The sequence below is a fragment of the Ensifer sp. Root142 genome (assembly GCF_001426785.1).
Taxonomy (GTDB): Bacteria; Pseudomonadota; Alphaproteobacteria; order Rhizobiales; family Rhizobiaceae; genus Ensifer; species Ensifer canadensis.
Window position 1 is genome coordinate 286,326 of the sequence record NZ_LMFK01000023.1, and the last position, 115,343, is coordinate 401,668.

The 115,343-nt window shown below is 60.0% G+C and carries 98 protein-coding genes, 1 tRNA gene and 4 pseudogenes (1 of these 103 only partly in view); 58 read left to right on the forward strand and 45 right to left on the reverse strand.

Translation table 11 applies throughout. From position 1 onward, the window contains the following. Positions 1-107 precede the first annotated feature (107 nt). The 4 genes from ASD52_RS22415 to ASD52_RS22430 are packed head-to-tail and all read right to left on the reverse strand — an operon-like array spanning position 108 to position 1,929. Positions 108-662: a DUF1697 domain-containing protein gene (locus ASD52_RS22415; protein ID WP_057205107.1), complete on the reverse strand. Its 555-nt coding sequence runs from the start codon at positions 660-662 to the stop codon at positions 108-110. Positions 663-679: 17 nt separating this feature from the next. Continuing rightward, positions 680-1,108: a DUF2267 domain-containing protein gene (locus tag ASD52_RS22420; protein ID WP_025426729.1), complete on the reverse strand. Its 429-nt coding sequence runs from the start codon at positions 1,106-1,108 to the stop codon at positions 680-682. Beyond that, entirely contained in the window at positions 1,105-1,479 is a 375-nt protein-coding gene (gene yidD, locus ASD52_RS22425) for a membrane protein insertion efficiency factor YidD (protein ID WP_025426728.1), read from the reverse strand. The genes ASD52_RS22420 and yidD overlap by 4 nt, the downstream gene beginning before the upstream one ends. 3 nt (positions 1,480-1,482) lie before the next feature. Beyond that, positions 1,483-1,929 carry an iron-sulfur cluster assembly scaffold protein gene (locus ASD52_RS22430; protein ID WP_025426727.1) on the reverse strand — a complete coding sequence of 149 codons (447 nt, stop codon included), beginning with the start codon at positions 1,927-1,929 and terminating at the stop codon, positions 1,483-1,485. 343 nt (positions 1,930-2,272) lie between these two features. Between ASD52_RS22430 and folE the strand changes: the two genes are divergently transcribed. The 4 genes from folE (at position 2,273) to ASD52_RS22445 (ending at position 4,737) form a co-directional block, all read left to right on the forward strand. Beyond that, positions 2,273-2,890 carry a GTP cyclohydrolase I FolE gene (gene folE / locus ASD52_RS22435; RefSeq protein WP_025426726.1) on the forward strand — a complete coding sequence of 206 codons (618 nt, stop codon included), beginning with the start codon at positions 2,273-2,275 and terminating at the stop codon, positions 2,888-2,890. A 23-nt stretch (positions 2,891-2,913) separates the two neighbouring features. Beyond that, complete coding sequence (gene hisI / locus ASD52_RS22440; protein WP_025426725.1) at positions 2,914-3,366, forward strand: phosphoribosyl-AMP cyclohydrolase; 453 nt, start codon at positions 2,914-2,916, stop codon at positions 3,364-3,366. A 134-nt stretch (positions 3,367-3,500) separates the two neighbouring features. Further along, the gene (locus ASD52_RS38685; RefSeq protein WP_146160899.1) at positions 3,501-3,725 is read left to right on the forward strand and encodes a hypothetical protein; all 225 of its coding nucleotides are present in this window, start codon (positions 3,501-3,503) and stop codon (positions 3,723-3,725) included. Positions 3,726-3,771: 46 nt separating this feature from the next. Then, entirely contained in the window at positions 3,772-4,737 is a 966-nt protein-coding gene (locus tag ASD52_RS22445; protein ID WP_025426724.1) for a patatin-like phospholipase family protein, read from the forward strand. A 158-nt stretch (positions 4,738-4,895) separates the two neighbouring features. Here ASD52_RS22445 and ASD52_RS22450 read toward each other — a convergent pair whose 3' ends face one another. Both ASD52_RS22450 and ASD52_RS22455 read right to left on the reverse strand, forming a co-directional pair. After that, on the reverse strand, positions 4,896-5,324 hold the full coding sequence (locus ASD52_RS22450; protein ID WP_025426723.1) for a CBS domain-containing protein: 429 nt from the start codon (positions 5,322-5,324) through the stop codon (positions 4,896-4,898). A 265-nt stretch (positions 5,325-5,589) separates the two neighbouring features. Then, on the reverse strand, positions 5,590-6,321 hold the full coding sequence (locus ASD52_RS22455; RefSeq protein WP_025426722.1) for a rhomboid family intramembrane serine protease: 732 nt from the start codon (positions 6,319-6,321) through the stop codon (positions 5,590-5,592). Positions 6,322-6,665: 344 nt separating this feature from the next. Here ASD52_RS22455 and ASD52_RS22460 point away from each other — a divergent pair, with 344 nt between their 5' ends. The 6 genes from ASD52_RS22460 (at position 6,666) to ASD52_RS22485 (ending at position 12,542) form a co-directional block, all read left to right on the forward strand. After that, positions 6,666-7,274 carry a PAS domain-containing protein gene (locus tag ASD52_RS22460; RefSeq protein WP_051509159.1) on the forward strand — a complete coding sequence of 203 codons (609 nt, stop codon included), beginning with the start codon at positions 6,666-6,668 and terminating at the stop codon, positions 7,272-7,274. Positions 7,275-7,380: 106 nt separating this feature from the next. Then, positions 7,381-7,989 (forward strand): PilZ domain-containing protein, encoded by a 609-nt coding sequence (locus ASD52_RS22465; RefSeq protein ID WP_025426720.1) that lies wholly within the window; start codon positions 7,381-7,383, stop codon positions 7,987-7,989. An 837-nt stretch (positions 7,990-8,826) separates the two neighbouring features. Further along, positions 8,827-9,435 (forward strand): transglutaminase-like cysteine peptidase, encoded by a 609-nt coding sequence (locus ASD52_RS22470; RefSeq protein WP_025426719.1) that lies wholly within the window; start codon positions 8,827-8,829, stop codon positions 9,433-9,435. A gap of 325 nt (positions 9,436-9,760) precedes the next feature. Next, complete coding sequence (locus tag ASD52_RS22475; protein ID WP_025426718.1) at positions 9,761-10,495, forward strand: hypothetical protein; 735 nt, start codon at positions 9,761-9,763, stop codon at positions 10,493-10,495. A gap of 184 nt (positions 10,496-10,679) precedes the next feature. Further along, positions 10,680-12,197 (forward strand): D-alanyl-D-alanine carboxypeptidase, encoded by a 1,518-nt coding sequence (locus ASD52_RS22480; protein ID WP_057205111.1) that lies wholly within the window; start codon positions 10,680-10,682, stop codon positions 12,195-12,197. A 75-nt stretch (positions 12,198-12,272) separates the two neighbouring features. Further along, positions 12,273-12,542: a hypothetical protein gene (locus ASD52_RS22485; protein ID WP_025426716.1), complete on the forward strand. Its 270-nt coding sequence runs from the start codon at positions 12,273-12,275 to the stop codon at positions 12,540-12,542. A gap of 250 nt (positions 12,543-12,792) precedes the next feature. Here the strand turns inward: ASD52_RS22485 and ASD52_RS22490 are convergent, their stop codons facing one another. Both ASD52_RS22490 and ASD52_RS22495 read right to left on the reverse strand, forming a co-directional pair. Continuing rightward, the gene (locus tag ASD52_RS22490; RefSeq protein WP_025426715.1) at positions 12,793-13,230 is read right to left on the reverse strand and encodes a DUF1489 family protein; all 438 of its coding nucleotides are present in this window, start codon (positions 13,228-13,230) and stop codon (positions 12,793-12,795) included. A gap of 77 nt (positions 13,231-13,307) precedes the next feature. Continuing rightward, complete coding sequence (locus ASD52_RS22495; RefSeq protein WP_025426714.1) at positions 13,308-14,708, reverse strand: L-serine ammonia-lyase; 1,401 nt, start codon at positions 14,706-14,708, stop codon at positions 13,308-13,310. A gap of 692 nt (positions 14,709-15,400) precedes the next feature. On the opposite strand from ASD52_RS22495, the gene ASD52_RS22500 reads away from it, so the two are divergent. From ASD52_RS22500 to ASD52_RS22510, 3 genes are all read left to right on the forward strand, one after another. Next, complete coding sequence (locus tag ASD52_RS22500; RefSeq protein ID WP_025426713.1) at positions 15,401-16,093, forward strand: DUF599 domain-containing protein; 693 nt, start codon at positions 15,401-15,403, stop codon at positions 16,091-16,093. A 132-nt stretch (positions 16,094-16,225) separates the two neighbouring features. Beyond that, positions 16,226-17,233 carry a DUF1624 domain-containing protein gene (locus ASD52_RS22505; RefSeq protein ID WP_057205114.1) on the forward strand — a complete coding sequence of 336 codons (1,008 nt, stop codon included), beginning with the start codon at positions 16,226-16,228 and terminating at the stop codon, positions 17,231-17,233. Between the two features lie 3 nt (positions 17,234-17,236). Further along, positions 17,237-17,710 carry an isoprenylcysteine carboxylmethyltransferase family protein gene (locus ASD52_RS22510; protein WP_025426711.1) on the forward strand — a complete coding sequence of 158 codons (474 nt, stop codon included), beginning with the start codon at positions 17,237-17,239 and terminating at the stop codon, positions 17,708-17,710. Between the two features lie 73 nt (positions 17,711-17,783). Here the strand turns inward: ASD52_RS22510 and ASD52_RS22515 are convergent, their stop codons facing one another. Continuing rightward, positions 17,784-18,170 (reverse strand): MerR family DNA-binding transcriptional regulator, encoded by a 387-nt coding sequence (locus ASD52_RS22515; RefSeq protein ID WP_025426710.1) that lies wholly within the window; start codon positions 18,168-18,170, stop codon positions 17,784-17,786. Between the two features lie 70 nt (positions 18,171-18,240). Continuing rightward, entirely contained in the window at positions 18,241-19,662 is a 1,422-nt protein-coding gene (gene mgtE / locus ASD52_RS22520) for a magnesium transporter (RefSeq protein ID WP_025426709.1), read from the reverse strand. A 288-nt stretch (positions 19,663-19,950) separates the two neighbouring features. Here mgtE and ASD52_RS22525 point away from each other — a divergent pair. The 4 genes and pseudogenes from ASD52_RS22525 to ASD52_RS22540 form a co-directional block, all read left to right on the forward strand. Further along, positions 19,951-20,433: pseudogene (locus tag ASD52_RS22525) on the forward strand (peptide deformylase); the annotation flags it as partial. A 148-nt stretch (positions 20,434-20,581) separates the two neighbouring features. Continuing rightward, a complete protein-coding gene (locus ASD52_RS22530) occupies positions 20,582-20,842 on the forward strand; it encodes a hypothetical protein (protein ID WP_025426707.1) in 261 nt (86 codons plus the stop codon). 160 nt (positions 20,843-21,002) lie between these two features. Further along, positions 21,003-21,365, forward strand: a complete 363-nt coding sequence (locus ASD52_RS22535; RefSeq protein WP_025426706.1) for a hypothetical protein — start codon at positions 21,003-21,005, stop codon at positions 21,363-21,365. Between the two features lie 448 nt (positions 21,366-21,813). Next, complete coding sequence (locus ASD52_RS22540) at positions 21,814-22,584, forward strand: adenylate/guanylate cyclase domain-containing protein (protein ID WP_025426705.1); 771 nt, start codon at positions 21,814-21,816, stop codon at positions 22,582-22,584. 97 nt (positions 22,585-22,681) lie between these two features. Here ASD52_RS22540 and ASD52_RS22545 read toward each other — a convergent pair whose 3' ends face one another. Further along, positions 22,682-22,888, reverse strand: coding sequence for a hypothetical protein (locus ASD52_RS22545; protein ID WP_025426704.1), 207 nt, complete (start codon positions 22,886-22,888; stop codon positions 22,682-22,684). A gap of 150 nt (positions 22,889-23,038) precedes the next feature. Between ASD52_RS22545 and ASD52_RS22550 the strand changes: the two genes are divergently transcribed. Next, positions 23,039-23,596, forward strand: coding sequence for a cation diffusion facilitator family transporter (locus ASD52_RS22550; protein WP_239637568.1), 558 nt, complete (start codon positions 23,039-23,041; stop codon positions 23,594-23,596). Between the two features lie 137 nt (positions 23,597-23,733). Here the strand turns inward: ASD52_RS22550 and ASD52_RS22555 are convergent. After that, positions 23,734-23,818, reverse strand: a tRNA-Leu gene (locus tag ASD52_RS22555). 194 nt (positions 23,819-24,012) lie between these two features. On the opposite strand from ASD52_RS22555, the gene lipB reads away from it, so the two are divergent. Then, complete coding sequence (gene lipB / locus ASD52_RS22560) at positions 24,013-24,732, forward strand: lipoyl(octanoyl) transferase LipB (protein ID WP_038576894.1); 720 nt, start codon at positions 24,013-24,015, stop codon at positions 24,730-24,732. A 28-nt stretch (positions 24,733-24,760) separates the two neighbouring features. Here lipB and ASD52_RS22565 read toward each other — a convergent pair whose 3' ends face one another. Continuing rightward, positions 24,761-25,705: a DMT family transporter gene (locus ASD52_RS22565; protein WP_082523756.1), complete on the reverse strand. Its 945-nt coding sequence runs from the start codon at positions 25,703-25,705 to the stop codon at positions 24,761-24,763. Positions 25,706-25,955: 250 nt separating this feature from the next. On the opposite strand from ASD52_RS22565, the gene ASD52_RS22570 reads away from it, so the two are divergent. The 3 genes and pseudogenes from ASD52_RS22570 to ASD52_RS22585 form a co-directional block, all read left to right on the forward strand. Further along, complete coding sequence (locus ASD52_RS22570) at positions 25,956-26,354, forward strand: helix-turn-helix domain-containing protein (RefSeq protein WP_025426701.1); 399 nt, start codon at positions 25,956-25,958, stop codon at positions 26,352-26,354. 80 nt (positions 26,355-26,434) lie between these two features. Beyond that, positions 26,435-26,683 (forward strand): alcohol dehydrogenase catalytic domain-containing protein (locus ASD52_RS37665; protein ID WP_156613011.1); only part of this gene is annotated, 249 nt, incomplete at its 3' end. Positions 26,684-27,449: 766 nt separating this feature from the next. Further along, positions 27,450-28,127, forward strand: a pseudogene (locus ASD52_RS22585) (zinc-binding dehydrogenase); the annotation flags it as partial. A 383-nt stretch (positions 28,128-28,510) separates the two neighbouring features. On the opposite strand, the gene ASD52_RS22590 reads toward ASD52_RS22585, so the two are convergent. Genes ASD52_RS22590 through ASD52_RS22600 form a run of 3 tightly spaced genes read right to left on the reverse strand, consistent with a single transcriptional unit; the run spans position 28,511 to position 31,395 of the window. Then, positions 28,511-28,822, reverse strand: coding sequence for an antibiotic biosynthesis monooxygenase (locus ASD52_RS22590; RefSeq protein ID WP_057209569.1), 312 nt, complete (start codon positions 28,820-28,822; stop codon positions 28,511-28,513). 54 nt (positions 28,823-28,876) lie between these two features. Next, positions 28,877-30,439 (reverse strand): autoinducer-2 kinase, encoded by a 1,563-nt coding sequence (lsrK, locus tag ASD52_RS22595; RefSeq protein ID WP_057225498.1) that lies wholly within the window; start codon positions 30,437-30,439, stop codon positions 28,877-28,879. Between the two features lie 8 nt (positions 30,440-30,447). Continuing rightward, the gene (locus ASD52_RS22600) at positions 30,448-31,395 is read right to left on the reverse strand and encodes a sugar-binding transcriptional regulator (RefSeq protein WP_057209575.1); all 948 of its coding nucleotides are present in this window, start codon (positions 31,393-31,395) and stop codon (positions 30,448-30,450) included. Between the two features lie 239 nt (positions 31,396-31,634). On the opposite strand from ASD52_RS22600, the gene lsrA reads away from it, so the two are divergent. The 5 genes from lsrA to ASD52_RS22625 all read left to right on the forward strand — a co-directional run bounded on the left by lsrA (position 31,635) and on the right by ASD52_RS22625 (position 37,531). After that, entirely contained in the window at positions 31,635-33,137 is a 1,503-nt protein-coding gene (gene lsrA, locus ASD52_RS22605) for an autoinducer 2 ABC transporter ATP-binding protein LsrA (protein WP_057225500.1), read from the forward strand. Then, entirely contained in the window at positions 33,130-34,161 is a 1,032-nt protein-coding gene (gene lsrC, locus ASD52_RS22610) for an autoinducer 2 ABC transporter permease LsrC (protein ID WP_057209584.1), read from the forward strand. The genes lsrA and lsrC overlap by 8 nt, the downstream gene beginning before the upstream one ends. After that, positions 34,158-35,174: an autoinducer 2 import system permease LsrD gene (locus tag ASD52_RS22615; RefSeq protein WP_057225502.1), complete on the forward strand. Its 1,017-nt coding sequence runs from the start codon at positions 34,158-34,160 to the stop codon at positions 35,172-35,174. The genes lsrC and ASD52_RS22615 overlap by 4 nt, the downstream gene beginning before the upstream one ends. Then, positions 35,171-36,202 carry an autoinducer 2 ABC transporter substrate-binding protein LsrB gene (gene lsrB, locus ASD52_RS22620; protein ID WP_057209592.1) on the forward strand — a complete coding sequence of 344 codons (1,032 nt, stop codon included), beginning with the start codon at positions 35,171-35,173 and terminating at the stop codon, positions 36,200-36,202. Before ASD52_RS22615 ends, lsrB begins: the two co-directional genes overlap by 4 nt. A gap of 72 nt (positions 36,203-36,274) precedes the next feature. After that, positions 36,275-37,531 carry a class II aldolase gene (locus ASD52_RS22625; RefSeq protein ID WP_057209596.1) on the forward strand — a complete coding sequence of 419 codons (1,257 nt, stop codon included), beginning with the start codon at positions 36,275-36,277 and terminating at the stop codon, positions 37,529-37,531. A gap of 403 nt (positions 37,532-37,934) precedes the next feature. Here ASD52_RS22625 and ASD52_RS22630 read toward each other — a convergent pair whose 3' ends face one another. The 3 genes from ASD52_RS22630 to ASD52_RS22640 form a co-directional block, all read right to left on the reverse strand. Beyond that, positions 37,935-39,026: a GSU2403 family nucleotidyltransferase fold protein gene (locus ASD52_RS22630; RefSeq protein ID WP_057209599.1), complete on the reverse strand. Its 1,092-nt coding sequence runs from the start codon at positions 39,024-39,026 to the stop codon at positions 37,935-37,937. A gap of 889 nt (positions 39,027-39,915) precedes the next feature. Continuing rightward, a complete protein-coding gene (locus ASD52_RS22635) occupies positions 39,916-40,611 on the reverse strand; it encodes a response regulator transcription factor (protein ID WP_057209602.1) in 696 nt (231 codons plus the stop codon). Further along, complete coding sequence (locus tag ASD52_RS22640; protein WP_057209603.1) at positions 40,608-42,056, reverse strand: HAMP domain-containing sensor histidine kinase; 1,449 nt, start codon at positions 42,054-42,056, stop codon at positions 40,608-40,610. The genes ASD52_RS22635 and ASD52_RS22640 overlap by 4 nt, the downstream gene beginning before the upstream one ends. Positions 42,057-42,446: 390 nt before the next feature. On the opposite strand from ASD52_RS22640, the gene ASD52_RS22645 reads away from it, so the two are divergent. The 5 genes from ASD52_RS22645 to ASD52_RS22660 all read left to right on the forward strand — a co-directional run bounded on the left by ASD52_RS22645 (position 42,447) and on the right by ASD52_RS22660 (position 51,195). Further along, positions 42,447-49,316 carry an autotransporter outer membrane beta-barrel domain-containing protein gene (locus tag ASD52_RS22645; protein ID WP_057225504.1) on the forward strand — a complete coding sequence of 2,290 codons (6,870 nt, stop codon included), beginning with the start codon at positions 42,447-42,449 and terminating at the stop codon, positions 49,314-49,316. A gap of 169 nt (positions 49,317-49,485) precedes the next feature. After that, positions 49,486-49,890, forward strand: coding sequence for an invasion associated locus B family protein (locus ASD52_RS22650; protein ID WP_082523715.1), 405 nt, complete (start codon positions 49,486-49,488; stop codon positions 49,888-49,890). Between the two features lie 87 nt (positions 49,891-49,977). Beyond that, positions 49,978-50,421 carry a hypothetical protein gene (locus ASD52_RS22655; protein ID WP_146160953.1) on the forward strand — a complete coding sequence of 148 codons (444 nt, stop codon included), beginning with the start codon at positions 49,978-49,980 and terminating at the stop codon, positions 50,419-50,421. A gap of 104 nt (positions 50,422-50,525) precedes the next feature. Next, entirely contained in the window at positions 50,526-50,663 is a 138-nt protein-coding gene (locus tag ASD52_RS38695; protein WP_156408396.1) for a hypothetical protein, read from the forward strand. Positions 50,664-50,742: 79 nt separating this feature from the next. Continuing rightward, complete coding sequence (locus ASD52_RS22660; RefSeq protein WP_057209609.1) at positions 50,743-51,195, forward strand: DUF2721 domain-containing protein; 453 nt, start codon at positions 50,743-50,745, stop codon at positions 51,193-51,195. A gap of 36 nt (positions 51,196-51,231) precedes the next feature. Here ASD52_RS22660 and ASD52_RS22665 read toward each other — a convergent pair whose 3' ends face one another. The 4 genes from ASD52_RS22665 to ASD52_RS22685 form a co-directional block, all read right to left on the reverse strand. Then, entirely contained in the window at positions 51,232-52,008 is a 777-nt protein-coding gene (locus tag ASD52_RS22665) for an ATP-dependent Clp protease proteolytic subunit (protein WP_057209611.1), read from the reverse strand. Continuing rightward, positions 51,995-53,302, reverse strand: coding sequence for a hypothetical protein (locus ASD52_RS22670; RefSeq protein ID WP_057209613.1), 1,308 nt, complete (start codon positions 53,300-53,302; stop codon positions 51,995-51,997). The genes ASD52_RS22665 and ASD52_RS22670 overlap by 14 nt, the downstream gene beginning before the upstream one ends. A 360-nt stretch (positions 53,303-53,662) precedes the next feature. After that, a complete protein-coding gene (locus ASD52_RS22680) occupies positions 53,663-54,709 on the reverse strand; it encodes a PAS domain-containing sensor histidine kinase (RefSeq protein ID WP_063963344.1) in 1,047 nt (348 codons plus the stop codon). Between the two features lie 475 nt (positions 54,710-55,184). Further along, positions 55,185-56,078 carry an NmrA/HSCARG family protein gene (locus tag ASD52_RS22685; RefSeq protein ID WP_057209617.1) on the reverse strand — a complete coding sequence of 298 codons (894 nt, stop codon included), beginning with the start codon at positions 56,076-56,078 and terminating at the stop codon, positions 55,185-55,187. Positions 56,079-56,170: 92 nt separating this feature from the next. Here ASD52_RS22685 and ASD52_RS22690 point away from each other — a divergent pair, with 92 nt between their 5' ends. After that, positions 56,171-56,581, forward strand: coding sequence for a helix-turn-helix domain-containing protein (locus ASD52_RS22690; RefSeq protein ID WP_057209619.1), 411 nt, complete (start codon positions 56,171-56,173; stop codon positions 56,579-56,581). Between the two features lie 306 nt (positions 56,582-56,887). On the opposite strand, the gene ASD52_RS22695 is transcribed toward ASD52_RS22690, so the two are convergent. The 7 genes from ASD52_RS22695 to ASD52_RS22725 are packed head-to-tail and all read right to left on the reverse strand — an operon-like array spanning position 56,888 to position 64,354. Then, positions 56,888-58,195: an NtaA/DmoA family FMN-dependent monooxygenase gene (locus ASD52_RS22695; RefSeq protein WP_057209622.1), complete on the reverse strand. Its 1,308-nt coding sequence runs from the start codon at positions 58,193-58,195 to the stop codon at positions 56,888-56,890. Positions 58,196-58,210: 15 nt separating this feature from the next. Next, complete coding sequence (locus ASD52_RS22700; RefSeq protein ID WP_057209624.1) at positions 58,211-58,861, reverse strand: NAD(P)-dependent oxidoreductase; 651 nt, start codon at positions 58,859-58,861, stop codon at positions 58,211-58,213. Positions 58,862-58,880: 19 nt separating this feature from the next. Next, positions 58,881-60,131, reverse strand: coding sequence for an NAD(P)/FAD-dependent oxidoreductase (locus tag ASD52_RS22705; protein ID WP_057225506.1), 1,251 nt, complete (start codon positions 60,129-60,131; stop codon positions 58,881-58,883). A gap of 5 nt (positions 60,132-60,136) precedes the next feature. Then, entirely contained in the window at positions 60,137-61,027 is an 891-nt protein-coding gene (locus ASD52_RS22710) for an NmrA family NAD(P)-binding protein (RefSeq protein ID WP_057213605.1), read from the reverse strand. Further along, positions 61,024-62,058, reverse strand: a complete 1,035-nt coding sequence (locus ASD52_RS22715) for an ABC transporter substrate-binding protein (RefSeq protein WP_057209634.1) — start codon at positions 62,056-62,058, stop codon at positions 61,024-61,026. Before ASD52_RS22715 ends, ASD52_RS22710 begins: the two co-directional genes overlap by 4 nt. A 10-nt stretch (positions 62,059-62,068) precedes the next feature. Further along, positions 62,069-63,301: an acyl-CoA dehydrogenase family protein gene (locus ASD52_RS22720; protein WP_057209636.1), complete on the reverse strand. Its 1,233-nt coding sequence runs from the start codon at positions 63,299-63,301 to the stop codon at positions 62,069-62,071. A gap of 12 nt (positions 63,302-63,313) precedes the next feature. After that, complete coding sequence (locus ASD52_RS22725; protein ID WP_057225508.1) at positions 63,314-64,354, reverse strand: ABC transporter substrate-binding protein; 1,041 nt, start codon at positions 64,352-64,354, stop codon at positions 63,314-63,316. A 293-nt stretch (positions 64,355-64,647) separates the two neighbouring features. Between ASD52_RS22725 and ASD52_RS22730 the strand changes: the two genes are divergently transcribed. From ASD52_RS22730 to ASD52_RS22750, 5 genes are read left to right on the forward strand one after another with little or no spacing between them, the layout of a single operon-like run. Continuing rightward, positions 64,648-65,634, forward strand: coding sequence for an ABC transporter permease (locus tag ASD52_RS22730; RefSeq protein WP_057209638.1), 987 nt, complete (start codon positions 64,648-64,650; stop codon positions 65,632-65,634). Next, a complete protein-coding gene (locus ASD52_RS22735; RefSeq protein ID WP_057209639.1) occupies positions 65,634-66,641 on the forward strand; it encodes an ABC transporter permease in 1,008 nt (335 codons plus the stop codon). Before ASD52_RS22730 ends, ASD52_RS22735 begins: the two co-directional genes overlap by 1 nt. A 2-nt stretch (positions 66,642-66,643) precedes the next feature. After that, positions 66,644-67,642, forward strand: a complete 999-nt coding sequence (locus ASD52_RS22740) for an ABC transporter ATP-binding protein (protein WP_057213614.1) — start codon at positions 66,644-66,646, stop codon at positions 67,640-67,642. After that, positions 67,620-68,564, forward strand: coding sequence for an oligopeptide/dipeptide ABC transporter ATP-binding protein (locus ASD52_RS22745; protein ID WP_057213617.1), 945 nt, complete (start codon positions 67,620-67,622; stop codon positions 68,562-68,564). Before ASD52_RS22740 ends, ASD52_RS22745 begins: the two co-directional genes overlap by 23 nt. Before the next feature lie 14 nt (positions 68,565-68,578). After that, on the forward strand, positions 68,579-69,640 hold the full coding sequence (locus ASD52_RS22750) for an aldo/keto reductase (RefSeq protein ID WP_057209644.1): 1,062 nt from the start codon (positions 68,579-68,581) through the stop codon (positions 69,638-69,640). On the opposite strand, the gene ASD52_RS22755 is transcribed toward ASD52_RS22750, so the two are convergent. Both ASD52_RS22755 and ASD52_RS22760 read right to left on the reverse strand, forming a co-directional pair. Continuing rightward, positions 69,615-69,953, reverse strand: coding sequence for an amidohydrolase family protein (locus tag ASD52_RS22755; protein ID WP_063963345.1), 339 nt, complete (start codon positions 69,951-69,953; stop codon positions 69,615-69,617). The two genes, ASD52_RS22750 and ASD52_RS22755, sit on opposite strands and share 26 nt — an antisense overlap. A 306-nt stretch (positions 69,954-70,259) precedes the next feature. Beyond that, the gene (locus ASD52_RS22760; protein WP_156585769.1) at positions 70,260-71,030 is read right to left on the reverse strand and encodes a hypothetical protein; all 771 of its coding nucleotides are present in this window, start codon (positions 71,028-71,030) and stop codon (positions 70,260-70,262) included. Positions 71,031-71,702: 672 nt separating this feature from the next. On the opposite strand from ASD52_RS22760, the gene ASD52_RS22765 reads away from it, so the two are divergent. Beyond that, the gene (locus tag ASD52_RS22765; protein ID WP_244494205.1) at positions 71,703-72,854 is read left to right on the forward strand and encodes a hypothetical protein; all 1,152 of its coding nucleotides are present in this window, start codon (positions 71,703-71,705) and stop codon (positions 72,852-72,854) included. Between the two features lie 510 nt (positions 72,855-73,364). On the opposite strand, the gene ASD52_RS22770 is transcribed toward ASD52_RS22765, so the two are convergent. Beyond that, complete coding sequence (locus ASD52_RS22770; protein WP_057213620.1) at positions 73,365-74,303, reverse strand: LysR family transcriptional regulator; 939 nt, start codon at positions 74,301-74,303, stop codon at positions 73,365-73,367. A gap of 214 nt (positions 74,304-74,517) precedes the next feature. Between ASD52_RS22770 and ASD52_RS22775 the strand changes: the two genes are divergently transcribed. From ASD52_RS22775 to ASD52_RS22795, 5 genes are all read left to right on the forward strand, one after another. Continuing rightward, on the forward strand, positions 74,518-75,099 hold the full coding sequence (locus ASD52_RS22775; RefSeq protein ID WP_057209650.1) for a flavin reductase family protein: 582 nt from the start codon (positions 74,518-74,520) through the stop codon (positions 75,097-75,099). Further along, positions 75,099-75,530, forward strand: a complete 432-nt coding sequence (locus ASD52_RS22780; protein ID WP_057209652.1) for a nuclear transport factor 2 family protein — start codon at positions 75,099-75,101, stop codon at positions 75,528-75,530. The genes ASD52_RS22775 and ASD52_RS22780 overlap by 1 nt, the downstream gene beginning before the upstream one ends. Then, positions 75,527-77,128 carry a 4-hydroxyphenylacetate 3-hydroxylase N-terminal domain-containing protein gene (locus ASD52_RS22785; RefSeq protein ID WP_057209654.1) on the forward strand — a complete coding sequence of 534 codons (1,602 nt, stop codon included), beginning with the start codon at positions 75,527-75,529 and terminating at the stop codon, positions 77,126-77,128. The genes ASD52_RS22780 and ASD52_RS22785 overlap by 4 nt, the downstream gene beginning before the upstream one ends. 71 nt (positions 77,129-77,199) lie before the next feature. Then, positions 77,200-78,261 carry a maleylacetate reductase gene (locus tag ASD52_RS22790; protein WP_057213626.1) on the forward strand — a complete coding sequence of 354 codons (1,062 nt, stop codon included), beginning with the start codon at positions 77,200-77,202 and terminating at the stop codon, positions 78,259-78,261. A gap of 17 nt (positions 78,262-78,278) precedes the next feature. Then, positions 78,279-79,190 carry a dioxygenase gene (locus ASD52_RS22795; protein ID WP_082523713.1) on the forward strand — a complete coding sequence of 304 codons (912 nt, stop codon included), beginning with the start codon at positions 78,279-78,281 and terminating at the stop codon, positions 79,188-79,190. A 735-nt stretch (positions 79,191-79,925) separates the two neighbouring features. On the opposite strand, the gene ASD52_RS22805 is transcribed toward ASD52_RS22795, so the two are convergent. The 4 genes and pseudogenes from ASD52_RS22805 to ASD52_RS22820 all read right to left on the reverse strand — a co-directional run bounded on the left by ASD52_RS22805 (position 79,926) and on the right by ASD52_RS22820 (position 83,280). Continuing rightward, positions 79,926-80,369: a carboxymuconolactone decarboxylase family protein gene (locus ASD52_RS22805; protein ID WP_057209658.1), complete on the reverse strand. Its 444-nt coding sequence runs from the start codon at positions 80,367-80,369 to the stop codon at positions 79,926-79,928. A gap of 35 nt (positions 80,370-80,404) precedes the next feature. Next, positions 80,405-80,812: a cupin domain-containing protein gene (locus tag ASD52_RS22810; protein ID WP_057209659.1), complete on the reverse strand. Its 408-nt coding sequence runs from the start codon at positions 80,810-80,812 to the stop codon at positions 80,405-80,407. A gap of 206 nt (positions 80,813-81,018) precedes the next feature. Next, positions 81,019-81,213 (reverse strand): annotated as a pseudogene (locus tag ASD52_RS40255) (IS110 family transposase); the annotation flags it as partial. Between the two features lie 1,137 nt (positions 81,214-82,350). Continuing rightward, complete coding sequence (locus ASD52_RS22820) at positions 82,351-83,280, reverse strand: LysR substrate-binding domain-containing protein (protein WP_057209715.1); 930 nt, start codon at positions 83,278-83,280, stop codon at positions 82,351-82,353. A 240-nt stretch (positions 83,281-83,520) separates the two neighbouring features. Here ASD52_RS22820 and ASD52_RS22825 point away from each other — a divergent pair, with 240 nt between their 5' ends. From ASD52_RS22825 to ASD52_RS22845, 5 genes are read left to right on the forward strand one after another with little or no spacing between them, the layout of a single operon-like run. Then, complete coding sequence (locus tag ASD52_RS22825) at positions 83,521-85,569, forward strand: TonB-dependent siderophore receptor (protein ID WP_244497502.1); 2,049 nt, start codon at positions 83,521-83,523, stop codon at positions 85,567-85,569. A gap of 4 nt (positions 85,570-85,573) precedes the next feature. After that, positions 85,574-86,470 carry an iron-siderophore ABC transporter substrate-binding protein gene (locus tag ASD52_RS22830; protein WP_057209713.1) on the forward strand — a complete coding sequence of 299 codons (897 nt, stop codon included), beginning with the start codon at positions 85,574-85,576 and terminating at the stop codon, positions 86,468-86,470. Continuing rightward, complete coding sequence (gene fhuB, locus ASD52_RS22835) at positions 86,467-88,431, forward strand: Fe(3+)-hydroxamate ABC transporter permease FhuB (protein WP_057209712.1); 1,965 nt, start codon at positions 86,467-86,469, stop codon at positions 88,429-88,431. Before ASD52_RS22830 ends, fhuB begins: the two co-directional genes overlap by 4 nt. Further along, positions 88,428-89,147 (forward strand): siderophore-iron reductase FhuF, encoded by a 720-nt coding sequence (gene fhuF, locus ASD52_RS22840; protein WP_082571861.1) that lies wholly within the window; start codon positions 88,428-88,430, stop codon positions 89,145-89,147. The genes fhuB and fhuF overlap by 4 nt, the downstream gene beginning before the upstream one ends. Positions 89,148-89,200: 53 nt before the next feature. Next, on the forward strand, positions 89,201-90,016 hold the full coding sequence (locus ASD52_RS22845; protein WP_057209708.1) for an ATP-binding cassette domain-containing protein: 816 nt from the start codon (positions 89,201-89,203) through the stop codon (positions 90,014-90,016). Between the two features lie 242 nt (positions 90,017-90,258). On the opposite strand, the gene ASD52_RS22850 is transcribed toward ASD52_RS22845, so the two are convergent. Both ASD52_RS22850 and ASD52_RS22855 read right to left on the reverse strand, forming a co-directional pair. Next, positions 90,259-90,468, reverse strand: a complete 210-nt coding sequence (locus tag ASD52_RS22850) for a hypothetical protein (RefSeq protein WP_057209705.1) — start codon at positions 90,466-90,468, stop codon at positions 90,259-90,261. Next, positions 90,465-91,565: an LLM class flavin-dependent oxidoreductase gene (locus ASD52_RS22855; protein ID WP_057209723.1), complete on the reverse strand. Its 1,101-nt coding sequence runs from the start codon at positions 91,563-91,565 to the stop codon at positions 90,465-90,467. The genes ASD52_RS22850 and ASD52_RS22855 overlap by 4 nt, the downstream gene beginning before the upstream one ends. Before the next feature lie 437 nt (positions 91,566-92,002). On the opposite strand from ASD52_RS22855, the gene ASD52_RS22860 reads away from it, so the two are divergent. Together ASD52_RS22860 and ASD52_RS22865 are read left to right on the forward strand one after the other, a co-directional pair. Then, positions 92,003-93,628, forward strand: a complete 1,626-nt coding sequence (locus ASD52_RS22860; protein WP_057209721.1) for an ABC transporter substrate-binding protein — start codon at positions 92,003-92,005, stop codon at positions 93,626-93,628. A gap of 66 nt (positions 93,629-93,694) precedes the next feature. Then, positions 93,695-94,921 (forward strand): acyl-CoA dehydrogenase family protein, encoded by a 1,227-nt coding sequence (locus ASD52_RS22865; RefSeq protein ID WP_057209702.1) that lies wholly within the window; start codon positions 93,695-93,697, stop codon positions 94,919-94,921. Positions 94,922-95,484: 563 nt separating this feature from the next. Here ASD52_RS22865 and ASD52_RS22875 read toward each other — a convergent pair. The 4 genes and pseudogenes from ASD52_RS22875 to ASD52_RS22890 all read right to left on the reverse strand — a co-directional run bounded on the left by ASD52_RS22875 (position 95,485) and on the right by ASD52_RS22890 (position 104,554). Then, positions 95,485-97,818 carry a glycosyltransferase family 4 protein gene (locus ASD52_RS22875; RefSeq protein ID WP_057209700.1) on the reverse strand — a complete coding sequence of 778 codons (2,334 nt, stop codon included), beginning with the start codon at positions 97,816-97,818 and terminating at the stop codon, positions 95,485-95,487. Continuing rightward, positions 97,815-100,937 (reverse strand): annotated as a pseudogene (locus ASD52_RS22880) (glycosyltransferase). The gene ASD52_RS22875 and the pseudogene ASD52_RS22880 overlap by 4 nt, the downstream one beginning before the upstream one ends. 59 nt (positions 100,938-100,996) lie before the next feature. Further along, positions 100,997-103,231 carry a UDP-galactopyranose mutase gene (gene glf, locus ASD52_RS22885; protein ID WP_113567105.1) on the reverse strand — a complete coding sequence of 745 codons (2,235 nt, stop codon included), beginning with the start codon at positions 103,229-103,231 and terminating at the stop codon, positions 100,997-100,999. Between the two features lie 147 nt (positions 103,232-103,378). Next, on the reverse strand, positions 103,379-104,554 hold the full coding sequence (locus ASD52_RS22890) for a glycosyltransferase (protein WP_225906345.1): 1,176 nt from the start codon (positions 104,552-104,554) through the stop codon (positions 103,379-103,381). An 826-nt stretch (positions 104,555-105,380) separates the two neighbouring features. Between ASD52_RS22890 and ASD52_RS37680 the strand changes: the two genes are divergently transcribed. Both ASD52_RS37680 and ASD52_RS22905 read left to right on the forward strand, forming a co-directional pair. Next, entirely contained in the window at positions 105,381-105,953 is a 573-nt protein-coding gene (locus tag ASD52_RS37680; protein ID WP_234908113.1) for an MOSC domain-containing protein, read from the forward strand. 831 nt (positions 105,954-106,784) lie between these two features. Further along, the gene (locus ASD52_RS22905; protein ID WP_156407939.1) at positions 106,785-107,048 is read left to right on the forward strand and encodes a hypothetical protein; all 264 of its coding nucleotides are present in this window, start codon (positions 106,785-106,787) and stop codon (positions 107,046-107,048) included. Between the two features lie 264 nt (positions 107,049-107,312). On the opposite strand, the gene ASD52_RS22910 is transcribed toward ASD52_RS22905, so the two are convergent. Then, positions 107,313-108,551 (reverse strand): FAD-dependent oxidoreductase, encoded by a 1,239-nt coding sequence (locus tag ASD52_RS22910; protein ID WP_057209692.1) that lies wholly within the window; start codon positions 108,549-108,551, stop codon positions 107,313-107,315. A 24-nt stretch (positions 108,552-108,575) separates the two neighbouring features. Continuing rightward, positions 108,576-109,400, reverse strand: coding sequence for a M55 family metallopeptidase (locus ASD52_RS22915; RefSeq protein WP_057209691.1), 825 nt, complete (start codon positions 109,398-109,400; stop codon positions 108,576-108,578). A gap of 111 nt (positions 109,401-109,511) precedes the next feature. Between ASD52_RS22915 and ASD52_RS22920 the strand changes: the two genes are divergently transcribed. From ASD52_RS22920 to ddpC, 5 genes are all read left to right on the forward strand, one after another. After that, the gene (locus ASD52_RS22920) at positions 109,512-110,969 is read left to right on the forward strand and encodes a M81 family metallopeptidase (RefSeq protein WP_057209690.1); all 1,458 of its coding nucleotides are present in this window, start codon (positions 109,512-109,514) and stop codon (positions 110,967-110,969) included. A gap of 315 nt (positions 110,970-111,284) precedes the next feature. Further along, complete coding sequence (locus ASD52_RS22925; RefSeq protein ID WP_025430711.1) at positions 111,285-111,917, forward strand: XRE family transcriptional regulator; 633 nt, start codon at positions 111,285-111,287, stop codon at positions 111,915-111,917. A gap of 91 nt (positions 111,918-112,008) precedes the next feature. Beyond that, complete coding sequence (locus tag ASD52_RS22930; RefSeq protein WP_244497503.1) at positions 112,009-113,580, forward strand: ABC transporter substrate-binding protein; 1,572 nt, start codon at positions 112,009-112,011, stop codon at positions 113,578-113,580. 142 nt (positions 113,581-113,722) lie between these two features. Next, positions 113,723-114,736 carry an ABC transporter permease gene (locus ASD52_RS22935; RefSeq protein WP_025430709.1) on the forward strand — a complete coding sequence of 338 codons (1,014 nt, stop codon included), beginning with the start codon at positions 113,723-113,725 and terminating at the stop codon, positions 114,734-114,736. Positions 114,737-114,738: 2 nt separating this feature from the next. Beyond that, positions 114,739-115,343 carry the 5' portion of a D,D-dipeptide ABC transporter permease gene (gene ddpC / locus ASD52_RS22940; RefSeq protein ID WP_057209688.1) on the forward strand. The gene runs 304 nt beyond the window's last position, so only the first 605 of its 909 coding nucleotides appear in the window; its start codon is at positions 114,739-114,741; its stop codon lies beyond the right edge, outside the window.

Below are 115,343 nucleotides of genomic sequence, written 5' to 3' on the forward strand. Positions count from 1 at the left end.
GAGTAAAGGCAAGGACAGCCTACAGCGCCGCGCGTCTTATCAGACGCGCAAAGGTCGCTGTAGCACTTTGAATGGCTGCATGTTTTTATCCTTAAATCGAATAGGATTTAAGGAAACATGCAGGATGCACGAAGCATCGCGGCGAGGCCCTTAACCGTGTTCCAGTTGCGGAACGTGCCGATGCCGAGACGTTTTTTGGTCAAGGCGCCGAGCAGTTTCGATTCGCTTGCCTGGCCGGTGAAATGAACCCAAAGGTCGCCATCGACGACCGCCAGACGCTCGCCGGCAGTGCAATAGCGTTCGAAATCCGAAGGCACGGCGCCGGAAAGCGGCTCGCGCATCACGCGAACATGGACGCGGGTGCCGTCCTCCTCGCCTTCAACGCGAAACGGATTGGCTGCGGCAAGCCTCAGCCAATCGGAACCAGGACGAACGATGATGTCGACCTGCCGGCCGAACGTCTCGGCGAATGCCGTCTCGAGCGCCGCCTCCAGCTCTCCGACGGCAACCCTGTCCGTTTCGAACAACAGGTTGCCCGTGGCGGCGAGTGTGCGCGGTGACCGGTGACCGAGCCGCTCGGCCATGGCTTTCAGATCACCCATCACAACGCGCCGCCCTTCGCTGAGCACGATACTATAGAGCAGCGCGACGTAGCTGTTCACGCAGGGAACTCCTTGGCTCATGCACGCCAGTAGTCGGCGGCACCGGCCGGCAAATGGGCCAATACGCGATCGAGCTTCGCTTCGTCGACGTTCTTCCGCAAGGCTGCCGCCACATCGGCAATTGCCGTATCCGGCGAAATATTGTGGTCTCCACGCAGCGCTTGCACTTCGAGCGTCATAGCCGTCCTTCCCGAAAACGGGCTCGTGGGTTCTTCGAGATCCCACTCGGCGATAAAGATCGCTCTTAGAACCGGCGGCAGCACGTCGGCAAACAGGATCGCATCCTCGACATCCAGGCGACGACGAAAGGTCTGCAGCACGGCCTGAACCATCGTATAGGCCTGGTTCGTCGTCTGGAGCCCTGAGATATCGCGGGCATCGGTGATGAAGCGGTCGAAATCGACCGAAGCCTGCCGATATTCCATCGGGATCGTCATCGCGTTCATCCGCCCTTTGGCCGCGGCTGCCAGTAGCGCCACGGCGCATACCAATGATGCCTGCCCTTCAGGCGCTCCGGCACCGGGTCGAACCCATGGGTTCCGCCCGGGCCACAACGCGCGACGCGAAAAAGCGTCATCCAACCACCGGCCCACAGGCCGTGGCGTGCGACTGCCTCATAGCCATATTCCGAACAGGTCGGCAGATGCCGGCAGGCATTGCCGATGAAACTGGAAAGGGTCAACTGATAGGCACGGATGAAGGCCATGCCAAGCAGGCGCCCCGGCGTCCTGCGGAAAGGACCGGACCAGTTGCGCCCGCCGCCCGCAGACTCAGAGCCAGCCATGGGCGGATGTTCGCAATGCGGATCCCGGCACATGGCTCAGACGGCCGTCGCCAGACGCCTGGCCTCGATCTGGCCGATCGCATCGACGACAGCATCGAAAGTGAGCATGGTCGAGGCGTGCCGGGCCTTGTAGTCCTTCACCGGCTTCAGGAACCGCATGTCCTCGAAACGGCCAGAGGGACCTTCCCCGTCGGCCTTCAGCATCGCCAGCATCTCGTCGCGGGCCTTTCGGATTTCGCTCGCCTGCGCGCCGACGACATGACGAGCCATGATCGACGACGATGCCTGCCCGAGCGCGCAAGCCTTGACGTCATGGGCAAAATCCGTGACCACGTCGCCGTCCATCTTCAGCCAGATCCGGACCTTCGAGCCGCAAAGCTTCGAATGCGCAACCGCTTCGGCATCGGCATTTTCCAGAACCCCGATACGCGGGATATTGCCGGCGAAGTCGAGAATACGATTGTTGTAAATGTCATCCATCATTTGACGCGATCCGGCTGATTTTTCGCGGTTTTGGGTGATCGGCGCATGATTTTCTCCTATAGGCAGGAAAAAAGCACGACGCAGTCCCCTCGGCCTCTTTCATCTCTGTGGCACCATACTATATGCTATGTCGTGTTGGGGCGACAGTTCCGCAAGAGGATCAAAATGTCGCCTGTTGTTTGGGAAACCGTGCCGGACGGTCCATTGCACTGCTAAGCAAGGACCAGAAAGCCCCGGAGCCCGCCGACGGAACCCAAGCCTGCAGGGTTAGGCGAATGGCCAGTGGCGAGTTGTCCGAAAGATAAAACGTCAAGCAATCCCCGTATTGCGCAAAGAGGCCATTATGGATGCCATAGTGAAGAATTTCCCCGTGCTCGACAATGCGAGCGACCGGCCGACGCAAAAAGAGGCCGAGGACGCCGTGCGCGTTCTGCTGCGCTGGGCAGGTGATGATCCGAGTCGCGAGGGCCTGTTGGATACGCCGGCACGCGTAGCCAAGTCCTACCGCGAGCTTTTCAGTGGTTACGATCTCGCAGCCGAAGACGTGCTCGGCCGGACCTTCGAAGAGGTTGCCGGCTACGACGACATGGTGCTGGTCAAGGACATTCCGTTCTATTCCCATTGCGAACACCACATGGTGCCAATCATCGGAAGGGCGCACGTCGCCTATCTGCCGAATGGAAGGGTTCTTGGGCTTTCGAAGATCGCCCGCGTGGTCGATATCTATGGTCGCCGGCTGCAGACGCAGGAATCGATGACGGCCCAGATCGCCAAGGCGATCGACGAGTCGCTGGCGCCCCGCGGGGTCGCGGTGATGATCGAGGCTGAACATATGTGCATGGCGATGCGCGGCGTTCAGAAGCAAGGCTCGACAACGCTGACCACCACATTTACGGGTACTTTCCAGACCGAACCGGCCGAACAGGCCCGTTTCATGACGATGCTGCGGGGCTTCAAGTAAGGCTCCTACCAACGGAGCCTTTCATGACGCTCACATTCGAGACCCCCTCCTCCAACAATGCCGAACTGGAAAACGGTCCGGCCTTCACGCCCCGCTTCGATGAAAAGGGGCTGATCACCGCCGTCGTCACCGACGCACGCGACGGCGAGTTGCTGATGGTCGCGCACATGAACGCCGAAGCGCTGGCGCTGACGATCGAGACCGGCGTCGCCCACTATTACAGCCGCTCCCGAAAGAGCCTCTGGAAGAAGGGCGAGAGCTCCGGCAATCTTCAGACGGTGAAAGAGATTCGCACCGATTGCGACCAGGACGCCATCTGGCTCAAGGTGTCGGTCGCCGGACACGACGCAACCTGCCACACCGGCCGCCGCTCCTGCTTCTATCGAACGGTCGGCACCGATGGCGGCCGTGCTACCGTTACGATCACCGACGACATCAGGCATTTCGACCCGACCGAGGTTTATGACAAAAATTAAGCATTGCGCATCTTTTTGGGGCGGGTGCATACTGCGTTGATATTTTGGTAACCCAGCGGGCGCCTAATCCTTCGGCAAGGATGCAGTTTCCCTGGGAACGGCCGCAAGCCGGGTAACATTGCAAACTGTAGTGAATGTTTATCGGCCCCGCCGCACGCGGCGACAGGATCGATGGTAATCTGAATAACGGTGCCAGTCTTTCAGCGATGAATAAGGACAAGGCCGGCACCAGCGCCGGCTTGGCAGGTTTTCCTCCAGACAAGTGCGCTCAAAATTATTGCGTCGTTCCAGGATCGAATCTGGTCTTCGGAAGTTTGAGTCAATGCATGGAGCGCCACGACGCCCTTCGCGCATTCTGAAGGACGTGTTGCGCTGCCACGTGTTCGGCGGTGTTGGAGGTGCCGGATGTTGAACTGGACTTTTACGCGTAGCAGCCAGATTGCCGACCTGACCGACCCGGACGGGTCATCACTCTCGACAACACCATCTGAACCCGCCGTGCCGCCCAGACCGCCCAAGATCGCAATCGCGCTCGGCGGCGGCGCCGCTCGCGGCTGGGCCCATATCGGCGTGCTCAGAGCGCTCGACGAAGAAGGCATCGAGGTCGGCATGATCGCCGGTACCTCCATCGGCGCTCTTGTCGGTGGCTGTTATCTCGCCGGCAAGCTCGATGAACTGGAAGCATTTGCCCGGTCACTGACTGTACGACGCATTGCCGGCCTGCTCGATTTCGCCATCGGCGGCGGCGGCCTCTTCGGTGGGCTGCGCTTGACCAAGCGCATGCAGGAGCATCTCAAGGGCCTAAGCATCGAGAGCCTCGACCGACCGTTCATTGCGGTTGCAACCGAGGTGCATAGCGGCCACGAAGTCTGGCTGGAAAAGGGCTCTCTGATCACCGCCATCCGCGCGTCCTATGCCCTTCCCGGCATCTTCGAGCCGATCAATGCCAACGGCCGGACATTAATGGACGGCGCACTGGTCAACCCCGTACCGGTTTCGGTATGCCGTGCGCATGAACAGCAGCTCGTCGTTGCCGTGAACCTTAACTACGATCTCTATGGCCGCTCTGCCGTGGTCAAACACAGCGCCGGCACAGAGACCCTGGATATGCCGGCCATCAACGAGCCGACGCACCACTCGGCGCGCATGGGCATGACCAGCGTCATGGTTCAGGCCTTCAACATCATTCAGGATCGCATCTCGCGTGCGCGCCTTGCCGGCGATCCTCCGGATCTGGCCCTCCATCCGAAGCTCAACGACATCGGGCTCTCGGAATTCCACCGCGCCGGAGAGGCGATTGATCGCGGCTATCAGGAAGCGAAAGCCAAGCTCGCCGAAATCCGCCGGATGCAGGAAGTCCTGGTTCGCTGACAACGGGCGCAATGCCAGGTTTCCGCGTTGCTCCAAGGGATTGCTGTACCGGTCGCACATTTAGCGATGGCGGAAAGTGCCAGCGCGCGTTCAGCACGACTGTTCGAGATTGCGCCGCAGACGGACAACAAAAGGGCGGCGGAAACCGCCCCTTTCAATTATCCAGCTATATAGGCCTTGATGTGCTCGGCCTCTTGCTCCATCGCGCGAATGTGATGCTTGATCACGTCACCGATCGAAATAATGCCGGCCAGGTGCCCATTCGTTTCAACTGGCAGATGACGGGCTCGCAGCTTGCTCATCATTTCCATCAGCGTATCGACGGACATTTCCTCGGTGCAGCAATAGACGTTCTGCCACATCACGGCCGAGACCGGCTTCTCCAGACAGGCAGCGCCATGTTTGGCAATGGCGGCGACGATATCGCGCTCGGTCAGGATGCCGGTGATCTGATCATCCGCATCGATGATGATCACTGCGCCGATATGATTGTCACGCAGAAGGACTGCGGCCTGTTGAACCGTCATGCGAGGACCGACGGTCACGACGTTCCGGCCCTTTTCATTGAGTATCGCTTTTACTGACATGCACACTTCTCCCCGTTGCGACGACGCCGGGTCGGCGGGGAAGGTTCCAGCCTGTCGTGTGCGGCACAGTCGGGCAACGGAACCTATACCCACTCCGGTACCTGCAAGGCTGACGCGTCGCTCCTCAGAAACGCGCTATACCTTTGAGCACCCGGCCTTCACGGGCCGCACCGTCCATGGACAATATCGGCCGTTTCAAATGGTGCGCCAGCGTTCCCGGGAAATCAAGCGTTCTGACAATGATCGCAACAGGATCGGTGCGTTCTCAATCGCGTGGGTCGAACAACGCGAACAGGAGGAAGCCAAAGAGGAAACCGCCGATATGCGCTTCCCACGCCACGCTGTCGGCTCCGCCAGGCGTGAACATGCCGAACCCGACGAGGAAATTCGTCAGGAACCAGATGCCGCTGAAAACGACGACTGAGCGATTGGAGAGCGCCTCGCTGAAGGAAAGCCTGCGATTGAGGTGGGCGAACTGCCGACTGATGCGGCCGCTTGGCGAAAACACGAATCGCGCCGCGCCACCCATGAAACCCGAAACGACCCCCGAGGCGCCGACCACGACGATCATCTCGCCCCAGTGAAATACTGTGTGAAGTGCTACGGCAGCGGCGGCCGAAAGAGCCCAGAAGAGAGCCAGCCGCGCCATGCCGATGCGCCGGGCCACCGGTGCCCCAAAGGCAACCATCCAGAAGATATTGAAGATCAGGTGCTCCCAGCTTCCGTGCAGGAACGAATACGTCACCGGGCTCCAGAGCCACGCAAGGCTCTGCTCGGCAAGCGGATGATCATAGCGCGCTGGAAGGAAGGCGAAGTTCAGGATGATATCCTGGTCGAGACTGCTCGAGAAGACATAGGTGCGAAGCGCATGAATAGCGACGAGGAACAACAGGATGCACGTCAGCCCCGCCGGCAGGTTGAATGCGGGCTCGTGCGTGCGCTGGACGGCGCCTTCCCGCTCCGCCTCCGGTGGCGTCGCTGCCTGATCTCGTTCCATGGCTGCTGCTCTCTTCCGTCCGCATGTCCGTTTCAATCCGACCCAGTCGGCCGGGCAATTGCGCATCGCCGGACAGCGCGCCCAGCCATAAGCAAACAAAAAAAGACCGTCCAGTAAAAACTGAACGGTCGGTGAGCTCCCAATACCCAGAGCTCAAAATCTGTGCCGAAGGCAATCCTTCGTGAAGTGATGTTCATTCAGGTGCCAGCCCGCTGCGGCCGAAGCAATCGAAACCGTTTGTTAACCTTAATTTCCAGGTGGCACGGAATTCGCTCTGTCATCAGGACAACCGGTATGAGCGGTCGAATTTGTGCCGGATCGGCACACAGATCGCGCGAAATGGAATGAACGACATCATGCGCAGCAAGACATCAACGCAGTTGTTCCAGTATTGGAACCTCATTCGTGGCGACCGTGAACTACCGCGTCGCGACGAAATCGAACCGTCGGCCATCCGGACACTCCTGCCTGAGCTCTTCATCCTCGAGAGGGACAGTTTCGCCAGTATAAAATTCCGCCTGGCTGGAACGCATGTCTGCGCCCTCTTCGGCCAGGAACTGCGCGGCCAGCAGTTCGGTACACTCTGGTTCGGGACCCAGGCTGGCAGAACGCTTCAAGTCAGCACGCAGGTGATGGCACGACACGTGCCCGTCATGCTGTCGGCGATTGCACTGACGGAAGACAGGAGAGAATTGGAGATCGAGGCTCTGCTCCTTCCCCTCGCCTCCAACGAAGGTCACAGTGACCGCATTCTCGGTTCTCTCTCACCATTGTCGCGCCCGTACTGGTTGCACGCCGCACCGGTCAGCGGTCTCGATGTTAGGGGCCTCAGAGTGCTCGATCCGGATCGGACGGCGGCGCTCCTAAGGGAACCGGCCATGGACGAGGCATTTTCTCCCGGAATCCGGCAGGTGCAACACTTGCGCGTCTTCGAGGGCGGCCGCGACGCCTGACAAACGCCTGTGCCAAGATCCGCGCAGCCACCAACCGCAGGGCGAACATTCTATTAACCGGACCGCACTATGCTTTGCCTGCCAAGATACGTCATGCAGAGTGATCATGTTCTCGTTCCAGCAAGCTCAAAATACCGGTCCGAAGCCGCACCAGGAAGGCGCATTTCAGCGCGTCTCGGTGAACCTTACCGGGCGACTGATGCTTGCCAACCACGACGAATTCGACTGCACCGCCGTCGACATGTCACCGGGTGACGTGCTTCTGTTATCGCCAGCCCGCCCACGTGCCGGCGAACGCATCATTGCCTACATCGATCACGTCGGCCGGCTCGAAGGCACCGTGTCTCGGCTCGCCGAAAACGCCTTCGTCATCCAGCTCAACGCCACGGAGCGCAAGCGCGAGAAGCTTGCGGCGCAATTGACGTGGATTGCCAACAAGCACGAACTCGGCCTTCCCGAAGATCGTCGCCACGATCGTCTTGCTCCGCGCAAGACGCTGACCGAGCTGACGCTCGATACCGGTGCCAAGTATCCCTGCCGCATCATCGACCTTTCGATGTCCGGCGCCGCGGTGGACATTGAAAACCGCCCCCCGATCGGCACGCAAATCAAGCTCGGCAACATGAAGGGCAAGATTGTCCGTCATTTCCAGGAAGGCGTTGCCATCGAATTCTCGGGCGTCCAGTCCCGCGAAGCCCTGACGGAATTCCTCTAAACCGCGTCGCGGCCTCTACGGCGCCGCGCGTCAACGCGCAAAGGACGCTGCAGCACTTTAAATCTGCTGCATGATTCTCTCCTTGAATCGATTCCGATTTAAGGATTTAAGCAGTCGTATCCGCGGACTGCGCCTCAAACTCTTGTGATGCGCATGACGTTATCGCAAAATCGCTGCGTTCGTTTGCGCGATAGCGCTTTGGGCGATTTCGGCCGCCGCCTCAACGGCATTGCCAGCCCTCAATCGTGACGCTTCGTCCTCGGCGGCATCCGTATGCGGCCGAGCATAATCGGCAACGCCGACGCGGTAGACCGCCCTGGATCGGGGCTATTCCGGCCCAACACTCTCGACGATCGAACCGATGTTTCCGCGCGTCCGTTCCGACCGCGGCGCCTTGTTGCTCCATTTCAGCACAGCCCGTGGCTCCCTTTGCCGATTTTCGGCACAACTTTTTTCAAATAATTTTTCTCCGTATTTTCGCTCGTCGCGTTGATTTCACGTTGAAATCAAGCATTGCGGCCAAACGCAAAGTGGCGAAATTGCCCCTCCCCGACACATCCAGCTGCCGCCATGCACCCGGGCATTGGCACGCTATCCGTCGATATGCGCTCACAAAACCCCACTCTTGCAACCATTTAGATGCTTAACAGATTCCACTTGCGTGCTCGACGGCCGTTCAAGATCGATAAAATTTGAATCAAATTCGACTAAAATATATCTCAAAATCTGTTCTTATTTTATTCTGATACGATTTTCATTTGTACTTTGTTTTACCTCGCATATTCGCCAGCGATAAAAATGTCCGTGCCATTGTCGAACCATAACGGGGAGACAATCATGCTCAAGACAATCACCAAGATGATCGCTGTCGCCGCACTTTTGACCGGCGGCCTGGTCGAAGGCGCAATGGCCCTTCCGGCGAACATGACCGTGACCGGTGCGACCAACCCGCCGATCGGCCACTATGAGTTCTGCAAGATCAATCCGGGCGAATGCCGCTCGAACGGCGCCGATCGCGGCCCGATGGTCCTGACGCGCGAAAGCTGGCAGAAAATTCTCGAGGTCAACTACGACGTCAACCAGGCGGTCACGCCGATGACCGACATGGAAATCCACGGCGTCGAGGAAAAGTGGTCCTACCCGGACAGCGTCGGCGACTGCGAAGACTACGTTTTGCTGAAGCGCCGCAAACTCATCGAAAGCGGCTTCGCCGGCTCTGACCTTTTGATCACTGTCGTCCTTCAGCCGAATGGCGATGGCCACGCGGTCCTGACCGTGCGCACCGATCGCGGCGACTTCATCCTCGACAACATGCGCAACAAAGTGCTGCTGTGGTCGGATACCGAATACACATACCTCAAGCGGCAGTCGACCGAACATGCTGGCCGCTGGGTCAAGCTGCAGGATGGCCGCACGGTCGCAGTCGGCAGCGTCCGCACCCAGTAACCCTCACAGAATGACCGCGGCGTGGTTGGGTGATTTCCCGCGCCGCGATCAGTTATCCGGGCTTCGGTCAGTCCCATCCCCGTTTCAGACCAGGCCCTGGCCGGTTCCGCTGTCCCTCGGAGCCGGCTTTCTTGTTCTCGGCCACCCCAGCGCGCCGAGATCAGGCGCGCACAAGCGGAAGACGCGCCTATTTAATCGAAAATTAACCACCTTCGACCAGCGTCAGGCAAGCCACCCCTGCCAGAGTCCAACTTGCGCTGCCGACCGACCAGCTGCAGCTGAACCGCCACATATCGCGCGGCTACCGCGACGGGACGCCCCATCGATGAGCACCTCTTCCAACGGGAACTCGGAGCCGGAACTCAGCCCGCTCCTTTCGAGGCGCTTCGTCTACAAGATCACCGCGGTCGTTGTCCTGCTTGCCGCGATCACCGCCGCACTTTCCCTGTCGGGGCGTTGGTTCGGGGAAAACCTCGCACTGGCCGGCCACACGTCAAGCCTCGTGCCCTACGATATCTTCATCGGTCAGGATCACCTACGCCTGCCCGCCAACGTCATTCGCTTTGAAAACCAGCGGGCGACGTCGATCGCCGAACGGGTCGACGTTTACGTGACATGGCCAGCGCTCGAGGGGTACAGCGACGACAACCGCAACCTCTTCAATGACGTCAGCCGTCCGGAGGCCCTGATCTTCCTGCAGATCGCGCAGAGCACGATGTCGCGCGACATGTCCGGTCGGCTCGACCCCATCTACACCCAGGTCTTCGAGGGCGCCACAGGCCCTGGCCCCAATGGGTTGACGCGGCACGGCGTCAAGGCGACGTCGAGCTATGCCGGCGAGGCCTTCTTCACAGCTGCGCGTGGAAAGGAGCCACCCTACGTCGTGCGCTGTCTGGAGCCTCGCGCGAACGAGGCCTCCACGAGTGCGGACTGCCAGCGCGATATTCATGCCGGCAAGGATCTCGTCGTCCTTTACCGCTTCTCCCGCAATCTGCTGCCGCAATGGCGCGAAATCGACAATGCTGTGGGTGGCTTCGTGAAAAGCCATCTCGTGCCCTGATTTTGTCCAAGTGGTGTGATGCTGGCTTGTGCGCCGCACCATTGCGCTACACCGGTATCACCTCTGTACAAATGCGTCCGATTCCGGAAACCAATCATTCATCATAAACCGATTGGTAACGCTATGCCGATACTGTCTCAGGAACGGTCGTTCCCGGAGGCGGCGTCCGGACAACACCCATGACATGAGAATGAAGAGCAGCGTAGTGTCCCAATCAGGTTTTCTTGATCTCGCGAAACGCCCGTTCGGCGCCTTTTCAAAGATGGTAGGACGGATCGTCCTTGCGGGCGCCGTCGCATCGGTTGCCTTCGCAGCACCCGCTTTGGCCAACCCGAAGTATTCGGGCATCGTCGTCGACGCGAAAACCGGCAAGGTTCTCTACGGCGAAGATGCCGACGAGTTGCGCTACCCCGCTTCGCTGACCAAGATGATGACGCTTTATCTGGCGTTCGAGGCGCTCGAAGCCGGTCGGATCAGCAAGTCAACGCCTGTTCCCTTCTCCAAGAACGCTTCCGCCGAACCGCCTTCGAAGCTCGGCGTGCGCGCGGGGCAATCGATCACGGTCGAGCAGGCGATCCTGTCGCTCGTCACCCGTTCCGCCAATGACGCCTCGACGGCGCTTGGCGAACTGCTGGGTGGCTCGGAGCAGCGTTTTGCCCGCATGATGACCAACAAGGCGCGTGCGCTCGGCATGACCCGCACCACCTATCGCAACGCCAACGGCCTGCCGAATACCGAACAGCGCACCACGGCCCGCGATCAGGCACGCCTCGGCCTCGCGCTTCGCCAGCATTTTCCACAGTATTACGATTACTTCTCCACGCGCAGCTTCCGCTTCGGCAAGCAGACGATCGGCAACCACAATCGCCTGCTTGGCAATGTGCGTGGCGTCGATGGCATCAAGACAGGCTACACCCGTGCCTCAGGCTTCAACCTGGTGACCTCTGCTCAACTCGAGGGTCGCAGCATCGTCGCCGTCGTCATGGGCGGCACCTCTGGCGCCAGCCGTGACGCCCAGATGCGTCGCCTGGTGGCAAAGTACATGCCGGCGGCATCGCGCCGCGGCGGTGGCAACCTGATCGCTGAAACCGCACCGACGCCGGTTGCGCCTGTCGCCGAAGAGCCTATCGCTGTCGCGCAGGTCGCGGAAACGCCGGTCTCCAGCCCGGTCGCAGCTGCCGCTGGCCTCGACCTGCCGAACACCGGACCGGTTCCGTCCGTGCGCTACAGTGGCGAAAATACCAACAGCGTGCAGATGGCCTATGCCGGCACCAAGCGCGCATCGGACAACCCGGTCCTGTCGCCGAAGATCGTCCCCAATACGCTTGACGCCCAGAGCATCAAGCTGTCGCGTCAGCCGGTTGCCGCAGGCATGGTCGACGGTCAGATCACCAACTCCGTTCCCAAGCGCGAGCCGGTCGCAGCCGAAGCCGAGCCGCAGGCTGTACCGCAGCCCCAGGGTTGGGTCATCCAGATCGGTGCGACGCCGGACAAGGAACAGGCCATGACCCTGCTCGGCAACGCCAAGGACAAGGGTGGCAAGGCGCTCAGCAAGGCAACGCCCTTTACGGTCGCCTTCAGCAATGGCGGTGCTCAGCTCTACCGCGCTCGTTTTGGCGGGTTCGACGACCAGAATGCAGCGGTAAACGCATGCAAGACGTTGAAGAAGAAAGGCATTTCCTGCTGGGCTGCCCAGCAGTAGACGGCATTTAGTTTCGGTGGCCGATCTGTTAGTCCGACCACCCTCCTCGGTTTTGTAAAGCGTACGAGGTTAGTTATGGCAATGAACGAGAATGTTCCGGGTGTCACTCCCTTGCCCGGGCGACGGGCGAAACCGTCGCGCATCAATCTGCATCCGCTGCATGAGGCAGCGATGCGCATTGCCGATCTCGGTCTGAACCGCCCGAAGGCGAAGACCAAGGATCTGGTAGGCATGCTCTTGACCCATGGTGCACGCGCCTGGCGCTCGACACAGCCACGCGCCGGCATCCATCTTCACGTGACGGCACCCGGTCGTCGCCACCCGCTGAAGATGCGCATCCTTTGAATAGACTGAGATTGAAAGGCGGCTTCGGCCGCCTTTTTCGTCTGGCCACAGCGCCGCGCGTCTTATTAGACGCGCAAAGGTCGCTGCAGCGCTTTGAATTGCTGCATGTTTTTATCCTTAAATCGAATAGGATTTAAGGAAACATGCAGTTGAGCGCTCCGTCCTAAACGGAGCCATTGAAGCGTTCTATTTCTTTGGTTCTTCGCGTTTCCTGGCGGAAAACCGCTTCGCACTCTTCCTGGAAAGGCTCTTAGAGCAGACCGAGTTCGGCAAGCTCGCGCCGGAGCTCGAGAGGCATTTCGGCCCCATCGCCCGAAAGCGACGCCAGATCTCGAGGCGCTTCGTTAGCCTTGAGATAGCGCCAGCCCTGGAAGGCCCGACGCGGCTGCAGCTCCGTTTCAACGACTTCGGGTCCGAGCAGCAGATTGCAGCGACCGATCCCCTCACCGTCCGTAAAGGTTTCGATACCGATCAGCGGTTGGCGCGCCTGAACCTGACCCTTGATGACCCAATAGAGCGAGCCGCCTTCCAGCAGCTCGTCCATGCGTTTCGGCACCATTCGGGTGGTGTGGTATGAATGCGGTTCAAGGCCGGCGGCAATCGCAGCCAGGGCCTTGCGCGAAACCCATTCGCGCAGATCATCGATCGATTCCGCTCCGACGCAGAGCTTTATGAGATGCAGAGACATGGCTGTTTTTGAACACCCGTCCGGCCGTCACGGTCAAGCGAATTGCGCAGCGTCATCCACAATCGTTCGTGCGCCGCTCAACATTCGACGACATTGACCGCCAGGCCGCCGGTGGACGTTTCCTTGTATTTCTCGTTCATGTCGACGCCGGTCTGGCGCATGGTTTCGATGCAGGCATCGAGCGGCACGAAATGCTGACCATCGCCCTTGAGCGCCAGCGACGCTGCAGTAACGGCCTTGACGGCGCCGAGTGCGTTTCGTTCGATGCAAGGCACCTGTACCAGGCCGGCGACCGGATCGCAGGTCATGCCGAGATGATGTTCGAGCGCGATCTCGGCGGCGTTTTCGATCTGCTCCGGAGAACCGCCCATGACAGCAGCAAGGCCCGCTGCCGCCATGGCCGAGGCCGAACCGACCTCGCCCTGACAGCCGACTTCGGCGCCTGAAATGGAGGCGTTGTGTTTGATGATACCGCCGATGGCAGCTGCCGTCAGCAGATAGTCGCGAACGCCGTCCTGATCGGCATCGTCGTGGAAATGCATGTAATAGCGGATGGTCGCCGGAACGACGCCGGCGGCACCGTTCGTCGGCGACGTCACAACGCGGCCGCCGGCGGCGTTTTCTTCGTTCACCGCCATGGCGTAGACGCTCAACCAGTCGTTGGCGAGCAGCGGGTTGATCTTGTTGGAGCGCCACTCTTCCTGCAGCTTGTCGTGAATGGAGCGGGCGCGCCGGCGCACCTTGAGACCACCGGGCATGATGCCGTCCTGGCTAAGGCCGCGGTCGATGCAGCTGCTCATTGCGCCCCAGATGCGGTCGAGCCCCTCATTCAGTTCCTGCGGCGACATGGTGGTTTCTTCGTTTGCCCGCTTCATCTGCGCGATGGTCATGCCGGAGCGGGCGGCCATGTCGAGCATTTCCTGGGCAGTGCTGAAGGGGAACGGGACCTTGACGCCAGCAGGCTTGTTCTTGGAAGCGCGCATCGCTTCGAGTTCCGTATCGGTCACGACGAAACCGCCACCGATCGAATAGTAGATGCGCTTGAGCAGAAGGCGGCCGTCCTTGTCGAAGGCCGAAAAGGACATGCCGTTGGCGTGGCCTGGCAAGGGCACCTTCTTGTCGAAGATCAGATCGGTCTTCGGCTGAAATTCGTAAGATGGATGGCCCGGCGGCGTTATGCGCCCGGTGCGCTCGACGTCGTCGATCAGTGCATCCATGCGGTCGGGGTCGACGCGATCGGGACGCTCGCCGACAAGCCCGAGCACAACCGCCCTGCCCGAACCATGGCCGATGCCGGTGTGGGCAAGCGAGCCGTGCAGGCTGACCTTGATGGCGGCGACGGAGGCATGCGACGGACGCGGCCATTCGTCGGACAGGATGAGTTCGAGAAAGCGATTGGCGGCCGACATCGGGCCCATCGTATGCGAACTCGAAGGACCAATGCCGATCTTGAAGACGTCGAAGACGGAAAGAAACATGAATTGCCTGCCCGGAGCCTGAACATATGCCGCCGGCCCATCGCCGGATGCGGTCATATGCATGATTGCACAGTCGATACAAACTCGATCCCTCCTCAGGACCGAAGCAATACCGTCACCCTTAGATATAGGATCAAACTCTAAGCCATCCTATCCCTGTCGATCAGGCGATCAACCGACATAAGTTCCCGTTGGTGCGACATTGCGCCGACGATTCGGTCCGCAGCCGCCCGAACCCGCGATACGACTGCCCGGAATCAAAACAGCGCGGCTTCCGGGAAGCCGCGCTGTCAATCAGAGGACTTTTGGGTATCAAAGGCCGCCGAAAAGATAAGCAAGAACAAGAACGCCAGCGAAACCGGCTACGGCGCGAGCAGTCACGCCCCAGCAAGACTTCTGTATTGTATTGTCCATGATGTCTCCGAAAAACTCTCAACGGCTGCGGGCCACACATCAAGGGCCCGTGCATGGCGCAATCCATACTGAAGAAAGTGTAAAGACGCAACGGTGAAATATGGCGAAAAGGTGACAGGGGCGCATCCGCACTCCGGTCAACACAGCAAACGTTGGGGTTCGCGCATTTTTGCGGGAAGAAATTCCGCCGCAATTTCATCACACTAGTTGATGCAGCGCCGATTCTCCACAGGCGCGCCCACCTTGCAATTTCCAAAAGCCATGCCAAAAACACGTGTATGACCTTCGAAGATTACATAGCACTTACCGTGTTCATCCTGCTGTGGGCCGGCTTCAGCTGGGCAACAGACGGTACCCGTGGCTTCAAACGCATCAGTCTCACGCGGCTGATGAACGAGCATCGTGGCCGGTGGATTCGCAATTCGCTCAACCGAGACCTGAAAATGATCGACACCCAGATCATCGCCGGGCTGCAGGCGGGCACCGCCTTCTTCGCTTCGACAACAATCTTTGCGCTCGGCGGCTGCTTCGCTCTCTTGGGCGCGACCGAGCAGGTGCAGATGATCTTCGCCGACATGCCCTATGTCTTCCACGGGGGCCGAACGGCCTTCGAGCTGAAGGTCGCCGGGCTCACCTGCCTCTTCGGCTATTCCTTCTTCAAGTTCGGCTGGTCCTATCGCCTGTTCAACTACTGCTCGATCCTCATGGGCGGCATACCGATGACGGCGGACATGATACGCGACCGGCACGCCGCCGAGATCGCGGCCGAACGCGCGGTGCGCATGAACGTGCTCGCCGCAAAGCACTTCAATGCCGGTCTCAGGGCGATCTTCCTGTCGATCGGCTATCTCGGCTGGTTCATCAGCCCCTACGCCTTCGTCGGCCTGACAATCTTCGTCATTTTCGTTCTGACCCGCCGGCAGTTCTTCTCGGAGGCGCGCGCGGCCCTGTTGGAAGACGCCGCCCGCTAACTGCTCGCGCCACGCGTCTCGGATATCTCAGGACGGGAATCCAGCCGTATATTCCATTTCCAAGCAATCAAAGCCGGTCTGGCGCAAGCCTGACCTGCCAATCTCATTGGCGCCAACAGGATGGCGAACACCATGTCCGATAGCAACATGACCTCAACCGCTGAACCGCAACCAACGACGAGCGCCCATCGCCGGCTCGTCTTTATCGATGTGCTGCGCGGCCTGGCACTGGTGGCCATGGCGCTTTACCATTTCGTCTGGGATCTGGAATTCTTTGGCTATGTCGCGGCTGGGACCGCCGGTACCGGCGGGTGGAAGATTTTTGCGCGCCTGATCGCCAGCAGCTTCCTGTTTCTGGCGGGCTACAGCCTCGTGCTCGGGCAACGGCCGAGGATACGTTTCGATGCCTTCATGCGTCGTTTTGCCAAGATTGCCGGCGCGGCCGCGGTTATCAGCATTGCGACCTGGTTCGCCTTCCCCAACACCTTCATATTTTTCGGGATCCTCCATTCGATTGCCGCGGCGAGCCTCGTCGGCCTTCTCTTCCTGCCGCTTCCGGCAATCGTTTCGTTCGTGGCTGCAGCCGCCGCCTTTGCCGCTCCGCTCTATCTCCGCTCTGCGATCTTCGACGCACCCTATCTCTGGTGGGTCGGCCTTTCCGAAACGATTCCGCGCTCGAACGACTACGTGCCGCTGCTGCCGTGGCTCGCACCGTTCCTCCTCGGTCTCGGCACCGCAAAGCTTGTGCATGCACGCCTGATGGCATGGCTTGCCAAGCGCCCGGTGAACGACGGAAAGAGACGGCTGTGGACGAAAGCGCTGATCTTCGGGGGGCGTCACAGTCTGGCCATATACCTCCTCCACCAGCCGCTGCTCATCGGATTGGTCTATCTCTTCTCACTGGTCTCGCCGCCGACACTGCCGGATCCCAAGCAGGCCTACCGCACCAACTGCGTCGAGGCCTGCGGCCGTGGCAATCCGGCCGTGCCTTGTGACGCCTTTTGCGGATGTACGCTCGACCGTCTGGTGGAACAGAACCTGTTCGACGACCTGAACAGGGGAAAGATCAACGTGAACACGGATGAACGCATTGCGCGAATCGCCGGCCAGTGCACAATGGACGTGCAATCAGGGGACTAGGACATGAATGCCTATCGTGCCAAGCCGCTGAGTTTCCCATGGCCGGCCCTGCTCTACGGGACCGCCACCCTCGCAGCCTTGCTGCTTGCACGATATTCGCCCATCCCGGTGGTTCATGGCCACGGCTGGGTGCCTTGGATTTCGGGCGCCATCCTTGTCGCGACAGCAATCTGGCTCGATCTCTGGGCCGTCAAGACGCTGCTGGATCGCCACACCGCCGTACTTCCGCAGCGGTGCGCCACGTGCCTTGTCACCTACGGACCGTTCCGCTTCACGCGCAATCCGATCTATCTCGGCTACACGCTGATGATGATCGGCTTTGGCCTGATCACACTCAATCCTTGGTTCTTCATCATGGCGATTGCGGCGGTGATGTTGACCACGATCTTCGCCATTCGCAACGAGGAGCGGCATCTGCTTTCGCGCTTCGGCTTCGAGTTCGAGCGCTACTGCCGGCATACGAGCCGCTGGATCTGATCGGCTGCTTATAGACAATAAAAAAGGCGGCCAAAGCCACCTTTTTAATCTTCATGCGCTGAATGGTACCCAATCAGGTGCCGACGCCGATCTCGGCGAGACGCGTCAGACATGCCTCCTCGACATTGTCTAGTTCGGTGAGCGTGTCCTCGATATCCTTGCGCTTCTGCCGGAGCTCTTCGCGCTTCGCCTCGACGCGGCTCATCAACAACTGCAGCTGACCAAGTTCGCCGGGCGGGTCCTTATAGACCTGAATGATCTCGCGGATCTCGGCGATCGTGAAACCGATGCGCCGACCCCGGAGAATCTCCTGTATCAACCGGCGATCCGCGGGGCGGAACATGCGGGTCCGTCCGCGACGCTCCGGATGAATGAGGCCCTCGTCCTCATAGAACCTCAGCGTTCGGGTCGAAATGCCGAATTCCCGCGTCAATTCGGTAATGCTATAGTACTTATTCACGCTGCCATTCCATGATTTCTTGACCATCACTATCGTTGACCTTGACGTAAAAGTCAAACAACCGGCAACGTCACGTGACGTGAAACCACCAGGTGGCGATACCGAGAAAACTGGAGAAGCCGGTGATATCGGTAATAGCCGTCACGAAGACGGCGGAGGAGACCGCCGGATCGGCGCCAAAGCGTTCCAAAAGGAGCGGAACCATGATGCCGGCAAGGGCCGCGGCCATCATGTTGATGAGCATCGCCGTGGCGATAATGCCGCCGATATTCGGATCCTGGAACCAGAGGCCGGCCAGAAGGCCGATCAGCGTGCCGAAGATCATGCCGTTCAAGAGACCCACCCCCGCTTCGCGCCGGATGATTCGTGGCGCGTTGTGAATGTCGAGGCCGCGGGTCGCAAGCGCGCGCACCGTCACGGTCATCGTCTGCGAGCCGGCATTGCCACCCATGCCCGCGACGATCGGCATGAGGATGGCAAGCGCCACGATCTGCTGGATCGTCGCATCGAAAAGGCCGATGACAGAGGCGGAGATACAGGCCGTCATCGAATTGATGAACAGCCACGGGACGCGTGAGCGGGAAGCGTCGGCGACCGAGTCCGACAACTCCTCATCGCCGACGCCGCTCAGACGCAGCAAGTCTTCCTCCGCCTCCTCCTGGATGACGTCGACGACATCGTCGATGGTCAAAACCCCGACGAGCCGGCCGTTGTCGTCCACCACAGCAGCCGAAAGAAGGTCGTATTGCTCGAAGAGCTGCGCCGCCTCTTCCTGATCCATCTCCGCTGGAATGGCATGGCTGGTATCGCGCATGATGGCGTCGACCTTGATCGAGCGCTTGGAGCGCAGAACCTTGTCTAGATCAACGGCACCCAGGAGCTTGAAGGTCGGATCGATGACGAAGATCTGCGTGAAACTTTCCGGAAGGTCCGCGTCCTCGCGCATATAGTCGATCGTCTGGCCGATGGTCCAGAACGGTGGCACCGCGACGAACTCCGTCTGCATGCGCCGGCCGGCTGTGCTCTCGGGATAATCAAGCGAACGACGCAAGCGAACGCGCTCGGTAAAGGGCAGCTTCGCCAGGATCTCGTCCTGGTCCTCTTGATCGAGATCCTCGAGAATGTAGACGGCATCATCCGAATCCATCTCGCCAAGCGCCTCGGCGATCTGCTCGTTGGGCAGATGCTCGACGATGTCGAGGCGAATGGCCTCGTCGACTTCGGTCAGCGACGAAAGATCGAAGTCCTTGCCAAGCAGCGAGACGAGCGCCAGGCGCTGTTCCGGCTGGATCGCCTCGAGCAGGTCGCCCATTTCGGACGAGTGCAGGCCGGCGACGTGTTGGCGGAGATAGATCGTGTCGCGGTCGGCAATCGCCGCGCCGACATGCATCAGGAAGTCGGAGCGCACCGAACCGTCTTCGGCATAGATGTCCGCCCCATCATAGGCGGGGATTTCTTCGGAATCGCGGTCGTCGTCGCCGGTATTGCTCATGAGCGCGCCCTCGAAACGATTGCCAACTTTCCAGCCCGCCAAGCGCGGTTCTGGAAAGGGTACATCACTGCCGGTTTTGCCGCCCAGATCTTCCTCTCAGAATTGGGCCTTACAGCCCTGCTAGCGCAAAGCCTTGCCGAGGTCCACATCGCAGACGCGGACGTCGCCACTGCGGCAACAGATTTATTCAAGCTGTTGCAAAGACATGGGAAACGCTCGTGCGCACGCGCAGTCGACATCGACGGGGCGATCGGATAGCACTATGCGGCCGCAGCCGAGGAGCTTCAGATGGCGATCCACCCCATCCTTCGTTTTCCAGATTCGTTGCTGAGCCGGGAAGCAAAGACCGTCGAAGAGTTCGACGCCGCCTTGCGTGCGCTTGCGGACGACCTCCTCGACACGATGCGCGCGGCACCGGGGATCGGTATCACCGCGCCGCACATAGGCATCCTGCAGCGATTGACAGTGATCGAACTCGACCGCGAAAGTGGTGTGCGTATCTTCGTCAATCCCGAGATCGTCTCGCACTCGACCAACATGGTCAAACATGCCGAAGGCAGCGTTTCGATGCCGGGAATTTCCGAAGACGTCGAGCGCCCCGGGATGGTGCGCGTTCGGTACCAGACACTCGACGGTACGCCTGTCGAGGAAGACGCTGACGGCCTGATGGCGGTCTGTCTCCAGCACGAGATCGACCAGCTCGACGGCATTTTCTTGATCCAGCGCCTGTCGCGACTGAAGCGGGAGCGCGCCGTCAAGAAGTTCGAGAAACCACAAGCGAGTTGGCGCGAAACTGACCTGGCGAGCGCCGTCCACCGAGGAGATCGAGCAGACTGCAGTATATCAATCGAACCCGAGCTTTTCGTCCCAGGACCAAATGTCTAGTGTCAAACACAGGTTTTCAATCAAGGATCAGCCTATGAGACCGACGCATGTCGCAATCCTCGCCCTTCTCGCTCTGGCGGGATGCAACACCGCCCCCCCCAACCTCGAGCCGTTACCGGGCAGCCTCACCTACGGCGAGACAGGTCCAATGCGAAAGACGCAGGCGGCGCCGGGTACGATGATTCAGAACCGCTTCTTGCACCAGGGCACCATGGTCTACGAAACCTACGAAGTTCAACCCGATCACAGCTACAAGCTCGTGCGTCGCAGTGTCGCCGACACCTGGTCGAACTGAACATCACGTTTCATGCTGAAATGACATATGAAGCCGGGCCGCCAATTCGTTGGCGTTCCGGCTTCTCTTATCCCTGGCCAATGACCGGGCGATTTGCCTCAAGACGGAACATTGTTGTTCTATGCCCGTTGTTTACGATGACAACAACGGAGGTCATCCGATGAGCAAATATCTGGATGAGCGAGGCGATCCTATCTCAGCAACACATGATCCCGACCGGGAGGACTTTACGGCGCGCGAAAGCCGTCAGGGTCCGCTGGGTGTGCGTGTTCTGGCAATCCTCGGTGCTGGCCTGTTTCTGGCGCTGCTTGTGTGGGGAGGCACCGAAATCTGGAGCGAAAACAGCGATAGCGAACGGACCACGGCAGTCGACCAGATCCAACCGCAACCATCACCGGAGCACACCGGCAGCATCGACAACAAGCAGGGCCGGATACCGGCACCGACGAATACCGCGCCGACCGCAGGTTCAAGCACCGGCGACGAAACACAACAAGTTTCGCCCGACGGCACGGTTAAATGACAGCAGCTGCCGGTTCGGGCTTTCGCCGAGTAACGAAGGTGCCGCAAAGAGCGCCTATCCTCGAAAGAGAAGCTCGAAGACCGGTTGAAGCGCGATAGGCGAAAGCTTGGGGAAGCTGGACAATGAACAATCCAGCTTTCGAGGAGCGGAGCGCGCGCCAAGCATCTCCGCCGGTCACCCCTTGCGCGGATCGCAAAGCGCAAGCGTAACCGCGACTTCCGTTATTCCCCCCTCGCAATTCCCTCCCTCGCACTTTTCGGGTTACCAGCGAAGTCGGATGTTCTGGCGGGCGGCAGTCGGCTGACACTGCAGGGTGAGACGCGCAGCAGAATACGCCGCGCCTTTATTGTCGCCCGATCCAAACCACGAGTTGCCAAAAGCAACTGAATATTAGAAGTTTATTAACGCGCGACCAAAAGGTTTCTGCGGCCTGACGAGATTGCAGGGCATGACGACTGCCTCTTCCCCCGAGCCTGCCCATCACAGCAACGCCAACATATGCCGGGGCTGCTGGGATCAGATGCGCGTACCTATCCCGATCCGCGGCCCGCTTGCCCTTCCCTTCCGCGCATTCGGCATCACCCGAAGCAAGATGAATCCAAACATCTGCACGATCTGCGAACGCTCCTTCCGTTACGTCAAGAAGCAACGCCACATAACCACCCGCGCTACCATCCTGTTTGCAGATATGCGGGGGTTCACGCATCTGTCGGAGCGGATCGAAGCGCTTGAGCTGAGCGAAATTGTCAGCCTTTTCCAGGATCGCTGCGCGCAGGCGGTTTGGGCGCATGACGGCATCGTCAACAAGCAGATGGGCGACGGCCTGATGGCGATCTTCAACTTCCCGATCGAGATAAAGGATCATGCTCGTGCTGCGATCAAGGCGGCGATGGATATACAGCGACATCACGCAGCCCTGGACGGCTCGAACCTGGTCCTCGAAGGCACCCTTGGTCATACGCTCGGCGTTGGTGTCGGCATCCATACCGGCGATGTCGAGATTGGCGAATTCTCAAGCTTCCGCAGCGATTTCACCGCAATCGGCGGCACCGTCAATCAGGCTGCAAGGCTCGAATCCCAGGCCGGTGCCGGCGAGATCCTGGTATCAGCGGAGACGGCCGCCCAAGCGCCGGACTTCATCGATGGCTCCGAGACCCGTCTGCTTTCGCTGAAGGGCATCGAGCACCCGGTGCAGGCGAACGTACTCAAGACAAGGTGACTATAGACGGTCGGCTAAGCCGTTTCTCACTGTTGGCGCAACCAGCCAATTTTCTGCCGAACCGCTGCCGCAAGCTCCGGCGGCCGCTCGCCGTCGATCAAGCCTTCCACATCTTCACCCAAATGCGCCTTGCCTGTCGAAGGGAGCGCTCCATCTGACCTTCCGCACCGGTACCGATCTCGCGTTGCGCCAGACGCACCAGCAAGCGGTTCGCGATCAGCCGGACGACGGTGATCAGAGCACCTCCGTCTAAGGCGACCGGTGCGCAGCCGGCATTGCTGGCTGCGTTGGCAGAGGCTTCCATGAGCAGTGCATATCTCGAAACCTAACGCTCAGGATAGCAATCTATTGCTGGCAAGTGCGTCAAAATTGTCGATGGTGTATTTCGGTAGCTCTGAAGGAAACCCTTAGTGGATGAAGGAAACCCTTAGTGGATAACAATTTACGCCGCGTCGTGCTCATCGTCGCCTTATTGAACCTAGGCTACTTCGGGGTTGAATTCTTCGTTGCGCTTGCCATCGGCTCCGTTTCCCTCTTGGCCGATAGTGTCGACTTTCTCGAAGACACGTCCGTGAACATCCTGATCTTCTTTGCGCTCACCTGGACAGCGCGGAGCCGTGCACGTGTCGGTATGGCGATGGCATTCATTCTTCTGGTCCCCGCGCTGGCCTTCTTATGGACGGCTTGGGCGAAGTTCATGGATCCAATCCCGCCTGAGCCCTTTGCACTATCCCTGACTGGCTTTGGCGCTCTCCTGATCAACCTGTTCTGTGCATACCTTCTCGCCGCGTACCGCCATGGAAGCGGCAGCCTCACGCGGGCGGCATTCCTGTCTGCCCGCAATGACGCCTTTGCCAATGTCGCCATCATCGGCGCGGGCCTGGCGACGGCTTACCTGTGGCAGTCGGCTTGGCCGGATTTAATTGTTGGGCTGGGGATCGCACTGATGAACCTGGATGCAGCGCGGGAAGTCTGGGAAGCTGCGCGCGAGGAACACGACGCCGTGGCGTAATTCGTACGAATTGAAGCCGGAAACTCGCGCTTGGTGCAATGGAACGAACAGATGTCCCACGCATGGTCCCGACGTGGGACACCGTTGCGCTAAGTATAGGGATAAAAACAAAAAAACCTGCCGAAGCAGGTTTTCTTTGGTGCGGTCGAGAAGACTCGAACTTCCACGGGTTGCCCCACAGCGACCTCAACGCTGCGCGTCTACCAATTCCGCCACGACCGCATCGTGGTAGGTGCCGAATTGCTCCGGCGGGGCTGCATGTAGCAAAAGCCTCTGGGGTGCACAAGGGCATGACGACAGAAATTTGACGGGAAAAGAAACTATTTCAACAGCCTCCCCGCGAAGCCCTGCAAACGCTGGACTCTTGTCGCGCGCCGTCCCATGTACAGGGGATCAAAACAGGAATGCAGACGGAAATGCAGCGCGAAAATCTGAGCCAGGACATGTTCGCCCCCCCGGAATCACCCCCGGTTCGCTGGCGGATCGCCCATCACCTCGTCGATTATCCACAGGCGGTTGAAACGATGGAGCGCGAAGCGGCCGCCATTGCCGCCGGCACCGCCGACGAGCTCGTCTGGCTGGTGGAACACCCGCCGCTCTATACCGCAGGCACCAGCGCCGACGCGGCAGACCTCGTGATGCCCGATCGGTTCCCAGTGTTTGCGACCGGCCGCGGCGGTGAATACACCTATCACGGCCCTGGCCAGCGGGTGGTCTATGTCATGCTGGATCTCAAGCGTCGGCGACAGGACGTGCGGGCGTTCGTCGCCGCGCTGGAAAGCGTTGTCATCTCGACGCTTGGTTCGATGAACGTCAAAGGCGAACGCCGAGAGGATCGCGTCGGCGTCTGGGTTCGCCGTCCGGAGAAACCGTCACTTCCGGACGGGTCTACGGCTGAAGACAAGATCGCGGCGATCGGCATTCGCCTGCGCCGCTGGGTGAGCTTTCACGGTTTCTCGCTCAACGTCGATCCGGATCTCGACCATTTCGGCGGCATCGTGCCCTGCGGCATCCGCGGCTACGGCGTCACCAGCCTCGTCGATCTCGGCCTGCCGGTGATGGTGCCGGATGTGGACATGCGCCTGCGCGAAGCCTTCGAAACGGTCTTCGGCCCGACCCGCAACGACCAAGCCTGAATTTGGGACTATTAGGAAGAGGGATGTTTCAGGGCGCTTCGATGAAGCGATCCCTGGCCCGTCGTTCGCGCCAGATCATGAAAAGTCCTGACACGACGATGATCGCAATCCCCAGCCATTTCGAGACCGATGGAAAATCTCCGAAGATGAGATAGCCAAGCGCTGTCGCGGTGACGATCTCGAAATAGGCAAACGGCGCCAGCAGGGAAACGGGTGCCGCCTGGAAGGCCTTGACCACCAGGAGGTGGCCATAGCCCGAAAGCGAGCCGAGGATGACGACGAGCGCCCAGCCGAGCGCGGTCTTTGGCAGAGACGGCTCGAAGTCCGCGACACCCATTTGATCGCCGATCGCAATCACCCCCACCATGAACAGCGTTCCGCCGATACCGGCAATCGTCTGCATCGTCAGCGGGCTGTCGGCCGTTCCGACGGCCCGGTTCAGCAGGAGATAACAGGCAAAGACCGAGGCACAGGCGACCGGCAGCAACGATGTTGCGCCGAAGACGGCGAAGCTGGGCTGAATGACGATCATTGCACCGGCAAAACCTACGGCAATTGCCAGCCAGCGGCGCCAGTCGACCTTCTCGCGCAGGATCAGCGCGGACAGGCAGGTCAGGATGAACGGCTCGACGAAATAGATCGCGAACACATCGGCGAGCGGCATGTATTTCACCGAAATGAAGAAGAACAAGGCCGCCGCCGCCAGAAGAACGCCGCGCAGCAGGTTGAGCCAGAGCCTTTTCGGGCGCAGCGCCCGCAGACCACCAACGGTAATGAGCAAGGGCAGCGTGGCGACAAGCTGGAAGAAGAATCGATAGAACGTCACCTGTGCCGGCGCCATGCCCTCGACGACAGCCATGTACTTGGCGATCACATCCATGCCTGGCAGGATGATCATGGCAAAGAGCATGATGGCGACGCCCTGCATTACCGTGTTCTGGGGATTGGCTGCTGTCGATGCAGACGCGGTCATGGGCTTGTTCCGATTGGGCTGCGCCACTTTAGAACGTTCGCAGCACTTTTCAACGCATACGGGTACGACACGGTAAGACATGTTTCATGGTCGGAGCCGCTTTTGACCGTGTTTTTGCCGCTGCGGGGTGGTCCCTGACGGGCCGAATGCCTATAAGCTCATTTCATCTTCCGCCCCGGAGGAGAAGCGCTCTTACTTCTCTGATCAGAAACCGGGACCTTTGAACGTGACCGTGGCAAAGGAGATATCCATGCGCTTGTCCACCGAAACGATGATTGCTCGCCTGCGCGACACCGGCGACGGAGATACGTTGGGCGGGCGCATCTGGCGCGCGCGCGACGCGGCCAACCTCTCGACCAAGGACCTTGCCGATCAGCTCGGCGTCAGAGTGGAAACGGTTGCCGCCTGGGAGCGCGACCGTGCGGAGCCGCGCACCACCCGCCTGTTCATGCTCGCCGGCGTGCTCGGTGTTACGCCCGCCTGGCTGATCGCCGGCATGGGCCGCGCGCCGGATGATGAGACGAAGACCGTTTCGAGCGAGAGCCTTCGAGAGCAGCTGGCTCTCGTCAAGAAATTGCACGAACAGACTGGCAGGGCCATTGCCGCTCTTGAGATAGAGCTCAATCGCGTTCAACAGACTATTCGTTAGTTCATTGCCGATTCCAACGGGCGACATTGGCCGTTCTGTCGATGCCACCCGAAATCATTGTTAGTTCAAGGAGAAAATAGATGGATGTACGCGCCGCCGTCGCCGTTCAGGCCGGCAAGCCGCTGGAAGTGATGACCGTTCAGCTCGAAGGSCCGCGGGCCGGCGAGGTKCTGATCGAGGTCAAGGCGACCGGCATCTGCCACACCGACGATTTCACGCTTTCCGGCGCCGACCCCGAAGGTCTGTTCCCGGCGATCCTCGGCCATGAGGGTGCCGGCGTCGTCGTTGATGTCGGCCCGGGCGTGACCTGGGCATGCGGGCATCGGCGGNCTGATCGAGGTCAAGGCGACCGGCATCTGCCACACCGACGATTTCACGCTTTCCGGCGCCGACCCCGAAGGTCTGTTCCCGGCGATCCTCGGCCATGAGGGTGCCGGCGTCGTCGTTGATGTCGGCCCGGGCGTGACCTCGGTCAAGAAGGGCGACCATGTCATCCCGCTCTATACGCCGGAATGCCGGACCTGCCCGTCGTGYCTGTCGCGCAAGACCAACCTGTGCACGGCGATCCGCTCGACCCAGGGCCAGGGCCTGATGCCGGATGGCACCTCGCGCTTTTCGATCGGCAAGGACAAGATCCATCACTATATGGGCTGCTCCACCTTTGCCAATTACACCGTGCTGCCGGAGATCGCGCTGGCCAAGGTCAACCCCGACGCGCCGTTCGACAAGATCTGCTATATCGGCTGCGGCGTCACCACCGGCATCGGCGCGGTGATCAACACGGCCAAGGTCGAGATCGGCGCGACCGCGATCGTCTTCGGCCTCGGCGGCATCGGCCTCAATGTCATCCAGGGCTTGCGCCTTGCCGGCGCCGACATGATCATCGGCGTCGACCTCAACAACGACAGGAAGGCCTGGGGCGAACGCTTCGGCATGACCCACTTCGTCAATCCGAAGGAGGTTGGCGACGACATCGTGCCTTACCTCGTCAACATGACGAAGCGCGGGGCCGACCAGATCGGCGGCGCCGATTATACCTTCGATTGCACCGGCAACACCAAGGTGATGCGCCAGGCGCTCGAAGCCTCGCATCGNGCGCTGGCCAAGGTCAACCCCGACGCGCCGTTCGACAAGATCTGCTATATCGGCTGCGGCGTCACCACCGGCATCGGCGCGGTGATCAACACGGCCAARGTCGAGATCGGCGCGACCGCGATCGTCTTCGGCCTCGGCGGCATCGGCCTCAATGTCATCCAGGGCCTGCGGCTTGCCGGCGCCGACATGATCATCGGCGTCGATCTCAACAACGACAAGAAGGCCTGGGGCGAACGCTTTGGCATGACCCACTTCGTCAATCCGAAGGAGGTTGGCGACGACATCGTGCCTTACCTCGTCAACATGACGAAGCGCGGGGCCGACCAGATCGGCGGCGCCGATTATACCTTCGATTGCACCGGCAACACCAAGGTGATGCGCCAGGCGCTCGAAGCCTCGCATCGYGGCTGGGGCAAGTCGGTGGTCATCGGCGTTGCCGGCGCTGGCCAGGAAATCTCCACCCGTCCGTTCCAGCTCGTCACCGGYCGCAGCTGGATGGGCACCGCCTTTGGCGGCGCCCGCGGCCGCACCGACGTGCCGAAGATTGTCGACTGGTACATGGARGGCAAGATCGAGATCGATCCTATGATCACCCACACGATGCCGCTCGAAGACATCAACAAGGGCTTCGATCTGATGCACTCGGGTGAAAGCATCCGCAGCGTGGTTCTATTTTAGTCCAATGAAGGATCACGGTCGACCGGTCGGAATTCCATAAACCCCTCAGGGAATAGGGCAGCCCTCCACCTGTCCTATGCCGAGTTCCCGCTCGGCAAGCGGCGACCGCATTTGTGGTCGCCGCAACAAAATCGCGTAACAAAATCGCAGAATGTATCGACGGAACGCGGCGGTTGCAGCGATGGTGGCTTCCCCTGAGGGAGCATCAAAGCGGTGCCCTGCTCGGGTTGCACTCAGGATGAGAGCAGGCCGGTGTGGCTCCACCTAAGTTTGAGACACCGGCCTCTTCGCCTGGGACGGAAAAATTCACACGGCTGCAGCGTGGGCGCAATTTCGACCAAGCGCGAAGTTTGCATCGCCGCAGTTTTTCCAGAAGCTAAATTCTAAGCCGTCTTCTCAAGAAAGTCTGCCATCTCGGCGTTGTAGTAGACCTTGGTCCGTGGACCAGCAAGAATTGGGTCAATCATGCGGACGCACTCTTTGTAGTGCTCAGTCTTGCGATGGTCCTCCAGAGCCTCGGCCGATTGAAAGACTTCATAGATCAGGAACGTGTTTTCGTCCTGCGGATCGCGCAAAACATCGAAGCGCAGATTGCCGGGCTCGCGGCGTGTGCCCTCGTAGTTGATGCGAAAGGCTTGGAGAAATTCGGCCGCATGGCCTTCCTGGACCTTGATGCTGACCATCTGAATGAGCATGTCGTTTTCCTTGGTAAAGTTAGAGCGGCACGCTGGTGCGTGCGAAGAAAGGGTTTAGAGACCGGGAGCCTTCCACATGGCGGTGGTGACGCCTTCATCGACCAGTTGACGTTGAAGAGCGTAGGCTCGGGCCCAACGCTCGCCGGCATTGTCGTAGATCGCCTTGTGTTCGAGATTGGGTTCGAAGTGTCGGTCCCAACGAACCCAGCTTTCGGCGGCCTCGACGAAATTGCGGTGGAATCCAACGCCGATTGCCGCCGACGCGGCACAGCCGAGAGCAGTCGCCTCCTTGACGACGGGTGTTACCACCGGCAAGCCGGTTGCATCGGAGAGGATTTGTGACCAATGGGCGGACTTGGAGGCGCCGGCCGCAAAGACGATCTTGTCAGGTATTTTGCCGGAAAGTTTGAAAATGGCGGCAAGGTTGCGGGCCGCAACAATGGCGGCGTTTTCCTGCAGAGCGCGAAAGATTGCCGCCTTGCCGGATTTTTCCGGATCGATGGAGAGGTTCAGCAGTGACGGGGCCGCGTGATACCATTTTCCATAGTGCATCACGTCCGAGAACACCGGGATGATGCCGTACGCACCTGGAGGAACAAGGGCCGCCTTCTGCTCCAGCAAGCGATAGGCGTCGCCGCCGGGGCCGACGGTTATGATTTCCTCAGCGCCGAAGCTGTCGCGGAACCACCGCATCACGATGCCGACGAAGAAGCTGATTGCCTCGGCCTGGTTGAGACCCGTGACGACGTGGGGGTTGATACGCAAATCCATCGACGGATCCGTAACAGACGGCGCCACATTGACCACCTGCTGCCAGAAGGTGCCACCAAGCACCGCGCAGTCACCTTCGTTGACGATCCCGAGACCGGCGGCGCCGATCTGGCAGTCACCGCCACCCATGACGACCGGCGTGCCGGCGGCAAGACCGGTTTCTTGCGATGCCTGCGAAGTAACGCGGCCGATCACAGTGCCCGGCTCGGCACTCGGCGGGAAGATATCGTCACGCATACCGACCTTGGACATGGCATCCGGAAGCCAGTTGCGCGCCGCCAAGCTATAAAGACCGGTCGTGCCAGCGTTCGAGGGATCGCTCGCGATCACGCCTGAAAGCCGGGCGAGCACCCAGTCCGAAAGCATGCTGACGCGATGAACACGATCGTAGACGTCGGGAAGGTTGCGCTTCAGCCAGAGTAGACGGGGCAGGGCGCCCAGCGCAAAGGTTTGGCCGGATTGGGCATAGAGTTCCGCCTCAAGCTGCGGAAAGTCCTGCTTCAGGTCGCGAACCTCGTTGTTGGCGCGGCTGTCGACATTCGCGCAAGCCCAGATTTCGCGACCGTCGCGATCATAGGCGACAATGGCTTCGCGCATGCTGGTGGCACTGACGGCCGCAATATCGGCTGCCGGGATCCCCGCATCAGCAATGACGCGGCGGATCGCCCGCGCCAAAAGTGTCCAGTTGCCCGTAACATCGAAATCCATCGAGCCGGCAAAGCGCGGATCAGTCTTGTGCCACCACTCATGCTGGGCGCTGGCGATCTGGTTGCCGTCGTGGTCGAAGATGACGGCGCGGCCGCTGCCCGTGCCAGCGTCGACGGCCAGGAGATATCTTGCGTTCATCGTGATGCTCAGTCCTTGATCTCGAGCAGGCCGGCTGCGGTGGTTTCATCGGTGATGAGGATACCGACGAATTTTCCCCGCAATGCAGAATGGATGGCTTGTACCTTTTGCAGGCCGCCTGCCGCGGCCACGACCTTTTCGGCGCGCGACAGGGTCGCGAGCTTCACCCCGATCACGCGATCGTGCAGCGGCAGATCGAGCACCTCGCCCTGTTCATTGTAGAACTGACAAAGGATGTCTCCGACTGCGCCCTTGCGGCGCAGCGGCTCCACTTCATCAGGGGTGACATAACCGGAGCGCACGACCGTCGAGGCAGGCGAAAGCTCGCCGATACCAACGAGCTGAAAGGATGCGTTGAGCGCCATGTCGAGCAGGTTGGCGACTGCCGGTTCAGAGGAGAGGTTGCTTGCAACCTGCGGGTCTCTGACGACAAGAGGGGCGGGGACGAGATGGACGCTGCTTCCCCAATTGGCGGTGCGCATACCGTCTACATAGGTTCCGACGCCGCCGGTGAGGCTGACGAGGCCGATATCGCGTTCATTGGCGAGATGGCCGAGCCGCTGAATCGTGTTGCTGACGGTGGCGCCCCAGCCAACCGCCAGGAGGTCGCCATGCTGCAGGCGCTGCATGAGGAACTGGGCGGCCGCCTGGCCCAGACGGTCGCTCGGATCCTGATCGGGCAGTTGCGGCACGACATAGGCCTCCAGCAATCCGTAGCGCTCCTTGATCTGACGTTCGAGTGCCAGACATCCCTGATAGCGCGAATTGATGCGCACCTGGATAATGCCCGAACGCCGACCGCTTTCCAGAAGACGCGACACCTTGATGCGCGACATGTTCAGCCGTTCGCCGATCTCGTTCTGAGTCAAGCCGTCATTGTAGTAGTACCAGGCAATGCGGGTGAGGGTCTCCTCGTCCGCATCCGCGTAACTCCACTCGCCATTGTCCGAAGCCATGCGGCCCATTCCTTTGGGTTGTTGTGATCATTTGAATATTGCAAAAACATTTGATACGTCAACGGTGTTGAGCGCCGAAATAATTTATTGATCGGCAACCGACTGATATTGCGCGATTATTTGCGCGTCTGGTCCTCATGTAGTCATTTCCATCTCCGTTCGACACGGATGACCATATTGACGGTGGTAGGGCGTTATGATCACATGATGGTAACCGAATACATTTGAACAGGTGGGGAATGGTGAAGGAACAAGCGGCCGGGAAGGTCGCCCTTCTAGAGGACATCTGGAAATCCTATGGTGCGGTGCCGGTCTTAAAGGGCGTCTCGCTGGCGCTCGAAGCCGGAGAAGTGCACGCGCTTCTCGGAGGCAATGGCGCAGGCAAATCCAGTCTGATGAAGATTATGTCCGGAGTTATTCCGGCCAACTCCGGCCGCATCGAAATCAACGGCCGGACGTTGATGCATGCCTCGCCGGCTCTCGCCCAAGACCTCGGTCTCTATCTGGTGCCGCAGGAAGCGCATATCCTGCCAAACCAGACGGTTTTGGAAAATATCTGTCTGGGCTTGACGCTGTCACCACGCTCGCTGCGGCCTCGCGTCGAGGCGCTTGTTGCCGAGCTTGCCGTTGCGGTGGATCTCGATGCGCAGGCAGCATCGCTCGAGATCGCCGAACGGCAGATCGTCGAAATTCTGCGTGGCCTGGTGCGGGACGCGCGCGTCCTCATCCTCGACGAGCCAACCTCGGCTCTGACACCCTTCGAGTCGAGCGCACTTTTCGAACGTGTGCGAAAACTGCAGGGGCAGGGCGTCGGCATTTTCTTCATTTCCCACAAGCTGCGTGAAATCCGGGAAATCTGCAGCGCGATCAGCGTGCTTAGGGACGGTGTCATCGTGCTCTCGGGGCCGCTCCACGACCATACGGACGCCGAGATCGTGGAGGCAATGAGCCGTGTACCGCTTGCAGCCGGCAACGGACCCGCCAAGCTCGGGCGCAAGGTTGCGCAGATCGGTCAGCCGAGGCTCACGGTGCGCGGGCTGTCGGGAGAGGGCTTTCGCGACATCGACCTAGATGCCAGGGCAGGGGAGATCCTCGGTCTTGCCGGTGTCGTCGGTGCCGGGCGCACGGAGTTTGCCGAGACACTTTTCGGCCTGCGCAGACAAAGCGCCGGGAGCGTGCATCTTGAAGGCAAGGAGCTGAAGAACCGGCAGCCACGGTCGTGCATCAATCACGGCCTCGTCTATCTGCCGGAAGACCGCCAGCAGAACGGCCTTTTCCTCGAAGCGCCGCTCTACTGGAATGTCTCGTCGTATCTTATCCATCGCCTGCCGTTTTTCCTGCGGCCGGGAATTGAACGCCGGATCTTCGACGGCTTTCGCGACAGCATGGGCATAAAATGCACCGGCGCCGGCCAGGCAGCGCGTGGCCTTTCCGGGGGCAACCAGCAGAAGGTTCTCATGGCAAAATGCCTATCGGCGAAGCCGAAGGTGTTGATCCTCGACGAACCGACGCGCGGGGTGGACGTTGCCGCCCGCAATGACATCTACGGACTGATCCGCACGCTTGCCGGCGACGGCGTCGCCATCGTCCTCATATCCTCCGATTTCGACGAGATCGAGCAATTGGCCGATCGCGTTCAGGTCATGGCCTTTGGCCGACACGGCGGCGAACTCTCGGACGCGATCAGCGTGGATGCAATCGCCAGACTGGCCTTCGGCGCCTCGGAGGCTCACCATGCTTGATCTCTTCGCCCGGAACCGCGTTGTCACGCTCATCTTCATCCTGACCCTTGCCTACGCCGCAATCGGCGCAGCGGCGCCGGGCTATCTCTCCGGAGCAACGGTCTCGACCGTGCTGTCGAGCAGCCTGGTTTTGATGCTGATCTCGCTTGGCACCATGGTCGTTATCCTGACGCGCAACATCGATGTGTCGAGCGGCTCGGTGCTCGGTCTGAGTGCCGCAGTGCTTGGCCTCACGTTGAATGCGGGTCTCTGCCTGCCGCTCTCGATCGCCCTTTGTCTGCTCACCGGCGCGCTGGCAGGTGCGTTCAACGGGCTGATGGTCGCCTATCTCGGCATACCGTCGATCGTCGCCACCCTTGGTACGCTTGGTCTTTATCGCGGCGTCATGCTGGTCATGACCGGTGGACGCTGGATCGAGGACCTGCCGCAGGATCTGAAGGCGCTTTCCACCAATCTCGGCTTCGGTTTCTCAGCGCTGACAGTCGTCGTCGTTCTGCTAATCGTCACGCTCTGGATTTTCGTGCGCAAGACGCGTTTCGGCCGCTTCTTCTATGCGGTCGGCGACAACAAGGCGGCAGCGCACCACCTCGGCGTGCCGGTGCGGCGCGTCCAATTTGCCGCCTTCGTCGCGGCCGGATCTTGCGCCGCTCTGGCAGGCGTCGTCTTTGCCGCCCAGATCGGCTTCATTCCGAACCAGGCGGGCAACGGCATCGAACTCAAGGCGATCGCGGTCAACGTTCTCGGCGGTGTCAGCCTTCTCGGTGGCACCGGATCGGTCGCAGGCGTTGTCGCCGCCGTGATCTTCATCACCTCGATCGACAGCGCACTCGTCTTCCTGAAAATTCCCGCCTACTGGAACGACTTCATCGCCGGTGCGCTCCTGCTCTCGGTACTCCTTCTCGATGGCCGCATTCGTCAACTTATCGATCGGCGCATTCGTGCGCGCCGCTACGCCATCCACGATCGTGCGCCCGCCCACGATACTAAGTCTACAACATCCAGGATTGCGGAGACGAGCCGATGAAAAAGTTGATCTTCCGCTGGGAGACCGCGTTGCTCGCCATGCTGGTGGCGGAGCTTGCAATCTTCGGCATCATCAATCCGCGCTTTCTCAATCCCGCGAACCTGATCTACGGCACCTCGGATTTCGTCCAGATCGGCATCGTCGCCTTGCCGTTGACTTTGGTGATCATCGCCGGCGGCATCGACGTCTCCTTCGCATCGGCCATCGGCCTTGCAGCAATTGTGTTCGGAGTCGCGACTTTCTACGCCGTACCGCTGCCGCTATCGATCCTGATATCGCTTGCGACCGGCGCGGTTTGCGGCCTGTTCAACGCCAGCGTTATTCACCTGTCGAAGATCCAGCCTCTCGTTGTCACCCTCGGCAGCCTCTATCTGTTTCAGGGAACCGCGACCGTCGCTTCGGGCTTTGTCGGGGCCGGCGGTTACGAGGGGATCGGCAACTTCCCGGAAGCCTTCAATGGGTTCGGCTACGCACAACTGTTCGGGCTGCCCGCGACCCTTGCCGTATTTCTCGGGCTTGCATTCGTGCTCGTAGTGCTCCTGCATTTCACGCGCTTCGGCCGTGCCGTCTTTCTTGTTGGCCAATCGGAGAGTGCGGCTCGTTTCGCCGGCATTCCCGTGGCCACCATCCAGACCGTCACCTACGTCGTCACCGGACTTTGCGCCGCGGTGGCGGGGCTGGTGATGTCCGCCTATTTCGGCTCTGCGCGCGTCGATCTCGGAGCCGCGACACTGCTTCCAGCCGTCACGGCGGCCGTGCTTGGTGGTGCGTCGATCTACGGCGGGCAGGGGTCCATTCTCGGCACGCTGATTGCCACATTCGTCATCGGCTACCTGCAGCAGGGCCTGCAGGCGAGCGGTGTTTCAAGCCAGATTTCCAGCGCACTTTCGGGAGGGTTGCTGGTTATAGCGGTCGCACTGCGCCACGGAAGCGCTTTGCTTTCCGATTTCGTCGCCGTTGCCCGGCAACAGAAGAGCCGGGCGGCTGTCACCTCAGGAGGAGAAAGAAAATGAACAACACAATCGTCAAAACCGCCGCCCTTGCGGCCAGCCTTCTTGCCGGCACCGTGCTTGCATCAGGCACGGCGCAGGCCGAATCCCAGATCGCCTTCATCCCCAAGCTAGTCGGTGTCGGCTTCTTTACTAGCGGTGGGGCCGGAGCGGTAAAGGCCGGCGAAGAGGTTGGCGCCAAGGTCACCTACGACGGTCCGACCGAGCCAAGCGTCTCCGGCCAAGTGCAGTTCATCAACAACTATGTGAACCAGGGCTACAACGCCATCATCGTTTCGTCCGTTTCGCCGGATGGACTTTGCCCGGCCCTGAAGCGTGCGATGGAGCGCGGTGTGCTGGTGATGACCTGGGATAGCGACGTCAATCCGGATTGCCGGAGCTACTACATCAATCAGGGCACGCCAGAACAACTCGGAGGTCTGCTTGTCGACATGGCCGGCGAGGGCGTGAAGAAGGAGAAGGCGAAGGTTGCCTTCTTCTATTCGAGCCCGACCGTCACCGACCAGAACGCCTGGGCGGAAGCTGCCAAGGCGAAGATCGCCAAGGAGCATCCCGGCTGGGAGATCGTAACCACGCAATATGGCTACAACGATGCGCAGAAGTCGCTGCAGACGGCAGAAAGCATCCTGCAGACTTACCCCGATCTCGACGCGATCATCGCGCCCGACGCCAACGCCTTGCCGGCCGCAGCCCAGGCCGCTGAAAACCTGAAGCGGGCAGATGGCGTCACGATCGTCGGGTTTTCGACACCGAACGTCATGCGGCCCTACATCGAGCGGGGCACGATCAAGCGGTTCGGTCTCTGGGATGTGACCCAGCAAGGCAAGATCTCGGTCTTCGTCGCGGACCACGTCTTGAAGAACGGTCCCATGAAGGTCGGTGACAAGCTGGAAGTCCCAGGCGTCGGCACGGTCGAAGTCTCGGCCAACAAGGTTCAAGGCTACGACTACGAGGCCGAAGGCAACGGTATCGTGCTGCTACCCGAGCGTACCGTCTTCACCAAGGATAATATCGGCAATTTCGACTTCTGATCTTGAAAACACCAGGCCGGGTGGCCTGCGAATGGCCGCCCGTTCTCACTTGATGAAAAATGGAAACCCATCATGAAAAGCCGCTGGGACGACATCGACGCCAACCGTTACGTGGAGGCCGCCCGGTCCGCTGGCCATAGCGAAGCGTTGGGGCTACGCATCTATACCTCGCGCATCATCGGTGGCGATCCGGACCTTGTGCTGCACGGCGGCGGCAATACATCGGTCAAAGTGACGGGCGAGGACGGCTGCGCGCTCATGCATATCAAGGGCAGCGGTTGGGATCTCGACACCATCGAGGCGCCTGGCCTGCCAGCGGTGCGATTGCCGGAGCTTCTGGCGGCGCGCGACGGGCTGAGGCTCTCCGATCCCGATATGGTCGCCTTGCTGCGCGCCAATCTGCTGGATGCCAGCGCGCCCAATCCTTCGGTCGAGGCGCTTTTGCATGCCTTCATCCCCCACGAATTCGTCGACCACACGCATGCAACCGCGATCCTGGCGCTAGCGGATCAACCTGGCATGCGCGATACCGTCGAACGTCTCTACAGCGGCCGCGTAGCCTTCGTGCCGTATGTGATGCCAGGTTTTGACCTATCAATTGACGGAGCTCGCATCTTTGATGCCCACCGCGATTGCGAGGGCCTCTGGCTGGAAAATCATGGCCTGTTCACTTTCGCCGGCACGGCGCGGGCGTCGTACGAATTGATGATCGAGTTTGTAACATTGGCCGAGGAGGAACTGGCGAGCAAAGGGATTAAACTGACCGGTCCGCAACAGAGCGACCGGAGTCCCGACGCCGCTCTGCAAACACGTCTCACCTCAGTGCTGACTGGCGAACGGTCCCCCTTTGCCCCCGGCGTTTCGCTGGATTATCGCTCAACGGAGGCAATACGTCAGCACGTGCGCAAGAGCAATGTCGAAGAGATTGCCCTTCGCGGCACCGTAACGCCCGATCACGTCATTCGCATCAAGCCTTGGCCGATGTTCATTGACGCAGGTGCGCGTGATCTCGAAATCGAACAGGCGCTGGAGAGTTACAAGGAGCGCTACCGCGCTTACTTCAATCGCCACGCCGCGCACTCAGCAGAGCCGAAAACCATGCTCGATCCCTATCCGCGTGTCGTGGTCGTGCGTGGAGAGGGCATGTTTAACATCGGCACCAACGTAAAGGCCGCCAAAATCGGCGGAGATCTTTGCGAGCAGGCGACACGTGCGATCAATGCTGCTGAGTCGTATGGCCGATTCACGCCAATTGGAGAGGCCGAGTTGTTCGCCATGGAGTACTGGGTTCTCGAACAGGCGAAACTGAAGGTCACTCAGGCAAACTGAGCCGGAAGACGGCAGCGGCGATTATGGCTGTATCGGCGCATGGCAACACAAGAATTGGCGCCGTTTTCCGCGTGGCTGCTTGACCGGGGATCGTCTCTAACCTGCGGGTATGCCGCATGCCATCGCCGCGCATCAACTGTTTTTTTACTTGAAGAATTCTTCGATATTGGCCGGAGTTTTTTGCCGGTTATGTTGGGTACGTTGCACCCAACTCCTTGGTCATGCTGGCGACGTGTTTTCGCGAGGCGGATTGCCAAACTCTAGTCCAGAAGCGACAAGCCACCCGACATTCGCGTGGTAGTTTTAGAAAAAAAACATGCTCCATAATGGGTCCGGTCTTTAACTTCGTCTTGTTGTCTCACGGACAGTCCCTATTACCTGCGACGACACGCCCTCTACTTCCTCACTGCCGATCTTCGGGGCGTACCTTGCCGATCTCCTGATTACCCCGCCGCAGAACTTGGAAGAGCATCTTTCGGCCTTGCTCCGTCAACAAGTCCGTACCCTCCTGCAGAGCCTCGCGCCATGCAGGTCCGCGCTCTTCGGCTTCTTCATATGCAAGTGCAAAGTCGGATGCCCGCCGCGTCTCGTAGAGAGCTTCAAAGAGGAGTTCGGCCTGTTTAAGGTCTTTGTCGCGCTTCAGAACGAAGTGGCCGTCCGTTCGGCGCTTGGTCGCAATGATAAGCTTGTGAACAGCGTACCGAGACGGCTCCGGAACATTAACCGGGATACCGCTCTTGTGCAGCAGCACCGTTCTCATCGGATCTCGGATGAGGAAGTCCAAGTAGCGCAGCGGGTCTGCGCTGGCACCGCCGAGAGCGGGCATCGTTGACGGCTGATCGCTATAGTCGTCGGAGCCGCGGTTGGAGGTCAGGAACTCCACCCTGTAGCCGCGCTTGGTTTGGAACGCACTCGACGCTGCCGATCCCGATCGATGCGGGACAGGCCGGAAGGTGGGATCGACCGAGCGCAGGAGATCGAGGATCGGGGGGAGGGAGTCTTCGACCTCCCGGCTGACGGCGTAGTCTTGAGCGATGTCTGCATCGCCAGTTACGATCGTCGCCATGGGCAGGCGCACGCCGAGGATGCCGCTGTAGGTCTGGAAGGCCACCGTGCCGATGAGGACGCCGCGGAGCCGAAACAGGCCTCCGGCTGCGAGCGCCTCGACGATATCGCCGGACATGGGGTCGGGCGCGATCATGCCTCCTTGCCGGGTCAGCGAGGCCACGATGCGCCTGCGATCCCGCAGACTGTCCTTGTCACGTTTGAAGTCCTCGACGCGCTGCGCGATCTCTTCATCGTCAGCAGGACCGACGTAGCGGCGCTTCTTGCCGCCCGAGCCATCCGGCATGTCGAAATACCAGTAGCGCTTGCCCTTGACCTCTGATGTGATGAAACGGCCCTCGGGCGGGAAGTCTGCTGTCCATGCCGCGTCCATAGTCCTCTGCGCCAGCTCAGCAAGCATCGTCTGGTACATGAGGTCGATGTTCTTCAACGTCATCTCCTACGAGTTGTGACCATTTATGCAAATATGGTCATAACAGAAAGGAGGCGGGAGGGGAACATGGGTTAGAAACGGTGTCGCGTGGATCGTCCTGCGGGGTTCGAAGACTGTGCATAATGCATGGGGCCGGCCACGTCGGCAATCATTCTTGACCATACGCTCGGGTGATCGCTTCTCCCCAGCGCGGCCGCCGGTATCATGGGCAGACGAGCATTATGCCCGTCTTGTTCTATTTTGGACGGCCTGGGATCGCACATGTGGCGGCTGGATTGCTAACCCTGTACGACGGTATCGAGGGCCAGCGTAAACCGGCTCCGGCGTATCCTCGGCTTGGTTTTTTCTTTCTCTCATGCTATATGTAGGTAATTGCTTACATTGAGGTCTACCGCACAACCCAGGCGTTGCTCAACAAGCGACTGAGATAACCCGTGGCCAAAACGAGATCGAGTGATCGCCGCATAATGTATACTCGCGGTCGCGCTGCGCACCCTGTTGACCGCCCGGAAAAGCCGAAAAGATGCAATAATACCTCGAAGCGTCGTCCGCTCACGCCGCCTGGTGGACGTTCCTTGTGAAGGCGTAGTCTATGCTTCGAGCACCAAAACTTTCGCTAAATCACTGAATTAATAGGGATGTTCTATGGATGTCCGCAGCTCGACCGTGACCCACGGCAACTTCGCCTCATGAAGGAGGCTCGCCGTTGCGAACTAAAGGTTGGAACGTCTCACTTCGAGGGCGTGACCGCCAAATTGCATTGTCGACATCATTTCCTACCAATTGGCCTCCTCACCGATCGACAGCGACCTCAAGGCGCGGAGAGGCCAGACGCGGCCTCGGCGAACATGCGGGCCGCAGATGGGGCCAAAATCTTGTAGAATCTTCATTGCACAACGGTCGGGGCTGTGAACGTATAGCCCACCCCATAGACCACTTTTATCGGCACATGCAGGTTGGTCTGCTCCCCTATCTTACGGCGAAGGCGGCTGACGACTGCATCCAGATGCCGGTTATCAAAATGGGTTCTGGGGCGGGCAAGGGTCTCCGCCAGTTCCTCGCGTCTGCAGATGCCACCGTCATGTTTGCAAAGCGTATTGACGAGCGCGAACTCGGTTGCCGTTAGCTTGAGCGAGCGTTGGTTGGGCGCAGTGAGAGTCCAATTTCTGCTGTCCAACGCCCATTTGCCTGCCCCGCCGTCCGCTAAATCACCTTGATCACCTGTTCGCCGCAGTAGGCTACGGATCGCTGCTTCGATCTCCCGCAAGGTGCTGTGCTTGACGAGATAAATGTCGGCTCCACTTTCAAAGCCGCGAATGCGGTCGTCACCGTCGCCAAGAGCTGTAAGCATGATGATGCCGCAGCGACCGGCCTCACGGATTTCGCTGGCCAGGTCGAAACCATTGCCATCAGGCAACCCGACATCGAGGATGATGACATCGGGCGGCTCATCATTTGCCAGTGTCTGCCGCAAACCTTCTGCTGTCGCAGTTCCTTCGGCCGTGAAACCGCACAATCCCAGAAAATCAACCAGATCCCTGCGCAGTCGCTGTTCGTCCTCGACGATCAAAATGCGGGTCAACCCATTATCTCCTCTTGCAGGGCGGGCTCTGTCGTTCCGCTCAAGATAGGCACACGCGCCACAGCCGCCGTTCCCCCTCCTTCACGGGGTAGCAGCTCCAATGTGCCGCTATGATAGGCCAGAAGCTTACGGGAAGAGTAAAGGCCAAGCCCGGTCCCGCTTCCGGCCTTGGCGTTGGAGGCTCGGAAGAAGCGGCGACCAATTTTGTGTGCCTCAGCTTTCGGTATACCGATACCGCGATCACACACTTGGATAACGACGAAGCCACTTGCCGACAGGGTATCAATATGAATGGACTGGTTCTCGGGCGAATATTTGAAGGCGTTGTCGATGAGATTGATGACGACGGTTGCCAGCATATCGGGATCGACGAAAACCGAAGTTGATTCCCCGTACGTTTTGAAATGCAATCGTTCCCCGCGCCCGGTCATTTCGAAATGGAACTGCACGTCGGTCATCAGAGATCCGATCTGCATCGATTGCGGTCGAAAGCCATTGTCTCGGTCGTTCGTCATGAAGCGATCAATAAGGGAGAACAGCCGGTCTAGCGCCTCGCCGATCCCGGTAAGCCGTTCCTTTGTTGCTTCACGCGATCTGTCACCGACCAGACCGATCATGTCGGCCGCATTACGGATGACCGCCAAGGGAGTGCGAAACTCGTGACTAACAATGCGCATGAAGTCCGCCTGCTCCTCACGAAGCGCGCGTTCGGTTTCAAGGCTGGTATTCAATTGGTTTTCAAGGCTCCTGCGTTCCACCACTTCCCGTAACAAAGCGTCGTTTTTCTCGCGTAGGGCCTCTGATAGTCGCGAACTGACCATGAAGAGGAGGCAGGCAAACAGAGCGATCAGAAACAGAACGCCCTGCAACAGGTACCAGGCGTTGCGATTGTCGAGGACCGTGATGTCTTGGGCGACGGCCGGGTTCCAGTACTCGATCGCGCTGTGAATTATACTGGCTGCGATATATTCGGCCAATACCGCAATGGTAATCCATCGCAAAAGCCAAGGCTGTGTCCGGTCATGCAGGAGCGCCACGGACATCAATGACATCATGATGATCGTGAAGAGGGTCGATGAGTGGATGCGGATGGCAATGTTGCCCGGATCGACGGCGAGGGCGATGCTCCAGGCCACAATCTGAAAAATGAGCAGCGAAATACCGATCCAGGTGTAGCGGGGTTGGCCAAGGAAGCGCGCCAGTCCTTCGGCGAGCAGGACCAGACCGAGTTTTATTACAGTGTTGTGCAACACGATCGACCATGCGGCAGGCTGCTCGCCTCTCAAGATCATCAAGAGAAGCCCTATGGCAATGGCGGTAAACCCCGCAGCAAGGAACTTGAGCTCGTAGAGATGACGCCATGCCAACCAGACGAAGATCCAGACGATCGCCTGCAGGCTGGCAGTCGCCAGATTGACGACCAGGACTGTCTTGAGGTCAAGCATTCTTGAGCATTTGTACGGTGTCCCCTGCTGCTTCAAGTCACGCGATCATGCAACCTATAGCTGGCAGGAGTCCAGCGCAGGCGCAAGAACAATCAAGTGATGCAAGAATTTACAAGAGTTCAGCTGAATTGATCGATTGATGTTTTTGTCTGTCATCGATCGCAAATCCCAAGAGCTCTGCATGAAGCGTCGGCTGTAGGATTTGGTCAGAATTGAATCGTTTTGTTCGGTTGAATCTCCGGCATTTGTCGCTTTATCGTTCGCATGGTTGTGGCCTTGCCGTTTTGGTTGAAGGAAGTCGCGTCGAGGATTTCGCGCAGATTGCGCATGCGACGAAGCTTGTCTCAAGGTCGGCAGGTCTTGTTCGCTTCACTTTTGGGGGCTCATCGCATGAAGCATGTCGCACGCACCGGTAAGACCCGGCAAGGATCGTCGCACCCTTCATCCAGGCGCAGCGACCAGGCTGCAGTCCTGTCCGACCGAAACGCATCGCGTTTAGTAATAATGTTGGCCTTGGGTCTCGGCGGCGCGGCCGTGGCCGACAATGCGTACGCGGGCTGCACCGGCTCCGCGACCCAGTCAATCGGCCAGGTCGACTATGGATATACGTGGTCCGCCTGCTGGGGCGACAGTGGTGTCGATCACAACGATGAGAAGGACGGTGACCCAGGAGCGAATATAACGATCAACACCCAAGCCTCGTACACGGCCGGCGCAAGCCTCCCTTACACAGTGCCGTGGGAATCCGTCGGCGGCGTCATCATGACCTATACAGTGGGTGGCGCCGGCGTCGACGAGGGAAGCGCCGGTGCCGGGGGGGCCGTGACGATCACCAGTTACGGCCCCATAACCCTCACGAGCTCGACAGATCCAGGCTCGATCGGCAGCTTGATTTCGGCAACGAGCTTCGGCGGCGACGGGGATGGGGATAACGACAACTACAAATCCAGCGGCGGGGCCGGGGGGGCGGGAGGCGCGATAACGATCACCAACTACGGGGCGCTGACCGTAGAATCGCTCAACTCGAATACGGCCAGAGGTATGACCGGCATCTTTGCCGTGAGCAAGGGCGGCAGCGGCGGCGAACAGAATAGCGGTGCGGCGGGCGACCAAGTGGGTGGCAACGGCGGCAGCGGCGGTACCATCAAAATCTCTAACACCGGACAGGTGAATCTCGGCAGTGGGACAAACCCGCTGAGCGGACTGGACTATGTCTGGGGCCTTGCCGCCGAGTCCACCGGCCAGGCAGGCGGCCACGATAACGGTGCGGGCGGCGCGGGCGGCTTCATCGATATCGAAATCGGTTCCTCCGGCAATACATCCGCCGGCGCGATCGGCATCTACGCGAACGACGCCGACAGCGTGCGCGGCATCTATGCGCTGAGCCAGGGCAGCAACGGCACAGCTTCGCAAGACAGCTCCGATGAAGGCGGCACCGGGGGCGGCGGCTCGGTCATAAATGTCGACACGTATGCCGACATGAAAATCGTCGCGACCGGCAAGGTGAATGACCTGTCAGGTGGCGTCGTTGCCGTTACCCAGGGTGGCGAAGGCGGCGACGGCTGGAGCTCAAACGTCGCGGGCGCCGGTGGCGAGGGCGGCAGGCCAGAAAGTGGAATAGCGGCGACGACCGTGACGGTCCATTCAGGCACCATTTCGACCCAAGGCGACTATCTTGGTGGCGTGATCGCATTGAGCCAGGGTGGCCGCGGTGGCGACGGCCAGGCCGGCGAGAAGGACAGCTCCGGCGGCCGCGGCGGAAGCGGTGGGCAAATCCAGTTGAACCTGTCCGGCGGTAGCGTTGAGACGCAGGGCAGCTACGCCTATGGCTTGCTGGGCCAGAGCATTGGCGGCCAAGGTGGCAATGGCGGCGACGACACCGCCGTTGTCGGCACGAGCGGCGGGGGCGGCTATGGCGGCAATGCCGGCAGCGTAGGCGTCTTTTCGAGCGGGGCTTCGAAGATCACGACGACTGGAGATTACTCGGCCGCCATTACTCTGCATTCCATCGGCGGCGGTGGCGGCACCGGCGGCAACTTCACCGACGTGCTCGGGGGTGGCGCGGGCAATGGCGGCAATGGTGGCAGTGGAAACACGGCTATCGTCAACAACAACGCGGCGATCGCCACCTCGGGCGGGCATTCCTATGGCATCCTGGTGCAGTCGATCGGCGGCAGCGGCGGCACTGGCGGCATCGCCGACGGGCTGACGCTCGAGCTGGGTGGCAATGGGGGCGACGGCGGGCAGGCCGAAACGGCCAGTGTCCAGAATTCCGGCGCGATCACCACCTCCGGCTATTCGGCGCACGGCATCATTGCGCAGTCGATCAGCGGCGGCGGCGGCGCCGCCGGTATGGCGGGCGGCATCCTGTCGATCGGCGGTTCCGGCGGTAGCGGCAACTATGCCAGCACTGCCGAGGTCCAGAGCTCGGGCGCCATCAGTACGGCCGGCGACGCAGCGATCGGCATCATGGCACAGTCGATCGGCGGCGGCGGTGGTTCGGGCGGCGGTGCGAAGGGCATCGCGACCGTCGGAGGTTCGGGCGGGGCTGGCGGCTCCGGCAGCCATGCAAACGTATTGCTGACTGGCGGTTCGGTCACCACGCAGGGTGAGATGTCGCATGCGATCATGGCGCAATCGGTCGGCGGCGGCGGCGGCAATGGCGGCAATGTGATCGACCTGTCAGTCGGTGTTCCGGCACTAGGTGTCGGCGGCACCGCCTCGGGGGGTGGTAGCGGCGGATGGGTCTGCGTCACCAATGAAAATTCCGGCGGCGATTGTTCTACAGGCTCTGGAACGCAGGCAGTTGCCATCGCGACAGAAGGCTCCGGTGCGCTCGGCATACTCGCGCAGTCGATCGGCGGCGGCGGCGGTAATGGAGGCAACGCCACGGGCGGCGATGCCGGGCTCGGCAGCTTCCAGATCGGCGGCGGCGGCGGTGGCGGCGGCTACGCAAACACCGTGACCGTCGGCTTCCAGGGACTGAACCTGACGACCCAGGGCTCGCACGCGGCGGGCATCGTGGCGCAGTCGATCGGCGGCGGCGGCGGTACGGGCGGTTCCGCCAGTTCCTATTCCGCAGGTATCGGCTTCACGGCGTCGGTGGCTGTCGGCGGCACCGGTGGTTCCGGCGGCGCCGGCGGCGAGGTCTCTATTGACCTGACCGACAGCATTATCAAGACCGGGCAGGGCGGCGGCGGTGTGACCGACGCGATCGGCGTGCTCGCTCAGTCGATTGGCGGCGGTGGCGGCAGCGGCGGCTCCTCGGTTGCCGACGCGCTCACCGTGGCGGTGCCGACCGGCGAAGACGTCTCCCTGGCGATGAGCGTCTCCACGGCCGTCGGCGGCAGCGGCGGATCGGGCGGGACTGCTGAGGAAGTGTCGCTGACGCTGGACGGCAGCTCCGCGGTCTCCACGAAAGGTGCTTCGTCGCATGGCCTTGTGGCGCAATCGATCGGCGGCGGCGGCGGCAATGGCGGCAGTGCGTCGTCGATGGCCGCGACCGTCGGCACGGTGGACACCGTCAGCGCCGACATCGGTGTCTCGGTCGGCGGCTCCGGCGGCAGCGGCGGCAATGGCGGTATCGTCAAGGTCGATCTCAACGACAGCGCCTCCGTGACGACAGCCGGCGATTATGCCAATGCGATCGTGGTGCAGTCGATCGGCGGCGGCGGCGGCAATGGGGGCGTCGGCAGCGTCAACAGCAAGCAGATCGGTAGCGGCTTCAACCTGGCGGCAAATGTAGGGGTCGGCGGCTCCGGCAGCGGCGGCGCCAGCGGCGGAAACACGACCGTGGACCTCGAGAGCGGCACCAGCTTGCAGACCAGCGGGTCCGGTGCTCGCGGTGTGCTCATCCAGTCGATCGGTGGCGGCGGCGGTACTTCGCAAGGTGTTAGCGTCGGGCTGTCGGCCAGCGCCGACCTGCCCGGCGGCGAGGAAGCCGAAGATTCCGAAGGGGGTAGCGGTGCTTTCTCCGCATCTGTCGGCGTTTCCGTTGGCCGGACTGGCGGCAGTGGCGGGACGGCGGGCACGGCCACCGTCACCACCAGGGGTAAAATCAATACCTCTGGCGCAGATGCGGACGGGGTGCTCGCGCAGTCGATCGGCGGTGGCGGCGGGCTAGGAGGCTCGGTGGGGCAGGCTACTTCTGACGATTCCGAGCCGCTCGACGACGCGGGTGACAGCGAATGCGCCAGCGAAGACGGCAATGGATATGGCTACTGCTTCAACGTCAGTGTGGGCGCTACCATTGACGACGGTGGAAGTGGCGGCACGGCCGCCAATGGCAACACAGTCACGCTGACGCATGGCGGCCACATTGCCACCATGGGCGACTGGGCAGACGGCATCGTCGCCCAATCGATCGGCGGCGGTGGCGGTGCCGGTGGCACATCCACCGCATCCGGCAGCCAGGCGACGGCCAACATCACCGTGGGTGTTGGCGGGAGCGGCGGTGCGGGCGGTAATGGCGGCTCGGTCGACATCACCTTCGACAGCGACCACGGCACCGCCGGCATCAGTACCGCTGGATATAGCGCCTACGGTGTGCTGCTGCAGTCGATCGGCGGCGGCGGCGGCCAGGGCGGCGATGGGTCCGACAAGGCGGCAGGCAAGATCACCGTTGGCGGCGGTTTCGGCGGCAGCGGCGGCGCCGGCGGCAGCGGGGGCAAAATTACGGTCGGTGCGGGAAGCTGGCTCGCCCTCCAGACCAACGGCGACGATTCGATAGGCCTCCTGGCCCAATCGATTGGCGGCGGCGGTGGTGTCGGCGGCGCCGGAAGCACCAAGGCGGCCGAAGAGGATAACAGCCATGCGATCGATCTTGTTGTGGGCGGCAGCGGTGGCGTCGGTGGCAGCGGCGGCGAAATCGACCTGAACTATGGCGGCGGCGTAGACACCTATGGCGATCGGGCCCATGGCATTGTCGCGCAGTCGATCGGCGGCGGTGGCGGCATCGGCGGCGCCGGCGAGGCCGACAGCATCGGCTCGCTCGTGGTCGGTGGCTCGGGCGGTGGAACAATAAACGGCGGCGCCGTCACGGTCGATCTGACCAACGGCAGCACGATTCATACGCGAGGTCTGGCCGCCCATGGCCTCGTGGCCCAGTCGATCGGCGGCGGTGGTGGTATTGGAGGCACCGCCTCGGGTGCTCCGCTCTCCTCCAAGGGCAACAGTCCCGGCAGCACCGGTGACGGCGACGATGTCTCCGTGTCTGTTGACGGCAACATTACCACGTCGGGCGACTACGCCTACGGCATCCTGGCCCAGTCGATCGGCGGCGGCGGCGGTTTCGGTGGCAACGCGACTAGTGCTTTCATCGGCTCCAACGGCAATCTCTCGTCGGCCGGCAAAAGCGGCGATGTGACGGTCACCCTCGATGCTGGCAGGGCTATCCAGGCGACCGGCAAAGACTCGATCGGCATATTCGCGCAGAGCGATGCAGGGACGGACAACAACGGCAAGATCAATGTGACCGTCAATGGTTCCGTCACCGGCGGCTCCGACAACGGCGCCGGCGTCTGGGTTTCGGCCGGGAAATACAACATGGTGACCGTCAATTCCGGAGGCAGCGTCTCTGCTGCTTCAGGCCTTGCCGTTAACTATACCGTCGGCAGAAGCTCGCCCGCCGGCAGCACCCTGACCGTGCTTAACTCCGGCACGATCAGCGGCAGCGTGAGAGGGGATCTCGTCGACAGCAAAGTCGTCTCCAACGACGACGACAACGTGCCGATGGCCCGTTTCGGCAGCGGCATGGCCGTCTCCGTGATCAATGAGGCCGGTGGCCTGCTGACGGATGCGGAGATTTATGAGGCTGACGTGATGAATCATGGCAGGCTGATGATCGGTCATTCCGGCGGCATCGACGCCACCAGAATCACTGGCGACCTCACGCAGGACGCGGGTGGCATACTGGAGCTCACCGCCGACTTCGCTGGCTCGCGCATGGATCGGTTGACCATCGACGGTGACGCTACGCTGGACGGCAAGTTCGCGGTGAACGCCATCAGCGTCCTGCCCGACATCAGTCTGCCGTTCCTCACCGTCGGAGGCACCCTCGACCATTCGCTGAGTGCCCAGTCGGCAATCTTCGACTATGCCATCACCCAGGCAGGAAACGAGCTGTCGGTTTCGGCGGAGTCGGCCCACTTCGCCGAGCCCGGCGTCGCGCTAAACGACGGCCAGGACAGCGTCGCAGGTCACCTGCAGGAAATCTGGGATGCCGGCGGTGGCTCCTATGGCACGCTGTTCGGCACGCTCGGCTCTCTCGCCGACGGCGATGCGGGCAGCTATGGAGCAGCTCTGTCGGACATGTCGCCCGGTGTCTCCGGTGCGGCTGCGTCCGGGAGCATCGCCATGACGCAGCAGCACCTCGACCTGTTGCTGAGCTGCCCCATGTTTGCCGCGGGCACCTCGTTCCTGACGGAGACGGAGTGTGGTTGGGCTCAGGCCGGCGCACAGACGCTCGACCAGAAGACCAGTGCCAGCGTGTCGGGCTTCGACACCACGACCTATGCCCTGCAAGCCGGCGCCCAGGTCGAGGTGTCGCCGAACTGGTTCGTCGGCTTGGCTGGCGGCTATGACCGCAGTTCCATCAGCGGCGACGACGGCCGGGTCAACGCCAACGGCGACATCCTCTACGGCGGCGTTTCCCTGAAGCACCAGAGCGGCCCCTGGTTACTGTCGGGTGCCGTTGCCGGCAGCTACGGTTGGTACGACAATACGCGCACGATCCGGATTCCTGATTTCGCCAGCCAGGCCGAAGGCGACCCAGAGGTTTACAATGTCAGCACCCGCGTGCGCGCAGCCTATACCTTCGCGCAGGATCCTTACTATGTGCGGCCTCTGGTGGACTTTGACCTGATTTATTCGCATGCCAATGGCTATCGCGAGTCGGGAGCCGGCGCCCTCGACCTCCTGGTCGATGATGTCGGCCAATGGAGCCTCCACGCCACTCCGGCCATTGAACTCGGTACGCGTGTTGACGTTAACGAGACAACGGTCATGCGGGCATTCGCGGCCGCCGGAGTGAGCTTCAGCAGCGCCGATAGCTGGGATACGTCTGCACGGCTGGCCAACGCGCCCGCCGGGATAGGCACGTTCGGCAGTGAGGTGCCGCTGGCCGCCGTGGTGGGGCGGCTGACCGCTGGCGTTGATCTGGCGAGCGACAACGGCTTCAGTTTGCGCTTGAACTACCAAGGCTCGTTTTCCGACACCTACACGAGCCACGGCGGCGCGTTGCGCCTCAGTTATAAGTTCTGAGAGGAGACAGGGGGCCTTGAGACAGTGCTTATCACCGAGGTTCCGGTCGAACCGGACAATCTTCGCTACCGTCTGCCTGCTGGTCCTGGCCATTGGTCAAACGTTCGCACAAGAGCACGCCACGCTCCCGGGCGGTGCGTCCTCTCTGCAGGAAACCTACGCGGACTGGATGGTTAGCTGCGTCCAGAGGAAGAACAGGCATTGTCTTCTCATGCAGCAACAGACACAGCAGAACGGACAGCGGCTTTTGGCCATCGAGATGGCAGCCGGTGGCGATGGGAAGACTGCGACGGGTACACTTGTTCTGCCCTTCGGGCTCGCACTTGATGCCGGCGTATCGCTTCAGGTCGATGAGAAGTCTTCGGAGGCACCTGTGCGTTTTAGCACCTGCGTCCCCGCCGGATGCGTTGTGCCGCTTAGCTTCGACGGCGCAGCCGTTGCCGAGCTGCGGACTGGAGCGGTGCTCAAGATGATGGCCAAGGCTGCCAAGACCAACGAACCTATCTCGTTGTCGGCTTCCCTGAAAGGCTTTTCCGCTGCCTTCGATCGGGTGACAGCCCTGATGATGAAATGACACCTGGGGTGCGTCGTCGGCGCGAACCGTCTTGCTCCATCTTGTTACAGCTTGCTTCCAATCGTCCGGCGGATAATGATGTGCACGTTGAACAAATTCATTACCAAAACCATCAAATGGTTTCTCATTGTTTTCGGTTTGGCGACCTGTGGGACACTGCCGTTCGCGCTCGACATCAAACTCATCACACCGATGCTCGGTGGACTTGTCGATTTCACCCCTTCCAGCGTACCGGCTCTGCGACACTGGGGCATCATGATCTTCGGAATTGGCGCACTGATGGTGGTCGCGGGGTTCCGTCCGTGGTTACGATTTGAGACCATGGTGTTCAGCACCTTCGAGAAGGCATTTATGGTCTATCTGTATTTAACCAATCTCGGGGAGCCTTGGATAGCAGGTTATTTTGCTGCCTTCCTTGTCGATTTCACCATCGTCGCATATGGCGTGCTGTACTTCATCAGCGCCGAGGGCCGGCCCAGCCGCTGGACCGTGAGGAGATTGGTCTGCCCCCTGAAAAGTGGTCCTTCTTGAAGTATGGCTTATAAGCCGCAGAAGGACATTCAAACCGCGGCGAAAAGACGCGAGGCGGAAATCACGAAGCATTGTCAGACATGCACTGTTCTTGTGAGGCGGCATTGACCGCCAGCATCAAACCGCTCGCCCTCAAATATAGCCGATATGGCTTTCGCCGCATCAAGGCGAATGCTGCGCCAGGCAGCTGGATTGTGAACTTCAAGCTCAAGGTCCCGGCGGGTCTACTATCAGCTTTATGATGGGCGTTCCGCCGTGACTACATCTACCGCTGTCCAAAGCTTGATGCATCGCAGTTCAATTTGTTTCTGAGAGGTACGCATGCACCCACCACCTATCGTTACAGACCATGCCTCTGTCATACAAACATCCCTTGCGCCGGTGTTTTTGTTGGCTGGTACCGCAGGCTTTGTCAGTATCTACACCACCCGCCTCGGGAGAGTTTCGGACCGGCTGAACGAAGTCGCGGATAGGGGTAAGCAAAGCAAGTTGTTTCGCATGCAGCTCGCGTATTTGCGGCGAAGGGCACTTGCTCTGGAGGTCGCGGTCGTGCTTGGGGTGATGGCCGGCATTTGCACGGGCTGCGCAATCCTTAATCTACTTGCTGGCGCTCTTGCCCTCGGACTGCGCCAAGAAAATCTCTTTTGGTTGTTTGGTGGTGCCATCGTCTCGCTCACCGGATCGCTTGTCGCATTCTTGTTTGAATTGCTCACCGCCGGACGGAACTTGTTGCGGCAAATACGAATGGACCAAGTTCCAATGGAGCAAGACTGACCACGGATCTCCTTCGGCCGGGCTGACCCAGTTCGGTTACTTTTTCTTCATCGCGCCCGAGAGGCCCGTTGTCAGCTTGAAATCGATCATCTCCTGTGCCGAAACATACTGAAGTTTGTCGGGCGGAGTTTCGAGAGCTTTGATCCATAGTCCGGCGTCGATCCCCATTTCTTCGAGATGCCGTGTGATCCGCGCTGTGGTTAATTGGGTGGACGACATCGCCTGATCTGCCGTTGTCCGATCAGTGCTGGCATTGGACAACTGATGCACGCCGACGACCGCTTCCGGTTCGGCCAATCGTCGCACGCCGCCGGCAAAGACAATCGGGCAGGAGGACGCGCAAAGAGCCCCTGACGCCACACGGGTATCAAGTCCCTTCTCACGGATCAGCTTGGAAATTGCCAATGCATCGTCAACCGATCCCCCTGGGGAATTGAGAGACACCGTTTTCACGTATTCGCCGCGCTGTTCAATTTCGCGGACGAACCGCTCGCCCGCGCCAATGTCGAATGTGCCTTCAGCGAGTAGAACTCCATCACGCTGGAGTTCCAGCTTCATGGGCTGGCGCAACACTTCATGTGAGCTTAGCAGTTCAACCGGCGGACCATCGCGTCCGGTCCCGCCTGGAGCCGGGAGAAGGATTGGCCAACGAGCCGGATCAATGATTGGTTCCTCGGCATTCCGTTCCCATAGAGAACGCATATCGATCACGAGGAATATCGCTGTTGCCGCTAACAGACTGAAGAACGTCCCGCGCATCCAGACGCCGTCATCGACCCGCGCCAGTATTTTGAGCCCTTCATCGATCCTCATGAGACCGGTCCTTTGCGCGCCCCCGCGGGTCGAGGTTGGTGATGTTGGCGGTGTCCTCAACCTTGCAATCAGCGTCCGCGAACTCCACCACTTTTTCAAGATCAACGCCGTTTGGGCTTATCGCGCGCTGGACTTCCAGCGCCATCAGAAGTTCGGCGGCCGTTATGCGTTCAGCGAACGGCATCGCCTCCTCCTGTTTGCGGATCGCGCCATGTACGACTGCCAGGATGAAGACCAGTACCCCGGGAAGAAGGTCGATAGAAATGGCACCGGCCCAAGCCGGTATGAAATCGGACGCGTAACGCAAGACTGCCTCCGCAGAAGATAACGGGACAAACCGGCGTTCCTGGACGTTTGCCCGGGAAAGGATTTCATCGGCCGATTCCGACAGTACTTTCGACTGCGCAGCTACAGAGGCGCGCACTGTTTCCATCACCCGGTCTTGGCGGTTGACAAGATCGGCGTCTCCGCCATCGGCGATCGGTGCGATGAAGCCCAGGGACAGATCATCGGCGGCGCGGCGGATGGAAGGAGCAATCGACGTTTGCCCGAGAGACGCTATGACGCCCGTGAGCGCGACCACTTCAGAGGAGAACTGGTCAGCGCGCGGTTCGATTGCGCCGGGCGCGGAAACAAGCGTGCGCATGGTTTCGAGCCGCTTCTGCCCGTCATCGAACAACGCTGTCACCTGCTCACGGGAGGCATTGATGCCGTTCTCGAGTTCCTTCATCTGTGCGGACATTTGCGACAAAAGCTGCACGACGCTTCCGGATCCGGTCGTGCCTGTGAGCGCTCCCGACTGACGCTCCGATGCGGCAAGCTGCGAAAACCGCTCGGACGCACGCTGGATATCGGGCAGCAGGCTTTGAGCGGCTAGAGCGTTCTGATGCGCCTGATCGAGGTCCGCAGTGTAGCCCTCCACCGTTTCGGCAAGGTGCTGTTCCAATGCCGCCGAGCCGGCGAGCGCCGCTGCGTTGAGCCAGCTCGACATGGCCATAATCATGGCAGCACCCATGGCCATGACGCCAAGCATCGCGGCTCTACCCGTATGCGTGGTCACGTGCGGATAGAAGCGGGCCATGTAAGACCAGAACGCGTAGATTCCGACCGAAACCGACGCTGAATAAATGATAGCCGCAAAGAAGACCGCCGTTGCCGATCCATCGAGGATGCTGCGCACACCGAGATATGTGTAAACGCCGGACGCAAGCGCAAGCACCGCAACCGCGAAACGCGTCATCGTTTCAACGGCAGCGACCCCCTCATGCAGTCGCTGGGATGCGCCGGTAGCCATGAGCAGGATCTCCGAGAAAGGAAACTATTCCTTAACAAGGGATGATGAACGAGGCGGAATCAAGGCCCACCGTCCGCAGCGCCCGTTCCGTTCCCTCTCAAAAGAATGAGAAGAATGTCGAAGCGCCATTTTGGATCCGGAACCTTGTGGACGCTGATGGCGTCTACACGGAGGCGCGCCAGCTTCAATTGTTGAAGACTTTTGCCCGCGCATGCAGTTTAACGGTGTTTCGGTCCTCGAACAGGATCGATGATGTGGCGCTGTAGTGCTGACCCGAGATAACGAGCTTTGCGCTTGGAAGGGTTTCGACTGGCAACGACGGGTCGGCGACCCAGCGCTGGCGATCCACGAGGATATTGTTTACGCGTTCTCAGCGCCCAACAATGATCCAGTCAACTGAAAATGGAGACCTTCGGGATTATACGAGGACTTCGCTTCCCCAAAAAAATACGTGGCAACGATCTTGTTCGCGAGTATCGAGCCAAACCCGGTTCTCTGCGGCGCGCATACTCTAGGTCCGCCAGCCTCGCGCCAGGTAAAAAAGAACCCTTTATCCCCGTCGGTCGACCAGACGACTTCGACGTGACCTTCATCGGTAGAAAGCGAACCGTACTTCACCGCATTCGTCGCTAGCTCGTAGATTGCCAGTGAAATGCCTGTGGCTTGCTGTGCTGACAGCTGAAGGTCTGGACCAGACATGGTTATTCGATCCGGACGGTCGATGTGCGGAGCGATGGCTTGTGAAATCACCTCGGCGATCTGCGCGCCGTCCTCTTCTGATAAGAGGTCCTGCGCCTTGACCAGAGTGCTGATCCGGCTGGTGATGGTTTCTCGCGCGTGATCAAGGCTGTTGGCATTTCTCAAAGATGCACTGACCACCGCGTTCACGATGGCCATCGTATTCTTAACGCGGTGCAGCAACTCCCGGCGCAGGACGAGTTCAGTCTCTCTTGCGCGCACAGTAGCCGTTGTCTCTGTAACCGTGTCGATCAGACCAGCGATTTTCCCATCATCATCGCGAAGCGGCGCGTAGCAGAACGTGAAAAAAGCTAATTCGTCGAAGCCATCACGATTGATCGTCAGCGGGTAATTCTCGATGTACGTCGCTTCCCCGGCATAAGCCTTTTCTGCAATCGGCCCTATACGGTCCCAAGCTTCCGACCACACGTCCGCGAACGACCTGCCGAGAGCGGGCGGTTTCGCACCGAGGATCGGTAGGAATGCGTCGTTGTGAATCGTGGTGAAGTCAGGACCCCAGACGATCGCCTGGGGGAACTCAGAGCCGAGGATCATTTCGACGATTGTTCTGAGGGAAACTGGCCATTCGCGGATGGGGCCGAGTGGGGTTAGCGACCAATCGTGTTGTCTGATCGCTCTGCCCATTCTGGTATCGCCCCATGCATCCATTCGGATTCCCCTCAGTCCCGGCAAGGAATTTTCGCTTGGCTAGTTGCGCCACCTTTTCATGACGACGATAGCGGTCGTCAACGCCAGCATCGAAATTGCTCCCAAACAACCATTCCTTGGGTCGCAAGCCATAGATAAGCGCGCCCTAGGTTTGATGCCAGGGATTTCTTGCCCGTTTATCATGGCAGCTTCCGCCGAAGCGTCGGGAGCGTGTCGTCGATCGCCACCGGCATCTCGACCGGGCGACGTGCATCGAACTCGGCTTGCGCCGTAGCCGCAGACGATTGGGACGCGCGGCCTCGTCAAGGCCGCAACTGCTAGCATCCGCCGCGACTGCGACACGCCGACGCGTTCGGCGGCTTATATGCCGGCTTTCGGCCACGCGGCAGCTCGGCGTGTCAGAGCGATCAGGAACAGCGAGTGTTGGTGGTTTCCTGCTCGCGCGCTATTAGACCCCGTGTGAATAAAGCCGGAGTCACGCCAGCGTGTTGGTTGTCCTCAAGGCTTCATCGAGTGCCCTGCGTCCGTTCCCGGCAAGCCAAGACCGGAAAGAGAGTAGCTCCGGGTTGATCTCACGCATGGCGTTCAGATCGACACGTTCTGCAAGCGGGCCATCCTCCAAGCTCTTCGCCATGTGCGCGAGGTCCGCATTCGCCGCGAGAACGTCATCGGAAAAGCGTGCGTAGGCGATTGGACGACCGGCGCCTTCGGTAAGGGCGGCTTCAAGCTCGTGCCCGGTCACGCGGTCGCTTGCGATCTTCAAAGTCATGCCGCCGAAGCGGGTCTTGTCGGCAAACACCGCAGCAACGAATTTGCCGATGTCCTCCACCGCGGTAAGCTGGATTGAATGATCCGGTCTGATCAGGGATACCAACCGTCCTTCATCCAAACCGAAACCAGGTCGTACGAGCATCTCCATGAAGATCATCGGCCGGATGATGGTCGTGGTGATGCGGAGTTCTCGAACGTGCGCTTCGATGCGAGGCTTGGCATCGAAACGCGCGACACCTGTCAGTTCATCCCCAACGCTAGCGCCTGAAGAATAAACGAGATGGTCGACACCGATTTCGGCTGCCAGATCAGCAATTGAGATACCGTAGCGGACTTCGTCTTCTGCCGCTAAGTTGGCCGGCAGTACGCTGAAAACACCATAGGTGTCTTTCATAGCTGCGCGGATCACGTCCGTGTCTTCGAAGGCGCCCTGCACAATATCGACGCCTGCAATCCCCAGCTCTAAAGACGCGGCATCAGTGGAATTCAAAACGAGCGCGCGAACAGGCCATTCCGCCTTCAATAAGGCTTTGGCAACAGATCCTCCCTGCCGTCCGGTGGCGCCGAAAACAAAAATTGGCTGTTTGCCATTGGTCATTGAAAACCCTCGTGTTGAACAACAAGGGTCATCGATATATACGAATGGAAAACCGCTGGAAGACGGCACATTTTTCAGCGTCAGGCACAAGGATGATACCCTTGAACAAACAACTCCATGCCGATGCGCTGCAAGGATCAGAGGGTAATCGGCTGTTCAGACCTATCCCGGCAAACGGGGTGTGCACGCTGCTGGGCGACAAATGGACTGTTCAAGTCCTTTGGCGCCTTTCGCTCGCGAAGGAGCATCGGCTCCGCTTCTCAGCCCTTAAGAAAGAGGTTGATGGCGTCACCCAGCGGATGTTGACGCTTACACTGCGCAATCTGGAGCGTAACGGCCTCGTTGTGCGCCATTATTTTCCCGAAGTGCCGCCGCGTGTCGAATATGAGCTGACCGAGATGGGCGGCGGGGCTTTGCGCGCCCTTGAAGGGTTCAACTTTTGGGTCCGTGATAATCTGCACACCATCCAGGAATACCGTCGCGCTTACGACGATGCCACGTAGTTAACCCAAGCGTCGTTTTCTACTCGACGACTGCGGGACCACCGGTAGTGCCTCCCGCAAGATCCGCTTTTGGGCAATTTTGCCTCACTGTCGGTGCCGGCTATCTCATTAAACTCTGTGCTTGGTCGGAAATCAGCCGGCATGCGTATCGGCTGCGTTGCGAAAACATTATAGCTGGTCGAAGTTATAACGTTATAACTCTCCCGCTGGCATCAGCCGCGGTCGATCTTTGCAAGAGTCTGCGCTCGGTCGAGAACGCATGTGAAACTCGGTACTCGTTCATCGTTCGTGTTCTGTCGAGCGCTTTTATTCGGGGTAGGGGAGGCCATAACGCTCGCGGACCGTTCGCTCTTCATAACGAGTGCGGTAGACGCCGCGATCCTGCAGGATGGGCACGACCTTGTCGATGAACTCCTCGATATCGTCAGGCGCGCGTGGTGGCTGCAATGTATAGCCATCCACGGTTCCGTCAGCCCAAAGATCAATGATGGCTTCGGAGACCTCCTCCGGCGTGCCGAGCAGCAGACCGTGATGGCCCTCCGAGCGGCGCACGACTTGTCTTGCCGTAAGCTTCTCGTGTTTCAGCAGGTCCGAGAGCCCGAGGCCCATGCCCACCGCCTGAAGCCGGTTGGGATCGGGGACGAAGCGTTCGGCATCGAGAACGGCATCCGGGTCAAAGCCGTCAGGATTGATACCGTTCTCCTTGGCAAACCTCGCGATCAGCCCGTCTTCAGAGCCGGCGCCGCTGAACAGTTCATGCTTGCGCAACGCCTCCTTTCTTGTCTCACCGAGGATGACCACGAGCCCGGGCACGATGCGGATGCCGGCCGGATCACGGCCAAGGGCGGCAGCGCGACCTCTGACTTTCGCGCCGAATGCCCGGCCGGCGGCGCGGGAGAGGATATTGCAGTAGATAATTTCGCCATGGCGCGCGGCGAGATCAATCCCGCCCTCCGATGCCCCTGCCTGCGCGATTACCGGGTGACCCTGAGGGCCGCGCGGCACATTGAGCGGTCCCCTGACGCTGAAATGGTCGCCTTCGTGGTCGATCGCCTGGGCGCTTGCCGCGTCCCAGAACCGATCGTCGGGGACGCTGCCCTCGCGGGCAGGATCCCAGCTTGCCCAGAGTTTCTTGGCGACATCGAGAAACTCGGAAGCCTTGGCGTAGCGCTCGTTGCGCGGTGGCAGGGGTGCCGAGCCGAAATTGGCGGCGACATTCGGGTTAAAGGACGAGACGATGTTGATGATCAGCCGGCCGCCGGAAGTGATATCCGTCGACTGGGTGCGGCGAGCCAGATTGTAGGGTGAGTTGTAGGTGGACGACATCGTCGCCACGAAGCCGATGTCGGGCACCTGTGCCGCCAGGGCCGTACAAAGGATCAGCGGGTCGATCGTGTGGAACGGCCGGCTGTTCGGGTCGGTCATCATCGCCGGATGGTCGGAGAAGAACACGGCGTCGAACAGCCCCCTGTGCGCGAGCTCGGTCAGGCGGCGGTAATAGTCCGGATCGTAGATGTCGTGACGGTCGCCAGTGCGGTATTTCCAGGCGGCCGGCAAATAGCCTGTCGTGTTGATGCCGACATTGAGGTTGAGCTTGCGCGTCTTGCGGGACATGCCAATCACTGTCCTTCAATAGGCTGCGGTGAAACGGCGGCGGATGAACTGTCCTTGGTCCAGCTCATCGAGAATGGCGATGGCGAAGTCGGCCTCCGAAATGCGACTTTCGCCCGCTTCGTCGCGCAACAGCCAGTCTTCGCCAAGCCTGTAGGTGCCGGTTCTCTCGCAGGCCTTGATCGAAAGCGGCGGAGAGACATAGGTCCAGTCGAGATCGTGTTCGCCGCGCTTCAAGCTGCGCAGGATCTCGCGGTTGCGCAACGTATGGGCTTTGTGTTCGACGGGATAAAAGTCGCTGTCGACAACGTCGACACCGGGGCTCGCCTCCAGGCTGCCCACGCCGCCGACGATGATGATGCGGCGGACGCCCGCTTGCTTCACGCCGACAAATAGCGCCGCGTGGGCATCTCGGATCAGTTCCGCGGCCTCTTCTGCGGAATGACGGCGCAAACCTGGGCTATAGGCACTGATGACGGCATCGTGTCCTTTGACGATGCTTGCGACCGCGATCGCGTCGGCGATATCGGCCTTGCGCAGGGTGAGGCGCTCTTCGGGTTCGATGTCGGTAGACCGGGTGACGGCTGTCACACGACGGCCACGCGACAGCGCCTCCCTGCGGATATTGCTGCCGATGTTTCCGGAGGCGCCGAAGACGACGATGGACATGATCAGAACTTTCCTGGGATTAGAGTGCGGGCACCGACTTTAGCGGCCGGTTTGCCCCGACATTGCGTTGCATGGCTGAGAGCGAGGAGCGGACGGCCTCGTAGCCGTGTTCCCGCATAGCGTTCTCATAGTCATGAACGGCTGCGATCAGCGGCTTGCCATGGCGCCGCGCAGCGACCAGCTCGCGAACCAGCAGACCGGTGTCGTAGAGCGCGGTGTTGCCGCCGAGAGCGCGGAAATAGGTCATCGCGTGGATCGCATCGCCGAGCAGCGTGACCGGGCCGGGTTGCCATTTCGCGCCGGGCGTCGAGCTTTTGACCTTGAGGAAGGCGACCGTCGACGGATCGCTGTGGAGGATGAGCTTCAGGATGCGCTCGTCCCAATGGCCGATACGTTGAAGTAGCGCTTGCAGCAGGCCGGCGCCATCGAGCGTTTCAAGGAGTTCGTCCGGTCCCAGTTCGTCCGTATCGTAAGCGGTGTTCCACCAGGTGTAGCTGGTGGTGTTGTTGAAATGGAAACCGGGGATGTTGCGATGATCGGGGTCTTCGGCGCCAATGAAATCGTGCCGGGCATAGGCGGCTGGATCGACCCGGTGGCTGGTGATCATCAGGCCACGGCCGTCGCTCGGGCGGATATTGGTGTTGAACTCGGTAAGAAGCGGTGAGATGCCATGGTTTGCAGCCGCTTCAAGGCTGATCTTGCCCGCCAGGCGCCGCACGCCGGTATCGATGCTCTTCAGATCCGGCAGCAGTTGGCGGCGAACGGCCGACCCCGCACCGTCGGCACCGACCAGAAGGTTGGCGCGGACAGTCGAGCCGTCAGCAAAACGCGCGATAACCGTGCCGTCTGGGAGCGGTTCATAGCGCTCGAAGCGTTTGCCCGTATGGAACCTACCCTTCAGCCCGGAAAGAAGGATCTGCCGCAGCGTGATCCTGCTCACAGACTTTTCGATATGCGTGTCCTCGGTCTCCCGACTTTCGAGCCCGGCATTATCGAGACGCTCGAAGCCCTCGTCGAGGATCAGGTTCTCGGTCGGGGCAAACCCGAGCGTGTCCAGAAAGACCTGGAAGAGATGCGTCGGCAGATTGGCCTGAAGTGCGTCGATGCCACGCTGGCGGATACGCATGCGAAAGCCTTGCACGTAGTCGGCCCGGCCCGGATCGCGTTCGAACACGGCGGCATCGATGCCGTTCTTCTTCAGACCCTGGGCCAGCGCAAGGCCGCCTGGGCCCCCGCCAATAATGGCGATGTCAACAAAAGAGATGCTCATGACTGTTACTCGCTGAGCGCTGCCTCTGCGGCTGCATGTTCGGAGATGAAGGCTGCGACACTGCGCGGTGGTCGGCCCAGCAGCGATTTCACGACATCGGTCGTCGTGGCCGCACGACCGGCAGCGATCAACTTCGCGAATTGCGCTATGGCACGGTGTTCGAAGTCGGCATCGCCTGATGCCGCCAAAGGGGGCTTCTCGACGACGGCAAACCGCCGCTTCAAAGTCGTCGAGAGCAGATCGGCGAGCTGGCGCGCGCTGACGATGTCAGGACCGGTGAGATTGAGTGTTCGCCCAGTGACGGTGTCGGCGAGAAGCTGATCGACGGCGACATCGGCGATATCTCGTGCATCGATGTAGCCGACACCGGCGTCGGGATTGGCCGCTGCCACCGTATCGGTAGCGATTGCCTGGCGGACGGCGTTGGCGAGCGAGACCTGCATCCAAGCATTCGGTCGAAGCGAAACGGTATCCAGTGCAAGACTGTTGAGGTGCCGCTCGACAGCGGCGTGGGCATCGCCGGAGATGGAATGACCGGGCGGGTCGATGGTCCAGTCGGAACCTGAGATCTTGACGATGCGCCGGACGCCGGCCGCTAAGGCGGCATCGGCTGCGCTGATCTGATCGGTGACGAGCCTGGCGCTGATGGGCGACAGGAGCAGGAGCCGTCCGGCGCCGCGTACCGCGGTATCGAGCGAAGTACGATCGCCGAAGTCGCCGACGGCAATCTGTACGCTTTCGCCAAACAGGCGGCGTGCGGCATCGGGCCGGCGCGTAAGGATGCGAACCGGTTGTTTCAGAGCGGCCAGCCTCCGAACGATGAGCTGGCCGAGCTTGCCGGTGGCGCCGGCGATGATGGTTGTCGCACCGGTGACAGGAACTGCTGCTTTGCTCATGCGGCCGCCCGCCGTGATGCGGCCTCCAGCGGCCGGTGATCGATCCAGCCAAACACGTCGAAGTCGGCCGGAAGGAAGCCCCATTCGAGCAGGAAGCGTTTGAAGTGGTCGAAGGCAGCCAACTGCTCATCGTCGAGTGTCAGCTTGAGATGGCTGTGGACATCCGGACCATTCGCAGCCCGGATCGCGTCTTCGCCCACGCCGATTTCATTGGCGATGAAGCGCACCGCTTCATTCGGGTTCGCCTCCGCCCATTCGGCAACACGTGCGACCGTTGCGACAAGGCCCGTGACAAGGTCGAAATGCTCGTCGAGAAATTTGAGGTCGACGGTCAAGGGCCTCGGCGTACCGTTGTTGATGCGGATCTTTGCATCAGAGTGGAAGCCGAATTCCGAGACGACGACGGCGCCGATCTGATTGGCTAGCACCAAACCTTCGGCACCCTTGACGAAGAAGGCATCGATCTTGCCGCCCGCCAGCGCCAGAAGCTCGTCGCCGTAGGGATAGCGGCGCTTCAACCCGAGAAACGCGGCATTGCCCCTTTCGATCAGGTTTGCCTCGCTGCTGTCGAGATAGACCAGTTCGACATCGCGATGGGTGAGCCCCTCAAGCTCCAATGCGGACACGATGCCTTTCAACGCGGTGGCGCGCTGGAAGTCGACGATGGCTTCATTCGGTTTGCGCGGCACCCCGATGCGCCGGCCCTTCAGATCCGAGCCTTTGGCGATGCCTGAGCCGGGAAGCGCGATGATCGCCTGGAATTCGTCCGTGGTCGTAATGCCGACCACTCGGGTCTGCCGTCCGCCCGATCGTGCCCAAAGGGGCGGGATGTTGCCACCCTGGCGGAACGAGTGGTCCAGCGTATGGGTGAAATGGCTCTCGCGGACGGTCTGATCCTTGCTGTCGCGGATCGATCGAACCGCGACACCGGTGGCTTCGAACTGCCGATCGACCCAGCCGAGTTGGTGGGCGATCGACAGGGGCGTGGGGGCCGGGCAACGGGTGTACCAGACGGAATTGAGTGATGACATCGCGAGGCTCCTAGCTGCGGCCGACAACGGCAAGGCGGGGTTGTTGATGGGTGCGAACCGGCACCGGCTCCAGCGGCAGCGCCGGGGCAGCGGCGTGCCGGCTGAGTGCCGCCTTGGCGAGCATCGTGCGGATCAGGTTGTTCTGCGGCGCATGGGCCTTGCCGGACAGCGCATCGCGGTGGTGACGCTCCAGCGGGTTGTCGCGGCTGATGCCGGGATTGCCGCCGAGTTCCAGTGCAAGCGTGGTTGCGGCGATCGCATTCTCGATGACGGTGTGCTTGACCGCCGCCGCATCCGGGCCGAATGGCCGACCGGCGTCGAAATCCTCGGCAATAGACCGGAGCAGCCGGCGATTGACCGTCAGCAGGACCTCGATCTGGCCGAGCCCGTCCTGGATGCGCGGCACGGTGGAGAGCGGTGCGCCGAGGCTTGTGGGTGCCCGCGTGGTGGTGAACTCGATCAGCCAGTCGCGGGCGCCGCGCGCAGCACCGTCGTAGATCGCTGGCACAAGGCTGAAGTACCAGGCGCCCATGCGTTCGTCGCGTTTCAGGCCTTCGCTCGCGGGCGCTATATCAAGCACATCCTCCACCGGAACGGCGACGTCGTCGAGGATCAGATCGTCGCTGTTGGTGGCGCGCATGCCGGTGGCGTTCCAGGTCTTTTCGACGCGAATGCCGTCGGCGGACGTCGGCACGAGAAACGACCCGAGGCGCGGCACCGGCTCGTCGGTGACGGCGAGCACGGCGACCCAACGCAACAGCGGAATGCCAGTCGCATAGGTCTTGTGGCCAGTAATCCGCCAGTGATCGCCGACCCGGCGCGCGATGGTCTCCGGTAAAGAGCCGTGTGACGGAGATCCGACACGCGGTTCGACCTGCGCAGCATTGATCAGCGCCACGCCCTCGCGGTTGGCCTTGATCACCCGTTCGACAAGATGCTCCGGCCATTTGCCCGAGGTGCGCAGCGAATAATGCTGGTTGTAATGCATCGAGAGAACGAGCGCTGTGGACGGCTCGCCGCGGGCAATCGCCGAGACGACCGAGAGCGCTTCGGTCAATCCGCCGCCCAGACCGCCTTGCTCCGTCGCGGTCACGAGGCCGAGCAGCCCGGCTTCGTGAAGCGCATCGAAATTGGCGAAGGGAAATTCGCCGGTTTCGTCATAATGCCGGGCGGTCAGCGCAAAGCGCTTTCCCAAGTCCTCGGCCCTTTCAATCGCCAACTCGATTTCAGTTGCGGCGGTCATCGGCTTCTCCGGTCAGGCAACGGCGCGTGTTTCGAGATCGGCCCAGGGACGACGATCAACCCAGGCTTCGATGTCGAAGTTCTGGGCAAGGAAGCCCCACTCGTGCAGGAAGTCCTTGTAGTGACCGATCGCGTCCACCAGCTCAGGCTCGAGACCGATCCCAAGATGGCGATGCAGGTCCGGGCCGTTGGCGGCGGCGACGACCTCTTCGGATGCGCCGACTTCGCGGGCAACGAAGCGGCGCACGTCATCCGGATGCGCTTCGGCCCAGGCGCTTGCGCGCTTGAGGGTCTCGATCAGCTTTGTCACCAGATCGGGCCGGTCCTCTGCCAGCCGCTCGTCGACCGTCAGGATGCGTGGTGAGCCCGAATTGATGCGGATTTTGGGGTCGGGGTGGAAACCGAACTCGGTCACGGTATGGGTGGCAAAAAGGTTGGCGACGCTGATGCCGGGCGTGCCCTTGACATAGATTGCATCGACATCGCCGCGAAGGAGCGCTGCGATTTCAGGGCCATAGGCCTGCCGGTTGCGCAGGCCGTAGAGCTGAGGTCCGTCTCGATTGTCGAGCACGGTATCTTCAAGCGGGATGTCGACGATTTCGACATCCGTATGCGTCAGCTCTTCGAGCGACAAAGCAGAGACAAGGCCCTTCAGAGCGGTAGCCGCCATGAAGTCGACGATGCCGGGAGGGCGCCGGGCAATGCCGAAGCGACGGCCGACAAGTTCCCGCGTCGTCTTGATGCCCGTTGCCGGCAAGGTGATGATGGCCTGGAACTCATCGGTCCAGGTAATGCCGACGAGCCGCGTCGGATTTCCTTCCGAACGGGCGCGGATTGGCGGGACGTTGCCGCCGTGGCGAAACGAGTAATCCAGATGATGGTTGAAGTGGCTGGACCGGATCGTCCGGTCCTTGCTGTCGATGATGGAGTTGAGGGTGATGCCCTCGCTGGCAAAGGCTTCGTCGAGCAGACCCAGCTGCGTCGCAAGGCCGACCGGGGTCGGGACCGGGCAGCGGGTATACCAGATTTGTGAGATAGTGTTCCTGCGCGTCATGGATCCTCTGCCGTCCTCAAGATGATATCAGGAAGCCTTTTCCGCTCAGGGCGCGCTTTGTAGTGAGCTGTTGCCGAGCGGTTCGCATTTTGAGAATAATCCACCGAAATCAGTGTCTTTTGAGAGCTGTATGGAAAACTGGTTCTCGCAGATCGCCGTTGTCGGGTCGAATTTACCAAAACACGTTTGACAAAGCCTATAGAGTTAGTCAACAATAAAATCATCGGCGGGGGAAATCCGGGGCCGACGACACGTTTCGCCTTGTGCGAATTTTCAAGTGAGAGACGACAGGCATGCCGGCTTTGGTCAGAATTGTCAGAACGCTGCGACGCACGCTGGTCCAGGCAATTCCGACGCTGCTCGGGATCATCATCCTCAACTTCTTCCTGCTGCAGCTGGCGCCGGGAGATGCTGCCGACGTGCTTGCCGGCGAGGCGGGTTCGGCAACCGAGGAAAGCGTGGCAGCACTCAGGGCCCGCTTCGGGCTGGACAGCCCGGTGCTGGAGCAACTGGCGACATACCTCAACAATCTCGCGCATTTCAGTCTGGGATTTTCGCCGCGCTACGGCATGCCAGTCGCCGACCTGATCGCCCAGCGCCTACCGGGCACCTTGACTCTGATGGCGGTGGCGCTCGTCATCGCGATCTTCCTCGGCGTCGTTCTAGGATCCTTGATGGCGACATTTGCCGGACGTCTTCCCGATCGGCTGCTCTCGGTCTTCTCATTGCTGTTCTACTCGATCCCGAGCTTCTGGATCGGCCTGATGCTGATCGTCTTCTTCTCGGTCAAACTCGGCTGGCTGCCAAGCGGCGGCTCAGGCACCATCGGCTCGCGGCTCACAGGCTGGCCGGCACTGCTCGACACGGCGCGCTATATGGTGCTGCCGGCGACGTCGCTCGCGCTTTTCTACGTGGCGATCTATGCCAGGCTGACGCGGGCCTCCATGCTCGAAGTCAAAAACCAGGATTTCGTCCGCACCGCCTATGCCAAGGGACTGACGCCGTTCGGCGTTACTGCCAGGCATGTGCTGCGCAATGCCCTGATCCCGATCACCACCATGGCCGGCATGCACATCGGCGGCATGCTTGGCGGTGCCGTCGTGGTCGAGACGGTTTACAGCTGGCCGGGGCTCGGCAGGCTCGCCTTCGAAGCGGTCATGGGCCGTGATTTCACGGTGCTGCTCGGCATCCTCCTGTTGTCCTCGCTTCTCGTCATCATCGCAAACGCTGCCGTGGACCTCGTTCACGCCTGGCTCGATCCTCGAATTGGAGCACGCTGATGTCCTCGACCGGTGTCGGAGCACTCCGCAATATTCCAGGCGCCACCTATGCGCCTGCGACAGAAAATGAGCAGCCTGCCGGGGTTGCGCCGACGGAGGGCCCGGCCTGGTCCAACGTGAAGGCGCCGGACGCGCGCTCCCAGCAAAGTGCGACGATCGCAATTACCAATGGGCGACGCGCCATGAGGGTCTTCTTCGCCAATCCGAACGCGCTGTTCGGTACTGGCTTTCTCGGCCTCGTCATCGCCGTCGCGCTTCTGGCGCCCGTGTTTTTCCCCGACGACCCGCTTTCGATGGTGGGGCGGCCGTTCCTGTGGCCGGGACAGGATCCGGCCTTTCCTCTCGGAACGGATTCGCTGGGACGCGACGTGCTATCAGGCATCCTGCACGGCTCGCGCATCTCGCTGTTTGTCGGGCTGACGGCGACCGCACTCGGGCTGACGTTCGGCGTTCTGGTTGGCGCAGTTGCCGGCTATTTCGGCGGCTGGGTCGACGATATTCTCGTCAGGCTCGTTGAGATCTTCCAGACGCTGCCGAGCTTTGTCCTTCTTGTCGTCCTGGTGGCGATCGCCCAGCCCTCGGCGACCACCGTGACGCTTGCGATCGCCGTCATCTCCTGGCCGACCGTGGCACGGTTGACCCGCGCCGAGTTCCGCGCAATCCGCGAGAAGGACTTCGTCATGGCTGCCCGCAGCCTTGGCTTCGGCCATGCCCGCATCATTTTCCGCGAGATCCTGCCGAACGCCTTGCCGCCGATCATCGTCACGTCGTCGGTCATGGTCGCGACCGCCATCCTGATGGAATCGGCATTGTCCTTCATGGGGCTCGGCGATCCGAATGTGGTCAGTTGGGGCTCGATGATCGGGACCGGCCGAGAGCTGGTCAGAACCGCCTGGTATCTGACGGCACTGCCTGGGCTTGCGATTGTCTTCACGGTGCTGGCGCTCAACCTCATCGGTGACGGATTGAACGACGCCCTCAATCCCCGCTTTTCGCAGGATCGTTGACGATGGCTCCCTTGCTTCGGGTCGAAAACCTCACCATCGGCTTCCCACGTGCAGAACCGGTTCGCAACCTCTCCTTCGAGGTTGCTCAGGGCGAGACGCTTGCGATCGTCGGGGAATCCGGATCCGGAAAATCCCTGACCGCGCTGGCTTTGATGCAGCTGCTGCCGCGCGCGGCAAGGGTGACGAGCGGCCGTATCACGTTCGGCGACCGCGACCTGCTGGCACTCGATGCGCGCGAGATGCGGCGCCTGCGCGGGCGCGAGATCGCCATGATCTTTCAGGAACCGATGACCAGCCTCAATCCGGTGATGACGATTGGCGGTCAGATCGGCGAAGTGCTGAAGGTTCACGAAAGGCTTTCGGGAAAAGCGGCGCGGGCGCGCGCTATCGAACTCCTGCAGCTGGTCCGTATTCCGGGAGCCGACAAACGGGTCGACGACTATCCGCACCAGCTGTCCGGCGGCATGCGCCAGAGGGTGATGATCGCGATGGCGGTCGCCTGTCGGCCGAAGCTACTGATCGCCGACGAGCCGACCACCGCCCTTGACGTCACGATCCAGGCGCAAGTGCTCGATCTGCTCGACACGCTCAGGCGCGAGCTACAGATGGCCGTTGTGCTCATCACTCATGATCTGGGTGTGGTTGCGCAATGGGCCGACAGGGTAGTGGTGATGTATGCAGGCCGTAAGGTGGAGCAGGCACTGCCGGCAGACCTCTTCAAGGATCCGCTGCACCCCTACACGCGCGGGCTGCTTGCCGCTTCGCCGCGGTTGAAGAACGATTTCCACTATCGCAACGGCGCTTTGACCGAAATTCCAGGATCGATCGTCTCGGCGGTGGGCGAGGCGGGCTGTCCCTTCAGGCCGCGCTGCGCCCAGGCGCGGGCGAGCTGCGGCCACCATATCCCGCCCTTGACCGCCCCGGCACCCGATCGCCTCGTTGCCTGCCCCTTCACCTCGTCCATCAAGGCCGTGCCCGATGCCCTTGCTCTCAGCCACTGACCTCAAGACCCACTACCAGAGCCGTGATGGGCTTCTGCGCTCTGTCGATGGCGTCGATCTTCGCGTCGAGCGCGGGGAGACGGTGGGGCTGGTGGGTGAAAGCGGCTGCGGCAAGTCGACCCTCGGCAAAACTCTTCTTCGGCTGGTTGATCCGACCGAGGGGCGGATCGAATTCAAAGGCGAGGACATCACGCTCATCGACCAGCGGCGATTGAGGAGCGTGCGCAAGTCGATCCAGATGATTTTCCAGGATCCGTTCGCGTCGCTCAATCCGCGCCACACGATCGGTGAAATTCTCGAAGCGCCGCTGGTGGTGCACAAGGCAGGCGGGAGCATGGAGCGACGGCGGATCGTCGCCGGCATCGTATCGAAAGTCGGGTTGCCGGCCGATGCCATCAACCGATATCCGCACGAGTTTTCCGGCGGCCAGCGACAAAGGATCGGCATCGCCCGCGCGCTGTTGCTCAATCCGGAGCTGATCGTCTGTGACGAACCTGTCTCGGCCCTCGACCTCTCGATCCAGGCACAGATCCTCAATCTTCTGGTCGAGATGAAGAAGGAATTCGGCCTTTCCTACATCTTCATCAGCCACGACCTTTCAGTGGTGCGCTACTTCTGCGACCGGGTGATGGTCATGTATCTCGGCAGGATCGTCGAAAGCGCAGACAACGAGACGCTGTGGTCCGATCCGCGCCATCCCTATACGCGTGCTTTGATGGAGGCGGTGCCCGATCCATCGCGCCCGCGCCACGCCGCCCCGCTTGGCGGTGATCTGCCGAGCCCCAGCAACATTCCTTCCGGCTGTCGGTTCCACACCCGATGCCCATTGGCGGCGGATCTGTGCCGCACCGCCGAACCCGAATTCCGCTTCATAGCACCACGCCACGAGGTGGCCTGCCATTTTGCGGACAGCATCAACTGAAATGGAGATTTTAAATGGTTGAGTATCGTTATCTCGGGCGCAGTGCCCTCAAGGTGTCACCGCTGACACTCGGGTCCATGATGTTCGGTAACCAGACGCCTGATGATGTCGCCTTCCGCATCATCGACAAGGCACGCGAACAGGGCATCAACTTCATCGATACGGCCGACGTCTATCACGACGGCAAGTCGGAAGAGGTGGTCGGGCGTGGCATCAAGGCCGACAGGGATCACTGGGTGCTGGCGACCAAGTTCGTCAATTCGCACAAGAAGGGACCCAACCTCGGCGGCTACTCGCGCAAATGGGTTTACCAGACGGTCGAGAACTCACTGCGCAATCTCGGCACCGATTACATCGACATCCTCTATTTCCATCGCGCCGTGTTCGACGCGCCGCTGGAGGAGCCGGTCAGGGCCATCGCCGATCTGATCAAGGCCGGCAAGTTGCGGTATTTCGGCGTCTCGAACTTCCGCGGCTGGCGCATTGCCGAGATCGCGCAGCTCGCCGATGAACTCGGCATCGACAGACCGGTCGCAAGCCAGCCGCTCTACAACATCGTCAACCGCACGGCGGAGGCCGAACAATTGCCGGCGGCAGCCGCCTATGGGCTCGGCGTCGTCACCTACAGCCCGCTGGCGCGCGGCGTTTTGACCGGCAAATACAATGTGGGCGAGGCACCTGGCGCTGATACGCGGGCGGGCCGCGGCGACAAGCGCATGCATGACGTCGAATTCCGCGACGAATCCATCGCGATTGCCAAGCAAATCGCTGCACACGCTCAGGCGAAAGGCATTCCCGCCGCGGATTTTGCGCTCGCCTGGGTCCTGAACAACCGTCTCGTCACCTCGACCATCGGCGGACCGCGGACCGAAGAGCAATGGGACGGCTATGTCCGTGCGCTAGACGTGAAGATCGATGCCGATGACGAAGCCCTGGTCGACCGGCTGGTCGCTGCTGGCCACCCATCGACCCCCGGTTTCACCGACCCTGGCCATCCGCTCGAAGGCCGGCTGCCGCGCTTTGGCGCGGCGGAGGCAGAGATCATTCCGCTCACACGGGCGCAGCGCGTCGCCTGAGGCGGCTTGCCCGGCTGTCTGCCGGGCAAGCTCCGCTCAAAAAAGGAAGCCCCGGACCGAAAATCCGGGCTTCGTTTTGTCGGGTGTCTATTCGGCGGCGGCAGCCCTTTGTCTCTCGCAAGCCGAGGAGGCGCCTGGCATTGCCGCCGGCAACACGTCGGAAATCCATGTCGTTTAGTCCGGCTTCCGCGAGGCTCTCGGTCAGGCTCTTGCCGTCGAGTGCGGCAAGGATCGGCCAGTCCGTTCCGGCCAGCACCCGCTCTGCGCCGAAGAAGCCGGTCAGGCTGCGGATGATCTCGGGATCGTGCCCCATCGTGTCGAAATAAATGTAGGGGCGTTTGCCGGCCGCGCGCTCGGGCGGCTCTCCGCGAAAGCGCGGTCGTAGCTTTCATCTGGTGCGCCACAGCTGATGGTAGGCCCTCTTACTTGAGCCAACAACTTCTTCGGTGGATCGGCATCTCTACGGACGACAGTCGAACCGCCCAAAACCAAACCAAAAATGGCAACCCCAATTATCGAGATGGTACATTCGGACGACAGGTTCTCGTTTCGACGATGAGCGGCGGGCTGGATACAGCGCTGCACATGTACAGCGACGGCCGTGATTGTGCGACCCACCCTATAGGCGACCGCGTTGTTGTCTGCTCGCAAAACCAGCGCTCCACCATCTGATCCGCAAAGGCGACCAGCGTTGTTCGGACTTCGCGGTTGTCGCAGGCTTGCCGGAACTCACCATCTCATCCTTCGGCGACTCGCAGTTTTCGTCGATCCATTCAAAGAACTGCGAACCCGTACGGTGATTGTGAACAAGCAAGGCGTCATCGACTTGCAAGGCGAATTCAGCATGCACTGGGTCGGTGAAGCCGATGAACAGCATCCTCTGCCGCATAGCTGAACCACTGATCGATGTCACGCGGGCATCCACCAGTCCGATAGTCGCGTCCCAATGTGCGTTCATCAGCGGACTGCGGTCGAAGGTCAGCGCCAGGTCGGAGTACGCGTAGACTTCCGGCAGCTTGAAGAAGTGTTCTATTTCCTCACGGCTGAGTGTGCCGTCGTCGTGCTTGAGCGCCTGACTATGGACCGGGCCAATTTTGTACTCGCTTACCAGGGATCGCTCTTGAAGCCGCTCCGTGCTCCTATAGGCATAGCCGTTCCGACAAATGGCTAGCTTTATGGTTGCACGCTCGAACAATGACGGCTTTTCACGAACCTGATCGATGGTCGTCTTCAGATCCCTGACGTACTGGGTGTAATGAGTTATTGTCATGCCGATCTGCCCGACCCGTTTTTGCGTCCGACAGCAAGAGACCGTCGCCGCGCGTGTTATGCCAAGATGTTGGTTACGGGCATGATAGCCTTCTCTGCCGCTTGTTTTAGCTATACGCATGTTTGATTCTGGCAATTCCTCTTGCAGACGCGGCCTTTGTTCGGAACACATCTGCTTGTAGAAAAGGCGTGGTCGCGGCGCACTAAGCAACTTGCTTCTCCAGGCTGACATACAGCTGGGGTGCGGTTCCCGATCCGTGCCAAACCTTCGTATAGCTTCGGTTTCGCCGCAGGGTACCTATCATTGCGTCCATGCCGGCACCATGTCCGACGGTCGGCGGGAACGAAGACGAGGTATCCTGAGTGCAATCGAATGACATATCCTCCCGCTGTTCACAGGAAGCGCGCCCTCTAGTGCGCGTTTCTGAATACTGCGAGCGTGCCGGAGTAGGTGAGGCGGAGGAGAGGCGACTGATTGTACAACTGGGTTGCCGCGCTTCTCAGAATGAATTGCAGATCAACCTCACGCTCTTGCCGTTCAGAACCCGATAATTTTGGGGCCACTTCTGCGAAAGGCTTCCGATCTTCGTGCGCGAAGACGCGGAGTGATCTTGATCGGTATGTCCGCCGTGGCTTCCATGCGAAGAGCTGGAGCGGGGCTAGGTAGCCACCAGGCAAAGGTCGCTGTTACGACTTCAATGGCTGCGCCTCCATTGCGAATTTTTCGGGCCGGCGCACGAACTCATTGTCGCGTCCTTTCAGTGAAAACATCCTCTCAAAGAAAGTGACTTCCATGTGGAAGCAGATCCAACCGCCGATACGGGTTTTCTTTGCTTGGGCAATTATCACCCTCGCGCCAATACCGGCATTCGCTCACGTGAAGTGGTTTGCCCCCTACATCGTTGGGGCACCGCCTGAGCTGGTCGGCGATACCTTGCAGGATACGTGGTTCTGGGCAGGAATTGCCCTGGTCCTGGTATTCTTCATTCTAACCCGCATCTTAGAGCGCACATCTGTGGGCGAAACAGCCATCAACGCTTTGAACTGGATGACCGATCCCCTGTGGATGCGCCAGGACGACTACATCAGGTCGATCATCGCCGCGTTCTTCATTGCCATTTTTGCCGTCGGCGGCGTGTATCTGACACCAGATCTCAAGACCCCTGCTGAGTGGGTCTCCTGGCTTCAGTTCGTGATTGCCTGTTGCATTTTCTCCAGACGCACCATGCCCATCGCCGGAATTGGAATTGTCGCCCTCTGGGTACTGGCGTTGCGGGACTATGATCTCTTCCACCTGTTCGACTACCTGGCGTTGGGTCTCGGTGTTGCCGGATATCTCATACTTGAGCCTCTCAAGAATGAAGAACTAAGGTCGCGCCGTTTTGAAGCGTTACGCTGGGGCCTTGCGATCGCTCTGATGTGGTCAAGTCTCGAAAAATTTGCTTTTCCAAGTTGGTTTTATCCCCTGGTCGTGGAGAAGCCGTTTCTCACATTTGGCATGCCGAGAGACGTCTTCATTCCGATGGCCGGCGTCACCGAGTTCACACTTGGCTTCGGTTTGCTTTGGACCCCGTTGATCCGCAGGCTCTCCGCGATCGTGCTGCTCGTCATCTTCACGGCCGCGGTCTGGCCATTCGGTCGTGTTGACCTGATCGGCCACGGCTTAATCATGGCCATTTTGATCGCTGTCGCCGCTGACCACCGCAGGGGCGTCGACCTGATGACTGCCTTCAAACGCCGGGTGGTCAATATTCCTGTCGGGCTCTCAGTCGCGTTGGTCGTCTTCTGTACCGCATACTGGGGTTTGCACTTCGTATTCTATGGCGCGAACCGTGATGGCTCTGTTGGTGACGGAGCGAAGACAACTCATAGCTACAGTGTCGAGCATCCTCATGGTCCGGGCGGGCCAGATGACCACAAGTTGGAGCCGCATGCGCATCCATAAAGCAGTTTACAGCCGAGGTGTGTTAGCTTGCCGCATGGAGCCTCGGTATTGAGCAGCACGAGACCGTTGTCGCCGGAAGCAGCGAGAGTTCGGGACCATTCTCGAGTGATCGGTGTTCCGGCGCGGCGCGTGAACGCAATGACAGGAAGCGGTTGATCATCATGGTGGCTGGCCACGACCCTGATTTCAGGAGGCTCGATTTCCTTGAAACTGGCGATGACATATGAATAAACAGATCTGCAACAGCGTGTGGATATTTGCCTAAGTCGGCCATCGTTCCGGGCGAAGGCGATTTCTCTTGCCTTGTTGCCTAGCGCCGGCTTGCCTGCTCGACATTTTGGTGTCGAACTCGATGCCGCGGTCGGTCAGGAAGGTCTCGAAGAAGATTGGCTGGCAGTTGTCGCCGTCGCCCTAGAGCCATGCGGCAGATTTCGTGAGAAAAAAAGTCGCCCCCATTGGCCGCGATAGCGGCTTACGATCGAGATCAATTCTCCGCGCAGGCCGGCCTATTCAACGCATTGGGGGCGCAGAGCCGCCTTGGATTTCGGCTGCTGTTTTTCGCAAGCAATCACGCAACCAGCAGTGTGCGAGATTACTCGTGTGCCTTGGGTGCCAAAACATGCGTTCATGAATGTCTGGTAACAACATCGGCGGTTCCGCGCCTATTATGCCCGGCGCTGCAAGCTCGCGGATTACCCTTTCCAATACTAGACTTATCAAATTGGAGTCGCGCAGAAGGAACGGGACCAGTACGAAACTTTCGACCGTTGCCGCAATTCGGCGGCTGATGCCCTCTCGCGCCAAATGCTGGTCGGCCAGGTTTGGTCGCCGGTCGGGGCCGATGCCGTACGCAAGGTGCGACGAGCGAAGGAATGCATCCATCGAAACCTTGCCCGCGCCCCCAACTGCCTTGTTCCTGCAATCGGCAGCACACAGCCATCTGTCACTCAGAAGAGGCTCGGACGGGAAGTCGCTATCGGGAAGCAATTCGCTCGGCTCGATCACAACGTCCACGAGGTCGTCATGGAGCATCTTTTCGGTGTCTCGCGAACGCGGAACAAGATGGAGGGTTATCTGCGGCGCTTCAGTCTCCAAGCGTTTGATCAGTGGCCCCAGCAAGACGAGAACGGCGTAATCTGAGGCGCTTATGGTGAAAGTGCGAGCATCGAGCAGCGGATCGAAACCACCTTGTTGCATAAGGGTTTGCTGAACTTTGCTCAGAGCATCCCTTAGCGGTTCCACCAAGTTTTCCGCGTTCTGAGTCAGCGCCAATTGGCGGCCCACGCGAACCAGCAATGGATCATGAAACAGGTCTCTTAATCGACTGAGAGCAGCGCTCGTCGCCGATTGGCTTAGTCCAACAAGCTCACCTGCACGGCTTACGCTCTTCTCACGAAGCAAGGCCTCGAGGACCACTAGCAGGTTAAGATCCACTCCCCGAAGGTTCATAATTGCTCCTCCCTATGTATCCGTTAGCTCGATAGATTCCTTCCGAATAATCGATTGGACACATTACGACAGCAGCGTAACATCCAAGTCAATAAAAAATCTTTGGGAACGAAAGCAAATCCGCAGTCGATTGTTAGTATATCTAGCGATCATGAGTGTCCATCTTGTTCATTAGCGAGTGCAAACAAAGTAACGTTTGCGCAAAGGAGGAGTTATGCGCAATCAAGACAATGTCAATTCTTCATTTGAAGATGTTCACGATGCTTTCCCGCCGTGGGAGCTCAATGCTGGGCCGGAAGCGCTGGCATTTCGGTCGGCGATGCGCAAATTCGTCGGCGGCGTCACCATCATAACGACTCTCCATGAGAGCCGTCCATGGGGCATGACCGTAAGCGCCTTTAGCCCGGTATGCATGGACCCCCCCATCCTGATTGCTTGTGTAAATCGAGACACGGTGACTGCCAGCGACATCACCCGTGATCCCCATTTTGCCGTGAACATCCTCAGTGAGGAGCAAGTGGCAGTCTCGCAATTTTGCTCAAGGCCCCGAGAGGACAAATTCATTGAGGATTTCGTTTTCCCCTCGGCAGCGGTTCCCGACAGGATTCAGATGCCCGTCCTTAGGAACTCGCTCATAACTTTTGATTGTAGAGCAAACACGACATTTGTCGTGAACAGCCATCTCGTAATGCTGGCGCAGGTCCGGGCGGTCCTCGCGCCTTCTGCCAAGAAGCCGCTCCTTTACGGAGAAGGACAGTACATGCAGGGGGTTTCAATGCAGAGGGCTATGTCGTGATGGAAGCCGCTGCAATAACTGCTGTCGTCAGGGCGTTCTGCGCCGCCTACAACAGTCATCGCACGGGCGATGTCGCTGCACTCTACACAGTGGATGCAATCCACCAGGACATCGCTCATGGTCGCTCCAAAGAAGGCGCGCAGGCCATCGCCGATGGCCTGCAAAAATTCATTGGCTGGTTTCCCGACGCCCAATGGAAGCTCGGCTCCATAATCGCAGGCAACGAGGGCAGAGCCGCGATCCAGTACACATTGACTGGGACCTTGTGCTCCTCGCTGGGACCGATTGTCCCTCGTGGCCAAAAAATTTCTCTGCGCGGGTTGATGGTTCTCACTCTCGAGAACGGAAAGATCGCGCGCAGTGAAGACTACTGGGACGCAACGACGTTCCAGAAACAGCTCGACTGCAACACTCCAGAGGAAAGATCATGAGAACGGGTAAAGAATATCTTGAATCGCTACGCGACGAACGCCGTGTTTATGTCGGTGGGGAACTTATCGACGATGTCACCACTCATCCTAAGACGCGAGGCTATGCGCAGGCGATAGCGGACTATTACGACTTGCATCTCGATCCCGCCAATCAGGACATCGCGACGTTCATCGACGAGAAGGGCAACCGCCAGTCCATGCATTGGTTCCTTCCCCGGACGAAGGAAGACGCAGTCCGCCGACGCAAATACGCCGATTTCATCTTCCGTTACTTCAAAGGCGGCATCTTCACCCGCCCTCCGATGGGTATGAACTGCGTGATGTTCACACAGGTCGACGACCAGCAGCCATGGGCCGACAATTCCCGCTTCAAAAACGGTCATCGCGATCTGTCCGGCAACATCCAGCGTCAATGGGACGAGGTTACCAGCAAGGATTTGGCCATCTCTCCGATGTTCGTTGACGTTCAATTCGACCGCGGTCGGGTTGAAGCACTGAGCGAGACCCCGATGCTGAGCATCGTGGAAGAGCGCGACGACGGCATTCTCGTAAGAGGTTGGAAGGCTATCGGCACATCTGTTCCTTTCGTCAACCACATCCTCATCGGCAATCTCTGGCGGCCGGGCCAGACATCTGAGCAGACGGTCTACGCACTGGTTCCGATTGCTACCAAGGGTATCTCGGTAGTCGCCCGCGAGTCCCGTGTTCAGCCCGACGCAGACCCCTACGATCGACCCCTGGCTACCATCGGCGACGAACTCGACGCCATGGTTTACTTCGAAGACGTTCTGATCCCCTGGTCTCAGGTGCAGCATATCGGCAGCCCCGAGCATGCCAAATGGTATCCACAGCGCCAGTTCGACTGGGTGCATCTGGAAACCCAGATCCGCCATTGTGTTCATGCCGAACTAATGGTTGGCCTCGCGCTTCTGCTTACTCAATCCCTCGGAACAAGCAACAATCCGGTGGTTCAGTCTCAGCTTGCTGAAATGATCAGGTTCCGTGAAACCTGCACGGCCTTCATGCTGGCTGCCGAAGAGACCGGCTTCGCTACTCCGGGAGGTCTCTTCAAGCCTAACAACATCTACATCGACTTTGGTCGAGCTCACTATCTGGAACATCAGCCGAAGATGGTGAACATGCTGATCGAGTTCTGCGGCCGCGGGATCGTGCTTCAACCGACGAAGCGGGAGCTCGATGATCCTTACCTCGGTCCGAAACTTGCCGAGGCACTCCGTGGGGCTGAGATCAGCGCACATGACCGTATCAAGATCTTCCGCCAGATCAGCGAGCGGTTCCTGACGGAATGGGGCACGCGCCACGAGATGTTCGAAAAGTTCAATGGAACGCCGCTCTATCTCATAAACCTTCTTACGCTCCAGCGTACCGAGTACCATGTAGACGGCCCTCTCACTGCGCTCGCACGCGAAGTGCTTGGTTTCGGCGATACCGCCGAGCTCGGAAAGCGCGCGCAGGAAGCTGAGAAGAACGCCCATTATGCCAACGTTCGCTTCCAGCCGGAATACGCTCGCGCTCAGGACGTTCACGAGGGCTACATTGGCTCTTCCGGGGACCGGGCTACCGTCAACGCTGCCTGATGAACCTGTGCCGGCGCCGCTTTCGCGCCGGCACGACCTCTTTGCCTTCTTGGGGGCTGCAGGAGCATTCAATGTATTCGTTCATTTACACCGCTGGTTCAGCCCGCGTTCTTTTCGGATCTGGAACGGTGAGGGAGCTTGGTCGTGAATTGGAGCGGCTGGGCATGAAGCGCGCGCTCTTTCTTGCGACCCCTGGACAGGAAGATTACGTAAGAGAGTGCGCCCGATCGGTCGGTTCAGTCGCCGTTGGCGTGTTCCCCAACTCTACGATGCACACGCCAGTGTCGGTCACCGAAGATGCGCTTCGGCTGGTAGATGATCTGCGTGCCGACGGGATTGTGGCCATCGGCGGGGGCTCCACCACGGGGCTGGGCAAGGCGATCGCCTGGCGAACGGACCTTCCCCAAGTCGTTGTTCCCACGACATACGCCGGGTCAGAAATGACGCCAATCCTGGGTGAAACGGAAAACGGTCAGAAGGTCACCCGCACCGATTCCAGGATTCAGCCTGAAACCGTTATCTACGACAGCGACCTGACCAGGACGCTGCCGAGAGACGTCGCCGCGGCAAGCGGCATAAATGCGATGGCGCACGCCATCGAGGCTCTCTATGCCGAAAACCAAAATCCGGTCGTGAACCTGATCGCCGTCGAGGCAATCGGCGCCTTGTATGGAGCCTTGCCGCATCTCTCGGACGGTCAAGACGACGCGACGGCAAGAGAGAGGGTTCTTTACGGAGCGTGGCTAAGCGGAATTTGCCTCGGATCAGTTTCAATGGCTCTTCACCACAAGCTCTGCCATACCCTGGGCGGCATGTTCGATTTACCGCACGCCCAAATGCACGCGGCGCTTCTCCCTCATGTGGTGGCGTACAATACCCCAGCCATTCCTGACGCCGTCAGCAAGCTACGCGGAACCTTCAATCGTGATCCGGTGCAGTCTTTGTATGAGTTAAACCAAAAGCTCCGGATCAAAGCAGGTTTAGGAGAACTGGGGATGCCGCTGGACGGCATCGAGCCCGCAATCACTGCTGTTCTGGCGCAACCGTACAAAAACCCCAGACCTTTGGAGCGGAAACCCCTGATCGAACTACTTAAGCGCGCCCATGAGGGATCGCGTCCCGAACGCAGTTGAAAGTTGGAGGAGCAAGAATGAATACGAGGACGACCACCAAGGAAACTGCTTTCCTGACTGAAGAAAACTCGGTTGGGACGGTAAACGCCCGTATGGGTTCCAAAATAAGTCCGCGGATGAAGCTGGTCATGTCAGCGGTGGTGAAGCATCTCCACATGCTGACGAAGGAGATTGAACCGACGCACGAAGAGTGGCAGCAGGCGATCAGTTTTCTAACGGCGGTTGGCCACAAATGCACGGATTGGCGACAGGAATTCATATTGCTTTCCGACGTCCTCGGACTGTCGATGCTAGTCGAGGTCATCAATAGCCGTCGTCCCGCTGGCGCAACGGAAAATACGGTGCTTGGCCCATTTTATGTCCCGGAGGCCCCGCGTTATCAAAACGGGACAAATATCTGTCTCGACGGCAAGGGCGAGCCGCTGGTTGTGAAGGGCAGGGTGACAGATCTGGAGGGCAATCCGATACCTGGGGCCCTGGTGGATGTCTGGCAGACAAACAATGACGGATTCTATGACGTTCAACAAAAAGACATCCAACCTGATTGGAACCTGCGGGGTGTCTTCACCGCCGAGGAGGACGGGACGTACTGGTATCGCTCAACCAAACCCCGTTACTACCCGATTCCAGATGATGGCCCGGTCGGACAACTTCTAGGGCAGCTAAATCGACACCCGAATCGTGCCGCCCACATCCACTTCATCGTCAGCGCGCCGGGCTACGAGCCTGTTATAACGCACATCTTTCCAAATGATTGTCGCTATCTGAATGAGGATACGGTCTTCGGCGTCAGGGAGTCCCTTATCGCTCACTTCAAAGAAGTTGACACGCCTAATGAGGCCGAAAAGCTTGGGTTGAAAAATCTTGGACAGTTTAAGCCGTTCCACTTCGTCAACTGGGACTTCGTGCTTACACCTAGCGCAAAATAGCGCCCCGCAAATCACCGCTTTCCCCATGGTAACGGGTGCCAACGACTTCGATGAAGCCAGTCGCCCCGTCGAAGTGGCGCTTGCCATCCTGAACGCGCACACATCGCTGTCCACGGATCAATTCGGTGGACAGCGCCGACTGTTTCCGACGCAGGATCAATTTTCCGGGATCGAGCGGCGTCACTCATGGGTGGGGTCTCACCACCATCGCCAGGTTACCGCGATTTGCGCGGGACCTCTGCTTATCGGCAGCTCCGCCTAGCGGACGATACGTAAAAATTGAGGTTCTCACGTTGTACGAAGCGGCTCGGGTTTGGGAAGGGCGGAAGCGTAAAATCGTGTCGCCGAAGTTCTCAATGGAGCCAAGGCGGGTCGTCTGCAACGCGTTTCCGACTCCGTGGCGTCTTCGAAATTACCTACACGGCGAATTCGCCGAAAGAACCTGCTGGGCGGTGTGTCTTGGCCAGAGGCGGCCCGGGCTCCAATAGTAGGCGTCCGGGCGATTAATCCGCTCCCAAGAATTGGGCATTGTCGTCCGGATGCGGTGTCTTGCTTTCAACTAGTAACGCAATAGCGTGAAAAAAGAACTTACGAATTTTCGACTGTCAGCTTCGCGGCCCGGTTCGAGAGCTCGTGGGTCCGGCGCTGTCTTCTGCCCGATCCCGTCAAGTCTACATGCCGGCACGGGAACCGCTGCGCCACACAGACGTAGTCAAGATGGCGCAGCGCGGTCAATCAGGCAGGATGAGTAGCCCTGAATCCTACCTGAATCCGGTTCCAAAGATTGATCGCTCCGATCGCAAGGGACAGCCAGGATCGCTCTTCTGCGGTAAAAGCCTCCTCGATCAGCGCCCAATCCTCGTCGGGTGCCCCGGTCTGCGCCACGTTGGTCAGCGCCTCTGTCCAGGCAAGAGCAGCGCGCTCGCGTCGGGTGTAAATCGTTGCCTCACGCCACCCCGTCAACAGATATAGGCGCATCGGCTCTTCGCCGTCCTTGAGAGCTTCTGTAGTGTGCAGATGGATACAGAACACGCAGGAATTGATCTGCGACGCGCGCAATTTAACAAGGTGCAGCAGCTTCGGCTCCAGCGGACCATTCTTGAAAGCACCCTCAAGCGCGAAGAGGTGTTTGATGCCCGGTTCAGCTAGTTTGAAGTAGTCGCTTTGACGAGATTGCATGGTTTGCTTTCCTTTCGTTTTTCAGGTTGGACTGTTCATTGGACGGGCATAACCGCCGGCGCGTCCTTCTTTTTCAGCAGCACCACAACGAACCTCGCCGGACTGGTCGTGCTCGCGTTCCTACTAATCAGGTGAATGTCGGAAGGGCTTTCGTAGTAGGTCTCCCCTGGAGCGACGGTAACCTCTTTGCCACCCTTCACCTGCATCACGATCGAGCCCTCCAGTACGTAGACGAAGGCGTGAGCGTCGTGTCGGTGGATGGGCGATGAGCCACCTGGCTGATATTCGACCGACAGCATCAATCCCTCCTTTCCGGGATAATCCTGCAAGTCCTTGGACATCAACGGCGTGACCCTCGCGCCGTCGTCTGCCGCGATCGCGACTTGTACGGCTCCTAGAGCAACAACGGCAGGAACAAGCATGGTTCGAAGAATAGACTTCATCATGGTCTCCAATGAAAGAACTCAAGGGGCAAAACACCTCCATTTGGCGGCTTTCCTTGGGTTCGGTTGTGTTTTGACCGGCATTTGCGCCGATCGGCTAAATCTCTTCCTTCCGCTGGATGGGTGATTCCTCGGTTGTCGAACCAGTTTCCAGTGCGTGACCTGATGCCTGTGGCTTCGGTCACAGAGTGGCGTTTGGCTCCCGGCACCCGGCCAGAGCGTAGCGTCTTACCCGCCGAATCCTGCACCACCAGATGGCTGTAGGATTTGTGGTAGTCCACCCCGATATGGTAATCATAAGAGGCAGTCATGCTTCCAACTCCCTTGTTGAGATCTCGAAAACCCCAATAAGATAAGCCGAAAGGCTGGAAGCGTGACTGTCCCTCGATCATCATCGGCATCTCTCAGTGATCCGTTCTCTCAGCGGGCGCGGCCTTTTTCATGCCACCTCCTTAGCGGTTCCGGCGACGGCGGAACCAAAGAACTGGAAATGTCGCAAAGTCGCTGAACAGTGCCCTCGTTCCGACGAGCGGTTTCATGGGCTATTTCCTGCAGAGTGACGCAAGGTCGGCCAACCACCCGTCGGGCATCCCGTGGATTGCTTTTCCGCCGGGCAGCAGTGCCAAGTCACGGAGTCGAACACCCAAATAGAGCGCTTCGGGATCGGCGAGCGCGCTGTCGGTGTGGAAATACTTAAGACCGGTGATTTCCAATGCGTCGATGGCGGAGCAAGAAGAGCAGCCCGCGCAACTATCGCCGCGGCATCCCCGGCCGGAATCGGATGCCGAGGGCCCACCGTCTGAGACAGCATCGCTTCTCGCACCAGGCGTCGCAGTGCCGCTGCGATTGTTCTGCTGCGCGACAGTGTTCACTTTTGAACCTGTTCGTCCCGTTCTGCCCATGACCTTCACAGCTGGATCCCTTCAGTGTGTTATCTGAGTTGCAGAAGTCCGTGGTCTCGATTGCAACCGCGCTATCCGCGCTTCGGCGCTGGTGGAAGAATGATGCAACACGGGGTGTCATAGCTATTATTCGAACCGGCGTTTGCTCACGACGTGGCGATAGGTAGCCCTAGACCTTCTGCTAGCTTGCCCTAGCAGCACGGTTGTTCGATCCGTGCAATACCGACGCGAACGCCAGTCGCTGACGCGGTGCACTGGCCGTCCGGGGAGTCCGTGGTAATTCGGAGATTTCGTGCATGGCCGCTTGGGCAAGATTGCACGTCAACACCGGTAAATTGCAGATGCGGCAAAATATTTGCGCTGCACGAAAGCCAACCGCGCAACACGGAAAGCAGCACTTTCATATACTCGTGTTGGCTGGAATAACGCAGGAGGCAACAAGGAAAAGCGCCGTGCCGGCGATGATCAACCAAGGGTCGGAGGGCAAGGTGGTTGCGGGTTGTAGCGGCGTAATAACCTTCTCCTAGGTTCCAGTCTTCGAGGTCGGCTCAATACCTGGATCCCTTGCTGTCATTTTAAGACTGAGCGTAGTCCCCTCGAGCACAGAGCTTTACAAGGAGATTGTAAGAGCATGCGCTAGGCGGGACGGCCGAAGCGTGCTCGATGGTGCGCGACAAAGGCGCGCACGGCCGCCGAGGCTTCGACCTTGCGGTAGGCGACCGCGAGGTCGGACGTGACGCGATTTCGCGCCAGTGAAACATAACGAACGCCGGGAAGCTGCAGGCATTGCAGCGACTGCGGCACGAGCGCGATGCCGAGCCCGACGGCGACCATGCTTATGATAGTGGTAAAATCCCGGCCTGTCGCACTGATCTTTGGGGCAAGGCCGGCGTCCTTGCAGGCATCGAGCGTATTGGAGTGGAAACCGACATCGGCGGGCTGGCGCGGCGTTATGAAGGTCTGTTCCGAGAGGGCCGTGAGCTCGATCGCATGCTGTGCGGCGAGGGGATGGGCCTCCGGCAGCGCCACGACCAGTACCTCGCGAAGCACGGTTGTCGTGGTGAGGCCGGCCGGGATCGGCGCGGGCGGGCGGATGTAGCCGAAGTCGAGGTCGCCTTCCGAAATCATCGCGAGCTGCTGGCGCATCTCGATCTCGACAAGCTGGAGTTCGATCTCGGGGAATTCATGGCGGAAAGAGGTCAGTGATTCCGTCAGCACGCCGGAATAGGCGGCCGAGGCCACATAACCGACCGATATCCTTCCTGTCTGGCCGCGCCCGACCCGCTGCAGTTCGGACAGTGCGAGGTCGGCCTGGGCGACGATCTTTCGGGCTTCGTCGAACAGCAATTGTCCCGACAGCGTCAGCTGCACGGACCGCTTGGCTCGATTGAGTAGCGGGATGCCGACTAGGCTTTCCAGATTCAGAATCTGCCGGCTGAGGCCGGGTTGGGCGATACCGAGCCGGGCGGCAGCCCGCTCGAAATTCTTTTCCTCCACGAGCGCGATGAAATAGCGCAGGTGGCGAAGTTCGAAGGTCGCCGCGCGTGGCGATTTTGGAGCCGACATGAGGTCTCGCATTGCAATAACTGAAAACGATGCTGTGCCCCCATATCATAATTCATAGTTCTGAAAAATCCTGTGCCGACTTATTGGAATGCCGGAAAATTTGACTATAGAAAGATGACAAAATCACTCCAGATTGAGCGCGTAAATGCCGCGCGCAGAGGCTTTCGTCGTCACATGTCACGCATTCACTGGTTGCTGCTTACGTCCGTCGCTTTGACAGGATTCGCCGGACAGACCGCCATGGCGCAGCAGCAAAGTGAGACCAAGCTCGAGGCGATCGTCGTGAAGGGCGACAGGGATGCCGGCGGTCCTGTCGAGGGCTATGTGGCAAAGTCGAGCCGTACCGCTTCGAAGACCGGCACGCCGCTTCTTGAGACGCAGCAGTCGGTGTCCGTCATCACCCACGACGAGATCGAGGCTCAGGGCGCTCAGACGGTGGGGCAGGCGCTGAACTATACGCCCGGCGTGCTTGGACAGCCCTTCGGTACCGATCCGCGCTTCGACGCGCCGATCATCCGCGGTTTCGACGGGCGTCAGGTCCAGTTCCTGAACGGGCTGCGGATGATGCGAACGGCCGGCGCGCCTGCCTTCGAAATCTACGGGCTCGAAAACATCGACGTTCTTCGCGGGCCCGCTTCGGTCATGTATGGCCAGGGCAATCCGGGTGGCATCATCAACATGATCAGCAAAAAGCCGGTCTTCGAGAATTTCGGCGAAGTCGGCGTGCAGGGCGGAAGCTACGAGACCATTGGTGGCTTCTTCGATTTCGGCGGCACTCTGGGCGAGCAGTCGGATTTTGCATACCGGCTGACCGGGCTTGGCAAGAACGCCGCTGCCCAGGTCGACGAACTGGACAACGATCGCTATTTCATTGCCCCGGCGCTCACCTGGCAACCGGACGAGGATTCCAAGCTGACGATCCTTGCGAGTGTCCAGCACGACAATCCCAGCACGCCCTCCGGACTGCCGCCGCAATACACGCTGAACGCCACCGATTTTCGCCTGCCACGTGACTTTTATGTCGGTAACGAGTCCTTCGACCGTTCCAGCCGCACGCTTGCAAACCTCGGATATGAATTCGAGCATCGCTTGAGCGAGAGCTGGATTTTCCGGCAGAGCTTCCGCTATAGCGACTTCAATTGGGACTACCAATCGCTCGGTATGTCGACGCTTGGTCTCGCGGCTGACGGTCGGACACTCCGCCGAAACGCGACCTTTCAGGACGAGGCTCTCAATACCGTCAATATCGACAACAATCTGCAAGGCGAGTTCTCGACCGGCGATGTCGACCATACGCTGCTTTTCGGGCTCGATTATCGCCACTTCGGCAATAATGTGCGGACCCGCTTCTACCAGGCGACACCGCTCGACGTGCGTTCGCCAAGCTATGGCGAACCGATCCGGCTGATCGCGCCGACGCTCGACACGACTGTCGACAGCGAGCTTTCCCAGCTTGGTGTCTACGTGCAGGACGAACTGGCGCTTGGAGGCTGGCGCGCGACGTTGGGCTTCAGACAGGATTGGACCAGCAGCGCGGGAACGTCGCTGAATGGACTGACACGCGTTTCACGTCCGCTCGACCAGGACGATCACGAACTGGCCGGCAGGGCCGGCCTCAGCTATATCTTCGACAACGGCATTGCGCCCTATGTCAGCTATTCGTCGTCCTTCGAGCCGGTGATCGGCGCAGGGCCGGACGGGAGACCATTCGAGCCGACCTCGGGAGAGCAGGTCGAACTCGGTGTGAAATACGAACCAACCGACTGGAACGGCTTTTTCACAGCAGCCGCCTACGACCTCAAGCAGAAGAACGTGCTTCGCACCATCGCCGGCATTTCGTCGCAGATCGGCGAGGTTAACGTCCGCGGCCTGGAACTCGAAGCCGTAGCGAGCATAACGCAAGGGCTCGATTTGCGGGCGTCCTACACCTACACGGATGCTAGGATCGCCTCCGGCGCCGATGACGGCAACCGCGTCGAAAACGTCCCGGAACACATGGCGAGCCTTTGGGCGAACTACACTTTCCAGGAGGGCACGGCGCTCGAAGGGCTCGGGATCGGGGCGGGCGTGCGCTATGTCGGCCAGCGCTATGGTAACAGCGCCAACACCTTTAACCTGGATTCGGTCGTACTGGCCGATTTCGCGCTCTCCTTTAAGAAGAATGGTTACAAGGCGTCGCTCAACGTTCAAAATGTCTTTGATAAGGACTATGTCGCAAGCTGCAGCTCCTTCGGCTGCTACTACGGCGACGGCCGCACGTTCATGGGGAAGCTGACCTATAGCTGGTAGCGAAATGAGAGAGCGGGCATTGGGTCCTTTTATCGGTCGCCGGGAGCTGCTTCTCGGCGCAGCGCTTTTGCTCGCCGCGCCTGATGTCAGGGCCGACATGCCCTTGCGCATTGCTGCGATCGACTGGGCGATGTTGGAGACGCTGTGCGTACTCGGCCTCATCCCGGTTGCGGCGACGGAACTCATACAGTTTCGAAGCAATGCGGTAGAGCCGGAGTTGCCAGCCGATGTCGTCGATCTCGGATTGCGCGGCTCGCCCAATTTCGAACTGCTTCACCTCCTGAGGCCCGATCTCATTCTCATCTCGCCGTTCTACGTGCGCCACGAGGCTGCGCTTAGCCGGATCGCGCCGCTCTTCTCCCTGCCATTTTACGTGCGGGGCGAGCCGCCCTTTGAAAAGGCGCTGGCAGCGGTCGAGGCGCTCGGCGAGCGTCTCGGGCGGTCTGACAAAGCGGGAGCGCTGCTGAAGGAGATTGCCGGCGAAATCGAAAGTTACCGGCAGACGCTGGCTCCCTTGGCGAATAGGTCTACCTACGTCGTCAATATCGGCGACGCGCGACATGTCCGCGTCTTTGGTTTCGACAGCATGTTCGGCGACATGCTCGTCCGGCTCCGCCTGCCGAATGCCTGGACCGATCGTTCACGGTTCACCTTTGCGGCACCTGTCCCGATCGAAAACCTGGCGGCCGATCCCGATGCGCGCATCGTCATCGTTTCCGAGGTGCCCGTCGAGGCGCGCAGCGGCCTTCGAAACAGCATCATCTGGAATTCGCTGGAGCCGGTCCGTCAAGGACGGGTCATCCAGCTCGCCAACGTCAACCCCTATGGTGGCGTGACCGCAGGCCTGCGGTTTGCGCGCCTCTTCGCCGAAGCGATTCTTACGGAGGATCAGCGCGGATGACGATGCGGACATGGTCCTTCCTGTCGGCTAGCGTGCTCGCTGGCCTCATCCTCTTCGCGCTGGCCGCATCGAACCAGGTCCCGTTTGCGCAATGGGGAGACCTGTCTGCCCCTCCCGCAGAGCTCGGCCTCGACAAGATCATCCTGGCCTACAGCCTGTTCCCGAGAGCGGCCGTCGCTTTGGTCGCGGGCGCAGCACTCGGTCTTTCCGGCGCGCTACTCCAGCAATTATTGCGCAACCCGCTCGCCGATCCATCGACTCTGGGCATCTCCGCGGGCGCTCAGCTCGCGATCGTCGCGGCGACGCTCTATGTCCCCGAAATCGTCGATGGCCACCGAACCTTGGTCGCGCTCGCCGGGGCCGCGGGGGCAGCGGCGATCGTCTTCGCGCTCGGTTGGCGTCGGGCTTTCGAGCCGGTGACGATGGTGGTCTCCGGCCTGCTTGTGGGGGTGACAGCCGCAGCATTTTCCGCGGCGATTACGCTCGCGCGGGGCGAGTACCTCATGTCGCTTGTGACCTGGAACGGCGGATCCCTCACTCAGCAGGACTGGTCAGTGTTCCAAAACCTTGGCTCGGAGTTGGTGCTTCTTGGCCTGCTTGCCGGCCTGTTGATCCGCCCGCTGATGGTCCTGGGCCTTGGTGACACGAGCGCACGTAGCCTTGGAGTCAATCTCGGCGGCATCCGTTTTGCCATTGCCGCGATCGCCACGGCGCTTGCCGGCTCCGTAGCAGCGGCCGCCGGCCTGGTAAGCTTCGTCGGCCTTGCCGCCCCGGCATTCGTGCGCGCCTGCGGTGCTCGCCGGCCGGCGATGATCGTAGCGCTGTCGCCGGTTGCGGGGGCGCTTTTCCTGTGGCTCTGCGACGGCATCGTGCAAACCGTTGCTCGCGCGTCGAGCGAGAACTTTCCGACGGGTGCGGTCACCGCACTCGTTGGCGGTCCCTTGCTGCTCTGGCTTCTGCCCAGGGTGCGAAGCATGGAAGTGCCGCACGAGGCGCGTGAAAACGTCCATCGCAGTCACCTGAAAACAGCATTCGCCGCCTTTCTGTTTCTCGTGCCGGTCCTTGTCGCGATCGCATTCTTCATCGGGCCGTCCGGACATGGCTGGAAGATCCTGAACTGGTCGGAAACGCTCGACCTGGCACCGCTTAGATGGCCTCGGCTCTTGGCGTCTGCCGCGGCGGGCGGCCTCCTCGCGGTGACCGGCGCGGTACTCCAACGCATGACCGGCAATGCGATGGCCAGCCCCGAAGTCGTCGGCGTAAGCGGCGGTGCCGGTCTTGGCTTTGCCGCAGCGCTGACCTTCGCGCCTGATGGCGGCACGGTCGCGGTCTTCACTGGCTCCGGGCTCGGCGCGCTCATAGCCATGCTGGCGGTTCTGGTGTTCGCCAGCCGCCGGCATCTGCCGCCGGAAAAGCTGCTACTTGCGGGCGTGGCCGTTGGTTCCTTCAGCTCTGCCGTTTTGTCGGCGCTGCTTGCGATCGGCGATCAGCGGTCGTGGCAAATTCTCTCCTGGCTTGGTGGTTCTGCATCCACGGCAACGCCGGCGACCGCAATATTCCTTTGCGCTCTCTCACTGCTCGTCCTTGTTGCCGCGCTGATATTGAGCCGCTGGCTCACGATCCTGCCCTTCGGTCCTTCGATCGCCCTGTCGCTTGGTCTTTCGGTGCGGTTGAGCCGCGTGGTTCTCCTGCTTCTCTCGGGTGCTGCGACGGGCGCCGCGTCCCTGCTCGTCGGCCCTCTGAGCTTTGTCGGGCTCGTCGCACCGCACATTGCTCTGCGCGCCGGTCTCGTCACAGCGCCGCAGCACCTGGCAGGCTCGTTCCTGCTCGGCTCGATCCTGATGGCCCTTGCCGATTTCGGCGCCCGCACAGCGACCTTTCCCTACGAGCTGCCGCTCGGCCTCTTCGCTGCACTCGTCGGCGCGCCCTACCTCATTTGGCTCCTGGGGCGGCAGAAATGATGGTGAACCAGCTTCCGACGCTTCCCACGCCGTTCGCGGATGCAGCCCTGAGCCACGCAGTGCCAACGGAAAATGGTAATCTCGTCAGTCTGGACAGCATTCTCAAGCCAGGGCCGATTGCGAACGCACTGGATGGCCTGTTGCAGCGGTGGGGACCGGGTGATCGCCGGGCCGCGGCGTCGCTGTGGACGCAAGGTTATTTCGGCCGGCTGCTCCGACCGGTTATTGCCTATGGTCTCGTTCACGACATCTGGTTTTCGTTGGAGTTGTCGGATATTTACGTCGGCCTGTCTGATTTGGAGACGCCTGTCCGGTTCGTGCTGAAACGCGCTGCGCCGGCTCCGGTGAGCGAGCACCTGGGGCGGATTGTCGAAGACAATGTAAAGCCCTTGATCGTGCGGATGGCGAGGGTGACAGCCACGTCCGAACGGGTGCATTGGAGCAACGCGTCCTACACGTTATGCCGCGCTTGCGGCCATGTCCGGGATCTCTGGCAGCAGGAGACGATGCCGGCTGATGTCGCGGTGCGCTTGCGTGAGATGGAGATGCATATGTCCGCCGTCCATCCGCTGTTCCGTCTGACGCACATGGTTCCAGATGCCGCGCGCGGTATCTGCCTCCAACGAAAGGTTTGCTGCATACGCTACAAGCTCGATGGCTTGAAGAAATGCGGCACAGCCTGCCCAATCAATGCCCCGACCTTTTGCCGTCGATAATATCTATCAATGAGACGAACAGCAGGTCCAGGGATCCGCACTGGAACGAAAAGATGCCGAACCACCTCACTGAAACTCCACCCATCGCCCGCGACCAGGCCGTCGTGACGCTTCATGATGTAAGCTTTGCGATTGGTGATCGCAACTTGCTGCATCCGCTGACGTTGCAGATCCCCGCAGGACACTCCATCGCGCTGATAGGCCACAATGGTTCCGGGAAGTCGACGCTGCTCAAGCTCATCGGGCGGCAGCTTGTGCCGACCTCGGGCCGTATCGATTTCGAGGGCAAGCCGCTTGCAGGCTGGGGCACACGGGCCTTCGCCCGGCGGCTCGGCTATTTGCCGCAGAGTACGCCGCCAGCACCTGGTATGCTTGCCCGCGAGCTGGTCGCACTCGGTCGCTATCCTTGGCACGGCGCGCTCGGCCGCTTCGGTTCGGCCGATAGGGCAAAGGCGGAAGAAGCAATCGAGGTCACCGGCATCGGCCCGTTTGTTAACCGCGAGGTCGACAGTCTGTCGGGGGGCGAGCGCCAGCGCGTGTGGCTTGCCATGCTCGTCGCGCAGGATGCCATCTGCCTGCTGCTCGACGAGCCGATCTCCGCCCTCGACATCGGTCATCAGCTCGAGGTGCTCGCGTTGACTCGCGATCTCTGTCGGGACAAGGGCATCACCATCATTTCGGTACTGCACGAGATCAATATGGCAGCCCGTTTCTGCGATCGCATCGTGGCACTCCATTCGGGCCGTCTCATTGCCGAGGGGACGCCTTCCGATGTGATGACTTCGGAAGAATTGGCGCGGATATACGACGTGCAGATGGATGTACTGGAACAGCCCGGCAGTGGGCGGCGCGTCGCGCTGGCACGGTAACCCCCAACGTTCGCTCGTGGCGTGAACACTCCCGGCCCTGCAGGGTCGGGCTTCGCGTCCACCGATGGCCATGGTGTTGGGCAGGAGGAAGGCGTTTGTCACTAGGCGGCTCGGCCTCACGCGCGCCTTCCTCGCCTGCAAAGGCGTGGACGACGCCAAAGCCGGCCAGCATCGGATGATCGCGCGACAGGGTCGTCAGCCAGTCGTTGGCTTCCCGTAACGCGGAAAGCGGCACGGTGCGTTCAAGGCTGAACAGGCTCTCGATCGTCGCGATGACGACCGCCAGCGATATGCCGACGGCCAAATTCGTCAACCAGCGCATGCGGAGTGGTGATCTTGCGATAGATCTCCGGTGAGAAGCCGCCGGTGGGCTTGGCGCATCTTCCGCCTGGTTCCCAAGCCGGCGGCCAGATATGGACATGGATGTCGACGATATCGAGCGGTACGGTCATTCGGCGGCTACCTTTCTGGCTTCGCGCTCGGCAATGCCGGCTTTGACGAGCGGCACTACGTCCCGTCCGTAGGTCACGGTGTCCTCGGTCGGGTAGAAGCCGCGCACGAGGAAGTTGGAAACGCCGGCATCGTAATAGTCGAGGATGGCGTCTGCCACCTGTTCCGGCGTCCCGACCAGAGCGGTCGAGTTGCCACCCGCCCCGCTTGCCTCGGCGACCTCGGTCCACAGCCGCTTGTCCAACACCTTGCCGCGTTTGGCAGCCTCGCGCAGGCGCACGGAGCCGACGTTCGAGGGTAGCTTCTCGCCGTTGCCGCCGGCCGAACGCGCTTTCTGTGACTTCACCTTCTCAAGGATATCGCCGGCCTTTGCCCATGCGGCATGTTCCGTCTCGGCCACGACGGTGCGGAAGGCGAGGGTGAAGCGGACGTCACTGGCCGACCGGCCATTGGCAATAGCGGCTGCACGCACCTTGGCGATTGTCTCTTTCGCTCCGTCCAGCGGTTCGCCCCAGAGCGCATAGATATCGGCGTGTTTGCCGGCGACCGCGATCGCGGCATCCGACGAGCCGCCAAAGGAGATCGGGATCCGCGGCTTCTGATAGGGCTTGACCTGGCTGAAGGCGCCCTTGAACTTGTAGAAGCGTCCTTCGTGGTCGAAGGGCTCGTCGCTCTCCCAGGTCTTCTTCAGCACCGACAGATATTCGTCGGTGCGGGCATATCGGGTGTCATGATCCTCGAAATCGCCATCGCGAGCCTGGTCGCTGTCGGAACCGCCGGTGATGATGTGCACCCATAGGCGACCCTCGGAGAACTGGTCGAGCGTTGCGAGCTGCCGGGCGCCGAGCGTCGGAGCCATCAGGCCAGGCCGATGGGCAAGTAGCGCCCCGAGCCGCTGTGTCTGGCCGAAGACGAAGGCGGCGATCTGGTTGTTGTCTGGCCACTGTGCGAACTGGCCGATCAACAGCCGGTCTATGCCGGCGGCTTCCGCTGCCTGCACGTGACTGCCAATATACGCCTTGTCGATGATCGGGCCGGTCGCCGGAACGATATCGGATCCCTCCCTGTTGGACGTGTGGCCGATGAATTCTGATGACATCGAAAACTCCTTGAAACTCACAGTCAGCGTTGCTCCTTAGTCTATTTAATAGATCGATAATGTCGATTGCGTTTTGGGTGCCGATCTTGGGATGAGTTTTCAACGGCTTGCCAATGTCGGGATTTTTCGTTCAACCTCCTGCCCTGGGACGGTGGCCGATGCGTCTGGTACCAGGACGCAGATGGACATGCCCGCCGATGATCGTCGCCGCCATTCATCAGAGGATGTCCAAACCTCGTAAATTCGAGAGAGCATGGCTCCGACGTGAGATATTCCGTCGCGGTGTCCCCGGCCGTGCAGCATTTTCCAAAAGCCAGCGTGACTTTAGAAATCTATTATCACCATAAATTTGATAGATTATATATCGTGAAACGGATCACCCAATGATGGGTGCACGAAAACAAACCAGCGCTCTGCGTCTGCTTGGGGATATCCTGATGACATCAACACCTATCAGCCCACCGAAACCGACACGCCGCGCCTTTCTGCTCTCGTCCGTTGCGTTGGCGGCCGTCGTCGCCGTCGGGGCTATTCCGGAGATCTCGTTTGCCGCGGAAGAGCCGACACGCGGCGGTAGCGTTTCGATCAATATAGGCACCGAACCGCCGGTCCTTGTTCTGATCGCCCACAGTGCGGGCGCTGCCTACTATATCAGCGGCAAGGCGACCGAAAGCCTGCTGACTTATGACCGTGATTTCAACCCACAGCCATTGCTGGCGACCGAGTGGACGGTCAGCGAGGACGGCCTGCGCTACTGGTTCAAGCTGCGCCAGGGTGTTCGCTGGCATGACGGCAAGGATTTCACCGCCGAGGATGTCGCATTCTCTATTTTGGCGCTCAAAGAGCACCATCCACGCGGGCGAGCGACGTTCGCACATATTCAGAAGGCAAACGTCCTCAATGCCCATGAAGTGGAACTGATCCTTTCCAAGCCTGCTCCCTATCTGCTCACCGCCTTTGCGAGCTTCGAGGCGCCGATCGTGCCGAAGCACCTCTACGAAGGCACGAAGATCGCGGAGAACCCGCACAATGTCGCGCCGGTTGGCACCGGACCCTACAAGTTCGTCGAATGGGTGCGCGGCAGCCACGCGCTTTTTTCGCGCAACGAGGACTATTGGGGATCTCCGAAGCCCTATCTCGACCAGATCATCTTTCGCTTCATCATCGATCCGGCGGCAGCGGTTGCCGCGATCGAGACCGGTGAAGTGCAAGTCTCCACCGCCAACTTGCCGCTGACCGATATCGAGCGCCTGAAGGCGAACCCCAATCTCGTCGTCGATACCGATCCGGCGCCCTATTCGCCGAGCATCGCCCGAGCCGAGTTCAACCTCGAGAACAAGTATCTGGCCGATATCAAGGTGCGTCACGCGATCGCCCATGCAGTCGACAAGGACTTCATCGTCAACACCGTCTATCTCGGCTATGCGACGCGACTGGACGGTCCCGTCAGCGCCGACCTTGCGAAATTCTACACGCCGGACCTTCCGAAGTACGAGTTCGATCCTGCCAAGGCGGAGAAGCTCTTGGACGAGGCCGGCTACGCGCGAGGCGCCGACGGTTTCCGCTTCAAGCTGTTCATCGATCCCACTCAGCCCTCCGGCCCACCCAAGCAGACGGCGGAGTATATTGCCCAGGCACTTGCCAAGGTCGGCATCAAGGTTGAACTGCGCACCCAGGACTTTGCGACCTTCGTGAAGCGGGTCTTCACCGATCGCGATTTCGATATCGCCATCGAAGGCATGAGCAATCTTTACGATCCGACCGTCGGCGTGCAGCGCTTATACTGGTCGAAGAACTTCAAACCGGGCGTGCCGTTCACCAACGGGTCTAAATATTCCAACCCGGAAGTCGACCGGCTCCTCGAGACCGCCGCCGTCGAAATCGATACCCGGAAACGGTTGGAGCTCTTCAACGCGTTCCAGAAACTGGTCGTGGAAGATCTGCCCACGCTCGACATCGTCACCCCGGCGGTGATCACCGTCTACGACAAGCGGGTGAAAAACCTCAAGCTGGGTGTCGAGCATCTCTGGGCCAACGGTTCCGACATCTATCTCGACGAGTGATCGATGGCACGGTGCAGTCTGCGGGAGATCCGGCTGCACCGGTTTCTTCAGTCTCGGAGTTGACGAGTGACGACACTAACCAATGTGCAGACTGCTTCACGCCCGACACGTGCGGAACTTCTTGCGCGCGTTCCTGGGTTCGCGGCGGAAGTCGCCACGGGCGCGGCCGAGCGCGACCTGTCGCGTGAACTTCCTTTCAAAGCCTTCGAGCGCTTTCGCCAGCTGGAACTTGGAACCCTGCGGATTCCGGTGGCGCTCGGGGGTCCAGGCGGTTCGGTTGCCGACTATATCGAGATGATCGCGGCGATCGGCGCTGCCGATTCCAATGTTGCGCATGCGCTCCGGTCGCACTTCAACTATGTCGAAAACGTCATTCTGAGTGAACCGCGGGAGAGGGATGCGGGTGCGATCGAGCTGATCCTCTCGGGAAAGCTCTTCGGCGGCGCCCACACCGAACAGGGTACCGCTCGGCCCGGCCAGGTGACGACGACGATCGTCAGGCAGGGCGATACCTATAGGCTCAATGGCCGCAAGTGGTATGCAACGGGAACGGCATTCTCCGATTTTGCCTCGTTCAGTGCGCTGGACGAGCACGGGCAGGCGGTCGGCGTTCTCTTGCCCGTCGATAGACACGGCATCACCATTCTCGACGATTGGGACGGAATGGGTCAGCGGCTGACCGCCAGCGGTGGCGTGATCCTCGAAAATGTCGAGGTGTTCCCGCACGAGTTTACCCGGCGCTCGCTCGACAATCTTGTCGGCCGCCATTGCTCGACATTGCGCCAGTTGCATCTCGCGGCAAGCGCTGCCGGTGCCGTCCGCAATGTTCTTTCCGACGGGCTTAGCTACGTCAGCCGCCAGGCGCGTTCCGCCGCCCACAGCATGGCGGAAACCGCGACCCAGGACCCCTTCGTCCAGCAGGTCATCGGCGAAATCGCCGCCAATTCGTTTGCCATCGACACTGCGGTGGCTGCGGCCGCCAGCGCCCTGGATCGGACGGTTGCGGTTTTAAACCGGGGCAACGAAGCGGAGATCGAAGATGCCCTCATCGCAAGTGCGCTTTCAACCGCCCGCGCTCAGCTTGTCCTTGGCCAGCTTGGTCTGCGAAGCGCCGAGCGCTTGTTCGATCTGGGTGGCGGGTCAGCGACGTCCCGTAACAACAACTTCGACCGGCATTGGCGCAATATTCGCACGGTGCTCAATCACAATCCGCTGCTGCACAAGGCGCGCGTCGTCGGCGACTATCTCCTCAATGGTACGACCATCCATCTGAAGGAAGGGAAGGTCTTCTGAGGGGATTACTCCAATTGACCGCCACACCGGACATCAGCTGGAGGGGCAGTGCATCGCGCGCGGCAGTCGACGCCGGTTAGGCCCCGAAGGCTAGGCAGAAGAGCCCATAATGTGGGGGTATGCAAAAAATCCGAGCGAGGGAATTGCCGTCATCGATACGCAGCTTCAGTAGCAGGTGCGGATGATCGAAAGATTGCCGTTTGGATGCGGATACCGGACAGCGCGTCAATGTCGTGGCCATCTCCGGAGGAAAAGTAGGTCTAAATTCTGCGGCCGAATGGAGCGCGGCGTTTGACGATCGTTCCAAAGCGTTCAACCAGAGTGGCGCATTGTCGCCAAGGCGGCCTATTTGGGCAAACAAGACTTTGCTTTTGGCTGCTGTGGCGGAGTTCGAGCAGACCGTAGCGGCGATCCGAATCGAAGACCGCAGGCAGCATAGCGCGGACCTTTTTGGACCGAAGACTGCCCGAGAGCTTTGGAGTACTTCTTTATATTGAATTCTCAACTGAACCGACACGCCTCTTCCGGCAGTTCGGGACTACTGGAAGAGGTCCAGGGTGGCGTCAAATTGCCAATGGTCCCTTCGTTTGGCTAATGTCTTCCAGGCAGGCCCGTTTCATTGAATCCCCAGGTATGTGTTCGATAAAGGCCTCGGTCACCTTTATTTCATGCCCAATCTGGCGTGCCAGGGGAGAGTAAAGCGTGCGTCCCAAATCCGTCGGTTCCATCGACAGCAATCCGTTCTCGCATGGCCGATCGTCGTCCCATCCCAGATGGTCCAGGATTGGGTAAAGACACACGCCCTCCACAGGTACTCCCGCCTTCATTGCGGCTCGTGTCTCTTCCGCCACATATTCGAGCCAATCCGGACGACGCTCACCCTCAATGCCGGTTTCAGCAATCAGCATCGGTCTTCCGTAACGGGCATAAGTTTCGACAAGGATTTTCCCGAGCGGCTTGTGGAGCGGGTGGTCGACGTCAATGTGAGAGCCGCCGTGGACCCATTGATTGTTGTGATAGTAGTTGACGCCGATGATATCGAGGTATCGTTCTGCGCCGCCGAGCTGCGGCCACAGGCGGCCGGCGATCATGTCCCACCCCTGGAATTGAGAGAGCCGATGCCCCTCGGCAGCGCCGCGGTCCTGCGGTCGATCAGGTGCTGCGACAATATTGATGACGGGGTCGCAATGGACGAATCGCGCGCGAGGGTCAACGCCCAAAATGGCTTTCATAGAAGCAAGTGATGACCGTGCGAGTTGCGCCTTCAACTCAAAACCCCTGCGCGTTGCCCACGGGTTGAGGTAGCCAACCTCGCCGCCAGCCCAGGACAAGAATGAGATTTCGTTAACCGGCGCATAAAATGGGGGAGCTTCGATTTCCTCTCGCATTACTTTGGCGACGGCGCCGGCAAAGAGGGCAAAACGTTCGACGAAAGCGGGCGACCAGATGTCGATATGATCCGGCCAACCGTAGTGGAGTAGATCCCATACGACCTGGGTGCCAGTGCGCCGGTTGGCCCGAATCATCGGCAACGCACTGTCCCACTCGTATCGTCCCGGCGATGGCTCGATGAGATGCCACCGCAATCCATCACGGACAGTGCGCATTCCGAGCGCATGCAGTTGGCGATAGTCGTTCTCCACGTAAAGGTCGTGTTTCGTTGATGCAATTACGTCGAGCCTTCTGTCGGGCTGCCCCTTGCTCTTGGCTCGGATTCGATGCGTCGAGCATTCGAAACCGGCTTGGAAAAAAGACGAAAACAAACCGGTTGGACCGCGTGCAATTCTCTCGGCGAGTACGTCGGCGAGCAATTTTTCCCACTGGGGAATGACCGCCTCCACGCTATAAAACTCTTCGACATGGGCGCGAAGCCGTCGGCCGAGCCGGGTGCGCAGGGTGGGCGAGTTCGCGAGAAGCATGATCTTTTCGGCGACCGCCTGCGGATCATCGTGCGGCACGAAGTACCCCGTGACGCCATGTTCGATTTGCTGGATCGAGCCATTATCCGCTGTTGCGACCACCGGGAGGCATGCGGCGCCTGCTTCTGCGAGGACATGAGGCATGCCTTCGCCACTAGAAAGCCAGACCAACATGTCGATCGAGACCAAGATGTCCGACACATCGGCTCGATCGCCGAGGAATGTCAAAGCGGAATCCAGCGCAAGTCCGTGGGTTAGGGCGCGCAATAGCTGCGCATATTGCGGAAAGAATGCATCCGGGCCGCCAACGATCAGGAAGCGAACATGAGGGCAATGGTCACGAACGATCGAGGCTGCACGTATGAACGTCTCGACGTTTTTCTTCGGATCGAGGCGTCCCACCCACCCGACGAGGATCTCGTCATCCGAAAATCCAAGCTGACGACGCATTGCGGATCGCCTCACCGGATTGAACTCCTTCAAGTCGACCATGGATGGGATTTCAATGGCGTGATGTTCTCGTCCAGGCATTCTGGAGGCTGCTGCCTCGCGGATGGTACGACATACCCCTACATACCGGCTGGTGAAATGCTTCGGACCACCCAATGCTTCTGAAACCAGTCCGCCATGCTCGATCAAGGGCGGACGCAAGTGAAGGCGTTCAAGAGCTGGGTAGAGGTCGGCAACGTTTTGACAGGAGACGACGATATCGTAGGACGGGATCTTGTCGGCGAGGTAGACGACGGTATCCTCCAACGAAAGCCCGTAGGGCGTCGTGTCCACTTCGACGCCCATGGCACGAAGCTGCTCGTGCGTTTGCTCGGGCATGTCGTCCTTTCGCAGACATGCAACAACTTCGATCTTGTAGAGGGAATGGTCGAGGTTGGCGGCAAGCAGGCGGACCTCCGTCTCTTCCCCGCCAACGACAAGCCATCCAAAGACGAAAAGCACGGTTTTCGGGCGCTCGGGCTCCTTCATTTCTGCACCTCGAATACAATCTGCAGGAACTCGAACTGCCGCGCCAAAACGCTTGAAAGAAATGCTGGAGCATCGTTGAATGGCACCACGTGAGTAATCAGATGTTCCTTGATCAGGGCGCCTTCATTGCGCAATAGCTTGATCGTCTCTTCGGCGAGACGACGCCGATCCCAGTGAGGAGAAAGCCCGCGAGGAACACGATTGATTTGCGCGCAAAGGATGTTCAGTCCGTTATGGTGGAATTCCTCGCCCAACCGCAGCGCGTCTGCGCCCGACTGGTAAAATGCGAGATCAATCACGCTTGCCTGCGGCCTTAGAGCTTTCAAGGCGACGTTGAGGCTTTCCGAATGCGCCCGTGTCTGGAAGACCAAATCGGCGCCCCGGTCACCACCGCCGTTGTGCCATCGTGCTTTTGCATACTGCCAAGCGTGATCCTCACTCATCCCAAGAATGCCTAAGGCCTCCGCTTTGCCGCGACGAAACTTCGACGGGTCGGCGATGACGATCTCCGTTGCACCAAGCGACTTGGCAAAGAGCGCAGTCAACAGGCCGACGGTCCCGGCTCCGACAACGAGAATCCGTCGCCCGGCCAGGCCGCTTCCGAGCGAAGGAACAAAGGTCCCGAAAGAAGCCGCATCGGCATGCAAGATGCCATTGGCGGCGATGGGACCCATTTGTGCGACGAATATCCCAAGAATGGGTTCAATCGCGGGGGGAAGAGGAACGAGAAGATCGTGATACGGGTTGGCTGTGTGGCCGGTCTTATGCGCGTAGGTCGTCGCCACGACATCGCCTTTTGCATAGCCCACAGACTTGCTGTCGGCGACGCGTGCCACTTCCATGTAGCCAAGAAATGGAACCGGATACTGAAGTCCAGGCTCGTTGGAAATGAATGAACACCGATCATTGTCGAAGCGGGAGAAGAAGTACGGGTTGGTGTTTTTGAGAAACGTCAGCTCGGTACCGGCAGAAAAGCCGGTGAACAGCGTCTCAAGTTGCACCTCCTCGTCGCCGGGGGGCCCCTCCTCATAGTCCAGGAAGTACAATTCGCCAGGGCCCGAGACACCAAGCGACCGAATAGTACGGCTCGTCATCGTTGGAACCTCCTAGAACGTGTTGAGATCGATTGGCAGGCCACTCTCCGCTGACCTGGCGATCGCCAGGGCAATGCGGTGGGTCGAGAGCGCCTCTTCATATGCACAGCGGATCTCATTGTCGCCGCCGCGTATCGCATCGACGAACGCACGATCCTCCAACCACACAGGATCTCTTTCCGCGCGGCGCACAGGGCGGCCTTCTCCGACATCCACCATGATGTCGCGATCCGTCAATTGAATCGCCAATCCGTCGGCAAACAGGTTCAGTCCTATGTGATGTCCCCACCGTAAAGCGCATGTGGAAGCGATGTTGCCGATGGCACCGGATGCGAATGCGAGGCTGGCTGTGCTTGAAGTCGCGACGTCGAGTTCGGGAAAATCGTCACGCCTCCTGTGTGCCGCCTGTGCGAACACGCGCGTGACATCGCCAACCAGGTAGCGGGCGAGATCGATGATGTGGGTGGCTTGTTCCACCATCTGGCCGCCTGAGGTCTCCTTCTTCCACCACCATTGCGGAGGGGGCGTCTGATCCAGCCAATAGCCGGAAAGGAGTTGGGCTGGGTTTTCGCTCAAACGCCAGCGCGCTTCCTGAACGATATCCAGATACCGCCAATGGTAACCGACCGCTGTGATCAAACCAGCGTCGGCGATAGCGGCAGCCAGTTCCGTGGCAAGCTCAAGGTCCAGTGTGATCGGTTTCTCGACAAAGAACGGAATCCTGCGGGCAATCAGTTCACGCTCGACCTTACCATGGGCGAACGGCGGGATGCAGATATAGGCGGCATCGATCTCCTGGTTCGCCAGCATCTCTGGACACCCCGGGAAGGCTTTGGCGCCAAACTGAAAAGCGGCTTGCCTTGCCCGATCGAACTCCGGGTCGCAGAATGCGACGAGGTGCACGTCGTCGAATCCCGCCAGAACTTCAAGGTGGCGTCTTGCGATTCCGCCCACCCCGACAAATCCGATACGCGTACGTTCCATGGGTCTGTACCCTCTCTGCATGCCCATTTCTGTTTTGGAAGTGGCTCGATAGATTTCTTCCGTTTGCGCGACCATCCTGGCTGCTGTGAAAAGTCGTTCGAACCTCGCTCGTTCTGCCCGTCCTGTGCGGGCTGCCGCGATCGGGTCACTCATGACCGAGCAAATTGCCTCAGCCAAAGCATGGGGCCGCCCCGGCTCCACGAGGTAGGGATGATCGTGCCCGAGAGCCTCGATGGTTCCCCCGATTGCCGTGGCGACGACAGGAACCCCCGCCGACATCGCCTCAAGAACGACCAGCGGAAGCCCCTCGAACCGAGAGGCCAGAACGAAGAGATCCGCCGAGGCCAGCAGGGACGCGATATCATCCCGCTGTCCGGCAAATCGCACCGCCTCTTTGATGGCGAGCTCGGCCACCAGATCTCTGACGGCAGCCATTTCGGGGCCGCTGCCAACCAGCAGTAAAACCGCATCTGGATATCTTGCCAGCACAGCCGGCATTGCTCGCACGAGCGTCGCGTGATCCTTTTGCGGTGAAAAACGGGCAATCGAGACGAGTGTTCTTGCCGAGGGCGAGCCCCACTGCGCGCGCGCGTCCTTGCCATCGTCCAGAGACAAGATGCCATTGCGAATGACGCAGATCTTGTCGGGGTCAATGTCGGCCTCCAAGAAGGTGGCCCGTGAGGCATCAGAGACGACGATCAGTCTCGCCACAGCACTGAGGCCCTCCCGAAACTCCGATTTCTGCCTCTCATCGGTAAGGAGAAATGGCAGGTGCTCCGTTCGTATGACGGGAATGCCGGCTGCCTTGCCCGCATGGGCCAGTGCATGTCCTTCCCATCCGATCCCGGCGTGAATATGCAGCAGCTCCGTGCCGCTTGATCGCAGCCAATGGCCGAAACTATGGATGTCGCCGAGGGCTTTTACCGCGAGTCCCAAGGCGATTGCCTTCTCCACGAATGCGCCATCGCCGAGTGGCGCGGCCACCGTAATGTCGTATCGGTCGCGCAGCCGTTCGCCGAGCACCAGCATGTGGGCTCCCATACCGGAGGGATCGCAACTTTCCGTTGCGAGTACCAGTCTCCGCCTCTGTGGGAGCGGGCTCACCGGACACCCAACCCGGCGTTCACCTTTTCTTTGTTTTGCAATCTCTTAAATGCCGTCAAGGCCTGTCCGACGACCTGATCCATATTATAGTAGCGATAGGTGGCCAGCCTTCCGACGAACGTCACGTCCGTGCGCGAACGCGCAAGCTCAGCATATTGGCTGAAGAGTTTCTGATTTTCTGATCTGGGGATTGGGTAGTACGGATCGCCTTGCGAACAGGCATATTCAAAGCAGGCAGACGTCTTCGGATGGATTTGTCCGGTGATATGTTTGAATTCAGTCAGCCGTGTGTAAGGTACGGCTTCGGAAGGAAAGTTGACCACGCCGACAGGTAGCAGGCGCCGCTGATCGTACGTCACGTGCTCGAAGCGCAAGCTCCTATAGGGAAGACGGCCAAACTCGTAATCGAAGAATTCATCGATTGGTCCGGTGAATATCACGTGGGCGTCCGCAAACCGGGGACGAATATCGCGAAAATCTGTCTCCAGCAGGATCTCGATGTTTTCGCCAGCCAGCATGTTCTCGAACATGTCCGTGTAGCCGTTCTTCGGCATCGCTTGAAAAATGTCCTGGAAATACCGGTCGTCAGTGTTCGTGCGGGTCGGAATTCGCGCCGTCACTGCCTTGTCGAGCTGCGAAGGGTCCAGTCCCCATTGCTTGCGGGTGTAGCCTTCGAAAAATGTCCGATAAAGATCCGTTCCAACCTGGGCGATAACCACGTCCTTCGAGGTGCGGATCTCTTCAGTTGGCTCGGCCTTCCCGGCGAGGTATCGCGCGGCGGCAGCGTCGTCCTCAAGATCAAGGCTGTACAATTGGTTTAGGGTCGTCCGGTTGATGGGTATCGGCAACAGCTTGCCGTCTACCTGGGCTAGCACCCGGTGCTCGTAGTGCCTCCAGGCCGTGAAGCGCGACAAATAGTTAAAGATCGCTTCGCTATTGGTATGGAAAATGTGCGGTCCATATTTGTGAACCAGGATACCGTTTTCATTGTAGAAATCGTAGGCATTGCCTCCGATGTGGGGGCGCCGGTCACATACAAGAACTCTCTGCTTGCCCTCGTTGGCAAGACGCTCGGCCAAGACCGCCCCCGCAAATCCCGCCCCGACGATCAGGTAATCAATTCGGTGGTGCCTCGAGCTCTTTCGTGACGTCTTTCCCACGTGACGCAAAAGGGGCCCCGGCGCCCGCACAGCAGGATCCAAGACCTCATGAATTAGCCGATCCATACGACGGTGAGTGTCATCCCAGGAAAGTGTTGCCAGTCGTTCGTCGACGACCTTCAGCCAGTCCCCATGCTTGGGTCCCAATTGAAGCGCTGCCTCGCACGCCTGCACGAAGGCCGCGGCATCGGCTGCGACGAATAAGCCATTGATGTCTCCGTATTGCCTCACGACATCTGTGATCGGCGTGCTCACGACGGGAAGTCCTGCGGCAAGGTATTCAGGTGTCTTCGTCGGACTGATGAAACGGGTGGCGTCGTTGCGGGCAAACGGCATCAACGCGACATCCCAGCCGGCAAAATACGCAGGGAGCCTCGCATAATCCTTCTGCCCCAAGTAATGGATGTTGGGTGCCCGCGGCAGTTCCTCCGGTGCGATTTTGGCGATCGGCCCGATGAATACAATTGACCACCACGGACGCTGATCGGCCAAGGCCGCGACGAGGTCCAGATCGAGACGTTCATCGATAACCCCGCAGAAACCGAGTATCGGGCGTGCAAACGGCGCTTGATCGTCGGGGATGTCGGATATTGCGCGCGCCGACTGGAAATGACCGACGTCGACGGCAGAAGGGAAGGGATGTATGTTATCATGGAGAAGCCGCTTGGCTTCATACAGGCTATAACCGCCCGTGAATACGACGTCGGCCCGGCGCATCAGCTCTTGCTCCAACTCGCCCACGAGCGGCGACGCAAATCTGAAATTCGCGAGTTCATCCATGCAGTCGTAGACGACAGCGGCGGCGGCGACATGCCGAGCCAATGGGAACATCATCGGCGTGTAAAACCACAGGATCGGCGGCTTTCGCCCGATGAGTTCGAGTAGGTCGTCAAGCAGCTCGGTCAATCCAGCCTGGCGCTCCGCTTCGCTCCAACGATCTGGCACTCTCGGGCGCACGGCTCTTACCTTCGAGCCGGCGAAGGAGTGAAATTCAAGATAGGGCAAATGATGATTGGTCGGGATAAACTCCTCGAAGAAGTATACGTTGCGCTCCCGCGAGAACCGCTGCATCAGATGTTGCGGCCGTTGCAGCACGAAATCCCACCGAAGATGGGAAAAACAGATTAGCGGTACATCAGAATTTCGGTGGATCTCATCTGTTGATAAAGAATTTGGCAATATATTCATAAATCAACCGCGCTTCAGACGTTCGAATGATCAAACGATCTCTGAGTCCCGCGCGCTCCTCTCTTGGTTTGAACGATGGGCTGCAATCAACTGTTGAAGTTTTCTGATCGAATGGTGCCACGTCCATTGACGCAGGACCGCCGCGCGAGGGGTAAAATCCTCAAGCCGCGTCAACATGTTGGCGATGCCCAGATGAAACCGGTCCGCTGTGGCCACGGCGCCGGTCTCTGGGGTGATATATTGGAGCCCGCAGCGCAACGCAGCATTGGCAAGAACGGGCAGATCGGCCAGCATGTATTCGGTGAGCACCGCTGGCGCTCCGTCATCGACACCGCAGACAACGCCCATGCGCGCTCGGTTCATCAAACGGTTGACCTCCGCGATGGGCACGGCCGGAGGTCCGACGAAATCGGCGTTCAGTCCGAGTTCGGCCGCGTCTTGACGCAATGCCGCTGCGTCCTCGCCATAACCGAATACGCAAAGCGTGCGCACGGTTCGTGGCAAACGGCTCAATGCTGCAAACAGAATGTCGTGACGTTTGTAGGGCTGAGCAGCGGCTACATAAATGACGTCGTAATCCTTCGGTCCTTCGATTGGATAAAACGTGGAGGGGGACGCGAACTCGGGTCCGATCGGAAGGATGGCGATCTGCGTCTCTGGATGGCGCGCGCGGATCTCGTCGCTCTGCTCTTTGGAAGCCGACAGGATGAGATCGAAGTGACGGCTTATGTTGGACGGAATTCGCAGGGCGGGCGCATCTATCGAGTTATAGATTTTGAAGCTGCGATGGCAGGGGAGAAGTATTTCCTCACTGACACCCAGCCCTAAGACGCAAAGGATGGTAGGAGCGCCATAAACCTCAATGTGAGCAAGCATATCATCAGAGGAGAACGGATGATCCGGGCCGTTCAAGATGAAGACGCGTCGCTTCAAATGCGCCTCAGCAGGACATTCATCGGGTGGGGCGTTGTTACGCCAGTGGCTCCAGATTTCCGCGCGATCAACCATTCCTTGAGCGAGGCACGCCAAAGGGAGACGCTCCAGATAGCCGCCCTCTACCACGATTTCATGGTCCCCAGACTGCCACTCCTCCTGCTCTTCCTTCAATCGCGTCGTCCAGGTCAGTAGACGTTCGGCCTTGGTGGGAACCGCAGAAGCAGGAGGCCAACCGTCCTGAAAATCGCTGATGACAACTACTTTCCGCATATCTGAGTTCACACGCATGTTTTCATGAGCGTCTTGTCGACGATCATGGGGGGATCGATTGGTTCTTAGGATTCCGTAGGTCGCGCTTTAACCAGCGCGGTGCGCATTTGTTCCGAAGCGAGGCAACTTCATGTGTTTTTATTCTAATATTCAAAAATGAGGGGTGAGGACGTGGGAAAAGGAGCCACTCGCGTCGCCGCGCTCTGGCTAGTCATTGTCCCCAACCCGCTTTGACAGGCTTACGGCGCCCACGTCCGCAAAGGGCGATTGATCACGCCCGTTTCACTTCGAAACTCCCGTGCGAATAACCCCTCAAATGATGGCGCCAGGCACTCGTCACAAATACCGCAGCCATCGGCGTCCATTCGCGAGGCCGAGCGCACTTCTTGACAACAAAGGCATACGGTTGTGTTTCCCGCGGGAACTTCATCACGCGCGGGCGGGATTACTTCGATCTCGGCGTCGGGAACGCCATTCGCTGCAAGCTCATCCATCTCGAGGCTCCATGTCGAGGACGCTACTTGAGATAGGAAGCCTCAAGACGAGCGGCAAGATGCTCGCGTGCGCGCTAAAATAGCCTTGGAGCGGGAAGGCTTGAACCATCACACAAGCCGCGCGTTAACTTGTCTACTGACGAGGTGATATCATGGCACGAACCTTTAAAAGCAACAGCAGCGCAGCGCACTTTCTTCACGTCGGCGTAGCAGTACTTGCGATGGTGGCCATCGCAATAATGATCGCAATGCTCTAAATGCCGGGCGGGATTCGAGAACTGAGAGTGCTGGCGGTGTGCACTGGGAAAGCGGAAGTAAGACCGGGCAACCGGATGAAAACCGGAATCAACAAACGTCCGACCCGCCACAGCCCGTTAGTTGGATGTGAAGGACTTGAAGGCGACGCTGTCTGCAACCGGAAGCACCACGGCGGCCCCGACCAGGCCATCTACATCGAGGGAGATGTGAGCCGTGCCTGGTGGGAAAAGAAACTGAACAGATCCATTGCCTACGGACTTTTCGGCGAAAATCTTTGCCTTGAAGGACTGGACAATCAAGTCGTAGCGGCCGGGGATCGTTTCACCACCGGCGATCTGGTGATGGAAGTGACAGCACCTCGGATGCCATGCCGAATCCTTTGCGAAAGAATGGATGACCCTTGTTTCTCAAAAATGTACATCAATGCTGCTCGACCCGGCTTCTATTGTCGTATCATCAAACCCGGCCGTATCGCTGCAGGAGCGTTGGTGAGGTACGAAGCGTTCGCGGGAGAGCGCATTTTGATGCCAGAAATGATGGTACACTATGGCAAGAAGGCATCGCCCGATTTGATCGAACGCTACCGGTCGGTACCGGTACATTACAAGCTGCGGGCTTCTCTCTCGGATGGCGTCATCAAGTTCTAGGCGAAATGATAATTGCCCCGGAATAGATGTCCGTTCTCAGCTACGCCCCGACTGACCCGGTGAGCCGCCAAGCGGACCACGTTAACGGAGAACGCGCCGATACCAGCTGGGTCCCATTCTCTGCGCCGCACTTTACGGACCTTGGATGTGCCGCGCTTAGCATCGGTCAATAAAGGCCGCCTCGGTTGCTTTCCAAGGAGCAGGCTCGGGAAATCGCTGGTTTAGATGGACCGATCCCCGTTCTCCGAAACGCCATAGCAGCTCGATCGCGCTGCTAATCCCTATCCGCGGCCCCCGGCAGACCTCCGCGGCTATGAGCATCAGTAAAGCGAAGGGGCTGGCCAACAGTGATCGGCCAACAAAGTGCCGTGTGATTGCAAGAGCTTGGCAAAGACTGCCCGGTCCCGCACACAGAACTGTTTTCTGCCACCGCTCCACGCCTGAGCCGCATGGTTCAAACCCATTCTCCGGCTTGATGGCCATGGATGGCGAAGAGATCATTACGGTCCACCCGCGGGGAGGGTCGACGCACTGGCTCTCGCCGCCGGCGCATTCGCAGGGGTTGAGCGATCGTCAGCACAACCTTGCTGCCGGTCTTCGGGTGAGGCTGGCCGTTGGCGGCGCGGCATTCCGGGAGCTTTGGCCTGCCCTCGCAAGCGTTGCGGGCGCGTTCGATTAGGGAGGCGCGGAAGGCCTTCCATTCCTTCGAGTGTGTTCCGCCGCCGGGGTAGAGCTTCATGCGATCGGATCTGATCGGCATAAGAATGCCTCCCGATAGGGAACATTCCCGATGGCCGTCGGTTCACTTTCCAACAGGAAAGGAGTCAGATGATGAGCGATCCGAAGGAACAGAACTGGACATCGAGCCCTCCCGAGACGATTCCGTTGCCAGACCGGTCCGGCGAATTCCCTTTGCACGATGCCGACAATCCGCCGTCCGATCAGGGCCGCGTGCCGCCGGTTCCGAGCCGGGATGAAGCCAATATGGACCCGGATGAAGCGTTGCCGGAAGACAGCGAGGAGGAGATCCTCGACGACGACCCGGGGCGCGAAAAGACCCGTTTCGACGAAGAGCTTCCTAAGAGCAGCCGATAGGCGTTGCTGTCGGTTCGACATCACGCTGGTAGTTGACCCGGTCAGTTGGCCACGGCGCGGCAAAAATGCATGCGGGTCTCGTCAACAATGAATTGCCCTCGCGCAGGCTGCGATTGTCGCTCCGCCGGAGGGAGCCGAAAAGGAAAAGGCTCCGATGGAGTGGGCTTCGCTCTTCGAGCGGGAGGTGTTTTGAATCGGTCAACGTCGATGATCAACATCCCAAAATCCACCCCAACACAATCCGTCGTGGTCTTTGCGGCTGCGTTACGCCCAACCTCGCGCTGACGGCAGCAGGGGGAGAGTAAGGGGATGCGAGCGGCCCATTGCCATGAACTCTGCCAGGAGGAATGCGGTCGTCGGGCCCAATGTGAAGCCCTGATGGCCGTGACCAAAATGGAACCACAAGCCCTTATGCCGGGTCGGGCCGACGACAGGCAGCATGTCGGGTATGCAGGGGCGGGTACCCGACCATGGCGTCGGTTCGATGGGCTCGCCCAGCGCAAAAAGCTCGCGCGCAGCGCTGGTCGCGTGTCGAATCTGTCGCGAGGCAGGCGCTGCTCCCGGCGGCGCAATATGCGCGCCGGTCAAAACCCGCCATCCCGCATTCATCGGCGCAATCAACGTGGAATTGTCGACATCGAGCATTGAGACGCGCGGCCCGTCCGGGCCTGAAAAATGCCTGTGATAACCGCGCTTGAACACCATGGGTATGCTATAGCCGAACATCTTCGCAAGCGGCGGCGACCATGGTCCCAGGGCAATGACCGCGTTTTCAGCGCCGACAACGCCATCCTCAGACAAGACCCGCCAACCGGCACCATTCTGCTGCAACGTCATGGCGTCACCCCGAGCCAGCGTCCCGCCGCGCGCCACGAAGAGAGCGGCGTAGCGCGCAACCAGTTCGCCCGGGTCACGGCAGGTCCAAGGCGAGGTCCAATGGACAGCACCCGCAAGCCGACGCAGCAGCGCGGGTTCGCTCGCCGCAAGTTCGTCCGCACCAAGCACATCTGAGGGCACGCCGTAGACACGCCTCAGCCGCTCCGCGGCCGCGGCAGCTGCTTCGAAATTCGCGGGCGTACGATAGACAGCGCGCCATCCCCGCCGCACGATCAGTTCACCAGCACCCGCGGGCTCGATGAAGCGCGCGTGATCGTCGCTCGCGCGCAGCGCGAGCTGGGAATAGGCAGCAATTGTTCTCGCGTAAGGCGCAGCCGCAGACTGTGTGAAATAGCGCCAGAGCGGCCCCGCCAGACGTCGCATATCGCCAAGCCGCCAATCGACGTCGTTGCCGCGCTTGAGCGCCACCCTGGCAATTTCGTTCAAGCTGCGTGGGAAGGCATAGGGCTCGACGGCTTCAGTTTGAATGATGCCGGCGTTGCCATAGCTTGTTTCCCGCCCTGGTGCCTGGCGATCCAGCAGCACCACCTGGTGCCCGCTCTCCTGCAATGCAAGCGCGGTGGAGACGCCGACCATGCCGGCGCCGAGGATAATGGAGGTGGTCATGGCGGGATTCCGTAGCGGAGTTGGTCAGAAAGTCAGGCGTGAATTGTAGCCGACCACGAATTGGATGAAGCGCGAGACGTCGATCATGTCGTCGCCCTGGTAGCGGATCGTATAACCGTCGGTGCGCTCGACGCCCTTGAGGTAAGAGAGATATTCGGCCGGCAGGCGATTTCGGAACACGATCTCCAGCGTCGGGTTTTCCAACTTGAACGGTTTCGCCGCGCCGGCTCTCGCCAGCGCCGCTTTGACGCCCTCGCGAATCCGGCGATGCGCGACGGCCGGCGTCAACGATATCGCCGATTGTGTGCTGTAAACCTGCTTGACCGGCACCGTCACGATATCGCCGATACGCGCTTTGATCTCGTCCAAGGCGATGTTGTCGCCTGAGGCGAGCAGGACCGGCACGTCGAAATGCCCGGCAATGGCAGCATTGATGCCGGCCTCCGGCATGACGACACCGTTGATCCGCACCTCGGCAAAGGCTGTGCCGCCGATCGTGTGCGACAGCACGCCACCCGGATGACTTGCCCCGGCATGGTAGCCGAGAAGCATCGCACCAACGAAGGAACCGAGCTCGACGCCCTGCATCATCATTAGCGGCCGCGGCCAGCTGCGGACGATTTGCACATAGTCGGGCAGACGGTCAATTAGGATACTCTCGCCATTTCCGTGGGAATCGCTGAGGATAACCTCTTCCACACCTTCCTCGTGAGCAGCCTCGCAGGCGTGAACGACGGTATCTGTCATCCAACGGCGCGCGTTTTCGTATTCGAAACCTTCCGGCATCAGCTGGTCGCGGCTGACGACCCCGACTATCCCCTCGATATCCGCGGAAATATATATGCGCATTCCTGCCTCCCCGGCCAGCCGCGCGATGGCGCGAATGATGCATTTGACTTTCCGACGATAAACATAGTTTTATGATTAGAAAATATCTTTCTTTGTTGGCGAGAGGCAAAAATGAAACTGTTTATTGCGGGGCTGGACACCGAAACCAATACGTTTTCGCCGATGCAGACGGGCCTTGAGGCCTTCCGGGAAAACCTGATCGCCTATGGCGACGCCACCAGCAGGCCGCTCACCTGCTGCTCGTCGCAAATGTCTGTCTGGCGCAATGGTGCCGACGAAGAAGCCTGGGACGTGGTGGAGAGCCTCTGCGCCGTGGCTGAGCCCGGCGGCAAGACCACGCGGGCGGTCTATGAAAGCTTCCGCTCCACCATCCTCGGCGACCTCGAGGCGGCGATGCCGGTCGACGCGGTCATGCTTGCCCTGCACGGCGCCTGCGTTGCCGAGGGCTATGACGATGTTGAGGGGGATCTGCTCGAGCATGTGCGCGGAGTGGTCGGGCCGAATGTCCCGGTTGCTGCCGAGCTTGATCTGCATTGCCACATCACCGATCGCATGCTCTCGAGCGCGACTATGATCTCCACCTACAAGGAGTATCCGCACACCGACATCGAGGAGGTCGCCGACCAATTGTTCCGGTTGATGAAGCGAACCCTTGCGGGCGAAGTGCGGCCGGTGATGGGCCTCTATGACTGCCGGATGATCAATACCTTCCACCCGCATCGCGCGCCGTTGCGCGGCATTGTCGACCGCATGAAGGCGATGGAGGGGCAGGATGGCATTCTCTCGGTCTCCTTCGGTCACGGCTTTCCCTGGGGAGACGTCGAAGATGTCGGCGCCAAGATGCTCGTCGTGACCGACAACGATACAGCGAAGGCGGCACGGACCGCGGAGGCCTTTGGCAGAGAGATATTCGATGCGCGTGAGGAAATGCGCGGCACCTACCTCGATATCGATGACGCGCTGGATCGGGCCGTCGCCGCGAAGAGCGGACCGATCGTGCTGGCGGACGTCTCCGACAATGCCGGCGGCGGGGCGCCCGGAGACTCGACCTTCATCCTGCGCCGCATCATCGAACGCGGCATCGAGGACGTGGCGACCTGCCTCTACTGGGACCCGATTGCGGTGCGCATGTGCCGCGAGGCGGGAGAAGGGGCGACATTGGCGCTGAGGATCGGCGGCAAGGTCGGGCCGGCCTCCGGCGACCCCCTGGATCTGACCGTGAATGTCAGGCGCATCACCTCCGGCGTTACCCAGCGCTTCGGGCCGACGCCGCTCGGGATCGGCGACGCGGTGTGGGTTACGGCAGGCGGCATCGACATCGTGCTGAACACCGTGCGCACACAAGTCTTCCACCCGGAATGCATGACGGCGCTGGGCTTGAACCCGGCGCAGAGGAAGATTGTCGTGGTGAAGTCGAGCAACCACTTCCGCGCCGGCTTTGAACCGATCGCCAGCGAAATCCTCTATGTCGGCGGCCCCGGCGCCTTGCAACCCAGCTTTGAACAGCTGCCCTTCACAAAATTGAGACGCCCCTATTGGCCGAAGGTCGGCGACCCGTTCGCACAGTAGAAAGGATGCCATTTGGCGCGGCTCAGCGCGGCGAAGATTTGGCAGCCATTGGGTCGTGCCGGTGACGCCTGGGTGCAAGGGTGTCGCTCGGCGCTCTAGCACTTTGATTCTAGGGCATCTTATCCACCTTCGGCGATTCCACGTGAAAGCGGGATGCTCTAGTATGGGATTGCTTTTCAAGCCGATGTTGATTTCGGCCAAGTATTATAGGAAATGGTTTTCCTATCATGCCAGTCGGATTCTGCCCGCGTCGCGGGCTGAGCCGAGAGCGGCACGCGGTCCGGAACGGCTGCAGGTAAATTGGAGACGCCAACGATGACCGATGCGAAATCCAGCCTCGGCGATATCCTGAAGGAGATTCGCAACCGCAATCGCTGGACGCTGGCAGAGGTGAGCTCCATGACCGGGCTTGCGGTCTCGACCCTTTCCAAGGTCGAGAACAACCAGATGCAGCTCACCTACGACCGATTGATTCAGCTCGCCCAGGGCCTCAAGGTCGATATCGTCGAGCTTTTCGGGACCACGGCGGGTGCTGAGGAAGCCCCCAGTATGCTGGGGCGCCGCACTTATACCAGATCCGGCGATGGGCGGGAGATCATCACACAAAACTACGACTATCTCTATGTTTGTACGGAGATTTCGAAGAAGTCGATGGTTCCGATCGTGGCGGTGGCCCGCGCCCGCACGCTCGAGGAGTTCGGGCCGCTTATCCGGCACAAGGGCGAGGAGTTCTTCTACGTTATCGAAGGGGAACTCGAACTTCATACCGAGATCTATGCGCCCTTACGGCTCAAGAAAGGCGATTCCTGCTATTTCGATGCCATGACGGGGCACGCCTATCTCAGCGTGAGCGAAGAACCTGCGCAAATCCTGTGCGTTTGCTCGACCCCGGAAACCGAATTGGTCTCCACCTTGGCGAACGCACAAACGACCAAGCTCACAAGCTAATGTAACTAAAGACGAGTACGATAAGAAAAAATATTGCACTTAGGAAAATCGTTTCCTACTCTAGTGCTGCGGTCGGTGCCGGGAGGGCATCGTGCGCCGCAGTTCTGGGGAGGACTACGAGATGAACGCTTCCAAGTGGAAATCGATTGGCGTCGCCTTGCTTCTGGCATCAACGCCTCTTTCCGGCGCGATCGCTGCGCAGGACGTGCTGGTACTGGCGCGAGCGGAAGATCCGCCGACCGCCGATCCTGGCGTCGAAATCAGCAACAGCGGCTACACACTGATTTACGCTGCCTATGAAAGGCTCGTGGCCTACAAGGGTGCGACAACGGAGGTCGGCCCCGAACTGGCTGAAAGCTGGACTGCCGACGACGCCGGCCTCGTGTGGACCTTCAAGCTCGCCAGCGGCCACAAGTTCGATGACGGCACACCGGTCGACGCCGCTGCGGTCAAATTCACCTTCGATCGATTGATGAAGCTGAAGGCGGGACCCTCCGACGCGTTTCCGGTGCTGAAGGAGGTCGAGGTCGTCGATCCGCAGACGGTGAGATTCCATCTGACGGCGCCATTTGCGCCCTTCATCTCGACACTCGCCGTCTCCGGTGCGGCGATCATCAATCCCAAGGTGATGGAGCACGAGAAGGACGGCGACATGGCGAAGGCCTGGCTTGCGGAGCACTCCGCAGGTAGCGGCCCATACCGTATAGCTTCCTGGGAGCGCAACCAGAGCATCGTGCTCGATCGCAACGAGCACTACGCAGGCACCAAGCCGGCGCTGAAACAAGTGGTCGTCCGCATCGTCGGCGACGTCTCGGCCCGTCGTCTTCAACTGACCAACGGTGATGCCGACATCATCGAGCAGATCCCGCTCGATCAGGCGGAGGCGCTGCAGAAGGACGCCTCCGTCGTGGTCGAGAGCAATCCCAGCATGTATGTGAACTACATCTACATGAACAACCGCCAGCCGCCGCTGGATGACGCCAGGGTTCGCCAGGCGATTTCCTATGCGGTCGACTATCGGGGCATCATAGACGGCATCATGCTCGGCCAGGCCAAGCAGATGCGCGGCGCGGTGCCGAGCGGCATGTGGGGGCACGACCCGAAGGGTTTCCAGTACACATATGATGTCGAGAAGGCCAAGGCCCTGCTCGCCGACTCCGGCAAGAGTGACATTCGCCTGACCTACACTTTCTCTCAAGCCGATCCTGCCTGGGAGCCGGTCGGGCTTGCATTGCAGGCGTCTCTTGCGGAAATCGGCATCAAGCTCGATCTGCAGGCGGTCGCCGACACGACCAAACGCGAACTGGTGGCCAACGGCAAATTCGATATGGCTCCCGGCGCCTGGACGCCTGATTTCGCCGACCCCTACATGTTCATGAACTATTGGTTCGACGCCGACAAAATGGGCGGTCCGGGCAACCGTTCCTTCTACGACAACACCAAGGTGACCACGCTCGTGAAAGAGGCGGGATCCATCGTCGACGAGGAGAAGCGCAAGGAACTCTATGCCGAAGCGCAGAAGCTCTCGACTGAGGACGCGCCCTATCTCTACATCATGGAAAAGAACGACATCTTCGCCCGCCGCGCCGTCGTGCAAGGCTATGTCTACAACCCCATGCTGATCCAGGTCTACAACTTCGGAACGATGTCGAAAACGGAATGACGGAGCCGGATCAGGCCGATCCCGCGGCCTTGACGGGCCTCATTCCACGCAACACCTGCCGCCCGCCTCAACGGCTGTGGCGGCAGGGTTTCATCGTTTCCCAAGCAAGGTCAGGGTTCTCCTGCCGGAAGGGCTGACGTCCATGGCTATCACCCGCATCATCATCCCGCGCCTGGTACTTTTGCTTTTCGTGGTGTTAGGCGTCGCCGTCATCACCTTCACGATCTCCCATCTCATCCCGGGAGATCCGGCGCGCATGATCGCAGGCGACCGGGCGAGCGCCGAAACGCTTGAAAACGTCAGGCGCAATCTCGGCCTTGATCGACCTGTTGTCGAACAGTTCACCATCTATATCGGCAATCTGCTGCAGGGCGATCTGGGGACGTCCCTGCGGACCAATCGCCCGGTCGCCGGCGATATCCGCACCTTCCTGCCGGCGACGCTGGAGCTTGGAACGGTCGCGCTCTTCATCGCGATCTGTCTGGGTGTACCGCTTGGCGTGCTGTCGGCGGTCTACAAGGACGGTCCGATTGACCAGATTGCGCGCACTGTCTCCGTGTGCGGCATCTCGATGCCGGTATTCTGGTTCGGCCTCATCCTGATCTATCTCTTCTACGCCAAGTTTCAGATACTGCCCGGCAGCGGCCGTCTGGCCATGGGCATCGTTGCGCCCGAACGCATCACCGGGTTCCTGTTGATCGACTCGTTGCTGCAAGGCCGCTTCGATGCCTTCCGCAGCGCCGTCTACCACATCATCCTGCCGGGCTTTGTGTTGGCCTTTGCCAATATGGGTGTGATCACGCGCCAGATACGCGCCTCGATGCTGGATGTCCTGCAGGAAGACTACATTCGCACTGCGCGCGCCAGCGGCCTGCGCAAGGGCATGATCATCTTCAACTATGCGCTCAGAAACGCGCTGATCCCTTCCATCACCCTGCTCGGGCTGGCACTTGGCGATCTTCTCTATGGCGCGGTGCTGACCGAGACGATCTTTGCCTGGCCCGGCATGGGCACCTACGTCGTCACCTCCATTCAGACGCTCGATTTTCCCGCCATCATGGGCTTCACGATCGTCGCTTCCATTGGGTATGTGCTGATCAATCTCCTGGTCGATCTCGCCTACATGCTCGCCGACCCCCAGATCAGGGAGGTCTGATCATGTCTGCCGTCATCCCCACCGAACCTGTCGCGGCGAGTTCCGCAATGCGCAGGACCAGGTCCCTATCCGAGCGGCTGCGTTATCTCTGGTACCTCAGCCGCCGGAGCCCGCTGACCCTGGTTGGCGCTGCCATCATCCTGCTCGTCCTCATCATGATCATCGCCGCGCCGGTGATCGCGCCGTACAACCCGGACAAGGTCTCGCTGACGGCGCGTCTGCTGCCACCGAGTGCTGCCCATTGGTTCGGTACCGACGAGGTCGGCCGCGACCTGTTCTCGCGCGTCGTCTATGGGGCAAGGGCATCCTGCGGCGCCGCCTTCATGATTGTCCTGATCTCGATGTCGGTTGGGGTGCTGATCGGCTGTTTTTCCGGCGTGGTCGGCGGACGGGTCGACACCGCCGTCATGCGGCTGATGGACGTCGTCCTTGCCTTGCCGGCGCTCGTGTTGGCCATGGCGCTGGCCGCGGCCCTTGGGCCCAGCCTCTTCAACTCCATGCTAGCCGTGGCGATCGTGCGGATTCCCGCCTATGTGCGCCTGGCCCGCGGTCAAACGCTGTCCTTGCGCGAGCAGGTCTTCGTAAAGGCGTCGCGCACTTTCGGTGC

Coding starts and splice junctions, on each gene's coding strand:
- ASD52_RS22420 (WP_025426729.1), bottom strand. CDS start 1,108: ATGAACGCGATGACGATCCCGATGGAATATCGGCAGGCTTCGGTCGAT.
- yidD (WP_025426728.1), bottom strand. CDS start 1,479: ATGTGCCGGGATCCGCATTGCGAACATCCGCCCATGGCTGGCTCTGAG.
- ASD52_RS22430 (WP_025426727.1), bottom strand. CDS start 1,929: ATGATGGATGACATTTACAACAATCGTATTCTCGACTTCGCCGGCAAT.
- folE (WP_025426726.1), top strand. CDS start 2,273: ATGGATGCCATAGTGAAGAATTTCCCCGTGCTCGACAATGCGAGCGAC.
- hisI (WP_025426725.1), top strand. CDS start 2,914: ATGACGCTCACATTCGAGACCCCCTCCTCCAACAATGCCGAACTGGAA.
- ASD52_RS38685 (WP_146160899.1), top strand. CDS start 3,501: ATGTTTATCGGCCCCGCCGCACGCGGCGACAGGATCGATGGTAATCTG.
- ASD52_RS22445 (WP_025426724.1), top strand. CDS start 3,772: ATGTTGAACTGGACTTTTACGCGTAGCAGCCAGATTGCCGACCTGACC.
- ASD52_RS22450 (WP_025426723.1), bottom strand. CDS start 5,324: ATGTCAGTAAAAGCGATACTCAATGAAAAGGGCCGGAACGTCGTGACC.
- ASD52_RS22455 (WP_025426722.1), bottom strand. CDS start 6,321: ATGGAACGAGATCAGGCAGCGACGCCACCGGAGGCGGAGCGGGAAGGC.
- ASD52_RS22460 (WP_051509159.1), top strand. CDS start 6,666: ATGAACGACATCATGCGCAGCAAGACATCAACGCAGTTGTTCCAGTAT.
- ASD52_RS22465 (WP_025426720.1), top strand. CDS start 7,381: ATGTTCTCGTTCCAGCAAGCTCAAAATACCGGTCCGAAGCCGCACCAG.
- ASD52_RS22470 (WP_025426719.1), top strand. CDS start 8,827: ATGCTCAAGACAATCACCAAGATGATCGCTGTCGCCGCACTTTTGACC.
- ASD52_RS22475 (WP_025426718.1), top strand. CDS start 9,761: ATGAGCACCTCTTCCAACGGGAACTCGGAGCCGGAACTCAGCCCGCTC.
- ASD52_RS22480 (WP_057205111.1), top strand. CDS start 10,680: ATGAGAATGAAGAGCAGCGTAGTGTCCCAATCAGGTTTTCTTGATCTC.
- ASD52_RS22485 (WP_025426716.1), top strand. CDS start 12,273: ATGGCAATGAACGAGAATGTTCCGGGTGTCACTCCCTTGCCCGGGCGA.
- ASD52_RS22490 (WP_025426715.1), bottom strand. CDS start 13,230: ATGTCTCTGCATCTCATAAAGCTCTGCGTCGGAGCGGAATCGATCGAT.
- ASD52_RS22495 (WP_025426714.1), bottom strand. CDS start 14,708: ATGTTTCTTTCCGTCTTCGACGTCTTCAAGATCGGCATTGGTCCTTCG.
- ASD52_RS22500 (WP_025426713.1), top strand. CDS start 15,401: ATGACCTTCGAAGATTACATAGCACTTACCGTGTTCATCCTGCTGTGG.
- ASD52_RS22505 (WP_057205114.1), top strand. CDS start 16,226: ATGTCCGATAGCAACATGACCTCAACCGCTGAACCGCAACCAACGACG.
- ASD52_RS22510 (WP_025426711.1), top strand. CDS start 17,237: ATGAATGCCTATCGTGCCAAGCCGCTGAGTTTCCCATGGCCGGCCCTG.
- mgtE (WP_025426709.1), bottom strand. CDS start 19,662: ATGAGCAATACCGGCGACGACGACCGCGATTCCGAAGAAATCCCCGCC.
- ASD52_RS22530 (WP_025426707.1), top strand. CDS start 20,582: ATGAGACCGACGCATGTCGCAATCCTCGCCCTTCTCGCTCTGGCGGGA.
- ASD52_RS22535 (WP_025426706.1), top strand. CDS start 21,003: ATGAGCAAATATCTGGATGAGCGAGGCGATCCTATCTCAGCAACACAT.
- ASD52_RS22540 (WP_025426705.1), top strand. CDS start 21,814: ATGACGACTGCCTCTTCCCCCGAGCCTGCCCATCACAGCAACGCCAAC.
- ASD52_RS22545 (WP_025426704.1), bottom strand. CDS start 22,888: ATGGAAGCCTCTGCCAACGCAGCCAGCAATGCCGGCTGCGCACCGGTC.
- lipB (WP_038576894.1), top strand. CDS start 24,013: ATGCAGCGCGAAAATCTGAGCCAGGACATGTTCGCCCCCCCGGAATCA.
- ASD52_RS22565 (WP_082523756.1), bottom strand. CDS start 25,705: ATGACCGCGTCTGCATCGACAGCAGCCAATCCCCAGAACACGGTAATG.
- ASD52_RS22570 (WP_025426701.1), top strand. CDS start 25,956: ATGCGCTTGTCCACCGAAACGATGATTGCTCGCCTGCGCGACACCGGC.
- ASD52_RS22590 (WP_057209569.1), bottom strand. CDS start 28,822: ATGCTCATTCAGATGGTCAGCATCAAGGTCCAGGAAGGCCATGCGGCC.
- lsrK (WP_057225498.1), bottom strand. CDS start 30,439: ATGAACGCAAGATATCTCCTGGCCGTCGACGCTGGCACGGGCAGCGGC.
- ASD52_RS22600 (WP_057209575.1), bottom strand. CDS start 31,395: ATGGCTTCGGACAATGGCGAGTGGAGTTACGCGGATGCGGACGAGGAG.
- lsrA (WP_057225500.1), top strand. CDS start 31,635: ATGGTGAAGGAACAAGCGGCCGGGAAGGTCGCCCTTCTAGAGGACATC.
- lsrC (WP_057209584.1), top strand. CDS start 33,130: ATGCTTGATCTCTTCGCCCGGAACCGCGTTGTCACGCTCATCTTCATC.
- ASD52_RS22615 (WP_057225502.1), top strand. CDS start 34,158: ATGAAAAAGTTGATCTTCCGCTGGGAGACCGCGTTGCTCGCCATGCTG.
- lsrB (WP_057209592.1), top strand. CDS start 35,171: ATGAACAACACAATCGTCAAAACCGCCGCCCTTGCGGCCAGCCTTCTT.
- ASD52_RS22625 (WP_057209596.1), top strand. CDS start 36,275: ATGAAAAGCCGCTGGGACGACATCGACGCCAACCGTTACGTGGAGGCC.
- ASD52_RS22640 (WP_057209603.1), bottom strand. CDS start 42,056: ATGCTTGACCTCAAGACAGTCCTGGTCGTCAATCTGGCGACTGCCAGC.
- ASD52_RS22645 (WP_057225504.1), top strand. CDS start 42,447: ATGAAGCATGTCGCACGCACCGGTAAGACCCGGCAAGGATCGTCGCAC.
- ASD52_RS22650 (WP_082523715.1), top strand. CDS start 49,486: ATGGTTAGCTGCGTCCAGAGGAAGAACAGGCATTGTCTTCTCATGCAG.
- ASD52_RS22660 (WP_057209609.1), top strand. CDS start 50,743: ATGCACCCACCACCTATCGTTACAGACCATGCCTCTGTCATACAAACA.
- ASD52_RS22665 (WP_057209611.1), bottom strand. CDS start 52,008: ATGAGGATCGATGAAGGGCTCAAAATACTGGCGCGGGTCGATGACGGC.
- ASD52_RS22670 (WP_057209613.1), bottom strand. CDS start 53,302: ATGGCTACCGGCGCATCCCAGCGACTGCATGAGGGGGTCGCTGCCGTT.
- ASD52_RS22680 (WP_063963344.1), bottom strand. CDS start 54,709: ATGGATGCATGGGGCGATACCAGAATGGGCAGAGCGATCAGACAACAC.
- ASD52_RS22685 (WP_057209617.1), bottom strand. CDS start 56,078: ATGACCAATGGCAAACAGCCAATTTTTGTTTTCGGCGCCACCGGACGG.
- ASD52_RS22690 (WP_057209619.1), top strand. CDS start 56,171: ATGATACCCTTGAACAAACAACTCCATGCCGATGCGCTGCAAGGATCA.
- ASD52_RS22695 (WP_057209622.1), bottom strand. CDS start 58,195: ATGTCCCGCAAGACGCGCAAGCTCAACCTCAATGTCGGCATCAACACG.
- ASD52_RS22700 (WP_057209624.1), bottom strand. CDS start 58,861: ATGTCCATCGTCGTCTTCGGCGCCTCCGGAAACATCGGCAGCAATATC.
- ASD52_RS22705 (WP_057225506.1), bottom strand. CDS start 60,131: ATGAGCATCTCTTTTGTTGACATCGCCATTATTGGCGGGGGCCCAGGC.
- ASD52_RS22710 (WP_057213605.1), bottom strand. CDS start 61,027: ATGAGCAAAGCAGCAGTTCCTGTCACCGGTGCGACAACCATCATCGCC.
- ASD52_RS22715 (WP_057209634.1), bottom strand. CDS start 62,058: ATGTCATCACTCAATTCCGTCTGGTACACCCGTTGCCCGGCCCCCACG.
- ASD52_RS22720 (WP_057209636.1), bottom strand. CDS start 63,301: ATGACCGCCGCAACTGAAATCGAGTTGGCGATTGAAAGGGCCGAGGAC.
- ASD52_RS22725 (WP_057225508.1), bottom strand. CDS start 64,354: ATGACGCGCAGGAACACTATCTCACAAATCTGGTATACCCGCTGCCCG.
- ASD52_RS22730 (WP_057209638.1), top strand. CDS start 64,648: ATGCCGGCTTTGGTCAGAATTGTCAGAACGCTGCGACGCACGCTGGTC.
- ASD52_RS22735 (WP_057209639.1), top strand. CDS start 65,634: ATGTCCTCGACCGGTGTCGGAGCACTCCGCAATATTCCAGGCGCCACC.
- ASD52_RS22740 (WP_057213614.1), top strand. CDS start 66,644: ATGGCTCCCTTGCTTCGGGTCGAAAACCTCACCATCGGCTTCCCACGT.
- ASD52_RS22745 (WP_057213617.1), top strand. CDS start 67,620: ATGCCCTTGCTCTCAGCCACTGACCTCAAGACCCACTACCAGAGCCGT.
- ASD52_RS22750 (WP_057209644.1), top strand. CDS start 68,579: ATGGTTGAGTATCGTTATCTCGGGCGCAGTGCCCTCAAGGTGTCACCG.
- ASD52_RS22755 (WP_063963345.1), bottom strand. CDS start 69,953: ATGGGGCACGATCCCGAGATCATCCGCAGCCTGACCGGCTTCTTCGGC.
- ASD52_RS22760 (WP_156585769.1), bottom strand. CDS start 71,030: ATGCGTATAGCTAAAACAAGCGGCAGAGAAGGCTATCATGCCCGTAAC.
- ASD52_RS22765 (WP_244494205.1), top strand. CDS start 71,703: ATGTGGAAGCAGATCCAACCGCCGATACGGGTTTTCTTTGCTTGGGCA.
- ASD52_RS22770 (WP_057213620.1), bottom strand. CDS start 74,303: ATGAACCTTCGGGGAGTGGATCTTAACCTGCTAGTGGTCCTCGAGGCC.
- ASD52_RS22775 (WP_057209650.1), top strand. CDS start 74,518: ATGCGCAATCAAGACAATGTCAATTCTTCATTTGAAGATGTTCACGAT.
- ASD52_RS22780 (WP_057209652.1), top strand. CDS start 75,099: ATGGAAGCCGCTGCAATAACTGCTGTCGTCAGGGCGTTCTGCGCCGCC.
- ASD52_RS22785 (WP_057209654.1), top strand. CDS start 75,527: ATGAGAACGGGTAAAGAATATCTTGAATCGCTACGCGACGAACGCCGT.
- ASD52_RS22790 (WP_057213626.1), top strand. CDS start 77,200: ATGTATTCGTTCATTTACACCGCTGGTTCAGCCCGCGTTCTTTTCGGA.
- ASD52_RS22795 (WP_082523713.1), top strand. CDS start 78,279: ATGAATACGAGGACGACCACCAAGGAAACTGCTTTCCTGACTGAAGAA.
- ASD52_RS22805 (WP_057209658.1), bottom strand. CDS start 80,369: ATGCAATCTCGTCAAAGCGACTACTTCAAACTAGCTGAACCGGGCATC.
- ASD52_RS22810 (WP_057209659.1), bottom strand. CDS start 80,812: ATGAAGTCTATTCTTCGAACCATGCTTGTTCCTGCCGTTGTTGCTCTA.
- ASD52_RS22820 (WP_057209715.1), bottom strand. CDS start 83,280: ATGTCGGCTCCAAAATCGCCACGCGCGGCGACCTTCGAACTTCGCCAC.
- ASD52_RS22825 (WP_244497502.1), top strand. CDS start 83,521: ATGGCGCAGCAGCAAAGTGAGACCAAGCTCGAGGCGATCGTCGTGAAG.
- ASD52_RS22830 (WP_057209713.1), top strand. CDS start 85,574: ATGAGAGAGCGGGCATTGGGTCCTTTTATCGGTCGCCGGGAGCTGCTT.
- fhuB (WP_057209712.1), top strand. CDS start 86,467: ATGACGATGCGGACATGGTCCTTCCTGTCGGCTAGCGTGCTCGCTGGC.
- fhuF (WP_082571861.1), top strand. CDS start 88,428: ATGATGGTGAACCAGCTTCCGACGCTTCCCACGCCGTTCGCGGATGCA.
- ASD52_RS22845 (WP_057209708.1), top strand. CDS start 89,201: ATGCCGAACCACCTCACTGAAACTCCACCCATCGCCCGCGACCAGGCC.
- ASD52_RS22850 (WP_057209705.1), bottom strand. CDS start 90,468: ATGACCGTACCGCTCGATATCGTCGACATCCATGTCCATATCTGGCCG.
- ASD52_RS22855 (WP_057209723.1), bottom strand. CDS start 91,565: ATGTCATCAGAATTCATCGGCCACACGTCCAACAGGGAGGGATCCGAT.
- ASD52_RS22860 (WP_057209721.1), top strand. CDS start 92,003: ATGACATCAACACCTATCAGCCCACCGAAACCGACACGCCGCGCCTTT.
- ASD52_RS22875 (WP_057209700.1), bottom strand. CDS start 97,818: ATGAAGGAGCCCGAGCGCCCGAAAACCGTGCTTTTCGTCTTTGGATGG.
- glf (WP_113567105.1), bottom strand. CDS start 103,231: ATGCAGCGGTTCTCGCGGGAGCGCAACGTATACTTCTTCGAGGAGTTT.
- ASD52_RS22890 (WP_225906345.1), bottom strand. CDS start 104,554: ATGCGGAAAGTAGTTGTCATCAGCGATTTTCAGGACGGTTGGCCTCCT.
- ASD52_RS37680 (WP_234908113.1), top strand. CDS start 105,381: ATGAAAACCGGAATCAACAAACGTCCGACCCGCCACAGCCCGTTAGTT.
- ASD52_RS22905 (WP_156407939.1), top strand. CDS start 106,785: ATGAGCGATCCGAAGGAACAGAACTGGACATCGAGCCCTCCCGAGACG.
- ASD52_RS22910 (WP_057209692.1), bottom strand. CDS start 108,551: ATGACCACCTCCATTATCCTCGGCGCCGGCATGGTCGGCGTCTCCACC.
- ASD52_RS22915 (WP_057209691.1), bottom strand. CDS start 109,400: ATGCGCATATATATTTCCGCGGATATCGAGGGGATAGTCGGGGTCGTC.
- ASD52_RS22920 (WP_057209690.1), top strand. CDS start 109,512: ATGAAACTGTTTATTGCGGGGCTGGACACCGAAACCAATACGTTTTCG.
- ASD52_RS22925 (WP_025430711.1), top strand. CDS start 111,285: ATGACCGATGCGAAATCCAGCCTCGGCGATATCCTGAAGGAGATTCGC.
- ASD52_RS22935 (WP_025430709.1), top strand. CDS start 113,723: ATGGCTATCACCCGCATCATCATCCCGCGCCTGGTACTTTTGCTTTTC.